Here is a 110,892-nt window from a genome sequence, read left to right on the forward strand (position 1 = left end):
GTATATTTAATGATGCTGCACATTCCCGGGATCGCCCGCAGTCAAATGTTTTTTAAGAGTTTAGAAGATTCTATTTCTGAAGATAATCCTGTTCGCTTTATTGATGCTTTCGTGAAAAAGGAGCACAAGTGTTTTTGGGCAAAACGGTCGAATAAACTACAAAAGATAAGGGATGCTACCAAACGCCACAAAAAAAGCAGTCCTTCTAAAAAACTGCTATTCTATCCTAAATTCTAAAAACGACAACTCCATAAGGTTACCAAGTGGGGAGGAAAAGCCACCGAAGGTTCCGTTCAACGGGCTTTCATTGTTGGCTTTTCAAGCCCAACGAAAGCTTAGTTATTGTACGCAGTCTCTATTTAATTATTTTATGTGATTTCATTATATCTTTTGTAGGAAAATAATAAATAATTTCATTGCTAGTATTTACATAAAAATTTATGGTGTCTATATTTATTGCTACTTTGGCAATGTATATTTTCGGTACGACTTCTTGTTTTTTTTCTGTCGACAAATATTTACCTCTGTAAAAATCGCTGGTTTTCAGATAAATTTCAGAAGAATCAGAATCATTTGTTATTATGGCTTTAGTTAAATATTCTCCTGAAGCTATACTATCTTCATCTCTGTTTGTAAAAGCTCTAATTTCAATAATTTTTAAATTTTCTCCATTCTTGGTGTAATTTTTTTTCAAGTAATTTAGTAAAGCTTCATCTTTTGATTCTTGACAATTACACAGAAATATTAAAAAACAAATTGTAACTACTATTTTTAAATTCATTTTTAAGTTTATGGTGATTTTTGAGATTGCGGACAACGTCAGTCTGTGAAAAAACCTCCGTTTATTGTAATCAAAAATAGGTAAATAATTTCAATAATTTAGGAAGAAATTTGTATATTTAATGATGGAACACATCACTGGGATTGCCCGCAATCAAATGGTTTTTACGAGTTTAGAAGATTCTATTTCTGGAGAAAATCCAGTTTGCTTTATTGATGCTTTTGTTGAAAAGTAGCACAAGTGTTTTTGGGCAAAACGGTCGAATAAACTACAAAAGATAAGGGATGCTACCAAACGCCACAAAAAAAGCAGTCCTTCTAAAAACTGCTTTGTATATCAAAATTCTAAAAACGACAACTCCATAAGATTACCAAGTGGGGAGTAAAAGCCACCGAAGGTTTCGTTCAACGGGCTTTCATTGTTGGCTTTTCAAGCCCAACGAAAGCTTAGTTATTATGAGAAGTATTATTTTGTTTCATCATCTTTTGCGTCATTGTCTTTTAGTAGATCTGCAATTATTATCGCTGGAGCTTCTTGCTCAATGACAAGTCTTTGAAATGCGGAGTAAATATCTTTTGAAGTATTATAGTGTCGGTTCAATTGACCGTGTATTTCACTATTATATAAAAGCGGTATTAACAAAACTCTCTTTTGATGATACTCTACATAATGACTATTTACATTCACTATAACAACTCCATTATTCAACAAATTATTGAAATGTGCTGCAAGAATGAATAAATCAGTTGTTAACTCTATAGGGTAATCCTCTAATATTTTCACTCTACAATGGAAGCTGCCATCATAAATCATATAATAGAAAGCACCTCCTTGTTCTTTGCCGATTTCAAATATTGTCTCAATATATTTCTCCTTCTCATAGACTCCGTGTTTCCAATCAGCATCGCTATGAAGTTTTTTTAACTCTTTCCACACCCGTTCTTCTTGTTTTTTGAAGCTAAGTGTTAAACGATATATTCTTTGTAGATAAAATTTAATCTTGTTCATATTTTTGTCTTTGCATTATTTCTCATAACGTCAGTCTGTGAAAAAATCTTCGTTTATTTTAATCAAAAATAGGTAAATAATTTCAATAATTTGGGAAGGAATTTGTATATTTAATGATGCAACACATCACTGGGATTGCCCGCAATCAAATGGTTTTTACGAGTTTAGAAGATTCGATTTCTGGAGAAAATCCGGTTCGCTTTATTGATGTTTTTTGTGGAAGATGATCATTGAAACTACAAAATGCAAGAGTTGCTACCAAACGCCACAAAAAAAAGCAGTTCTTTTAAAAAACTGCTTTGTAAATCTCTATTCTACAAACGATAACTCCATAAAATTACCCAATGGGGAGGAAAAGCCACCGGAGGTTCCGTTCAACGGGCTTTACCTCAAAGTTTTTATTTTTTTTTGGTTTTTTGTAAATTCATTTCTTGTCTTTCAGACAAAACGAAAGCTTAGTTATTAGCAGATGTGCTTATTCGTCATTTAGGTTCACTTCGTTTTCGTTAATTCCGTTTAAGTCCATAATTGTAAAAATTATTTCTTCCGTTTTTCTACAAAGTTTCACAATTTTTTGAACATTTACATCTTCCATTTCTTCAAAATGTTTTAAGGAAAATGAATAAATATCGCCTTGGTCAAATGCGTCTTTTAAATGACTGAACTCATTTGACATTGCAAGATTCACAATTTGTTCAAAGATTATTTCTCTTGCTTCAATTAAATTATTTATTGTCTGAATGATTTGTTCACGATAAGTTAATTCCATAATTATTCACCTTTAAAAAATGCAAGTTCTAAAGCTCTATATTCTGTAATTTCATAACCAACTTTTTGTTTCATCAGTTTATAGAATACTTCAAAAGTTGTTTCATTTTTTAAGTTTTCGATAAACTTAATGTATTCAATGTAAGTTTTAGGTTTTTCAAGTTTGTATTTATGAGGTTCTTCATTGTTTAAAAAACGAAAAACTCGGCTGTCCCAAATTGCATATTGTTTTGGGTTGATGAAATGTAATAATTTTGAAGTTCCAACAAGCGAATTGTTAAAGGCTCTTTTCAAAGTTGCTAGTTGTTCTTCATTTATTTTCTGTCCGTTTTTTACTGCGTTTAAAATTGAAAGAATTTCATCAGTTTTTTCGAGTTGTATTGACTTCAAAATTGTTGGCATCCAAGAATAAGTGAAACTTATCCCAATGATTATATTCTCCAGATTTATAGTTTGAAGATTTTTAAAATAATTCAAAAAATGTGGATAAGACAAGAGATAATTTTCTTTAGAAGAGTCGAAATTATTTGCGATTTTGGTCAGTTGTTCAATAATTTCTTTGTTAGATTTTTCGGATATTTTCATTGTGTCAGTTTTGTTCTGAAAGCATATCAGCTCACGTTTCGCGGCTTTGCGTAGTGGCGGATTTCGAAGACGAAACTTTCAATTTTGAACGAATGTTCAATTGAAAAACTGAACTTGAATTTAGCACTAAACCCGCCATTACGCAAAACCGTTGTTAGGCGATTGCCCTTTTTATTTCGTTCATTTTTTTAAATATATTTCGTCTTTCACATAGCTGTTATTTAGCCAAAAACAATGTTTTGTATATTCCATTTCCTTTGTCAATTTGTCTTTGTTCGGTAAAGGATAAGCGTCAGAAGCATCTTTTGCGTGAGGTCGAACGTGAGAAATGGAACTGAATTTTTTGCTAGGAAAGTTCGTGAAACGAACTTCCTTGCCATTTTTGTTAGTTTTTATTTCTTTTACGATTTCGCCTTTTGCAACAATTTCTTGAGTTTTATTCCAAACTTTTTCAACTTCAAGCAAGTCCAAATATGGCATATTCCAAAACTTTACTTTTCGTAAAACCAGTTTTTCGTTTTCAAATTGGAAGAATACAAACAGAAATTTATGTTCCAAAATATCTTTGAAATCAGAGTTTTCCCAATCTTCATTTACAAGTTCTTCGTATTTAAATGTTGGAAATGAAATATCTTCTTTAGGCAAATTGTTTTCTTTTAAGCGAACCGTTTTTACAATAATTTCGGCTTTTTCAAATTCTTCAATTTCTTTATCAAGTGAAATTCCAAGAATAGCCTTTGTCAAGTTTGCATAAAAACTTTTTGCTTTTGTGTTAATTTCAATTTTTAAACTTTTTACAATTTCTTCTTCTGTTTTTCCATAATATGGTTTGAATTTTGAAATTACAATTTCTTCAATTGTTTGTTTTTTAGCAACAGAAACTGATGGAATAATTTTTCCATAAATCTCTTTGGTTTCGCCAGCAATTGAAGCAATTATGTGATTTACATAACCTTGCTTAAAAGAATATGCTCTTTGTTTTGCAGGGATTTCTGAAAATGGTTGTTTTCTAACCGACAATGCATTTGCTCCTTTTGTACAAGCTCCAAGATAAAAAGTGTCGCCCTCCGAAAGTTCGTGAGCTTTTCCGTCAGCGATTTTCTTTGTAATAGTTTCCCAATCTTTTTTGATTATTTCTAAATCTGTTGACGGAAAACTCCATTCATCAACCAGTTTTATAATCAAATCTAAAATGTCGTAACCAGCTTGATGCAAATAGAAAATCAAAAGAATGCTTGCATTCTTTTTGATGAAATCACTATTTTCAAAATTTTGGTTTACAACATTCAAATAATTTATGATGTTCAAAACCAATCGCTCTTTTGAGCGATATTCATTGTTTTTAAGTTGTTTTAGTGGCGAAGATTTTAACTCCATTCCAATTTGAGCAAAATCTGCTTCTGCTGTCGAATTGGGTTCGTAACCAAAATAAAACTTCTCTAAAACTTGTCCAAAGTTTCCTTTTCCCGAATAAGAATGTTCCAAAATATTTGGATTACAAATTTGACGTAAAGATTTACCTTTTAGTTTTTTCGCATACTCAATAACAGAGTTTTTATCGCTTGGATTATACGGTAATTTCATTCTTTATTTTTTCTGTTAGAGCAATACCAATTTTTTCAATAACACCAACAACCAAAGCATTTCCCATAAAAAAAGCTCTTTTTGTATCTGTAATTCCGTCAATTTTTGTGTGGTCGTCAGGAAACATATTTAAACGTTCCAATTCAATTGGCGACAATCTTCTGTAACCTTTTGGCGTTTGAATAACGTGTTTAAATCGTGATGCCGATTTTCCACCTTCGCCTGTTATAATTGTTCTTGATGCTTTGTCTAATGGATCTGGAAAAATCATTCCGCCTTCACTATAATTGTACTCAAAACCGTCTGCATTTTTCCGCATTTCTTTTTTCGGACCTTTCAAATATTTCCATTTGTCCAAATCCTGGTCGTTGATGTAAAACTCTTCTGTTACTTCTCCGTTTTGAATTAAATCTTTTAGAATAGTAAATTTTCCCTCGTAATTCGGTTGCGTTTTAATGGTTGTAACGTTTCCGTCAATCATTAATCCCGAGTTTTCAAATAGTCCTGTTTTTCCTCCTTTGTTGAAGTTTTCAGAAATTGAAACGATGTCGCCTTTTAGTTTAAATTCTTTTGGAAACAAAGAATTTTCTGTTGAAACAGGAAACGAATTTGCTAAAGTTCCATCTTCCAAAATCCATTCAATCGGTTTGATGTTTTTTATATTTTCGTAAATTTCTGTATTGTTTAAATACGCCAAAATGAAAATTCTTCTTCGTCTTTGTGGCATTCCAAATTCGGCAGCATTCACAACTCGCCATTCAACTGCGTAACCTAAATCGTTTAAACTTTTTAGAATAATTGCAAAATCTCGTCCACGTTGTCCAGATGGCGAAATCAATAATCTGTCAACATTTTCAAGAAAAATATATTTTGGTTTATTCTCTTTTTCTGAAAGAATTTTGTGAATTGACCACCACAAAACACCTTTTTTTCCAATCAAACCTTTCGAGTTTTTTAGTGTTGTTGCAACCGAATAATCTTGACAAGGGAAACCGCCAACCAACAAATCGTGGTCGGGAATATCAGAAACTTCAACGCTTGCAATATCTTGATTTGAATGATTATCCATTCCAAAACGTCTTTCATAAACCGCAGAAGCGTGTTGTACTTTCGTTGATGGTTCCCATTGATTACTCCAAACTACTTCGTAGTTTGTTTCAAAAGATTTTTTATAGTTTGATGATGCAGATTTTCCGTTCCAGCCTTCAAGTCCAAGTCTGAAACCTCCAACACCTGCAAACAATTCAACAACTTTTATTTTATTTTCCATTGTTCACAGTTTTTAGATATTTTACTTTTTCTTCGGCAACTTTTAGGATTTCGATGTCAGCTTCTTCGTCCATAATTTTATAAGCAATTTGGTCGCTCAAAAATTCAGATTGTAATTCTTTTTTGTCAACGTGAAAATATTCAGAAACTTGGCTAATAATTAGTTTTGTCGGTTGTCTTTCGTTCCGTTCGATTTTCGCAAGTAGGGAAGTGTCCATTTGCAAATTTTCTGCAACGGTTTTTAATGTCTGTCCTGTTTCTTCTCGTAAACTTCTCAAAAGTTCTCCAAAAGATGTATGTTTTTTTAAAATAGTCATTTGGTCATATTTTGTCCAAATATACAACTAATTTAGAAATGGACAAATAAAGTCCAAAGTTTTTTAGAAAGTTCAGTTTTGGCGGTCTGTTTGGTTGGGTGTCGCCTAACTCTCAAATATACGCAATAATCTAATTAAACTAGAAAATAATTTTTATTTTAATTAGTTGATTATTAGATACAAATCCATTTTCAAACGACTACAAACGAATTTAAATATTTTTTTACCGAATAAATTTTAAAGTCTGATGAATCTTTGCAACAGAGATTTGAGACCAACAGTGAAGCTCTCTTATCTGAATATTTAAATTTAAAAAAAATACAAAATTATGTCACTAAGAAATCGAGTAACATTAATCGGTTACACAGGTAAAGAAGTTGAAATCGTAAACTTCGAAAATGGTAAAATTGCAAAAGTATCGCTGGCAACCAATGATTATTATACCAATGCAAAAGGCGAAAAAGTAGAAGAAACGCAATGGCACAATCTTGTAGCCAACGGCAAAATTGCTGATATTATGGAGAAATATGTACAAAAAGGAAAAGAAATTTGTGTAGAAGGAAAGATCATCTACAGATCGTACGACGATAAAGACGGAAATAAGAGATTCATTACAGAAATAAGAGTAGATGAAGTGGTTCTTTTGGGAACAAGACAAGGGTAATTTTCAAAAAACACGGTAATGCATATTAAAGTATTTAAAGTGAGAATTGCTGAAGAATTTCTAATGGACGATCAGCATAAAGTTGACCATTTTCTTGTAGAAAATGAAGTTGTGAAATTTGATACTGCGTTTGTGACAGAAGATCAATCGTGGTCTGTAATCCTTTATTACAGAAGGTTTCCCGATACGCCGAATTTTGTGAAAGAAACAAAATCTCAGAAGTATTCTGCTGAAGATGACGTGTTAACAGAAAGTGAAATCAGAATTCTGGAAGCTCTGAAACTTTGGCGATCAGAAAAAGCACGAGAGCAAAGCTTGCCAACTTACTTTATTGCGACAAATAAAGAGCTTACTTCCGTCGCCAAATATAAACCTTCGAAAAAGCAAGAACTTCTAGATATCAAAGGTTTCGGAAAGCATAAAATAGAAAATTATGGCGAAGAGATTCTGGAAATCTTAGAAAGTGTCTGAAATAAAAACACAAATGATTAAATGAGAGGCCGGAGGAAAATTTTCTCCGGTTTTTTTTATTGATTTAAAAGTCCTTTCAATTCCTTATTTTTGCAAGAATATCATTTATCAACCATCAATTATCATTTATAATAATGAAGCCAAGCTTAGCAAAAGGAACTAGAGATTTTATGTCACTGGAAGTTTCAAGAAGAAAATACATTATCAATATATTACAGAAGAATTTTGAGCTTTTTGGTTTCCAGGCTTTGGAAACCCCAAGTTTTGAAAATCTTTCCACTCTTACAGGGAAGTATGGAGAAGAAGGAGATCGTTTGATTTTTAAGATTTTGAATTCAAGCATCAACGAAGCGAAAGACGAGAAGAAAACTCAGATGATGAATGATTTTCAGAAAGCTTTAGATAAGCCTTTCAGTGCTGAAACCCTTACAGATAAAGCACTTCGCTATGACCTTACAGTTCCCTTCGCAAGATTTGTAGCCATGAATCACGGGAAATTGACTTTCCCTTACAAACGTTTCCAAATACAGCCGGTTTGGAGAGCAGATCGCCCACAAAAAGGAAGATTCCGAGAATTTTATCAGTGTGATGCCGATGTTGTAGGTAGCGAAAGTCTTTGGCAGGAAGTTGAATTGGTGCAATTGTATTTAAAATCTTTTAAAGAGTTAAAAGTCTCAGTTACCATTCATATCAACAATAGAAAAATTCTTTCAGGTTTGGCAGAATATGCTGGAATTACAGATAAACTGATTGATTTCACTGTCGCTTTAGACAAATTAGACAAAATTGGGAAGGATGGAATAGTAAAGGAACTTTTAGAAAGAAATATTTCTCAGGAATCTATTGATAAATTAGATTTCCTATTCACCCAGTCGAATGATGCCTTGGAAAATCTTCTTCAGTTAAAAGAAAAATTTGTAGGAAACGAAATCGGACTGAAAGGAGTTGAAGAATTGGAATTTGTCATCACTCAGTCTTTAAATTTAGGGGTTGATATCCAGAATTTAGTTTTTGATATCACTTTAGCTCGTGGACTAGATTATTATACAGGAGCAATTTTTGAAGTGAAAGCAGACGAAGCACAAATGGGTTCCATCGGCGGCGGCGGAAGATATGATAATCTTACAGAAGTTTTTGGTGTGAAAAATGTTCCGGGAATAGGGATTTCTTTCGGTCTTGATAGAATTTATCTTGTGGTGGAAGAGTTGAATCTTTTCCCTGAAGAAGCTGCTTCTAATGTAGAATATTTGTTTGCGAATTTTGGTGGTGAAGAAACTTTGGAGGCTTTAAAATTGATTATCCAATTAAGAGAAAAAGGGATTTCGGCAGAACTTTATCCTGAAAGTGCAAAAATAAATAAGCAATTCACTTACGCCGAAAAGAAAGGGATTAAAAATCTTGTTTTCTTAGGAGAGGAAGAGATTAAAAACCGAACAGTAACTTTTAAAAATCTGGAAGCTGGGGAGCAAAAGACTATTTCTTTGGAGGAGTTTTTAGGATAGATTTTAATCTTCCCAACCACAAAGTGTTTTTCCCAAGGTCTGCGCTTTTTTGAGACTGACCTTAATAATCTCATGTTTGCAACTAGATAACCCCCGGCAGTCTTTGGAATAATGATATTTTTTTCCGCCAGTGCTATCACAAAGATAAACATCAGATTTTTTGAGAGATGTTCCATTAAAGTATAAAATAAATATAAAGAAAATTAAAACGCTATTTTTCATAGTATAAAAGATGAAAATTCCGGCTCATAGAGTCGGAATTTTTTCATCATTTGTGTTTTTACACCTAAAAAATATATGTACTATTGTGTTTTCAGATTCTTTAGTAATCTTCGTTGCAAAGGTAAAAAGTGTTTTTGGAAGTTCCTTACGGGATACCTTATTTTGACGTTTTTTAAAAAAATTATAAGGCTTCGTCTAAGTTGCTTGGTTGCGTGCTGAAGTTGCCGTTATGCTGTAAGATCAGTTCATATTCCAGAATATTATTAAATAGCGCTTTTGGATCATCTTTACCGACTTCCTCATCGTGTAAAAATCCACCTTTAATTTCTCCACCCTTCATTATTTTTTCAGGATTCCAGCCTTTTCCGTAGTAGAAAAATATCTGATATGTTCCGTTCGGAAAAGAAAAAGAATACTGCTCACCAGCCCGAATGTAGGCGTGGCGAACAACATTATCGTTTTTTTTGAGAGTCACAAGAACATCAGAATTACTTGTTGTCACGTTGATTTGAGAACATCCATATTCATCACATGCAGAATTTTCACCGTAATATTTTGAGTATGGAGTGGATCCTGTTTCTAAAGAATTTGAACCGTATAATTCTTCGGTTTCTTTTTCTTTTTGAAGTTTCATCTCCTCTTCTTCACGGATTTTCTTTTCTTCATCCGATTCTTCATCCACTCCATTATTATAATCTACACTTGCGGTAATGCTGTCTGAGGTTGAATTTAAGCTATTGAAACTGTTTTCCTCTTTTTTCGTACAAGAAAGCAGAAAAAGACTTAGTATTAGAGCTAGATTACTTTTTTTCATGGTTGTTTATATTTTTTATAACTGAAATAATTAGAAACCCCGCAACTACAACATCAACAACATTCCAGATGAATCTTCCGAGAGCAATTTTTAAAAATGGCTGAAATAAAATGGCCAATGCAATAAAGATAAACATCATTTTTCCATCATTTTTTTTGTTTGCGTCAATTGCCAAATATCCAAATCCTGCGAATGCCAAGAATCTTACGAGTTGGTAGTAGCCGTAAGGCATTTTTAAAAGGCAGAGGAGAAGGAGTGTGGCGAGGAGGATTTTCGTGATTTTCTCCAATCCCAGGGCGCTATCGGGCTTTTGTCTTTCCATAGACCAAGTTTAAGTTTTCTTGCTTGTTTTTCTAAAGTATCATAGCTATTGTCTTTAGAATATTTTTTAAAATGCCACGCTAGTCCGTTCTTAACGAGTTCTTTGTTAATGTTTTTACCATTTTTTAAAATAATTTCGGCAATTAATCTTTTGTTTCTATCTTTTTTTCCGTCTGTTGACATTCTCACCATTTTTCCAAAACATAAATCTGAAACAAACTGTTTTGCATTATTACCAAAAGGCTGTTTTTTCTCTGGACAATCAATATTTGATAATCTCACGACCTGTGGTTTTCCGTTCATTAAGAGTTCTACCGTGTCACCGTCTTTTACACCGATGACTTTGTAGGTTTGGGAAAAGAGTAGGAACGGAAGGAAGATGAAAAGGAGGGTTTTATAAATCATTTGAAAATAATTACGTTATTATAGTTATCAATTTCAATAGTACCAAAATTTTCTAAGACAGATTGACCGAGAAGCAAAGGTGCATCTGCATTATCTATAACAGTTGCTTTTACATTATTTAAAATAATATCTCCAACTTTTACAGTTCTCAAATTGATTTTAGTTCCCTCGGAAATCGTTCCTGTTGCATCCTGAAAATATTCCGTTTCCAATATATCTTCTTTTTTAAGTGTTCCCTGTCGGTAAAGTACACTTGCTTCTGAAGATGAAATACAAATGCTACTTGCACCTGTATCAAAAATAAATTTCAATTTTAAACCATTGATTTCAATCCAGACATATTTTACGCCGTTCTCATTTTCCATAGGAAGAACATTTTGTGGATGCGATGCTTCTTCGATGATTTCATCAGCTACTTCGATACTATCAATAGGTATATATACATTTTCTTTAGAATAGTCCTCAATTTCAGCTGGCTTATGAGCTGCATTATCTCTATCAAAAATCTTACTCTCAGGATGTTTGCAACCTGAGAGTAAAATGATTATTGGGATTGAAAATTTTAGTTTCATTTCGTTGAAGTAGTATTATTTACCGATTTAGTTTTCAGATTTTCATCTTTATAAAACGGTATCTTTTTTAATGAATCCTTATTTATCAAAATTTTATTTGAATTGAATGCTGAAGGATTTTCTTTAATAAGATACTCTTCATAATCACCCTTTTGATATTTATACGCATCTCCAATGGGTTTATTTATTTCAAAAACAATTTTCACAACTTCGTCTATTTTTGTTGAATTGTCTATCAGTTTATTTTGTATTTCTTCAATTTTGTTCTTTGCAACATCGTTTGGAATAGGGTTGAGCTTGCTTTCAACCAAAACAGGATCACTTTCATTAGATTCAATAACTTCTTTTGAAGTTGCAATGTTTTCGGCATTTTCTAACTTCTTTTTATTGTCGCTATTTATAAAATAAAGATAAATTATGCCTCCAATTAGAAGAACATTCAGAACTAAGGAGATAATTGTTAAAATTTTTGAAAAATTATTTTTTCCATCATCATCATCATCATTTCCATAATTAGGTTTTTCATAAGGATTTGAAAAGGGAGAAACTTGAGAGGTACTTCGAGGATTAGATACTGAGGAAACGTGATTTGTAGAGCTTAATTTTCTTTTTTCATCGTTAAATTCTTTTTCAAACTGTTTGTAAGAATTATTTACTTCATCAAGAGTTTTTCCAGAATGCAAATTGGACATCAAAATAGAAATATGACCAGCAAACGTTTTATATAGATTTTCTAATTTTGATAAATCACTTTTTGATTCTTCAATTTTTTTCTGATTTTCTGACTGTTTCTGTTGGTTTTGCTCAATTTGCTTTTTTCTATTTTCTATTTCTCTATTTTTTTCCTCTTCAAGTTGTAGTTTGTTTTTTTCGAATTTTGCAATCGCATCTGTTATTTTTTGCTTTCTTTCAATTTCTAACTTATCGATTTCTTGGTCAAATTCTTTTTTATCGCCGACTTGTTGAATAAATTTGAAAATACCTTTTTGTGCTACAAATGTTGCAACTTCTTCACTTCGAGTAAAATAAATTGTATCATATACGTTCAATAAATCAATTGATTTTTTAAAGAAAATTTGTAATTTTTCAGGGGAAGTTTCACAGAAAACGAAAAGGTTTTTATTTGTGTGAAACGAATTTAGATTGCTAATTACATCTTTTAAGTTAATACTTATTTTATCAAAATCTTTAGGCTTGCTAACAGAAAATTTATCTGAATGATTAACTGTTATCGTATCATTTTCAACAAATTTTGCTAATAAATTTGTATGAAACTCATTTAGATTACTAATGATGATGCCTTCATCTAATATTTTATCTTTTAATAATATTGCAGAACCTATAAAAGATCCTTCTCGTGCAGAAGTAGGTTCTTTTGCATAAGTATAAACCGCATATGAAATTATATTGTATCCATTATTTGATTCTTTTCCAATAGAATATAAAGAACTATTAGAAAACAAACGGATGGAACCTCGTATATCAAATGCTTTAACGGTATTACTTGGGTCGCCTGAAAAATAAGTTTGGGTAAATCCGTTAGGATCTCCGAATGTCCCAAATGCTATTAAATTGATGTTTCTCATTAATTTGTAAAACTAAATTTTATACGTTCCCAGAAGGTCCCCTCATAATCTAAAGAATAGCCAGTAATACTTTCATAGAGCCATTCGGATAATTTCTGAGCTCTTTCTAAGTTTAATAATGTAACTCTATTTGATTCTTCATTCAATTCTCCTATGGTGTAAAATGTTTTTGCTAAACCATATGTGTCCATGGCTGTTGAAGTCATGGGAAGTCTTTCGCTAATAAAATTTTCAAGTTCCGCAGTTGCCTCTACATTTGTACTACCTGATTTATCCCATTTTGAAATAATAAGAATGATATTTACAGATTTTAATTTTTTCTCATACTTTTCCAATTTATTCAGAAAAGTATTTATTAAAATATCATCTGTATGTGCTTTCTCATAACTTGTCACAATTATAAATGTTAGTGGTAAGTTTGCTGATAGATAAGTTTCTATACTGCTATGATAATTTCCACCACGTTTTATTTCATTATGATTTTCTCCCGAAGTTTCTAAAAAAGTAAGATTGATTGGATTAACTTTTTTGGATTTATTATTTGGTTCGAAAACTAAATCCAACCTCGTAACTTTATCTTTAGTTGTTCCTTCTGGTAAAATACCTTTGCTAATATTGTCAAAATAATCGTATAGTAAACTCTCTGCCTCAGCAGTATTTGGCGTCCCAATTTTAGGTCTAATTACTCCTGCTTGTGAACGTAAGTAATAAAGCATTGTAGCTAAAATAACTGATTTCCCAGAAGATGCGGGTCCAAAAAAGAAAACAAAGTTGCTATCGCTATTTTTAATCTCATTATTATTTTTTTTAGCAATTGGAACAAAAGTTTCATTTACTAATTCTCTTTTTGTGTCAATGGAGAGAGGTTTTAATTCTTCATTATCATCAATTGCTAAAGGTCTCAGTTCTTCATTTTGGTTATCTAAAAGTAAAGGTTTTAAAGGTTCATTTTCCAATTCCATAATTTTATGATTTTTAGATTATTGTTTTTCCGCTGCGTTTGTTATTAAATACACTTCCATTCTTATTACTATTATTATCCGGACTCGTGACCAACAAAATAATAATCACAATCACAAAATCCAACAAAATACATCCTGCTAAAACCATAAATTGTGAGAAACCAAAATTGCTGATAGCGTGTCTAAATGCATAACCCAATTTTCCAATTTCTTGCGTGTCTGTTGTAGCTGGCTCGAATTTTAATTTTTCGTTTCCTAAAATTGAGCTCGCTTTCCCACCTAATTTATTGTATTCGTTCAAAGATTGGTCTATTTTACCTTGTGCTATATCATTAATTTGGTTATTTGGTAATGCAAGTATGGCAGGTATTTCTTTATCCCATTTCAAAACAGCATTATTAATATCAGTCATCAGATTTTTTTCTTCTGGTGAAAGGTTGTAAACCATTTCTACAACTTGCTCTTCCATTCTGCCTGCCAAGTCAGAATAGCCAGATGCATTATTACTTACTTGTGTAAGAGGTGTAAGTTTTCGGCCCAAAAGTTTTTCAATTCTACTAATTATTTGTTTTGCCTCTGTTCCAATACCTGGATTACTCGGGCTTGTAATTTGAGTTTTTAATAAATTTAACTCACTTCTAATTTCTTGTCTGGTCTTTGAGTTAGCTACAGTATAATTTAATTTAGATTCTACATCAGTTTCTAAATCATTTAGCTTTTTATCTATAAGACGTAGCTCCTCTGTATAAATATCCGTACGCATAAACCTCGTATACAAAGCATTAAAGTTGGCGATAAAACAAAATGAAGCGATAAAAATGTAAATCCCAACTAAACTTCCGGTTGGTTTGCCTTCTAGTTTTGCAGCGCGTAACATCCAGCATAGAAAAAGTAAAAGTAAGGAAAGAACCAATGCGATAACAAATGAGGCATTTCCGAAAATTTGCTCAAGACCAAGCCAAGTTTGATAAAAACTTACGCTGATTAATAAAATGGCGAGCACTCCCAGAAAAAGGTCAGTTGCTCCTAAAGAAGAATTTTTACTCATGTTTTATATTTTTTTAATTATTTCCTGCAACTCTTACCAATATATTGAGAACCAAACCGATTCCGAATCCCCACAAAGCAGCATGGCATGCTGACTGAGCTTTATTGGGATTTGTTCCCTTATTAGAAAAATAAACAATAATCCCAACAATTGGGAAGCAGAAAGATGCAATTGCAAGTCCTGTACTTAGTTTGTCATCATCATTATGTGACTCTGAAAATTTTTTTTCGCTCATAGTTTTTATTTTTATAAATAGTTTAAAATTAAATCTCCAATAGCTTTACCGAGAATTGAGATAAGAGACATGGATCCAACACCTGCCATTATTCCTGTAATTAATCTTCTGTAATTGTTGCTTTCCTTATTGTATTTCAATTGTATAATTCCATCTAAATAGGTTGGTATTATTAATAGTAAAGTCCACCAAATGTTGAGCGAAAAAATACTAAATAGAAAAAAAGGGAAAGTGAGATATCCTAAATGAATACCTGTACACCTAGCGCAAACAGGAAATTGTTTATTCTTCCAAAAGAAAGAACGATTGGGTTTGCGATGACAAAAAGGTAATTCTATAATAAGATTTTTCATATTATAATCTTGATAATATCTCTGCCTTTTTTTTGTCAAATTCTTCCTGAAGAATGAGATTGTTGTCTAATAAAGTTTTTAGTTTTTGTAAAGTTTCAATTGGGTCTTCTTTTTTTTCTTCAGAAGTTGAATCTTTTTGAGTTGATGGAATATTGGTAGTTACTGTAATACCTCCACCAGCAATTGCTCTTTTATCTTCTAAATCTCTTTGTCTTCTATAATCAAGCATGTCCTCTTCTTTTTGTTGAGCAAATTGATAAAGTTTTCTAGCTTGACTTTTAGGTAAATAATCTAAAGTGTTTGTGTAATTTCTTACTGTACGAAGCATAAACGTAGCACCCAAAATATTTTCTTTGATATGACAATCAGCAACATCTTTCCATGCATAATCTTGAAAATCCATTGAAAGACCGAAAGATTTTGGTCTACAAAATATTATTCTCTTGTTTGTTAAAGCAATGCAATCTGGTGATAGGTTAATTGCTGGTTTTTTTTGTACTGCAACATATTCTACTTTTTCGTCGGCAGTTAGTAATCCCGAAATTTTTTCCAAAACTTTTTCTACAGCTTTCGAATCTTGTTCCTCGTTCAAAAATTTTTTTAGTTCTTGTATCATAATATTACTTTATTTTTTTCTACTTAATTCCTCACAAAGCAAAACCCCGCATCCTCTGTATAGCAATAGCTTTGTTTTTTAAAATTATACACTATTGGCGCATTCATTTCAAGCTTCATGTAGTTAAGATAGTGGTACACCATTCTTTCAGACAGTTTGAGGTTTTCAGCCAGACTTTTCGGGCTTCCCGTTTGCTGGATGTGTACCAAATTGTGTATCCTGATGATAATTCTAATGTCCATAGTGATGTGAAGCCAGTGCAAGTCGCAATTTTAACACTTTGTACTGCAATAATATTTCAGTGTTTTGTTATTTCTTTGCAAACGTACATCAGCTTTTTGGAATTTTTTTACGGGATACCGCATTTTGCTGAAATTTTAACAAAAAAAATTATATTTACAGAAAATATACACTATGGAAAATTATTTAGACATCAACAAAAACTCGTGGAATGCTAGGGTAGAACCTCATTTAGAATCAGATTTTTATTTCGTGGATGAGTTTTTAAAAGGAAGAAACTCTCTTAATTCTATTGAACTGGATTTGTTGGGAGACATAAAAGGAAAAAGTGTTCTCCATCTGCAATGTCATTTTGGGCAAGACTCTATTTCACTTTCAAGAATGGGTGCAAAAGTTACAGGAATTGATTTATCAGATAAAGCTGTTGATACAGCGAGAGATTTAGCAAAAAAATGCGGAACTGATACAGAATTTATCTGCACAGATGTATACAATCTTCCTAATGTTTTAAATGAAAAATTCGACATCGTTTTTACGAGTTATGGAACAATTGGCTGGTTGCCAGATTTGAAACAATGGGCAAATGTAGTCAGTCATTTTTTGAAAAAAGAAGGAGAATTTGTAATGGCAGAATTTCATCCTTTGGTTTGGATGTATGATGATGATTTTGAAGGTGTAACCTATAATTATTTTAACGAAAAACCTATTGTAGAAACCTCAGAAGGCACGTATGCAGACACTTCGGCAGACATTGTTCAAGATTACGTTTCTTGGAACCATCCTTTGTCTGATGTTTTGCAAAGTCTGATAGATGAAAAGCTGACTTTAGAAAATTTTAGCGAGTTTGATTGGTCACCTTATGCATGTTTTAAGCATTTGGAAGAGTTTGAGAAAGGGAAATGGCGAATCACTAAGTTTGGAAATAAAATACCAATGGTATACGCAATAAAAGGGAAAAAAAGGTAAGCTATTGCAGCTTACCTTTCTCCGTATATATGAATTTAAACTTCTTAATTCTGATTCACTTTCTGCTCAACAGTTGACTTAGCTTCGTCGAATTTATTTTGAGCTTGTGAAGCAACATCATTTGCTTTAGATTTCAAATCACTGCCCCATTTGTTTAAGTTATCTTTTGCGTTATTGATTTTGTCTTTTACTGCTTGTTGCTCTTCAGGAGTAGATTTTTTGTACTTCCAAAATGCCAAAGCTCCTAAACCGATCAATGCTAATAAACCTTTTGTCTTGTTTCCCATGATTTCTATTTTTTTTAATTTTAATTAATTGATACAAAACTATATGTAAATTCTATGCCAAGGAATTTAGTCTGACCATTAAAGTTTTGTTAAATTTTTTACGCCGAAGAAATTTTATACTTTTAAAAACTTTAATTTACAATTTATTTGCATCAAAGTATTAAAAAAAATAAAATAGCCGAAATTATTTTTGGAAATAAATTTCTACAAAAAAACATCAAAAATAGATCCGTCATAGCTTGCAAAAACCATCTTAGGATAAGAGTCCTGATGAAAAACATTTCCGTCTTTATCAATTGCAATGGCTCCTGCAAAGCCATCTATTGCTTTTAGTTCGGCAAAAGTTTTCGTGAAAGCTTGTTGCAAACTCATTCCATCAGTCACTCGTGTTACTATCTTTGTGGCGGTTGCGTTGCTTACAATGTCTTCACCTACTCCTGTACAACTTACAGCACAAAATTCGTTAGCATAATTTCCGGCAACTGTGGCAGAATCAGAAATTCTTCCCGGAATTTCAAAACCTTTCCCACCGGTAGATGTTGCAGCAGCCAATTTTCCAGATTTATCTATGGCAACACAGCCTACAGTTCCTTTTCCGCCATTTTTAATTTTGGCTTCATATTCAGCTCTTCTTTGAGGAATTTCTGTTGAAAAATTTTCAAAACTATGTTCAGTGGCATAGTTTTTTGCACCATTTCCGCCTAAAACCCTGTCGTCTTCCTTCATTAATTCTTTTGCAACCAAAATCGGGTTTTTTACATCCTGAATGTTAATGACCCCACTCATTTTCTGAGTTTCACCATCCATTAAAGCAGCACTCATTCTTATAATACCATCACTTTGAATTTGTGAACCAATACCAGCATTATACAAATTATCATCTTCCAAAAGCGAAACAGTGAATGCAACAGTTTCTACCGCAGAATGGGTTTCTAAATATTGATAAGCCTTTTCAGCAATGCTTTTTAAAGAATTCTGCTTGGCAAATTTCATTTCTTTGCTTTGGTCACTTTCAGAAAAAAAGCCACCGTGGATGATGATTTTCATAAAATATAATTGATGGTTGATAAAATATCATTTATTTTAAATAATTATAATAAATGATCAATGCCTGTTTTTACGTGAGTGGAATAGGATTAAATTGAGAATTTTCTATCGTCATTTCTTTTGTTGTAAGATTGTAATGATCATTCATAGACATTACATGAACAGTAAGATTTTCTATAGAAATTGGCTCGCCGAGATTGATGTTCGTTAGATTGGTATCTTTTATAAATCTTCCATCAACCAAGATTACAAGTCCGGATCCAACGGCTGTCATCACGTCATTGTGAATAAAAAGACCAGTATCTTCACCTAAACCAATTCCCAAAGTTCTCGGATTGTTCACAACAGCCTGAAAAAGCCTCCCGATTCTTCCTCTCTGCACAAAGTGTGTGTCAACAATTACATTATCAATCAAACCTAAACCTTGAGTTGTTTTTATTTCACCTTTCAGCAAAGCTTCAGAACTGCTTCCCTGATAAATCATGTTTTCAGATGCAGCAGCAGCTCCGGCGGAAGTTCCGGAATATATAAAGTCTTGTTCCTGATATTTTAGTAAAATAGTATCATGAAATCTTGTTCCACCAAGAATTGATGTAAGTCTCAGTTGATCACCACCAGTAAACATCACTACATCAGCAGCGTTTGCTCTTGCCACGAGTGCATCAGAATTAGCTTCTTCACGGTTATAAATGTCTAAAATGTTTACATTTTTTGCACCCAGATATTCGAAGGCTTTTTTGTATTCTGCCCCTACAATCTTCGGAATTTGTGAAGCCGTTGTTATGACTTCAATCACAGAATCTTCCTTGTGTTTAGATTCTGTAATGATCTTTCTTAAAATTCCTCTTTCAAAAAAATTTAAATTTTTCTCTACATTCTGGTCGTAGTCGGTTTCAGTAAAGCTGCCTTTGTTTACAGCTCCTCCGATAATAATTAATTTTCCCACAGGTTTCATAGTCAGCAAAATTAAAAAATTTCGGCGGGGTAATAAAATGTTAATTGTATTTTAACGAAAGGATTTTTCATTGGAGATTATTTATTGATTTATTGTAGATTTTAAGAAATATTTAATTGGCTATTGCATTCTTTTAATGTTTTGCATTATCTTTGAGTGTACAACGAAAATTGATAATTAATTCTAGACTGTTATATGAACATTGAAAAAATACAAGCGCTAAGAGGTCCAAACATCTGGAGCATAAGAAGAAAGAAGCTCATTCAGATGAGATTGGATCTCCAAGAAATGGAAAATTATCCTACCAATAAGATTGATGGGTTTAGAGAACGTATCGAGAAGTTGCTTCCGTCACTCTTTTCTCATCGATGTTCAGAAGGTGTAGAAGGCGGTTTTTTTCACAGAGTTGAAGAGGGAACTTGGCTGGGGCATGTTATAGAACATATTGCGCTGGAGATTCAAACTCTTGCAGGGATGGAAGTGGGATTTGGTAGAACGCGCGAAACGCGAACACCTGGAGTTTATAATGTAGTCTTTAATTATATAGAAGAAAATGCAGGGATTTTTGCAGCAGAAGAATCTGTAAAAATAGTAGAAGCTCTCGTTGAAGGAAGTGAATATGATATTGCTGCATGTATCCAAAAGCTAAAAGAAATAAGAGAAAGAGTACGTTTAGGTCCTTCTACAGGGAGTATTGTTGAAGAAGCAGTTTCTAGAAAAATACCTTGGATTAGATTGGGAACTAATTCTTTGGTTCAGTTGGGATATGGGGTTAATCAACAGAGATTTCAGGCCACAATTACAGGAAATACCAGTTGTATAGGTGTTGACATTGCCTGCAATAAAGATCTCACTAAAAGAATGCTTCACGATGCCGCAATTCCGGTGCCTATTGGTGAATTGATCGTAGATGAAGAAGGATTGGATGAGGTAGTAAGAAAAATAGGCTATCCTATAGTAATAAAACCACTAGATGGAAATCATGGTAAAGGCTCTTCTATTAATGTAAATGATTGGGAGTCGGCTAAAATTGGTTTAGAACACGCCCAAACCTATTCAAAAAAAGTAATTGTTGAAAAATACATTACTGGATATGATTTCAGAGTTTTAGTTATTAATAATAAAATGATTGCTGCAGCAAGAAGAGTTCCCGCTCACGTTATTGGAGATGGAGAATTAAACCTTCAGCAACTTATTGATAAAGAAAATCAAGATCCGAGAAGGGGTTACGGTCATGAAAATGTACTTACTGAAATCAGTATAGACAAAGATACAACGGAACTTTTAGAAAAACTTCACTATACATTAGATACAGTTCCTCAAAAAGGAGAAGTAGTTTATCTAAAATCCACTGCTAATCTTTCAACTGGTGGCACATCTATCGACGTTACCGATATGGTGCATCCCGAAAATATCACAATGGCAGAAAGGATTTCTAAAATCATCGGTCTTGATGTTTGTGGAATCGATATTATGGCTGAAAACCTTACGCAGCCTTTGAAAGAAAGTGGCGCTGCCATCATTGAAGTAAATGCTGCTCCTGGATTCAGAATGCACCTGGCACCAAGTGAGGGATTGCCAAGAAATGTTGCCGCTCCGGTGGTTGATATGCTTTATCCACCAGGAAAACCTTTTACCATTCCTATTATTGCGGTAACTGGAACTAACGGAAAAACCACGACAACGAGATTAATTTCTCATATCGTAAAAAATAATGGCTATAGAGTAGGATTTACCACTTCAGATGGAATTTATATTCAAAATACGATGTTGACGAAAGGGGATACTACAGGGCCAATTTCTGCAGAATTTATTTTGAAAGATCCAACCGTAGAATTTGCCGTTCTGGAAACTGCAAGAGGTGGAATTTTGAGATCAGGATTAGGTTTTTCTAATTGTGATATCGGCGTTTTAACCAACATAAAAGAAGATCATTTAGGCATCAATGATATTCACAATCTGAAAGATCTTACAAAAGTAAAACGTGTGATTCTTGATAGCGTGAAAAAGAACGGATGGAGCGTAATGAATGCTGACGATGAGTATTCAATGAGAATTATAAACGATTTAGATAGTAATGTGGCCATCTTCAGCATGGATGAAAACAATCCTTTCATAAAAAAATATGCGAAGGAAGGTAAAACCACTTGCGTCTATGAAGAAGGCTTTGTAACCATTAAAAAAGGCGACTGGAAAATCAGAATTGGTAAAGCCAAGGATTTCCCGATTACAATGGAAGGCAAAGCTAAATTTATGATCGAAAACGTACTTGCTGCAAGTTTAGCTTGTTATCTTTACGGATTTGCGATTGAGGATATTTCAAATTCACTTAGAACATTTATTCCAAGTGCACAGCTTACTCCAGGAAGACTGAATGTTTTTAATTTTAAAAACTTTAAAGTATTAATTGATTTTGCTCACAACCCATCCGGATATGAGGCAATTGAAGATTATCTTAAAAATGTAGAATCTACCAAGAAAATAGGTATAATTTCTGGTGTTGGCGATCGCCGTGATGAAGATATTAGACTTTGCGGGAAAATTGCAGGAAGAATGTTTGATCATATTATCATACGCAATGAAAAACACCTTCGTGGAAGAACTGAGGAAGAGATTAACGGTTTAATTATCGAAGGAATGCAAGATTCTGGTAGAGATGTAAGCTATGAAACGATTCCGAAAGAAATTGAGGCACTGAAACATGCCATGGGAATGGCCGAAGACGGTACTTTTATTACCGCACTTAGCGATGCAATCTCTAATGCAATAGATTTGGTACAAGAATATCAGGCAAAAGAGTTTCTTGAAGAAAATAAAGGAGTTTAAAGTAAAATTTAAGTTAAAAAAGACGGGCGATCCAAGTGGTTCGCCCGTTTTTTATTATTCTTGATCAAAAAAAGCGTGAGAACTGCCAATCCAAATCGCATCTTTTTTATTAAAATCTACGTTGACCATTTCTGCCTTTGTCATTCGCACAAGGTATTGAACCAAAACAGGTCTTTCTTCTTTTTCCTGCCAAATATATAAAAGCCTAATTTCTGCACGAGAAAATTCACCATTAATATCCTCAAAAACGGGAGCGTATTCTACTTTTCTCTGTAAAATATAATTCTCTTTATCTTCAATTTTATTTGTAATCTCAGCTGTAGGATAAAGGTTTACGCCACTTCCTGCGAAAGAAAAAAGTGGTTTCAGAACAAAATTACTTAGATTTTCTTCTTTAGGGAATTCATTTAAAAAGTAACTTTTCGGAACAAATTCATGTTTTAGTAAAGGCAAAAGATATTTGGAAATTTTAAAAAACCAATTAGGATGCGTTACCCAAGTCACATCAACCTCCTCTCTGAAGTCAAATTCAGTTTTCAGATCCGGTATTTTGTCTAGCTCATCAAAAATTACTCGGTTGTAAATTCTTTTAATTTCTGTGTATTGACCATCGTTGTCATAAAAAAGTTTTTTGCCTTCTTTCTTAATTTTAGTAAGACAAACGGTTTTAATTCCTAAAAACTTTTCTGTAAGTTTAAAGTCAACTTCCGTTTTTTGTCTTTCAGGATAGATTTCAAGCAAAATCACATTCTCTGGATTTTCATCTCCTAGAATTAAATTTTTCATCTGTAATAAAAATTCTTCATCACTCATTTTGCTTTTTAAATCGCTTAAAAAAGGATAAACTTCACAAAAAGCATCTTCATAAACCTTCTGAAAAGCGTATAAAGAAGGAAACGCCTGAAGTTCGATTAGCTGAGGTTCTATTTCGTCTTGAGAAGTTCTACAAATTCCAAAATCGATGGTAAAAAAATGAGGTTTTAAAGTATCATTCGGAACTTTACAATTATCTGGAATCGCTTTTTGTAAGGCTTCCGGAGACATGGCGATGATTTGGTCTAAAATACTTTCGCTGGCGTCAGTAAGTTTAGTTTTAAAATCTTTAGTTAAGAAAATGGGGCTTTCTGAAAGCTTGAATCCTGTTTTTATTCCGCTTTTTTCTGTAAGAATAGAATTTATTTTTAAATATTTCTCATTAGAGAATTCTGAATTAAATTTTTGTCTGTATTTTGAAATCATCCTTGATGTTTTTTTTAATTAAAAAATCGGGCGCTTTGCCCGATTTGTGCTGTATTTCTAAACAGTTTCCGGCTGTAGAATTTTTTGTTTAGCATCTTCCAGAAATCGTGGTAGAATTTGTGCCTGAGTCAATTTTATTTTATCGTCATCATCCATCCTATCCAGCGTTTCCAGATATTTTTCTTTGCCATAATTCTCAATCATTGCCAATTTGTTCGCTTCATCTTTTAGGTTCTCAAGCATTCCTTCAGGGTTGGCTTCCGGATGAAACTGAGTGCCAAAAATTTCTTCTGAAAAACGAATCGCCATTACTGCTCTTTCGAGGTTGATGTGAGGACGAAACTTTTCAAGCGCCATTATTTTCATTCCTAAATCATCAAATTTCTGCTGATTCGGCTCTATGAATTGATACGCTCGCGAGTCTACGGCATAGAAAGGGTTGGGTAAATTTTTAAGTAAAAAATCATTCTCTCCATCTACGGATTTATGAATTGGCATTACACCAAATGAGTAAGATTTTCTTTCACATATATTCCCAAGTTTCCAATGTATACTTGCAATCTGAAACGAATGACAGATTAAAAACATATATTTTTTGTCTCCGGAAGTTTTATTATGATTAAAAACTTCGTCTAGAAGGTCGGCAAATTTTCCTTCCCACTCATGTCCTTCTCTATGAGGATTTCCTGGTCCTCCAGATGAAATAAAAATATCAAAATCCTGCAATTTTGGCATCTCATTCAGGTGTCTTATGTCAAAAGTGGTAATGCTTATTTGTTCTTCAGAATTTGCTTTAAAACTTTCAGAAATTTCACGGATGTTTTTAAAACCCTGATTTTTCTTATTGTTATTCATATCCAGTAGCGCAATTCTAATCTCTCTCATAACTTCATAATTTGAACAAAGTTATCAATTTTTTATAAAGTAGCCTCGCTGTGTGTGATGCCAAATTCTGTCTCAGAAATCATGTAATCAACTACTTTCTTTAGATCGCCCGTCTCTTGAAGTACTTTAAGTTGTCGGTCTGCACCTGTTCCGTTTTCAATAATAGTCCATGCATATTCTACCTCTTTTCGACAGCCTAAATCATCAACAACATCGTCAATAAATTCCAAAAGTTCTTTCAAAAGATCACGGTAAGGTACAGATTCCTCCTTTCCAAAATCAATTAAATGAGCATCTATTCCGTCTTTGGAAGCACGCCATTTATTTTCATTTAACAATAATCTTCTGTAGCTTCTGAAACTTAAATTTTGCTGATGTAGTTTATAGATTTTTGCTACCAAGCACTGCATGATTGCAGCAAGGCAAACGGTTTCATCTATTCTCATCGGCATATCGCAGATTCTGAACTCAATAGTCGGGTAAAAAGGGTGCACACGTAGATCCCACCATATTTTTTTGGCGTTGTCAATCGTTCCGGTTTTCACTAGAAGATCTACATAGCTGTCAAACTCAGAAAGAGAATTGAAATAACTCGGAATACCAGTTCTTGGAAATTTCACAAAAATCTCCTGTCTGTAAGATTTAAATCCTGTATTTCTACCAATCCAAAACGGGGAATTGGTTGATAAAGCATAGACGTGAGGTAGAAAATAGCGCATTACGTTCTGAATTCTCACCCCTTCCTCACGATTGGGAATCCCGATGTGAACGTGCAGTCCGAAGATGAGGTTTCCCCTAGCCACGTCGCCCATATCGTCTACGATTTTATTGTAACGTTCGCCGTTGGTAATGGTGTTGTGTTCCCAGTTGGAAAAAGGATGTGTTCCTCCTCCCGATACGCGAAGTCCTTGCTCATGTGCTGTAGCAATAAGATGTTTACGCAAACTTGTAAGTTCTTCTCTTGCTTGCTGTATATTTTGGCAGATTCCTGTTTCCATCTCAATCATAGATTCGTGCATTTCGTGTTTTAAATTTTCGCTTAAAACTGCTTTACCTCCTTCAATGATTTTTGAAACGTGAGAAATAAGATCTCTGCTCTCTACGTCTATGATTTGGTATTCCTCTTCAATTCCTATAGTGAATGTGTGCATGCTTTGTGTTTTCGGGGATTAATTAATTATTTCGCAGAGTCCTTTACAAAAGTTCCCCAAGATATATTTGCTTTTCCGGGTACATATTCTTTGGCTTTTTCAATCGCAAATTTTGCAGCATTTTCTACAATCCACTTAAAGTTTTCTTCTCCAACAGAGTTTTTGTCTGCGTCTGGTGCCGGATTACAGAAGTCAATAGCGTAAGGTATTCCGTCTCTTACTGCAAATTCTACCGTATTGAAATCGTATCCCAAGGCTTCATTCATTTTGATGGTGTAGTCGTGAATGGTTTTTAGAAGCTTTTTCAGCTTAGCACCAGATGTTTGATGTGTAGTTGCATATCTTAAATGATGTTCATTTCTTGGCTCGTAAGGCATGATGTGAACGTACTTTTTACCAAGACAGTAAACTCTGTAGTAATCATCGAAAACAATTTCTTCTTGTACCATCATTACCAATTGCTCAGTTTCTGATAATTTTTCCCAAAGATCTTCTGGGCTTTCTACGCGGTAAACACTTTTCCAACCGCCGCCATCATGAGGTTTCATATACGCAGGAAATCCTACATAATTAAAAATATAATCCCAATCATGTGGAAATTTAAGATTTCTAAATGAAGTTTCTGAAGTATTGCTTGGTCTTTCGTGTGAAGGTAGTAAAACGGTCTTAGGAAGTGGAATGCCCAATTTTGACATGAGTGCATTATTGAAAAATTTTTCATCTGCACTCCACCAGAAAGGGTTGTTCATGACATACGTTCCGTTCAAGGCTGCGTTTTTAAGATACGCTCTGTAAAAAGGAACATCCTGTGAAATTCTGTCGATTATGACAGCATATCCGTAATCAACGCCTTGTTCAAGTTTATCGATCATTACGGGTTCTGCAACGATTTCTCCTTTGCCTAATTCGTTTACCTTATCAATGAATGCCCAAGGAAATGTATCTTCCATACCAAAAAGAATTCCTATTTTTTTTGCCATAATAAAAGTTTTTTTATGTGTTTAATATTGTTTTAGATAAATTGTTTTTAAGGAAAAAACCGTCCTATAAATGTTGGGAAAACCAATCGCCAAAGTGGCCAGTCATGGTTAATCCATTTTTGTTCGTCGTACCAAAAATTAATACCTTTTGAACTTAATATTTCGGCCATTTCAATATTTTTGTCTTTACAAATATCTTCGTCTGACGTGCTAAGGACGATGTGCATGTGTTTGTATTTCCATGCTTCATCAGAGCGTACAAACTCTCTAGGACAGTTGAAAAAAACAAGATCGCCATCATATCCATCCATAAAATTCCGGATACTAAAAGCTCCAGAAAGACAGAAAAGATGCGAAACTAAATCTGGAAATCTGAAAGCGAAATTGGCTGCATGATAACCACCGAAACTTGCTCCGGCAACTGCAACACGATGTGTCTGATGAATTTTTTGAATATAAGGCACAAATTCTTGCAAAAGAAACTGCACATACAATTCGTAATTTTTGATTCTTTGGTGTGGTGGTATATTTTTATCGTAAAAACTCCACCCGTCAATGGTTTGGATGTTATAAAGTTTTACTTTGCCTTGTTCTATAAACCAATTGATGCTTTCATTAAGATGAAAGTCGTGATTCTGAGTGTATTGCCCCTGCGAAGTAGGAAACATGATGATTGGGTGGCCGAAATGACCTGTAATTTCTACCTTAAGACTTGTTCCTAGGATATGTGAATAGTAATCTGTATGCGTAATTTGCGGCATAAGTTATAGTGTTTGAAATTTAAATAAAATCTATGAAGTAGGTTTGTCTTTTGGAGGTATAATGTTCAACATTTCCTCGTGAATCTTTTCTGCCGTTTCATCTAATCTGGTTTGTACTATATCTGACTTTGCAGACTTGTAAACAATGCCAATATGATAATCGATTGGTAAAAATTTAACCGTTTCTTCCGACTCAAAATATTTGTAATCTGGATGTTTCTCTTTAATCAAAGCGATGATGAGTCCTGCAAAATATCCGGTTGGTTTTGAAATTGAGTAATCTAAACCTTTTAATAGTGCATCTTCAATTTTTGCCCATTCATGCCAGATATTAATTCCGCTTGAAGCTTCTACTAAATCTGGAATATGTGCTCCTCCTACACGTGACGAGGTTTCAAGAAAATACAATTTTCCGTCTTCTTTTCCACGGATAAATTCAGTATGAGTTGCTCCGTTTTGAAGTCCGAAATTAGATAAAACTTTCACATTAGCTTTTTCCAATGCCTTAAATTCTGCCGTAGATCTGCCTAAAGTACGGGTTCTGAAAACTCCGCCTTCATGCGAAACTTGCATAGGTGGTGCTAAGTATTTTGATGAGGAAGTAAAAATTGTTTTTTTATTAAAGGTAAGGCTGTCAACATGATATACGTCTCCTGGCTTGAAGCTTTCTAATAAAAAAAGATGTCTTTCATCGCCCAGTATTTCTAGAGCTTTCCAAAGTTCATCTTCAGATTTTATTTTTTTTATTCCACTTGCTGATGCTTCAGATCTTGGTTTTAAAACCCACGGAGCAGGAACTTTTTTGGTGAAATTTGCTACTTCGCTGTCATTAAAAATTGCAGTAAACTCGGGAACGTCTATTCCTGAATCTTTTGCCTTTTGTCTCATTGCCAATTTGTCTCGAAAGTAGCGATGCGTAGTTTGTCCCATCCCCGGAATTCTGAATGTTTCGCGTACCAAAGCTGCTTTTTCTACATCATAATCATCCAATGCAATTACGGCATCTACTTTTCGGGTTTTCATAAGATGAGAAAATCCCTGTATTAAATGATCAAGATTCCAAACAGAAGGTTTTACTTCTTCCATGTAGAAAACTTCGTCTATCGCATGCCAAGGCCATTTTTTTTCCTTAAGATTTTCTGCAGTTATTAGGATGACTTTATTGCCCAGCTTGTGCATTTCATCCATGAAATCCGCCCCCTTATAATAGCAGGAAATACAGACAATAGTTTTCTTCTCCATATAATGTTTTTTTAATTTTGATGAATTATGGAAAATAAAGCAATCCAATTACTGAAAATATGATATGAAAATGCAGTAATTGGTTTATTTTTATAAATTTCTAATCAAGTTTAGGGATAAATTTTCAAAAAAACTAATTTTTAGTGATAATTTTCAATTAAATCAGCTAATAGTTGAACGCCATAGCCTGTTGCGGCCTTTTCTTTTGAATATCCTGTATTTCCAAATGCAACTCCAGCAATATCGAGATGTGCCCAATTTTGGTGTCCTTCTATGAATTCTTCTAAAAATTTTGCAGCAACAATACAGTCTCCGATGGGCTTCATTGAAATATTTTTTACGTCTGCAACATCAGATTTAAAATCATCTTTCCAAACATCCCAAAGGGGTAAATTCCAAAGTCGCTGGTTCGTTTCATCTCCGGTTTTTATTAGTAAATCTTTTAATCTGCTATTATTAGAAAATAGTGCACCACAAGTATCGCCAAACATCCTTACACTGCTTCCTGTAAGAGTTGCAAGATCAATCATGACGTCTGTTTTGTAGTTTTTAGATAAATAAGAAAGCGCGTCTGCTAAAATCATTCTGCCTTCTGCATCTGTATTGAGAACTTCAATTGTTTTTCCGTTGTATGCTTTAATAACATCACTCGGTAAATAGGCGTTTTCTGAAACGGCATTGTCAGTAATCGGTAATATTGCAATAATGTTAACGGGAACTTGTTTTTCTGCAGAATAGATTAGCGCTCCAATCACTGCTGTGGCGCCTCCCATGTCAGATTTCATATAATGCATATTGTCTGATGCTTTTATAGAAATTCCGCCTGTATCGAAGGTTACACATTTTCCGACTAGACCAATTGTTTTAGCGTTTTTCACCTTGGTTTTGTATTCTAAAATAGTAAAAGCTGCATCTTGCTCACTTCCTTGGTTTACGGCTAAATAAGCACCCAATCCAAGCTCTTCACATTTTTTTCTGTTGAAAGACGTGTACTTAATATCATATTTTTTTGAAATATCTTTTAGAAACAAACTTAAAGTATTTGTTTTCTTATGATTTGCAGGTTTGTTTAGCCATTCCATGCAGGTGAATTGACCTTCACAAATGGCGTTTGTATTATCTTTTATTTGATTTAATTTTTTTTGGCTAAAATTTTCAAAATGAATCTCTGTTTGCTCATTCCAGAGAATATGAGATTTTTCTGAAGCATAAGCATAGGTTCCAAGGTAAAGTCCTTTGAAAAATTCTTCAAACTGCTTCTCATTCAAGTCTTCTGCAATTATTTGAGTAGGTACAGATTGTATTTTTTCTTTTTGAGTTTGAGAAAATTTTACCCCAATTTGCTGAAATTCAAAATTGGCTGCATTTGCCTTTCCTAAGCCAATAAAAAAGCTAATATTGTCTTCGTTTGTTTGAATGTGTACTTCGTTTTTCTTTCCAGAAAACACGGATGCAATATTTCTGTTGAAATTTTTATTGCTTTCTTTCCACTTTTCTTCAGTGAACAATTGAAAAATTTGTACGTATTTTTTATTTTTTTTGTTGATTAATTTCATTCTTTTTTTTATTTTTTAGTCTTGATGGGGCATTACTTCCACCGGATTTTCTGTGTTGTTGTAGAATAGCCATTCTATAGCTCTCGGGAATTCCTGAGACCAATAAAATTCTTTATGTTCACCATCAGGATTGATGTTTGTTTTAAATTCAAAATCAAAAAGGTTTTTCTTTTCCCATCGTTTTAGATATTGCTCAAAAACATTGATCCTGTTAACCATCTTAGAACCTTCTTTTTCTCCACCGTACAGATAAATTTTAGTTTTAAAAGGAACCCTGAAATTCATCATGGGGAAATTGTTATTGGGCTCAATCCAGAGGCTAGGAGAAAATATCAATAATTTAGAATAAACCTCTGGATACAAAAATCCGCTGTAAATGCTAATTAATGCACCCAAAGAACTTCCACCAATGCCTGTGTTATCACGATTTTTTTTTGTTCTATAATTGGCGTCAATATATGGTTTTAAAGTATCTGTTATGAATCTGATGTATTTTTTGCCTTCCGAGCCATTGGCAACACTGTCATTATCAAATATATATTCTTTGATGCGGTCTGCACTGCCATGTTCTATTGCTATTACAATAACATCGCCTCTTCCGTATTCTGAGAGTACAGAAAGTTTTTTGTCAATTTCCCAATTTCCGTAAGCGCTTCCCTCATTGAAAAGATTTTGAGCGTCTTGTAGATAAAGAACAGGGTATTTTTTATCAGTAGAATAATAGTCGTGTGGTAATAAAGCCCAAACTTTCCTATGCCTGTCTAACTGAGGTATGTAAAATTCTTCTGATATAATCTCAGCTATTGGAAATAATTCTTTCTTGAAGGGTCCCCAGTTATAACGCCATTTGGCTACAATGTCTGCAGAATTTTGTTTGCTTTTTTCTATTCTGCGATTGGGCGTAATATTGGCATACTCATCTAATTCTACATTTTCCCATCCACCTTTAGTAAATTTGTATTCTATAATGTCTGGTAGAAGATTGTCATGAATTTCTATGAGTGAGAGTTGTGGCTCTTTTTTCCAAAGCCTGAATTTTGGATCTTTAGGATTCCAGTTGTTGAAATTACCTGTAATGTAAATCGGTCTGTCATCATTTTCCTGTGTCTTTAAATTAAATATCATGTAGGTTCTGAAATATTTTTGTTTGTTTAAATTTATAAAAACTTTTTTTAAACTAAATAATGTTCTGCGTTATTTCAATATTAAAAATTTAAATTTTTACTTTTAAAGTTCAAACAAAATTGAATTCTGTTTAAATTAAAAATAAAATGAAATCAATATTAAATTTTGCCACAACTGTCTTTTGCATAGTAAAATTTTATATATTTACCTACAACCTCGCAAATTGCTGGTAAACGGAACTCTTTACCAAGAGATTTTTTTTGAAACTCTTACAAAAGAGATAAAACATAAACGATGAATTCTGTACAAAACTATTCACTATTCTCAGAGCATGATATTTACCTATTTAAAGAAGGTAAACACTACCGCCTGTATGATAAATTTGGTGCTCACTCTTTAGAAAAAGACGGAGTAAAAGGTGTGTATTTTTCTGTTTGGGCTCCTTTCGCAAAAAAAGTTTCAGTAATTGGTAATTTTAATAAGTGGAAACCCAATGTTTTGCCATTGTCACCAAGATGGGATAAATCAGGTATTTGGGAAGGCTTTATTCCCGGTCTGTCATGGGGAACTTTGTATAAATATGCCATAGAAACTAAAGCAGGTGAGATTTTGGAGAAAAGTGATCCTTATGCTCTAAGCTGGGAGCAGAATCTACAGGCAGCTTCGTTGATATCTACTACATTTTATGAGTGGGATGATGAAGAGTGGATGCAAAAGCGCAGCAAAAACAACAGCCTAAATGCACCAATCTCTGTCTATGAAATGCACCTAGGATCTTGGCTTCGTTATGGAGAAAATCCTAAACAGTTTTTAAATTATCGGGATGTTGCCAAGAAGCTCGTGCCATATATTTTAGAAATGGGTTTTACTCACGTAGAATTTATGCCCGTAATGGAATACCCTTACGATCCAAGCTGGGGTTATCAGATTACTGGTTTTTTTGCGGCTACCTCACGTTTTGGTTCGCCACAGGATCTTATGTTTTTGATTAATGAGCTTCACAGAAATGATATAGGTGTAATTCTAGATTGGGTTCCGTCTCATTTTCCAGGAGATGCCAATGGTTTGCATAAATTTGACGGGTCTTATTTGTATGAACATGAAGATCCTAGGAAAGGATTTCACCCAGATTGGAAATCTTATATTTTCAACTATGGCAGAAATGAAGTGAAATCTTTTTTGATTTCTAATGCTATGTTTTGGCTGGATCGCTACCATGTAGATGGATTGCGTGTAGATGCTGTAACTTCAATGCTGCATCTTGATTACTCTAGAAATGAGGGCGAATGGGAACCTAATATTTTAGGTGGAAATGTTAATCTAGAGGCTAAAATTTTTCTTCAGGAATTTAATACCGCTGTTTATAAAGAATTCGGAGAATCTATCATGACTATTGCCGAAGAGAGCTCAGATTTCCCAATGCTCACAAAACCTGTACATGATGGTGGAGTAGGTTTTGGAATGAAGTGGATGATGGGCTGGATGCACGATACACTGAAATACTTTAAAGAAGATCCTATCAACAGGAAACATTTCCATCACAAACTTACTTTTGCATCGATGTATATGTTTAATGAAAATTACATGATGCCTTTGTCCCATGATGAAGTCGTTCACGGAAAATCTAGTTTGATCTATAAAATGGTAGGGGATGAATGGCAAAAATTTGCAAATCTCAGAGCTTTGTATGTTTATATGTTTACACACCCCGGAGCTAAACTTCTCTTTATGGGCGATGAATTTGGGCAGACAAGTGAGTGGAATTTTAAGCAAAGTTTAGATTGGCATCTTCTAGAATATCCTATTCATAAAGGTTTGCAGACTTTGGTGAAAGACTTAAACCACTTATACAAAAATGAAACTGGTTTTTACGAAAATCAATTTAATCCCAACGGTTTTGAATGGGTTGAAGCAGATGATAAAGATAATTCAGTCTTTATTTATTCTAGAAAAGGAAAAAAGCAAGATGATGTTTTAATGGTTATTCTCAATCTTACTCCCAGAGTAATAGATTATAAAGTGGGTGTTGATAAAAGTACAAAATGGGAAGTGATTTTTAATTCTGATGATGAAAAATATGGCGGAAGCAATGTACAAGCCAATATCTTCAATGAAGTTGATGAGGTTTGGAAAGATAAAAACAAAACAATAAGTATCAATCTTCCTGCTTTATCTGGTGTGGTTTTAAGACAATCCAAAGTAATTTCTACAAAAAAATTAAAACTAAAGATTAAAAAATAATAAATGAAAATATTTCACCTTAGTACAGAATGCTATCCTGTCGCAAAAGTGGGCGGACTTGCCGATGTTGTTGGTGCATTGCCAAAGTATCAAAATAAAATTAAAGGTATTGAAGCCAAAGTCGTTATGCCATTTTACAACAAACCATTTGTGAAAGATCATGATTTTGAAACTGTATTTGATGGATGGATTCATCAGGGCGGAAACTTACTTCAAGTACAGGTTTTAAAAGAACGAACAAATGTGTTGGAGTTTGAGCTATATATGGTAAGAATTCCAGGTCTTCTGGATCGAGACAATCCTTATGGTTATCAAGATGAGAGTTTTCAGTTTTTAGCGTTTCAACATGGTTTATTGCATTGGTTAACGGCGATGCAAATTCGTCCAGATGTTCTTCACTGTCACGACTATCATACTGGTTTGGTTCCTTTCATGATCGCGCATTGTCCGGAATTTAGTTTTTTAAAAGGTGTAAAAACGGTAGGAACTATTCACAACGGTGAGTATCAGGGATTGATGAGCTGGGGAATGGCAAATTATTTTCCGGCATTCGACCAGTACAAATGGGGGCTTCTTGATTGGGATGGTGTAATTAATCCTTTGGCATGTATGATAAAATGTGTCGATGCTTTTACAACAGTTTCCGAAGGTTATCTTCAAGAATTATTTGAAAGTTTTAAAGGTCTTGAAATTTTGGTAAGAGATGAGCATTATAAAGCTCACGGAATTATCAACGGAATAGATACAGAAGTTTGGAATCCTGAAACAGATCCTATGCTTGATTTTAATTTTACAAAAAAAGATGTTGTCATAAAGAAAAAGCAAAATAAAGCCAAGCTGTGTAAAGAATATGGTTTAAATCCCGATTTACCATTATTCGGATTCATTGGAAGATTTGCAACTGAAAAAGGGGTAGATCTTTTACCAGATACCGTTTGGAAAAGCATTCAGCAGAATTATGGAGGTTTAAATATTATGATTCTCGGTTCTGGAAATACAACGATAGAGAATAGGCTCGCAGAATTAAGCTATTCATTTAGCAATTTTGCATTAGATTTAGGTTATAAAGAATATCTTTCCCATAAAATCTATGCTTCGGCAGATTTTTTGTTGATGCCATCAAGAGTAGAACCTTGTGGGCTTAATCAAATGTATGCAATGCGCTACGGAACGGTTCCTGTAGTGAGTTATACAGGAGGTTTGAGAGATACTGTAAAAGATATTTCAACAGGTGGAGCAGGAATAAATTTTGCTCATGCCGGAGTTGATGATATTCTTCATGCCATTCATAGATGTTTGAGTATATATTACAAAAAAGATAGCATGAAAAGTCTCATTCAAGCCAATATGAATTTTGATTTTGCTTGGGAAAAATCTGCAGAAAAATACATCAATTTATACAAAAATTAGTATTTTAGATAAAACTTAAACGTTGTGTTATTAAGCTGGATTTTATCTAGATTAAAAAGCAAAAACGCACTCAAAAGAAAAATATTTATAAACATAACAAAAGGTGAAAAACCACATTAATCTATGAATTCAAACGTCATATCGATTGTTTTAGGAGGTGGCAGAGGAACAAGATTGTTTCCGCTTACATATACAAGATCAAAACCCGCAGTTCCCATAGCAGGAAAATATAGATTGGTAGATATACCTATCTCAAACTGTCTCAATTCTGGGATGAACAAAATCCTTGTTCTTACTCAGTATAATTCTGCATCTTTAAATTCTCATATCAAAAATTCTTTTCATTTTGATATATTCAGCAAAGGTTTTGTAGATATTCTGGCAGCCGAGCAGAATGTAGAAAACGAAAACTGGTACCAAGGAACTGCCGATGCGGTAAGACAATCTATGAAACATCTTGAAAAGTATGATTATGAATATATCTTGATTCTTTCAGGAGATCAATTGTACCAAATGGATTTTCAGGAAATGCTAGATTTTCATATTGAAAAAGGTGGCGATGTAACTATTGCCACAATCCCAGTAAATGCTAAAGATGCAACAGGTTTTGGTATTTTGAGCTCAGATGAAGAAGGAAATATTACTTCATTTGTAGAAAAGCCAGGCTACGAAATGCTAAAAGGTCTGGAATCTGAAGTTTCTGAAGAAAACAAAGTGAAAGGAAAAGAATATCTCGCATCGATGGGTATCTATATCTTTACCAAATCTATGTTGAAAAAAATGTTTGATGATGGCGCAGGTGATGACTTCGGAAAAGATATTATTCCTAATGCCATTGGTAAATATACTACTTTAAGCTATCAGTATGAAGGATATTGGACTGATATTGGGACCATAGAGTCTTTCTACGAAGCCAATTTAGATTTGTGCCAAGATTTCCCTCAATTTAATCTATTTTCAACTTCACCAATTTTTACGAGAGCCAGAATGCTGCCTCCATCAAAAATCAACGGTTCTTATGTAAGTAAAGCTGTGTTTGGAGACGGCTGCATCATTATGGCAGATAAAATAGAAAATTCTTTAATTGGAAACCGTACCAGAATTGATAAAGGAAGCACAATTGTGAATTCTTATGTGATGGGATCAGATTTTTATCAGAATACAGCGGAAATTGTTGAAAATGACAAAAATGGTTACCCGAATATGGGAATAGGAAAATATTGCTACATAGAAAAAACAATTATTGATAAAAATTGCTATATAGGCGATAATGTAAGAATAATTGGAGGCAAACATATTCCTGATGGCGACTACGGCACCCACTCTGTACAAGACGGAATTGTAGTTGTGAAAAAAGGAGCAGTTTTAATGCCAGGAACCCATATAGGATAAACTAAACTTATCTTAAACATGAAAGCATCTCAGAAATTGAGATGCTTTTCGCTTTATTCTGAAAGTTTTTTTTAAGATATTTTTTTTAAAATATTTCCCTCTGTTTTACGTTTCCAGTATCTAATCTGATATTTTAGATCCTGATTTCTTTCCTAAAGATTTTATATTGCTCAAACCATTTTTTTCTTTCTTCAAAATAAGTTAAAACAGGAGTCGTGAGAATATTGGTCACTTTTTTTAATTGTATTACTTTTGCCCCATGCGCTTACTAAAATTTTCAGCACTTCTTATTCTTCTTTTAATGGGAGCTTATACGGCTTCGATGTATTTTTTTGTGGACGAAAATAAAGACTTTACCATAGAAAGAGATGTTAATTATCCTCTAGAAAAAATATATTCTCAGTTTGATAATCTACAAAATTTCACGAGGTGGAATAATTTTTACTCTAACTCAAAAACAATTAAAATAGATTACTATTCTCCTTATGAAGGTGAGGGTAGTGCCATCAGTTACAAAGATCCGTTACAAGATTCAGAAGGAGAAATGTTTATTAGATTTGCCAGTAAAAATAAAGGCTTACGCTATCAATTATTTGAAAATAATAACGAAAATCCTACTGTAATTGATGTGAAATTTAAAAAAGTTTCAGAAACTCAAACGCACATAAAATGGGTAGTTCACACGCCTAAACTTCCCGTTTGGACTCGGGTGAAAAATTTTTGGAGCGAAGATAAATTCACCGAAAATATCAACAAAAGTATGGTTAATCTCAAGAATGTTTTGGGAAATAAAGTAGAAAAAGACAACCAGCTTGCTGCCATAAAGTACGACAGTATTATGATAGAAAAAGATGAGAGCCAAATGCTTTTGGGAATCAACGTAAGTGCTTCCAACAAAAAAGATGCGCTCTATCGAAATCTTGTAATGAATTATAACAAAGTCTACAATTTTGTAACCATCGATTTAGGTAAAAAAGAAGATGAATTCGGATTTCCAATAATGATTTCTGATCCGGATAATTTTAAAGATAAAGAACTTTCGTACTTTGTGGGAATTCCACTCAGCAAAAAAGAAGGAGTTACAGATAATAATTTCAGTTTCCGTACTGTAAACGCAGCAGAAAAATATATTATCTATTACAGAGGCAATTTTGATGGCGTTACAAGAGCTGTAAAGCAACTTATGGAAAAAGCAAAAAAAGACGAAATGCGCTATGGGGATGTTTTGCACACTTTTATTGAGCCTCCCGTTGAGAATCAAGAAGTCAATATCAAGATTTCTTTATCAGTTTTTAAGTAAAATGCCAAAAATCATATTTTTCCTTTGCTTTTTTAATGTTTTTCTAACATTTTACCTCGCATTTTTTTATTAAATTTGAAGATTAATTCGAAAAATAAATTTTAATAACAGATATACTGTAATAATGGACAGATTTTCATTCCTAAACGCAGCTCATTCTCAGTTAATTGAGGATCTATACCAGCAATATTTAAAATACCCCGATTCTTTGGAACCATCATGGAAAGCCTTTTTTCAAGGCTTTGATTTTGCTTTGGAGAATTATGGAGATGAAGAATTTGTGCAATATACCGCAAACCAAACGGCACCTGTACAACAGGTTACTCAGGCTTTAGCAGGCGGGGAAGTTCCAGAGCATATCAAAAAAGAATTTAAAGTGGTAAACCTCATTGAGGCTTACAGAACGAGAGGTCATCTTTTTACGAAAACCAACCCGGTAAGAGAAAGAAGACACCACTCTCCAACTTTAGATCTAGAAAACTTCGGTTTGAGTACTGCTGACCTCAATACACAATTCAATTGTGCTGCAGAAACAGGCATGAAAGGTGCTGCAAGTCTTAAAGATTTAATTGTACATCTTGAAAACATATATTGTGACTCTATTGGAGTGGAATATATGCACATTACCAACGTTGCAGAAAAAGATTTCATCAAACAGTGGATTCAGGTGAACGAAAATCACCCAAGCCTGAATGCCAAAGAGAAAACTGAGATTTTATTAAAATTGAATCAGGCAGTAGCATTTGAAAATTATCTTCACACAAAATTTGTAGGCCAAAAAAGATTCTCACTTGAAGGAGGAGAAACTTTAATTCCGGCATTAGACCAATTGATTTCAAAATCTTCAATGCTTGGCGTTGATGAGGTTGTTTTAGGGATGGCTCACAGAGGAAGATTAAATGTTTTGACCAATATTTTCGGTAAATCTTACAAACAAATTTTTTCAGAATTTGAAGGTAAAGAATTTGAAGAAGATGTGTTTTCAGGCGATGTGAAGTACCACTTAGGTTCGTCTAAAAAAATAAAAACAGCTTCCGGAGAAGAGGTTGCAATTAATTTAACCCCTAATCCATCTCACTTAGAGACTGTTGCAGCTTTGGTTGAAGGTATTTGCCGTGCAAAAGTAGACGATAAATACAAAGGAGATTATTCTAAAATTTTACCAATTATTATTCATGGTGACGGTGCTTTAGCAGGGCAGGGTATTGCTTATGAAGTTGCTCAGATGATGACTTTGGAGGGTTATAAAACAGGAGGTACTGTTCATATCGTTGTGAATAATCAGGTTTCATTTACTACCAATTATTTAGATGCAAGATCGTCTACTTACTGTACAGATATTGCAAAAGTTACAGAATCTCCAGTAATGCATGTGAATGCCGATGATGCAGAAGCTGTAGTTCATGCCATTCATTTTGCAGCAGATTTCAGAGCTAAATTTGGTAAAGATGTTTACATCGACCTATTAGGATATAGAAAATATGGTCACAATGAAGGTGATGAACCAAGGTTTACGCAGCCTAATTTGTATAAATCTATTTCTAAACATCCTAATCCAAGAGAAATTTACAAAGATCAGCTAATCCAAGACAGTGTAATCTCTAATGATGTTCTTAAAAAAATGGAAGTAGATTTCAAGGAGCTTTTAGATAAAGACTTTGATGCTTCAAAAGAAATCGAGAAAAACGTAATGGATATCTTTATGGGTGAAGATTGGACAAATTTGCCACTTGCCAAAAAAGGAGCTGTACAAATTCCGGTTGATACAAAATACGATTTAGAAAAACTGAAAGAGTTGGCAATAAAAATGACAACTCTTCCGGCAGATAAAAAATTCTTGAATAAAATTACAAGACTTTTCGATAACAGATTAAAGGCAATCGACGGAAACTCTTTAGATTGGGCTTTAGGAGAGTGGTTGGCTTATGCTACACTCTTAGTTGAAGGTTATAATGTAAGGATTTCAGGAGAAGATGTAGAAAGGGGAACTTTCTCTCACAGACATGCCGTTGTGAAAACTGAAGACACAGAAGAGGAATATGTACCTTTAAAACATGTTTCAGAAAGCAGATTTGATGTGTTTAATTCTCATCTTTCAGAATATGGAGTTTTAGGATTTGATTACGGCTATGCAATGGCCTCTCCTAATACTTTAACGATTTGGGAAGCTCAGTTCGGAGATTTTGTAAATGGTGCTCAAATTATTGTTGACCAATACTTGGCTGCAGCAGAAGAAAAATGGAAAATCCAAGACGGATTAATTATGCTTTTACCTCACGGCTCTGAAGGGCAAGGTGCAGAGCATTCTTCAGCAAGACTAGAAAGATTTTTAACGCTTTGCGCGAATGAAAATATGGTTGTGGCGAATATTACTTCTCCTGCCAACTACTTCCACTTGTTGAGAAGACAGTTAAAATGGCCATTCAGAAAGCCATTAATTGTAATGAGTCCCAAATCTTTGTTGAGGCATCCAAAGGTAGTTTCGCCTTTTGAAGATTTTGCAAATGGAACTTTCCAGCCAATTATTGATGATGCTTCTGCAGACGCTTCAAAAATCGAAAAATTAGTTTTTTGTTCTGGTAAATTATACTTCGAGCTCTTAGCTAAAAAAGAAGAATTAAACTGTGAAAATATTGCTTTAGTAAGATTTGAACAACTTTATCCGCTTCAAAATGATGCTATCGAAGCTATTTTCAGCAAATATAGCACTGCAAAACAAATTATCTGGGCTCAGGAAGAACCAGAAAACATGGGGGCTTGGTCTTACATCTTGAGAAATTTCAGAGATACTGGTATTCAAGTTGTTTCTCCGGTACCAAGCGGAGCACCGGCTCCAGGAAGTCATAAAATGTTTGAAAAAAATCAAAACGCAGTGATTAACAGAGTTTTCGATAGAGAAGATGCTCCTGTACAAAGACCGGTAACGGCTTAATATTACAATAATTAATTATTAAAAAATAAAAAATACGATATGTCAGTTTTAGAAATGAAAGTTCCTTCTCCGGGAGAATCAATCACAGAAGTTGAAATTGCAACTTGGCTTGTAAAAGATGGTGATTACGTAGAAAAAGATCAACCTATCGCTGAAGTAGATTCAGATAAAGCTACTCTTGAATTGCCTGCAGAAGAAAGCGGAATTATTACTTTAAAAGCAGAAGAAGGTGATGTGGTACAAGTAGGACAAGTTGTTTGTTTAATAGATAGAGATGCTGCAAAACCGGAGAGTGCTGCTGCTGCTGAAGCTCCAAAATCAGAAGAAGCTCCTAAAGCTGCGGAACCTGCGAAAACAGAAGCTCCAAAACCAGTTGCTGCCCCTCAATCTTATGCTACAGGAACTCCTTCACCAGCGGCAAAGAAAATTCTTGACGAAAAAGGAGTGGATGCTTCTTTGGTTTCAGGCTCTGGAAGAGATGGAAGAATTTCTAAATCTGATGCTGAATTGGCTGCTGTTCCATCTATGGGAGGAAGCTCTTCTACAGCTTCAGGTACGAGATCTACTACGACTACAAAACTTTCTGTTCTTAGAAGAAAAATCGCTCAAAGACTAGTTTCTGTAAAGAACGAAACAGCAATGTTGACTACTTTCAATGAGGTTGATATGTCTGAGATTTTCAGATTAAGAAAACAATATAAAGAAGAATTTGCTCAGAAACACGGTGTTGGGCTTGGTTTTATGTCTTTTTTCACAAAAGCAGTTACAAGAGCTCTGAAATTATATCCGGATGTGAATGCATCAATCGACGGAGATTTTAAAATAAATTATGATTTCTGCGATATTTCTATAGCAGTGTCTGGTCCTAAAGGATTGATGGTTCCGGTATTGAGAAATGCTGAAAATATGTCTTTCAAAGGTGTTGAAGCAAATATAAAAGACCTTGCAGTAAAAGTAAGAGACGGTAAAATTACGGTTGACGAAATGACTGGCGGTACATTTACTATTACCAATGGTGGTACTTTCGGATCGATGTTGTCTACGCCAATTATTAATCCTCCACAATCTGCAATCTTGGGAATGCACAACATTATCCAAAGACCGGTTGCAGTAGACGGACAGGTAGTTATTAGACCAATGATGTATGTTGCCATGTCTTACGACCATAGAATTATCGACGGTAAAGAGTCTGTAGGATTCCTTGTTGCGGTAAAAGAAGGTATTGATAATCCTGTTGAAATCTTGATGGGTGGAGATGAAAGAAGAGGTCTTGAACTTTAGTTAAATTTTTATCAAATATCATATACTAAAAAATCTCGTCAACAAAAAGGCGAGATTTTTGTATTTTATTAAAACAACCTAATTATTACTGCGATGTTTTCCAAAATTACTTCCAATATAAAAGTTTCAGTAGTTCCTGAATACGATAGTAAAAATTCTTATCCATCAGAAAATCGTCATGTTTTTAAATACAACATCGTAATTGAAAACAAAAGCGATTTCCCAGTGAAGATCATGAAAAGAAAATGGTTGATTTTTGATGTAGGTTTTGGCTTTACTGAAGTAGTTGGTGACGGTGTTATAGGACTTACTCCAGAGTTACAATCGGGCGAAACATTCACTTATTTTTCAAATGTTATGTTGAGATCTGGTGTTGGGAATATGAGTGGAAAATACCTGTTGAGAAATTTGGAAACTAATGAGGATTTTGAAATTGACATTCCAAAATTCAATCTTTTATCTGAGGTTTTAAGTAATTAAATAAACTACAATTTCTTAATTTTTTTTTGCATTACCTGCATCACTTCTTCATTGGTGGTAATAAACAATCTCTCAAAAGCAAGAAGTGAGATCTTGGCACAAATTTCAGCATCATCTCCCGCCCTGTGATGATTGAAACTTAAATTATGGTGTTCTGCCAGTGGTTTTAAGCCATATTTTGGCAGATAATTCCAAGATTTTTTAGCAATCTGAATGCTGCATAAGTAATTTAGATTTGGGGAGAAAATTCCGTAATGATTAAGGCATCCCCGAAGAACTCCCGCGTCAAAAGAAGCGTTGTGAGCAATCATTAACGTGCCGTATAGAAGTTCGTTTATTTCATGCCAAATTTCATCAAATGTAGGTGCGTCTTTTACATCTTCAGGATAAATCCCATGTACTTCAATATTTCTAGGGCTAAAATAGGGAAAACTTGGAGGCTTTATCAGCCAAGTTTTTGTATCTACAATTTCAGAATTTTGTACTACACAAATACCGACCTCGCAGGCGGAATTTCTATCAAAGGTAGCAGTTTCGAAGTCTATTGCGCAGAAATCCATAATGTTAAAATTGTCTCGTTAATGTATCTTTTTTTATTAATTTGGGATTCTATAGTTTCCGTTTATAGTTTTTATTAATTCTGAAGCGTTACAAAAGCCAATGCTTACATTAGAAATGTATAAAGTAATTTTGCTTTTTACAGCTATACAATTCTATTTTTAGTTTTTTCTTTATTAGCAAGATTATTTTAGCCACATCCAGGATTGACTGTGTTGTTATTGAAATAAAATGCGTCAAAAAATGAGAGTTATTACTTTAAAAAATGTTTAAATATTAACCATTTTGATTGAAAATATTTTTGTTTCTGAGAATTTTGTCTTCGCTTCAGTGTACCAGGAAGTTGAATATAAAACCCATAGTGCCCTTTCCCAACTGCCCAAAAATGGGAAAATCCATTTTTGTATCCAAAATAAACTGAAGCAATTCCATCTAGAATTAATCTTAAAAATATAATCCAAATCAATTTTGGAAAAGGCATATTTTTAAGCATCATTGAAAGATTATTTCTGATGTTGAGATATGTTTTTTGTGCACTTTGTTTATTTAAAGTTCCTCCGCCTACGTGATAGATTTCAGATTTTCCGGTGTAGAATATTTTTTTTCCTGCATTAATTAATCTCCAGCAAAGATCTATTTCCTCCTGATGTGCAAAAAATCTTTCATCAAAACCTTTCTGCTGCCAAAAGTCTTCAGAACGAATGAAAAAACAACAGCCAGATGCCCAAAAAATTTCGGTTTCGTCATTGTACTGTCCCAAATCTTTTTCAACATCATCAAAAACTCTTCCTCTGCAGTACGGATAGCCCAAATTGTCTATTAAACCTCCCGCAGCACCAGCAAATTCGAAATTTTCTTTGTTGTTGTAAGATAATATTTTAGGTTGAATTGCAGCTATTGAAGAATTACTATCAAATAAATTTAAAACCGGATTAATCCAATTTTCAGTCACTTCCACATCAGAGTTTAAAAGACAGTATATGTCTGCCTCAACAGACTTTAAGCCTTCATTGTAACCTCCTGCAAAACCATAATTTTTGTCGTTCAAAATGATTTTCACCTTCGGAAACTGCAGATTTACATAAGGAATAGAATCATCATTTGAATGATTATCAATGATGTAAATATCAGTATTTTCAGAAAATTTAACGACTGAAGGCAAAAATTTTTCAAGCCAACTTTTACCGTTCCAGTTGAGAATGACTATCGCAAGTTTCGACTTCATAGATGGGTTTTTACAGAATCAAAATTTTTAATTGCAGATTGGTATTTCCACTTTCTGTGAGACCATAGATAGTTGTCAGGGTACTTATTAATGGTGTTTTCTAGGTGTTTATGAAACTTTCTTACTACTTCATTTTCTGCAAATTTTTCTCCTTCAGGATATATTCTGTAGTAATTTACTTGATAATATCCGCGTTTTACCTTTTTCATTTCACAATATATAACAGCCATATCCAATTTGGTTGCAAGTTTATCATATCCAATGAATGCAGGAGTTCGCTGATTCAGAAATTCTAATCCGTAGTTAACATGGGCAACGTGTGGCGTTTGATCTGCCACAAAAAGAAATATAGAATCACCATCATTAGGAGTTCTGAAAATCTTCATAATTACTTCTTTTGCCTCTATAGCTTCATTCCCGAAATTATTTCTGATTTTTTTCATCTCATTTTCCCAAAAATTACTGTTTACTTTTCGGTAAACCGGATGGCTGTTATTTTGAGGTACTACTTTCGCCAAAGCATTCATCCACTCCCAGTTGAAGATATGGCCTGCCATGAGAATTATATTTTTACCCTCATTTTTAGCATCATGAAAATGATACTGATTAACATGCTGCATTCTCACTCTACCTTCTGTCTCAGTCATGGTAAAAGATTTTACAGTCTCGGTAAGGTAATCAAAAAAATTACGATAAAATTTCTTCCTTATTTGGGCAATTTCTGCCATACTTTTTTCTGGGAAAGAATTTACGAGATTCTCTGTAATCACTTTTTTTCTGTAACCTATAAAATAGTGATTTATATAAAATAACAAATCCGAAAATACATAAAGTACTTTCAGAGGAAGTTTAGAAACAAGATAAATTATTTTGATGAGTACATTCATAGAGTACACAAAGATAATGATATAAAAATAACGGCGTTATATTTGATACTGGTAAAATTGAAAAAATCTAGATATTTTAGATTCGGCAGAAGTAATTTTTAAAGTTTATCTTGTAGTATTAAGAATAAATTTTTCTTTTTTTTGTAAATACTGTTTCGTTCTTGTCGGATTTTTTAGATTATCTTATTTCAATAGATAAAATGTTACCATAAATATTTAACTTAGCTCATGTTTTTAAATTTAATGTAAATGAAAAGAAGTATAAAAATAGTAGGAACTTTAGGCTTATTGTTAGCAGGAAATGTTGTTTTTGCTCAAAAAGAAAAAACAGTAGTAGCCGACGATAATAAATCTCAAGAAAAATCTCTTTTGGTGCAAACAAAGGAGCAAGATTTAGAAGCAAAAAAGAAAGCTGCAGCTGAAGAAAAAGCAAGCCTTCCTAAACCCTATAATGCCAAAGCAAATGCTGAAAAAGACATTCAAGCGTTAATTGTGAAAGCTAAAAAAGAAAAGAAAAACATCATGATACAAGCTGGAGGAAACTGGTGTATTTGGTGTTTAAGATTCAATCAATATGTGCAAACTACACCGGAACTGAAGCAATTGGTAGACGAAAATTATGTTTATTATCACTTAAATTGGTCTCCGGATAATAAGAACGAAAAAGTTTTTGCCCAGTATGGCAATCCATGAGATACTTTCGGCTATCCTGTTTTCATTGTTTTAGATCACAACGGCAAACAAATTCATATTCAAGATAGTGCTGTTTTGGAAGAAAATAAGGGCTACAGTTTAGAGAAAGTAAAAACATTTTTCAATACTTGGAAACCAACATCTTAAACAAAAAAACCGAGAAAGTTTCTCGGTTTTTTTTATAATAATTTTTTCATCCATTTGATTTTATTTTGAGAATAGGGAGGGTATTTTAAATCGGGTTCTCCCCAAGTTTTTTTGTCGAGAATTGCTTTTTGGTGCGAGAAAGTCTCAAAACCATATTTCCCATGATAGCTTCCTATTCCCGAGTTGCCTACGCCGCCGAAAGGTAATTTTTCGTTTCCTAAATGCATCACCACATCATTGATGCAACCGCCGCCAAAAGAAAGTGTGTTTGTGAAATTTTCCTTTTCTTTAGAATTATTTGAAAAGAGATAAGCTGCCAGTGGTTTTTCGTGTTGTAGAATTTCATTTAAAATATAATCAAAATCATTGAATGTGATAACGGGCAAAATTGGCCCAAAGATTTCTTCTTTCATTACTTCGTCATTCCAATCTATATTTTGCAGAATAGTGGGTTCTATGTATAAATTATTTTCTTCAAAATTACCTCCGATATAGATTTTATCATGATTTATTAGTTTAACTAAGCGGTTAAAGTTTTTCTGATTAATAATTTTTGTGTATTGCTCAGAATTGGCTTCATAATTAAATTTGTTGATATAAAATTTGAGTTTTTCCAACAATTCATTCTGAATATTTTCGTGTGCTAAAATATAATCTGGGGCTACACAGGTCTGTCCCGCATTCAAAAATTTTCCCCAAACAATTCTTTTAGCGGTTATGTCTAGATCTGCGTTTTTAGTTACTATTGCAGGGGATTTTCCGCCTAATTCAAGTGTAACGGGTGTGAGGTTTTCTGCGGCAGCTTTATAAACTATTTTACCCACCTTTGTACTTCCGGTAAAGAATATTTTGTCAAATTTTAATTTTAAAATCTCTGTAGTTTCATCAATACCACCCTCGAAAACAGTAAGATAATCTGAATCGAAATTTTCATTAATGAGTTTTGCCATTGCCTTCATTGTATTTTCTGCTACTTCACTAGGTTTTAGAATGCAGCAGTTTCCCGCAGCTAAAGCGGCAATGAGAGGGGAGAGTGAGAGTTGATAAGGATAATTCCAAGCTCCAATTACCAAAATACAGCCCAGAGGTTCAGAATAGATTTTGCTTGTCCCAAATTGGTTTGCAAGATTAGTTTTTACTTTCTTTGGTTTAGACAAAGAATTTAGATTTTTTAAATAATAATCAATATCTTTTAAAATAAATGAAATTTCTGTGATGTAAGTTTCAAATTTAGATTTACCGAAATCTTTCTCAATTGCTTCATATAAAATCTCTTCGTTTTCTGTAATTAGTTTTTTGAGTTTTTCAAGGTTTAATTTTCTGAATTTCAGATTTTTTGTTTTCTGAGTTCTAAAAAAAGCTTTCTGCGATGTCAATATATTTTGATAATTCATTTTTTTTAATTTTAATACTCATGAATTGAGGTAAAAATTATGCCAATATACCATAAAAAAACCACCTCTTTCGAAGTGGTTTATATTTTGAGAAAATCTCAGTAAGTTTTATGCTTCTTCAGAAGTAGTTTCTTCCTCAACTTTTGCTTTTGGAGCAGGCTTAGGAGCTGCTACTACAGGAGGAGCGTCAGATACGATGTCGAATTCGAAATTGTATTCTACATTTCTGTGTAATCTGATGTTTGCAGTTACTTTACCAGTTCTCTTGATAGTATTACCAGGAATTTTGATGTATTTCTTGTCTACTTGTACACCTGCTTTAGCAAGAGCGGCAGCAAGATCTGCATTGTTGATAGACCCGAATAATTTATCACCAGAACCTACTTTTGCAGGGATTGTAACAGAAGTTTTCTTCAATTGATCTACAACACCGTTTGCAGTAGCGATCAATTTAGCTTCTTCTTCTTTTCTAGCCTCTAATGTTGCTTCTAAAGCAGCTTTGTTTTTAGGTGTAGCTAAAAGCGCAATACCTTGAGGTAATAAGAAGTTTCTTGCGTAACCAGGTTTTACATTTACTGTATCGAATTCAAGACCTAAATTTTCTACGTCTTTTTTAAGGATAATTTCCATTGTTGTTGTCCGTTTTTAGTTTTAGAGAAAAGAATAAAGAGTAAAGAAGCAAGACGTTAAAATCTTTTATTTTTCATCTTTTATCTCTTATCTAAAAATCGTTAGAATTAAAATTATTTATTCAGCAACAAAAGAAGAAAGCAAGCTCTCTTCTTTTATCTGTTTTTTGTTGGCTTATTTCAACAAGTCAGCTACGTAAGGTAGTAAAGATAAGTGTCTTGCTCTTTTGATAGCAGAAGAAACTTTTCTTTGGTATTTCAAAGAAGTACCTGTGTATCTTCTAGGTAAGATTTTACCTTGTTCGTTTACAAACTGTAATAAGAAATCAGCATCTTTGTAATCAACGTGCTTAATTCCGAATTTTTTGAATCTACAGTACTTTTTATCAGTTTTAGTGTTGATATCAAGTGGTGTAAGGAATTTTACTTCAGATTCTCCACCAGCTGAGGCTTGTTTAGCCATATCGTCTATTGCCATGTCTTTGTCTTTTTTAAATTTGGAATTAATGATTAAGCTCTAGCCGCTTTTACTTTTGCTCTTCTTGTTACAGCATATTCTACAGCATGCTTGTCTAGTTTTGTTGTAAGGTAACGAATTACTCTTTCGTCACGTTTGAATGCCAATTCTAAGTCAGCAACAACAGTACCTTCACCTTTGAATTCGATCAAAGTGTAGAATCCGTTCTTTTTCAATTGAATCGGATAAGCTAGTTTTTTTAATCCCCAATTTTCTCTAGTGACAATTTCACAGTTCTTTTCTTTTAAAAGATCTACATACTTGTTCACTGCTTCCTCCACCTGAGATTCAGATAGAACGGGAGTTAAAATGAAAACAGTTTCGTAATTGTTCATAATGTTAAATGAATTTGTTATTTATTTCGAGGTGCAAAAATAGTGAATGTATTTATAATATGCAATATGTAATTGATATTTGTCTGAAAGTGAATGATGAATGAGCCAATTTTGATTTTTTCAGGCTTAATTTTAAATTTTAGAGTCATTTTCTGCCTTCTCGCTTCTTATCTCTGCAAGAAAATTCATTTTCAAAACATCATATAAAGAATGTCTGCTTACTAAAATGGAAAATAGAGAAGAAACCATTCCTGCTAGCATTAGATGAAAAATTAAAGAATGTCTATCTGTCATTTCTAGAACGATAATAGCCGATGTAAACGGAGCTCTCGTGATTCCTGTGAGAAATGCCACCATTCCTGCAAGAATTACAACATTGGTTTCATTTGGAGTTAAATGAATAATTCCTGAAATGACAGATCCAATACTAGCACCCGCTGTTAATGCCGGAGCAAAAATTCCGCCTGCACCACCCGAAGTGAAAGATAGGGCAGGACCCAACATTCTTAAAATCGGAACGTACCAACTTTCATGCTTATCTTGAGTGAAAAGTACACGCTCCATGATTTCTTTTCCGGAGCCTAAAATCTCACGGCTTACAAAAAATGAGATGCAGGCAATTAATAAAGCACAGCCCACAAGAAATAAAACGTTGGCTTTATCAGTTTTCAGTTTTCTTTTTTTCCAATCATTCATTTTCAGCATCGTTACAGAAAGCTGACTTGCCAGAATACCTGCAACCCCACCTACTAAAATTATTGGGAACATAACCATCAATGAAACATCATTGGTTTTTGGGTATCCTAAGTATAAATAGGAGCCGGCTAAAGTCTGCGCAGTTAAACCCGCAATAATCACCGCGGTAAAAAGTGCAGTTTTGAAATAATTGATATGTGTTTTTGATAGTTCTTCAACGGCAAATACAATTCCACCAAGTGGCGTGTTAAAGGCGGCTGCCAATCCTGCGGCAGCACCTGTCATAATCATATTTTTCTTTGATATTTTTGGCCACCATTCCGGTAGATATTCATTTACCTTTCTAAAAATAGAACCCGCAATCTGGATAGTAGGTCCTTCACGACCCACTGCACCACCTCCAATTACTAAAACAACAGAAGAGATTATTTTAAAAACAATTATTTTTAGGCTTAGAAGACTCCGTATTTTCTTATGTTCTTTTGGGTTTGCCAATTCTACCGCTGCCATTACCTGTGGTATTCCGCTGCCTTTTGCGTAAGGTGCGAATTCTTTTACAAGCCACCAAGAAAGTACAAAACCTACAGGAGCGATGAGGAAAATCATCCAATCGTGCCAGTTGAGAATGAAATGCAGTAAGTTTTCTCCCCAAGCAAATATTTTTGCGTACATCACTGCAAAAAATCCTGTAATTACAGAACCTATCCAAAAGGGGATTGCCTGAAGAAGATTGTTTTTCAGTTGTTCGTTTCGAATGTTGTCGAAAGATTTTTTTAAACCTTGTTTGATGTAGATAAATATTCTACGCATAGCTCAAATTTAAACTAATTTTTACGGATATGAAAATTTTAAATTTGATTAGGGTGGTTTAATTTTAGAATTCGTAAAAATTGCGATTTGGAAAAGTTGAAATAATATACCAAATCTTAAGAGCCTATTGAAATTTTAGCAAAATTATTTTCTTCAATTGTAATGTGCTAAATTGAGATGAGATTTTCAAGGTATTTTACCACTGTTCAGGGAGAAAGTAAAGAAAAAATGACTAAAAAATTAAATATAGAATCATTTTTCAACATACTCTAAACTGATTTCAAAGTTTAGGGTGTGCGTAGATCTAGTATATTTATTTTTTTATAGAATTTCTGATTTTTAGCTTGAAAAATATATTAAGGGGATAGCTAAATGTAAATAAAGTAACTCAATACAAAAAAGCCAAAAAAAGCCCTAAAACAGAGGGGTTTTGAGGGTTTAGGCTTCTTTGAATGGATTGGTCGAAATGTAAAGATTGTTCCATTAACTACAGTTATACTACCATTATAAACCGGATTTCAAAGCCTTGTAAACCGATTTTAAACTATAGTACGGTAGAAAAGCTAAATAATACTACTGAAGGCCTTAGAACGATGTTTTAAGGCTTTACTCATGTCTGAAATTTAGTAAAGATCTAAAACTTTTCTGCTGAAAATATTCTACTGAAAATACCTCTTTTTTTGAATGGATTATCAATTGGATTATCAATTGGATTATCAAAAGACAGTTTTTTTAGGTGTTGAGAAAGCATAAGATTTACAAAAAACGCAACGAAACAACATAAAAACACGCTCAAACGGTTGTTAATTTAAATTACCAAACAAATTGAAACGCTTATAAAACACTGATTTATAGTCATTTGTATTGGTGTTGTTGTTTAACGAAATAAAAAAGATATGTGTAATGCTGTATTTACGCTTACATTTCGTGTTTTTGGTGGTAAACGAAGACAGCCGTTAGTAAATTAATACTTAACGGCTGGTAGTGCTCTGCACGTATGTAGAACAAATAATTTTTTGATAACTAAAAATAAAATGGTTCCTTTAAATTCAGAATATCGGAAGTTTTAAGTATCATATTATTTATAAATCCAAATAGTTCGCTCCTAATAATAAATTGAACCTTATCAAAATCCTCCGGATTTAAAACATCAACTCCCAGTCTTATATTCTCATAATCTTTCTCCAAATCCCTGTAATAGTTTATTGTGTCGGTTTCCTTCTTGTCAAAATGATAATCGTTTTCATGCAATACACTTACGATAAAACTTAAAAATTTCATGTTATCAGTTAAAAGCAATCCCAAATCAGTAAGTTTTAGAAAGTAAGGATCTGCAAATCTATTATTTTTTTGAATTATTGTTTCAGTATTTTCTTTTATCATATTTCCTTCACCAGATATTAACCAATTTATATTAATATCCGGGTAAGCTTTGAGTATATAGTCTAATTTTGAAACGCCAATATCCTTCACTTTATCTAAAAAACCATTGGAAAGACCTGTTTCCTTATAAAATTTACTTTTTGTAATTCCTTTATAATCAATTATTTGAAGAATTCTATCTATCATAAATATGTTAAAATTAGATTATTTACTATTTTCTATGTAATTTATTAGATTATTTACTATAAATTTGTTGCATAGTTAAAACATAAGCTAATGCAAAATAACAAAATTATTGAGATTAAAAATAATCTTCCATTAGGCGGAATCAATGAATTGATTAAACGTACAAAATTATCCGGAATAACTATAAACAATATTCTTAAAGGTAAGCCTTGCAGGATGAAGAACATGGAAAAAGTAATTACCGAAGGCGATAAGATTATTTTAGAATACAAACAACTTACTAAAAGTGAATAAAAATAAACAATATATCACATGAAAACATTCTACACAACGATTACAGGAACGTATTTCAGATTGTATACTGATCTGATTGAAGAAAAAACAAAACACCTTTTGTTTTGGGGTTTGTTGTCTTTTACAACAAAAAGAATATACAGAAACGAAACTGCATAACGATGCCGAAATTTTGGAACAATACAAATAACATTGCTGTGACGGTTGAGGAACTGGTTCCGGAATTTTGGAGTAGTCAGAATGTTCTTTCGATGGAAATTAGTAGAAATAGAAATTCGCAATATGGTGTTAAAGCTTTACAGCGTGGTTGCAGAAATCGAAAATTAATGATTGATTTTGATTCTTTACCTATACATGTTCAAGATGCTTTAGGAGATCTACGTAAGATTGAGCATAATTTGCAGAACTGGTACAGAACAGATTCTGTAGCTGTAGATTTTTATACTATGTTTCGCCGTCCGGATGGTAATTCTTTGTTACCATCAGAACAGCAACGATACATTACAAACGCCAGTGTTCTTATATCAGTATTGCAATTTCGTGAAAAAGCCATTACGGAAAGAATTAAGATGGGAATGTCTCTAAAAGGTATTACAACATTCCTTTGCAATGAAAGCAACAGTTTTAACGAATACCTGGAAAGAAGAAAAATGCCTACACACAACCTGCCAACCCATCCGACCAGATTTAAAGAAGTTTTAAACAGCTTTGAAACGGATTTTAATTATAACGGAAAATTATTCCCTTACAATTATCTCACAATTGTAAAAGATGTGGACGGCAAAAGAAAAATAAATTCTTTAAAAGTTGACGACAGTGTTTTGAGCATCTTAAACGGTCTTTTTGCTACTCAATCACATAAACCGACAGCAACAGAAATACATGGTTCTTATGAAGCTTTTTTAAGTGGATATGCAGAGGTTTATAATGAAGTTACAGGCGAAATCTATAACCCAAAAGAGTTTCCTAAAATATCTGAATCTACAGTTAAGGCGTATTTGTCTAAATGGGAAAATAAAACAGCTACTTACAAAAAAAGATCGGGAGACCGTCAGCATTATATGTCACAATTTAAACCACATCATCAACTGGAAAGACCAACGTTTGCAGGATCAATATTTTCAATTGATGACAGACAGCCACCGTTCAAAGATCTTACAGGTAAAAGAGTTTGGTTCTACAATGGTTTAGATGTCGCATCCGGCTGTATCACAGTTTTTGTGTATGGAAAAACTAAAGAAGAAATCATCTTAAAGTTTTATCGTCAGATGATCCGAAACTACACTGAATGGGGCTTTAATCTGCCTTACGAACTCGAAGCGGAAAGCTCATTAAATATGCCATTTACGAAAACATTTTTACAGGAAGGATATTTATTTCCGGAAGTAAGGATAGAAGCAAATAACGCACGTGGTAAGCGGATTGAAAGGGATAACGGAATATTGAGGTACGGTATTGAAAAAAAACGTGTTGGATGGATTGCCCGACCTACTGCAAAATCAGAGAGTAATCAGAAGGGATCTGAAGAAGTTCCGGCAATACCTTATGATCAGATTATTGATAATGCCATTGAAGATATTTTCGAGCTTAACAATTCTGCTCATATGGATAATGCAGATGTAACCCGATGGGAATATTTTACACAAAACCAAAACCCAGAATTGCAACCGACCAACTGGCAGAAAATACTTCCTTTTTTAGGTTACAAAGTTGAAACATCGTGTAATGTAGGTTACATTAACCTACAAGGCAAAAAAAGAGCAATAGCAATGAACGGTGAAATTTCTTTAGGTGAAGATCTGATAAACATAATGAAAGCGATTGAAGGGAAAAATATCACTGTTTACTGGTTAGATGATAATCAGGGAAATGTTTTGAAAGCTTTAGCATTTTATAAAGAACGTTTTATCTGTGAAGTGCAGGAAATGCCAAAATACAACAGGGCTACCATTGAACAAACTGAAAATTGCAAAAAAGCGAGAATCATTCAAAGTTCATACGTTGCAAGTGTTGAAGGATTTATCAGACAGCAGGAAAAATCACTGCAAAAAATCAATATTGTTCACAAACCAAAACCCCAACCTCAAAACGGCTTTTTTATTCCAGGGATGAATCGCAAAACTTTTGTTCCGTCTGATCCGGCAACGGTGGAAACCGTGGATATTCCGGACGGTGATTCTTTTCCGGTTCTGCCATCGACTTCACCAAGTTGGAAAAATTCATTTTTAAAATAATTAGCCTTCAAAATTAACCAACCAATTAAAACCGCAATTATGATCACATCAGAATATAGAGATACCGTAAGAACCGCACTTTTAAGCCGTCGCACAAACTTTGGCGGAACAAACGCACAATTTGCAAAGATTTACGGTTTGTCCGGTGCAATTTACAGCAGACTTTCAAACGGTGAAACGGAAAGAATTATTTCTGACAGTCTCTGGATCCAAATCGGGCGTGAATTACAGATCAGTTCTAAAACTTCTAATTGGAAAGCTGTAAGAACAAAGGTTTACACAGAAATAGAAGACAGTATAAAGTTCTGCCAAGGATACGGTTCGTCTATGGTGTTGGTTGATGATTGCGGAATAGGGAAAACTTTCAGTGCAAAGAATGTTGTAAAAACGCTTAAAAATGCTTTTTACGTGGATTGTTCGCAGGCAAAAAGTAAGCAGTTATTTATTAAGCTTTTGGCAAAAACAATCGGTCTTGACAATAAAGGGAAATACGCTGATGTAAAGGCAAATTTAAAATACTATCTGAACGAACTGGATAATCCTGTAATTGTTCTGGATGAAGCCGGAGATCTTGAATACACAGCATTTTTGGAGTTAAAAGAACTTTGGAACGCTACGGACGGTTTTTGCGGTTGGTTTATGATGGGTGCAGATGGCTTGCAGTCTAAAATCGAAAAGGGAATCAATTCTAAAAAAGTAGGTTTTGCAGAAATATTCAGCCGTTTTTCTGATGAATTTATAAGACTAACACCTGTAGGAACTTCCGACAAAAAAGCATTCAGATATGAATTGTTAAGCCAGGTTGCAAAGGCTAATCATTCGGGATCTGTTCCGGTGGAAAATCTTGTAAAGCAGTGTTTAGATAAAAATACTACGCTAAGACATTTAGATACTTTGATAAAAATTAGTGCTTAGAAATATGATTATAAAAAAACTAATCAGAACAGGGATCTGTTTCAGCGTGATGAAAAGTTACAGCTATCTGACAAAAGCGAAATATTATCAAAATACAGAATACGAAATATTAGTACTTTCAGAAGATTTGAGAACCTTACAGGATGATGATTTCAGATTAAACAATGATGAAGCCGAAACGCCGAAACTTTGGAGTAATCCGAACGGTATCATATCCCGGACAATGACCACAAAGGAAATATCAGAGTTCAGAATGATGAAGGATGATTATTTCACAGAAGTTTTTAATACAGTCGATGGGATTGTATTTGAGTTAAAAACCCGCTCACTCAAGACTCTATTCAAAAAATCAAACAGAAAAAAGCCTACAGGATGAAAAAAAAAATAACGCAGGTTCAAAAGCAGGAAAATTATCTGAAAGATGTAAAAGAAAGATTCTGTAAACATTTTGATTGTACAGATCTGCAATATTGTGAAAATGAGTTTAAGCAGGGCTTGTTATGGATTGAAAACAATGGATATCCGGAAAGTTTTTCCTACTCAAAAACATTTTGGAACTGGTTTAAAATCGAAATGGCAGAACTATGTGAATCCTGTATGAATCAAGATAAAATTATAGAAAAATCTTTCAAGGATTTTCGTCCTTTTTCTACAACCTTAAAGCAAATTGAAAATGAAGCATTCAGCACAATTACACAAAAAACTGTATAGCCTTTACAAGGAAAAAGGTTTAACAGAAGATCGTCGGGAACTGGTTTTAAATTTTACTGACGGGCGAACCAACAACAGCTCCGAATTATCGACAAATGAAATCATTTCGTTTATAAGTTTTTTGGCAGGTGAAAAGCCTAAAAAGAAAAGTCCGGAACTGAACGTAAACAAACTTTTCCACTTATGCCATTTGTATGGATGGAAAAGGTTTGATGAAGAAAAGAACAAAAATGTAGTTGATACCGACCATTTAAATGAATGGCTTATCAAATACGGTAAATATCACAAGAAACTGAACGAACATACACAGCAGGAAATCAATAAAGTTACCATACAGTTTGAAATGGTAGTTAACAAACTTTTAAAAGCAATTTAAATAACTAATTAACTTTTTAATACTTCCCAAATATGCAAGGCGTTAACATCGAAAATATAAAGGATCTTAAATTCAGTTCTGAAAACATTGATAGATTAAAGGAAATTTACAAATTTCCGGATAGTGGGTTTAACACAATCATAGACTCAATAGACAAGCTTTTTTGCTGTTACATTGAAGTTTGTATAAACAGTGGTGAAAATATTACAATCGACGGTATTGATGTACAATATTTTAGAGATATAAAAATTGTCTTAGAGGTTTTACAGCAAACTTTTGAAAGTTCAACACTAAAAAATTAAACATGGAATCTACTACACAAAGTCAGCAATTATTCAATTTCAGTCCTGAGATTTTAGAAGAAATAAAGAGTATGCAGGATTATGATTATGATGGTTTTCTAGCATATTCACGAGCTATAGACAATCTTTTTTTTGAGTATATGATACGAACTGTAGATGATCCAGCAAACAATATAGGTATCACAAATTCAGATGTTTTTTGTATTAAACAAGTCAAAAGGCTACTGGAACTTTTACAGATCACAATTTCAGAAAAATAAAACAATATAATTTTTCATTAACAATAATTAAAATCATTACAAAATGAGCGATGCACAGCAAAAATTAGAAACGGCAAGGAATATTTATCAGTCTTTGCCATTAGAAAAACAATTGGAAATTAAAAAACAGCAACCGGATCTGTATCATGCAATTTACGGTGATGATGTAATTCCAAACACTTATTATTTAGAACCATTTATTGAAAACAATAAGACAGGTTTAGAGGGTGAAATTCCTAAAGAAAGCCAAAATGCTAATTTATCTGCGGAAATAGTGAAGGGTTTTAAAAATGCAAAATTTAGCAAAGTTCCCGCAAGCATTGTTGAAGCAAATGATCTGTTCCAGAAATTATCTATTGATACTCAAATGAGGATCAAAAAAGATAAGCCGGAAATTTACAATATGCTTTTCAAAGAAAATGTTTTTGTAGATACGTCTGCATTATCTGCATTTCTGAAGGATTATGATCCAAAGTATTTAGAAATAAAATCTATCAGAGATCTTGAAACGCTTTCATTAAGTGCTCAATTAGAATTCAAAAATAATTTCCCTGGAGAGTACGCAAGCTTTATGAAAATCAATTAAATGTTTTACAAAATTAATTCTTACTTACAACAATATAAAAATAATTTTAGAAAAAATATGGAAAACAATTTAGACAATTACAATCAAACTGTACAGAAAAACCAACAGGAAGAAGAAGAGCGTGTGAAAGCACAGCAGGAACTTGAAAAAGACATAGCAGAATATGAAAATTGTAGAGGTATTTTCAAGATGCTTTCTGCTGAAACCAGAATGATGATGGTAAAGACAAATAAGGCCATGTACGAAATCATGTTGCATAATAATTATCCGTATCCGAATACAAACGGTATAAGTTTAAGAACGATTAATAACCCAAGTTATCAATTCTACTTAAACTTTAAAGATATCTATCAACAGCGATTTTTGGAAATCAAAAATATCGAAGATTTTAATATTTTAAATCAAAAAGATAAAAATCATTTTAGAGAAAATTTTCCTGGTGAATATGATCTTTTACAAAGAAATGGTAAATAATTTTTACAAGACGAATTAGCAATTTTAAAACAACTAACAATTACAACCATAATGGATAGAATTTTAGCATATAAAAACACAGAATCAATTAACAACTGGGTTCATAGAATCAAAGAAACAGCAAACTTTGCACAGCCGTTCATAGATAAATACAAAACTGTTCCAACATTGCCGGAACTGGAAACTGAAGATCTTAACAATTTATTTATGAATCCTCGACAATTTTTTGTCTTAAAATTAACTGAGGGTGAAGTTTTGCAGATAGGTAAATTAAAAATGAGTTCTGAAAAAGTATTCGATTTCTTAGAAAGACCTTCCGGACTTGATGAATTGGTATCGTCATTAGAAGCTTTAAAAAATGACAGAAATTTTATCGGAGTCTATGCTGCAAATCTTGAATATGTAGATTTAGAAAACGGCGTTTTAATTCCAAGACAGACTTTTTTGAATGAAATTGATGAGTTGTACTCATACTATATTGATACTGAAAATCAACATTCCGCACTCGAATTGATTAATCAGATTAAACCCAATTTGCAAGCCTTAGTTTCGCTTTTGAAAGCCGAAAAAATGGATTCGTTAGATACAATATTTACCGGAACTGGATCCGGAAAAAACAGGATATACGGCACAAATCTGAGAGCTGTCTTAAACTCTTTCTGATTTATTTTTTTTCATGGATTATTGTAAGTAGCTCCGCTTTTGCGGAGTTGCTTTTTTTAAACATTTTAAATATTTATTAGTTAAAATAATGGATAAACATACACAATTAAAATTGCAATTAAAAAAGCTGATTGGTGCAGATCCTAACTATCCGGTAAGTGGTGTGATTAAATCTGTAGAAGAAGATACTTGTACGGTAGAACTCGAAGAAGGTTTTGAGGTTCCCGATGTAAAATTGAAAAGTACAGCAAACGGTAATGATAATTTACTGATCATTCCAAAGGTAGGAAGCATAGTAACATTATTGAGTGGCGACGGAACTGTAGACAATCTGACTGTGATAAAAGTTGACCAGGCTTCTAAAATTATTTTTAATGAAAATGGTTTGCAGATAGAGATTGACAGCACAGACAAAAAGGTGAGTATAAAAAACAGTGATGCAAGTTTGTTTGATCTATTCACAGATTTGGTAAACATTTTAAAACAATTTAAAGTTTACACCAATATGGGTCCTTCCGGAACTGCTTTACCGGATTCCGTTATCAGTATTACAAAACTTGAAACGGATTTTAAACAGCTTTTAAAATAGTTTTAAAACGCCTTTAAATTTTAACAATGGAAAATAAAAAAGGTAGAAAGATGTACACCCAGGCAGACAGAGAAAAAGCACTGAAATATTATTTGTTAGGCTTAAATCTGTTTGAAGTCTCAAAACTTACTGAAGTTCCGGAAAGAACACTGCAAAAATGGCAATATAAAGAAAGCTGGGTAAAACTAAAAGATTCAGAGAAATTAAGAAAAAAGGCTGTAGATCTAAAAAATTTCGGACTGTCAAATAAAAAAATTTCTGAAATACTTCTAATCAGCTCCACAACCGTTTGGAGATATTGTAAACAAAATAAATAAACATTTCTAGCATGCTATACCAAATGAGCCATTTTGTAGAAATTACAGATTCTAAAGGCTACTACATACCTAATCCGCCAATAACGGAAATAAATATAGAAAGAAATATTAAAAACCTCGCAGATTTTGCAACCGTAACCTGTGTTATTTTTGATCATAACCAACACATAAAGTTTAAAGAAAATGAAAGTTTTGATGATGATGGCAGTTCTGAACGTAAAATTTATAAACTGTACAAAAGAGGTCAGAAAATAAAAATACATTTGGGGTACGATAACAATTTAAAACTTGAGTTTGTTGGGTACATCAAAGACGTAAAAACAGATGAAGGCAAAATGGTTTTAGATTGTGAAGATGAATTGTTCATGTTCAGAAAAAAAGTAAAAAATAAAGTTTTCGGTACTTCAAATGTAAAAAGTATTTTACAGCATATTGTAAAAGAAATTAATCCAAAAATTAAGATTGTTTGTGATTATGATATGAGTTATGAAAAGTTTACGATTTACAAAGCTGATGCAATAGATGTTTTAAAACAATTACAGCAGGACACTGGAGCTGACGTTTATTTCAGATCTTCCGAGTCCGAAAAGATCGGGCAAAATTCTAATATTGCAGATATGTACGGTGGTAATTTAATTGACACAATAAATACAGCAATCGGACTACCTGCAATGTTTACGGAATTGTATAAAAAAAATAATGCAGAAACAACTGAGCTTCATTTTCGTATGCCATACATGAAAAAAAATACTGATCCTGTTTCTGTGTGCGATTATTCAATGCAACACAATGTAGAAGATTCACAACTAAATTACCGGAATACAACGGATTTAAAAGTAAAAATAAGGATCGTTACACACTCAAAAAGTGGTGAACGTCTGGAAGTGGAATTCGGACAGCCAGGCGGTGAAGAATTTGAATATAAAGTGAATCGTATAAGTAACGCCGAAATGAAGAAACGTGCAGAAATGGAATGGGATCGAAAAATGGCACCTGGTTACGATGGTTCTTTTACAACGTGGTTGATTCCGTACGTTGAGCCAAATTACAGCGTAGGTATTTATGATGAAGATTTTCCGGAAAAAGACGGTATCTATAATGTTGAAAGTGTAGTAACAAGATATAGTGAAGAAGGAGGTCAAAGAACTGTTACACCAGGAATAAAATTAAGTGCAAATAATAAATAATGTATTGTAAAACATCTCTGAAAGACATTGCTGTAAGCAATACAGGATCGGTCAAAAACCTAAAGACTAACCAGATTTTAAAAATTTCAAAGCGTGGATATTTTACTTATAATTCAAAGCCGATAAGCATCGTAAAATTGATGCTTGAAACTTTTAAGGATATCAAAATAAGAACAGGGCAAATTAAATTTATTGATGGTAATGATCAGAATTTCTTTGTAGAAAATATTGAATATAAAACTAAGTTGCAAAAAATCAGCAGACCTTCAGAAACTGCAATTTTAGAGATTATTAAATATTATTTTGGGAGTAATGCAAAAATTAATATTAAGGACGTTTTTAATTACCGTATGCAGTTGAAAACTGTTTTAGATTTGAGAGATTTTTTCAAAACACACAAAAGCAGTTTATTTATAGAGATTTTTGAAGATTATTTTTCATTTCATCTACCGAGCTTTTCAAACCTTGCGAAAAGAAATAATGTTACTGTAAATGATGCAAGAAGAACAGTTTATTTTTTTTTAAACAAACTTATTGAAGACTGTTATTCTGATAAAATTATAAAGCTGTGATCTGATCAGATCACAGCTTTTTTTTTAGAATAAATGTGGATGCGATTTTTCGTAGACTTCCTTCAGTTTATCAGCAAGATCAGAAATCTGATAATTTTCAGCAAACGATAGTAAATCTAAAATCCGAAAATCGTTTTCTGTATAATTTTCTGTTATGGAATTATAGGAGATCATCAGTGGTAAAAAATCCGGATATAATTCTTTGAATAAATCATATTGGGTAATCTTTGAAAGATCTAATCCTTTAAAATTATCGGCTTTTTTCATGTTAATAAATATACTAAATTTATTGATATAAAGCTGATTCAAACCATGGCAGGTACATTTCAAAAAAACACACTTATTAGATACAGAAATATCAGGGATCTTTATTTGCAACATAAAACAGAAGATATACCTGATACAGTGGTTTTGCGTAAATACATCTATCCTATACATGCAATCAGTCGCACAACATTAAATACAATTTTAAACACGCAGATTGACAAAGAACTGCTCAAATTTTCAACAAATGGAAGGTGAAAGAATCTATAAAAAATTAAGTAAAAGAGATCACACTGGATCTAATTCTGATAAGTATGCACAATTGCTACAAACAATATTTTTTCATTTATCGGGTAATAATGAAATAAAAATGTTTTACGAACTTCTTGATACAGCCCAAAAACAAAATAAATTCATATCAATTGATGATCCCAAAAATATAAAAGATGAATATTGTTTCTCTGATCTGATTATAACTGATAATTTTAATTAAAGCTTTATTTATGGAATTTAATAATAATAGTGTTTTTTCGAGTTTATTAAATAGTAAGTTAATAAGACTTGTTGAAAATGAATTTTCTGAACGTGTGACACCAATTTTAGATAAACAACCGTTACAGAACATTCCGGATGAAATTTATCAAGGTAGAGACTATGAAGCGGTTGAATTATGGATGAATGATAAAAGTAAATCTGAAAATGCTCAATTTTTTCCCTTATCACTAAAATGCTCAATAGATAAAGGTGAATGGTTTTTATTACCATGGGAACCGCTGATCAGTATTCAGGGAAATATTAGACAAAATCAAGCCCCACCAGCACAACATATTGGAACTATAAAAGATCGAAGATTAGTCGACGATTACGAAATTACAATTAGTGGTGCCTTTTACGGAAAAAAAATCAAAGGAGCCTATTCTGAAACGTATCCTCGTAGAGATATGGAGAAATTAAGAAATTATTTGATGTCTCCGGAAGCAATAGAGGTGAAATGTGAGTTATTGCAGCTTCTTAATATTAATAAAATTGCTATCACTGGAATGAGTTTTCCGTTTACAAAAGGTGAAAGTGTACAGGCTTATGAAATTCGGGCAAAATCGGATTTTCCGTGGGATTTAAATTATAAAAGAAAATCTAAACCAACGTTAGAAGTTGGAATGCCTACTGGTGAATTCATAAAACCTTCAGAGTAGGTTTTTTAATTAAAAAACTAATAACCATTTTATAAATGAAAAGGCAGGAATCTTAATAGATACCTGCCTTTTCTATTTTATTTAAGTGTATCGGCATCTTTTGAGCCTTCATCATCTAAGATAGTGATGTAACTGTTTTTTAAAAAACCTATTGTGAGATAGTGAGAATTTCCGGTAGCATCTTTTATGTTTGCATAAGTGTAACTACCATTTAAGCACAGTTGTATTTCCCTTTCTACACTCTCAAAATTCTTTTTTTCCACATCAATATTAATTTCTTTGTTTTCGTTGAAAATTTTTATAGTCATAATTAAATTTTTAGTGAACACCAATATAGTTATTTAGATATAATTATTAGAATAAATATTTTGAGTTTATTATTTTGTAATTTCGTATTTATGAAAGAAGAATTAACAACTAAAATGCATTCTGAGTTTTCAGTTTCAGTAAATACCGACATTAAACATAAGTGTTTTTGTGCTTTAAAAGATATGCAGATGTTTTCCTATTCTCTGGAATATGTTTGCAATATTTATAAAATCTCTAAATATGATATTGAAAAATATTCTTCGGAGTTTAATAAAACAGTTTAAAAGCATTCTTTAATATTTTTTATAAAGATTACTGCTAAAACATATTCACCAAACCTTATTAATCGAATTTACATCTAAAATCAGAACCTTCTTAATATTTTGTGATGAACTTAAATGAATACTTTTCAGAACGAACAACCGTAGATATAGCTGTTGTAAAATTAAATAATCAAAAAATCACTAAATCAATTTTAAAACAAATAAATATTTCTAATTACATTGATCACGAATTGGATCTTGATGGAAAAAAAATTTTAGGTTTGATAAAAGATAATAATACAGAATGGATTATTTACACATTCAAAAATAAATTATTTAAGCAAACGACTGATTTTATAATTGAAGTTGATAATATCTTATTAAGCCAAAATACAATTGCTGATATTGCTAATTTTATTTATGGATTAGATAATTATAATCCTAAACAAAAAATCAATACGATTTCTCAAGAAAAATTAGACGAATTTAAGCTCTTTAGGGTTAAAATTAAAGATTTTTATAATCTTCTACAGGACAGACAGATTTTCATCTAATGAAGGTTTTTAGCCAATTTAATGACCTTTTAAATTAGCTTTAAAAGGTTATTAAATTTAAATGCGTGTGTTTTTTTTCTTTACATTCCGTTCTGCCTAATTTTGCGTTTTGATTTGTCGATTATAAATATCCTCAAAAAAAAAACCTTCGAAAAAAAAAATCGAAGGTTTTTTAAAGAAGGTATCGAGTAAATATCTCATTACCGATTATATTATATCTCTGTGTTCAAATCCCAGTTTTGCAAATAATCATGAACATGTTTCAGCATCATTCCCCCTAGAGAGCCATCTACCACTCTATGATCGTAAGAGTGAGACATGAACATCAGCTGGCGGATTGCGATTACGTCGCCATCTTTAGTTTCAAGAACTGCAGGTTTTTTTACGATAGCTCCAATAGCCATAATTGCCACCTGTGGTTGCGGAATGATAGGCGTTCCCATTAAATTTCCGAAGCTTCCTACGTTAGAAATAGTGTAAGTTGCACCTTGAGTATCTTCTGGTCTTAATTTTTTGTTTCTTGCTCTGTAAGCTAAATCGTTGATTGCTTTTGCTAAGCCTGATAATGATAACTGATCAGCATTTTTGATTACCGGAACAATAAGATTACCGTCTGGTAACGCAGTTGCCATACCTATGTTGATGTTTTTCTTTTTGATAATGTTGTCACCGTTAATAGAAACATTAATCATTGGGAAATCCTGTATTGCTTTTACAATCGCTTTCACGAAAATTGGCATGAAAGTTAATTTTTCGCCTTCACGCTTTTCGAATATATCTTTATTCTTAGCTCTCCATTTTACAACATTAGTAACGTCTGTTTCAATGAAAGAAGTTACATGTGGAGCGATATGTTTTGCTTTTACCATGTTCTCAGCGATGATTTTTCTCATTCTGTCCATAGGAATGATTTCGTCACCTGCAGCTACAGAAATTGTAGCAGCTGGAGCTGAAGTTACAGCTGGTGGAATAGATATAGCTTGAACGGGAGCTGATTGTTGCTGAACTGGCTTTTGAGTCTGGTTTCCTCTATTGGCAACGTGCGATAAAATATCTTCTTTGGTAATTCTTCCTTCTAAACCGCTTCCTTTGATAGTTTGCAATTCAGTTTCAGAAATTTTTTCTTGTTGAGCGATTGATTTTACAAGAGGAGATAAATAAAGATCTCCCGAAAATTCTACATGAGAAGTAGCTGTAGGATTTAAAGGCTCTTCAATTGCTTTAATTGTGTCTGCATCTGGAGCCGAAGTTTCGGTTTTTACTTCTTCAGAAGTTGCAGTATCGCCTTCTCCTTCAATTTCTAAAATAGCAATAACTTCGCCTACTTTTGCAACTTCGTCTTTTTGTTTAAAGATTTTTACAATTTTCCCCGAAACTGGTGTCGGAACGTCTGAATCTACCTTGTCTGTTGCAATTTCTACTACCGAATCATCTTCTTTTACAACATCTCCTTCATTGAATAACCAAGTGATCACTGTAGCTTCCATCACGCCTTCACCCATCGAAGGAAGCAATAATTTATATTCTGCCATTTTTAAATTTTAGATTTTGACAAATATATAAAAAAAATCGGTTTTTTTATGAAATGTATAATTTTAAGAAAATTGTATGAATATTTTTTCGCCAACATTAAGGCCGAAAAGACTTTTGGCTCCGTTTTTTTTACTGCCTTTGTAGATCGTAAGTTCAAGTAAATCACTGTCATTAAAAATTGCAGCAGACTGCCCATGAAATTCGGTTTCGCGTTCCCAATCGGATACTACTTCTGTATGGGTAGAGTAGATTTTAGAAAGACTTAGATTTCTGAATTTTATGGTGAAGTTTTCTTGTCCGCGCACAATATTTTCAAAGTATTCTCTATTAATATTTGAGATTATATTTCCGAAATTATCAATGTACGTTACTTCGCCTACCATTATTTTTTCAGATTCATTATAAACAGGTTTCGGAAACGAAAGTTGTTTTGCAGACTCAATCTTTCTGCCTATTACCTCGGGAAGTCCACCATTGGCCAGATGTACTGCAACAGGTACAAAAACGTCGGTGGAGGTAAAGCTTACCACATCATCAAATCTATTGTTAAGTGTGATTTCGTAGATAGATTCTGGTTTAATATCGAAGAAAATAAGACTTAGTAAACCATTGTCGGCTGCCAAAAAGTAAGAGCCGTCTGCTTTGTACAGAATATTTTTTCTTGATTTATGATAAAAACTGTCTACCGAAAGAATGTGAATGGTTCCTTTTGGAAAGTACTTGTAAGCATTTCTTACGATATAAGAAGTTTGAATAAGGTTATATGCTTGTATATCATGGGTGATGTCTATACTATTTACTTCCGGATTCAACGTAAGAATCTTTCCTTTCATCGCTGAAACCCTGTAATCTAATCGCCCGAAATCTGAGGTAAGTGTAATAATTGACATGAATGAATCTGATAGAATTGCAAATTTATCTAAAATAAAAAGAAAGAAACCGCAATTGTTGATAACAATTTAATTTAAAATTGGAAAAAAACTTTTAAATTTAAATTCTAATATAAAAATATTTGCATGTTTGAATTAACGTATGATCTGGAAGGTATTGATGCAAAAAACTTTTACGGAGTTAATAACCAATATTTCAATTTGATAAAATCAAGCTTCCCAACACTTAAAATTACTGGGCGTGATCACTTTATCTTCGCGATGGGAAATCAGGAAGCCTTAGATATATTTAAACAAAAGCTAGATAATATAGTTTCGTTTATCTCTAAAAACAATTTTATAAGCCTGAAAGACGTAGAGAATTTTCTTAATTTGAAAGATGAAAATGAAAAGCACTTGGTGTTTGATCAAGATATTATCGTTAAAGGCGTCAACGGAAAAGTTATAAAAGCAAAAACCACGAATCTTAAAAGACTGGTAAAAGAGACCGAGAAAAAAGATATGGTTTTTGCCATAGGACCTGCGGGAACTGGGAAGACCTACACTAGTGTTGCTTTGGCTGCAAGAGCTTTGAGAGATAAAGAAGTGAAGAGAATTGTTTTAACAAGACCAGCTGTGGAAGCAGGAGAAAGTTTAGGTTTTTTACCCGGAGATCTTAAAGAAAAACTCGATCCTTATCTGCAGCCTTTGTATGATGCACTTCGAGATATGATTCCTCACGAGAAACTGGAGGGTTTTATGGAAAAAAAAGTAATTGAGGTTGCTCCACTGGCTTTTATGAGAGGTAGAACCCTAGATGATGCATTTGTAATTTTGGATGAGGCTCAGAATACAACGCACGCCCAAATGAAAATGTTTTTAACGAGAATGGGAATGAACGCTAAATTTATCATTACAGGAGATCCTACACAGATTGATCTTCCGCCAAGACAGCAATCTGGTTTAAAAGAAGCTATGAGAATATTAAAAGATGTAAAAGAAATTGGCTTTGTTTATCTTACAGAAGAAGATGTTGTAAGACACCCAGTAGTGAAAAAAATTATTTTGGCTTATAACGAAGAAGATAAACGAAGTAGAGATTAATACAGATGAAAAAAATATTTTAAAATTCAATGAATTGAGATATATCCAGAATCTTACTTTTTTTTCTGATTTTTTTAATTTCTAATTTACAGATGAAATTGTATTGGTTTCAGTAAAAGTTGAGTAAGCAATTTAATTCTACCTATTTTATATTAAAGTTTTTTATACAATACAGCAGGGCATTTTTGCTCTGCTTTTTTTGTGCGGCACCGCTTTTGTAGTGTGGTAGGCATTATAAAATAATTATTAAACTAAAAAGAAATGAAAAAGGTAGTATTGCTGGGATTTTTTGCATTGTTGGGGAATTTTGCTCAGGCGCAAGAAGGTTTTAAGTTGGGAGGTCATATTGGTGCTCCTGTGGGAGATGCTTCAGAAATTGCAGCTTTTACATTGGGATTTGATGCAGCATATATGTGGAATATAACAAAAGGTCTTGATGTGGGGCTTACTTCTGGGTATTCTCATTTTTTTGGAAAAGACAGATGGGAGGATTTTGGATTTATCCCTTTGGCGGCATCCGGAAAGTACAGATTCAATGGTCTTCCACTCTTTGTAGGTCTTGATTTGGGAGGTGCTATTTCTACTAAAGATGGTATTAATAGTGGTATTTATGTTTATCCCAAAGTAGGCTTTCAGTTGCCAAAAGCAGAATTGTATTTGGGGTACCAAAATGTAGGAAGCGAAAGAGGTGACTGGGAAAGAAGAGACAGAAGAATAGATTCAAATTTTGGAGCCATTAATCTTGGAGTCAATTTTTTTATTAAGTAAAATTGATAATAAATCAAAGATAGTTTTTTTCCGGTTGCAAAATCGGAATTTTTTTTTGAAATACTTGCTGATAATTAGTTTAAGTCATCTCAGTGCGATTTTTTGTTGTAAAAACTCAATATTCATGCGTGACATCAATCATGTTAACAAATTTTAATATTGGAAAATGTCATTATAAATTTGCCCTCAAGAAAGTATAAAATTATTCAAAATGAAAAAATTATTAATGGCTAGTGCTATCGCACTTTTCGGATTAGGAAATGCTCAAACTACTCCAGCTCCTATCGCTAAAGGAACTGTTTATTTGTCTGGATCTGTTGGGTATTCTCAAGTAGAAAGCAACAACGGAAACGACAAATTAGAGTCTTTCAATATTCTTCCAACAGCAGGATTCTTTGTTGCTGATAACTTCGCAATCGGTTTAGGTGCAGGTTTTGCAACAACTAAAGAAACTCAAATCACTACATCATTAACTACTGTTAAAACGGATGAATTTAAAACTCCAGCTTTGGTAATCGAGCCTTTCGCAAGAAAATACTGGACTTTATCTGACAAATTATATTTCTTCGGTCAATTAGCTGTACCAATGCAGTTTGGCAAAATCGAAAATGAGTCTACTTCTGTTACTACAATTGGAAGCACTACTTCTACAACTTCTACTTCTTCTGAGGCTAAATATACTTCAGTAGGTGTAACTGTAAAACCAGGTTTAGATTATTTCTTAAACAAAAACTGGACTATTGAAGCTACAATCGGAGAATTTGGTTACAACAACTTCAAACCAAAAGGTGGTGTTGCTACAAACAACTATAACTTCGGTCTTGATTTAACTGCTGTAACAATCGGTGTTAAATATGTATTCGGTCAGGCTAAATAATTAGCAAACCATTTATAAATTATAAATCCTGAGATTTTTCTCAGGATTTTTTTTGACTAAAAAATGCAAAACTGAAATCGAATTTTTAAGAGTTAAATTTGAATATCCCAACTATTTCAAAATCTGAAAAATGTCTCTAGTCTTGGTTAATTAATAGAATCGGTGATTATGGAACACTCAATTTTCTATAATAACCCATGTTTGTTAGTAAAAGAAAAACAAATTAAAGGTTTTTGAACAGCTGTAGCTTGCCGAACTGAGAAAGTAATCAATACCTTTGTGATGGTCATGTGCGCGCCAATTATTGGTATGTGCTGTTATCGGATTCGGGCTTTTTTCCAATCATCATAAGTCATTTCGAATTTAATTTCTTTTATTCCGTGCTTGCCAACTTCTGTCCAGCCGGCTTTTTTATAAAATTGTTCAGCTCTGGTATTAAAAGCTGTCCCCAACCAAACCTTATCTTTGGTCTTCGTAAAATACCAGTCCAACATGGTCTTGTGTAATGCTTGTCCAATTCCCTTTCTTTCAAATTTAGGGTCTAAAAACAAAGCCCAAATGTTATTTTCTTTTAGGTCAACAATTGCAAAGCCTACAATTTGTTTGTCAATTTCACAGACCCAGCCCTTTCCTCTTATTGTAATAAATTCCTCACAATCTTCGTCTGTCACCAAGTTTGGATTAGACAAAGTGTTTTCCGTAACCGCATTTCGTACAATTTGAATTTGTTTTATGTCTTCAATTTTTGCTTCTCTAATCATCATCTATTTCAATATTTGTTTTCTGTAATTGTTTTCTATAAATTGTTAACAGCTTGTTGTAGTTGTGTCTTTGCTCTTTAAATGATCAACAAACTCGATGTGTTTATTGTTTATAGCGTTTTCCCTCGTTTAAAAAAACAAAAAATCGGCTGTCCCATATTGGATATATTGATTTTAAAATTGTTGACATCCAAGAATATATAAAGTTTATTAAGATAAATAAGTTCTCTAAATTTTTTAGTTTGCAAATTTTTGAAATAGTTCAAAAAGTGAGGGTAGGAGAGGAGATGATTTTCTCTATTTGTGTCGAAATCATTTGCAGTTTTAGTGAAAATTTCAATAATTTATTTGTTTTTTTTTTCGGTTATTTTCATTGAATGAGTTTTGTTTGGAAAGCACATCGGATATGAAAAAACTTCTGTTTATTATAATCAAAAATAAGTAAATTAATTTGAAAATACGGGAAGAAATCAATCTTTGTAATAAAGTTGTATATCATTTTTATCGTGCGCAATCATTTGTTTTTCAATAATTTAAAGATGCTCTTTCTGAAACTAATTCAGTTCGTTTTAAAAATATTTTTTAAGAAAAACAACTGGCGTTAACTGAAAAATGAGCAACAACAGACTTTACTAATTCCTTTTTGTTTTTTAATAAAGTCCGTGATTATTATTTCATCTGACTTTGGAACACACAAGTTTTCTTGTCTTTCAGACAAAACGAAAGCTTGGTTTTTAGCGACTTGTTGTGGAGTTCAGTTCTACATTGTTTTGCAGGCTGTACAAAAAAAGTTTGAATGTTTTATTCAAATGACTATTCTACTTTTATTTGAAATAAACTTACGGTCGCCTTGTCGTAATGGGCAGGAAGTCCTTCGGTATTTTTAAGTTTCAATAAACCCAAAAAGTCAAAACCACATCTAGTGTAATAATTAATTAGACCTAAATTATAACCTACTGTGTCCATTCTAATGTATTGTTTTTGTTTTTCAATGGCATAAATTTTTGCCCATTCTACAATTTTGCCCACTAAATTTTGTCCGCGAAAATCAGGATTGGTTGCAATGCGGTGAATATAAACTGATGGGTCTTCATTTTTCTCTTCCCAAATTTGGGGATCATCAAAAGTTATCGCCCACACACAAGCAATTTTACCGTCTGCAATTATTTTCCATTGTCTGTTTTCTGAAATTTCAGTTTCTATAAGTTTTCTATCAAATTCTGGCCAATGGTTGGTAAATCTTGTCTTCTGAAAATCGGTAGCGATTTTGTATAAACGGAAAATTTCGTCGGTATCGTTACTGTTGCTATTTTGTATTTGAAAGTTCATTTTTGATTTCTATGTTTATTTTTATTTAGTGCTTCAAATAGATTTTAGCTTCTTTAATACACTCTAATCTCTCCATCATTTGGAATAAAAATCTTGTCAGAAAGTCCAATTTTTGAAACTTCTTCTTCTAATTGCTTTCTCGTTGTTGGACAATGATTTACAGCTTCTAAGTGATTTGCGATAACTTTGTTTGGTGCGTTTTTTACGAATTTTAATATGTCATCCATTCGCATTAATAAAGGTTGAAAAATATCTAATTGCGCAGTTCCACAAGCGACTACTGAAATTTCAGGTTTCAATTGTGTCAAAACTTTGTGAACATCATCTGTATAAATGGTATCCGCGCTTAAATAGATTGATTTTTCATTCGGTAATTCTACGTAAAAACCCATCACATTTCCCATTGGTTTGGCTACAAATCCGTATCCGTGAACTGCTGGAATTCCTTGAATTTTCCCACCTAAAAAAGGGCTTTCTTTCCAATATTCAACAGTTTGCGAAACGTTTAACCCTCTTTTTCTTAAGGTGGCTTCGTCTTTTATGCTACAAATCACTGGAATTTGTTTAGAGCGAAGAAAATTTTCGGCTTCTTTGTCCAAATGGTCTGGATGTAAATGCGTTATTAAACAATGCGTCGTTTTTTCAACGATTTTCATTCCGTTCTTTGGTAAATCTACGATAGGATTTCGTTGTGGTTTGAAACGGAAAAGCGTAAAAGTGGGTCCAGCTGTTCCTTTTTTTCCGAGCATCGGATCTACTAAAATGACTTTATCTTCGGTTTCTATGACCAAAGTGGCGTTTCTCAAATGATGTATTTTCATTGTTCCTAATTTTTTAATGATGAGTGCAAAGTTGCCCAATGTAAAAATATTTTCCATTGATTGAAATCAAGAAATTAAAATATTGAAGGGTACGAAATTGATTTCAATCAATGCAAACACCTTTGTTCAATACTACTTTTGCAACACTAAAAATCAGAAAAAATGAATTATAAAGTTGAAGTACTATCGAATACTATTTTTGCAACAAATTCTTACATAATAATTGATAATCATAACAATGCATTAATTGTTGACCCCAGTTTTGATCCTCAAGCAATCGAACAAAAAATTGATTTTTTAGGTTTGAAAATCGTCGGTATATTGATCACCCATTCGCATCAGGATCATATTTTTAGTGTACAATATTTTATGGATTTATACAGAGTCGATGTTTGGGCTTCTGAAAAATCAAAAGAATTGTTGAGTGATCGAATCCGAAATCTTAGTTTTATAGGTTCCGAACATTTTGGACTCGAGGAAACGATATTGGATATTCCTGTAAAAATTTTAGAAGATGAAACCACCTATCAAATAGAAAACTTTATTTTCAAAGCAGGTATTTATCCGGGACACAGCATTGGTTGCACCATTTTTGATTTTGGAGAATTGATGTTGACAGGTGATTTTATTTTCAGAGGAACGATCGGAAGAATAGATTGGCCTGGTTCTAATCCTGAAGACATGAAGAACAGTTTATTGTTATTTAAAGAGCGCTACAAAGAAATCGATATGCCCATTTTTGCCGGTCATAATGACGCTACAACCATTCAAAAAGAACTGAAGACGAACATTTTTTTATTGGATCCAAAAAATGTAAAATTATTGTAGGCTATATTCTTTTTCTAATTCTGCTCAATGTTTCGGGCGTAATTCCCAAATAAGATGCAATATGATATTGCGGAATTTGCAATAACCAATCAGGTTTATTTTTCATAATATCGAGATACAATTCTTCTGCAGTATTTACAAAATGGTTGAATTCTTCGGTTTCTTTATTGACCACAATTCGTTGGAAAATGGTTTCAATAAACAATTTGCCACAATTGTATTGGTTGGTAAAAGTCACGAATTTTTCTTTGGATAAAACCCTCAAATGCACATCAGTCAAACATTCTTGATGTTTTTTTGAAGGTGTAGCATGAGTAAACGACGAAAAATCGGTGATAAAACTTGCATTGGTGTAAAAATTAATATTTTTTTCTCTGCCGTTGGTTGCATAAAATTCCCGAATAATCCCGTGATCTAAAAATCGAAGTTCGTTTTCTGTGTTACCATTTTCTAAAATGATTTCTCCTTTTTTGTAGGATTTGATGACAAATGTATGGACAAATTCTTCTAAACCCTCTTTATTAAAAGGAAATTCATTGCTAAAAAACAGAGATAATCTGTCTGTTTCTGTCATATTTACTATTTCTTTTAGGGTTCGTTTTAAAAAGTTGCAGTTAGCGCATGTCTGTGAAAAAACCTCCGTTTATTATAATCAAAAATAGGTAAAAAATTTCAATAATTTGGGAAGGAATTCGTGTGTTTAATGATGTTACATATCACTGGAATTGCCCGCAATCAAATGGTTTTTAGGAGTTTGGAAGATTCGTTTTTTGAAGATAATCCGGTTCGCTTTCTTGATGCTTTTGTGGAAAATGATCATTGAAACTACAAAAATGCAAGAGATGCTACCAACCGCCACCAAAAAAAGCAGTCCTTCTAAAAAACTACTTTTATAAATCTGAATTCTAAAAACGACAACTCCATAAGATTACCCAATGGGGAGAAAAAGCCACCGAAGGTTCCGTGCAACGGACTTTCATTATTGGCTTTGCAAGCCCAACGAAAGCTTAGTTATTAGCTACGGTACTAATTGCATTTGAATGCAGCTATTATAGGATAATTATTTTCATTATAATTATAAGTAAATGATTTTGTTTCTTGTGATTGAAGTATATCATTTACATAATATTTTTTACTATACTTCGTATAATTATTTTTAGAAAATCTTATGAATATATAATCTTCAAATGGAACTTGAATATCTTTAAAAGGATTTTTAAATGTATCATAATTTGAATATTCTAAAATTGTTTTGGTTGTATAATTATTACCATTTATTGTGGATTTTGTAACAGATGAAAGATTACCATTTAAATCATAAATTATAATTTGATTTTCAGTCAAATCTAAGGTATCAAAAGCATCGTAATGTTTTCCAGTCACAGAAGTTATTTTATTATTAGAATCATAACTGTAGTCATATTTCATTTTAGAGCTAAGATTATAATTTAGATTTGTTGTAATAATTTCTTTTGAATTCAATCTTCCATTAATGTATGACAAGTTTTCAGTTATTTGCTCATTGTATAAATCAGGTTCCTGAATAATTTGAAAGGGCAAATTATTAGAATTAAAAATTATGGTAGTTGTAGTTTTTAGTTCTGTTGTGTATATGGGAATAGGCAATGGATTTCCTGGGCTAGACCCAGATTCAACAATTGAAAAATCTAGTTTTTTTATGATATTATTATTTGAATCATAAATATATTCAGAAGTAAACAATTCTTGACCAGTTACTTTAATGATAACGGGATTGAATTTTGTTATATAACATTTTTTTTCATTTTGAAGTATTTCGTCAGTTGAAGTATTACACGAAAAAAGGAAAAAAAGTAATAATAAATAGGTTGTTATTTTCATTTTTTATAAATATTGTAGCTAACGTCAGTCTGTAAAAAAACCTCCGTTTAATTAAATCAAAAATAGGTAAAAAATTTCAATAGTACATTGAGTGAATTTGTGTATTTATTGATGCAACACCTCACTTGGATTACCTGCAATGAAATGATTTTCAAAGTTTTGAAAGAGTCGATTTCTGAAGATCATCTACTTCGATTTATCGATACTTTCGTGGAAAATAGTAAGGTGTTTTCGGGGAAATGTGCAATGAAACGAAAAAATGCGACCAAACTCCACAAAAAAGCAGTTCTTCTAAAACTGCTTTGTATATCTACATTCTAAAAACGATTACCGTCATTGGGAGCAACGGAGCTATTTCTTTCATAAAAGCTACCAAAACTAATCTTATGAATAGCAAATTAGAAAGGTTTAATAAATTTTTATTTCTTGTTTTTCAGCGAAAAAGAAAGTTTTAGTTATTAGTGGCAGTTTTATTTTTCAAATATAGTTTTTCCGTCTTTTTTCAACACTACGTTTTCGCCTTTTCCTGTTAATTCATAATGGTCATTTTTGTACCAAATTCCTGAAGCAGGTTTTTGTCCTACTAATTCCATTGTTTCTCCATTAAAATTTATAATTACAAGGTCTTTAGTGTTGTTAAAAGTCATTTCTAATTTTTTCCCATCTTTGTCAGTCGACGAACTTTTTACAATTTCATCAACAGTTTTTTCAACTGTTTCAGTTTTTGAAGTTTCTTTATTTTCTTTTTTTGGTGATTCTTTACAAGAATTTAAAAATAATGCTGTTAGCATTGCGAATGTTAAAATTTTTTTTGTCATTTTTTCTTTGTTTTTTTGTTTATTTTTTTCAGTTTTACTTTTTAGCTCGAAAATATTGCCTCCACAGTCACTGAAAAATTTCCATTTAGGATAATCAAATATAAATAAAGAATTTTAATAATACGAAAAAAAATCTTGTTTTTAATAATGCAACACATCACTGGAATTGCCCGGAATCAAATGGTTTTTAAGAGTTTAGAAGATTCTATTTCTGGAGATAATCCAGGTTGGCTTTATTAGTGCTTTTGTGGAAAATGATCATTGAAACTACAGAATGCAAGTATTGCTACCAAACGCCACAAAAAAAGCAGTCCTTCTAAAAAGCTGCTTTGTAAATCTACATTTTGAAAACGACAACTCCATAAGATTACCAAGTGCGGAGGAAAAGCCACCGAAGGTGAGCCTGTTCAGAGTGAAGTGAAAGGATTCAATAGGCTTTACCTCAAAGTTTTTGTTTTTTTTGGTTTCGGTGATTGTTAACTCATTTCTTGTCTTTCAGACAAAACGAAAGCTTGGATATTAGCAGACATTCTATTTTTCAATTATTATTTTTATTCCAGGAATATATTTAGAGCAATCGTATTTTTTAGGAACATAAATTAATAAATCATTTTTAACTAAAAATTTTTCGTCAGTAAATTTAGAATAATAAACTTTTCTGCTTTTCGGCAAACAATTTTTAATAGTTGTTGGCTCTACAAAGTGCTGTTTTACGACAATTCCATTTTCAGTTTTTGAATTATCAAAATTCTCGCACTGCGTAGAAATTCCATTCCACAAATAGTAACATTTGTTAATATTTTCAGTTTTAAGATATAATGTATCTGAAACAATTTTCCATTTTCCCAGCGAAAATAAAGAAATTTTTGATTGATACTTTCCAGAATATTTAAAGGTGTTATTTTCAAGTAAATTTAGTTTTGCGGTTATAAAACTTAAAGAATCATTTTTCAAATCAAGTTTCCAAATTCCAACAACTTTATTAGAATTTACTTCTATTATTTTACTTTGTTTATTACAACTCGAAAGTATTAAAAATGTTAAAATTGATATTGTTATACGCATTTTTTGAAGTGTGTCTGTGAAAAAACCTCCGTTTATTTTAATCAAAAATAGGTAAAAGATTTCAATACTAAGGGAAGGAATTCTTATTTTTGATGATATAATACCACATTGGGATTGACTGCAATAAAATATTTTTTTATAATTTACCCCACTTTTTTTTCATTGTCTAAGTATATTTAAGTAATAAAAGAGCTGAGTTTACTCTTTAAAATTCTAAATAGGATAAACCAAAATTCTTATTACAATTTTCTTGCAGTTTTTGTTTTCTTGAAATAGGTCAATGGTATGTTGTTTTATAAAGTAGTTATTGATAATTGTATCAAAACTTTATACTTTGCATTAATTGAAAACTATTTTTTTTATTTGTCAATACATTTTCAATTATAAAGCGATTTATTTTTAAATTTATTCATTTTGTTGTATAGCAAGCTTAAGCTGAGTTTTTGCTTTTGTTTCATTATTAAGAGTTAATGAGGAAGATAGCTGCATAATTTTTATAAAAAGCCCCGAAAATCTGTTCCTATTGGGGGAATTGTATATATCTGTTAATATGTGCTAAAAGTTGATATATAATTTTTATTTTAAGACAGCGCATCCGTCAATTTAATTAGGTAAATATTCAATGGGAAAAATATAAAATCGGAGAAAATTATCAACTTAATAAATATGGAGATATTTTCATAAAAAAACTCTCAGACAATGCTGAGAGTTTGTATTTATACTATTGATGTCTTTTATTTTCCAAACATTCCGCCCATTCCAGGCATATTTGGCATTTTGCTCATCATTTGCATCATTTGTTTTCCTTGTGGTCCTTGCATCATTTTCATCATTTTTCCCATTTGGTCAAACTGTTTCATCAAAGCATTGACGTCTTCAATTTTTCTTCCGGCACCTTTAGCAATTCTGTTTTTTCTCTGTGTGTTGATAATAGAAGGCCTTCTTCTTTCGTCAGGAGTCATAGAGTAGATGATAGCTTCAATATGTTTAAATGCATCATCACTTATTTCAACGTCTTTAATGGCTTTTCCAACTCCAGGGATCATTCCCATCAAGTCTTTCATGTTACCCATTTTTTTGATTTGATTGATTTGCTTTAAGAAATCATCAAAACCAAATTCGTTTTTAGCAATTTTCTTGTGAAGTTTTTTTGCTTCTTCTTCGTCAAATTGCTCCTGAGCTCTTTCTACCAAAGAAACAACATCTCCCATTCCTAAGATTCTGTCTGCCATTCTTTCTGGGTAGAAAAGATCTAAAGCTTCCATTTTTTCTCCAGTTGAGATAAATTTGATTGGTTTTTCAACAACAGAACGAATCGTTAATGCAGCTCCACCACGAGTATCACCATCTAATTTTGTTAAAACAACACCGTCAAAATTTAAAGCATCATTAAACGCTTTTGCTGTATTCACAGCATCTTGACCCGTCATTGAATCAACTACGAATAGAGTTTCATTGGGTTTAATAGTAGCATGAACCGTTTTAATTTCGTTCATCATCTGCTCATCAACCGCTAGACGGCCTGCTGTATCTACAATGACTACATCGTGACCGTTTGATTTTGCAAAACTGATTGCTTTTTCGGCAATTGAAGCAGGATCAACGGAACCATCCTCTGTAAAAACAGGAACACCTATTTGCCCACCCAAAACTTTTAGCTGATCAATTGCAGCGGGACGATAAACGTCACAAGCTACCAATAATGGTTTTTTGTTTCTTTTGGTTTTTAAGTAACTGGCAAGTTTACCTGAAAAAGTGGTCTTACCCGAACCTTGAAGACCTGCAATTAATATTACAGAAGGTTTTCCTGAAAGATTGATGCCTTCCTGAGAACCTCCCATTAAAACAACCAACTCATCATGAACGATTTTTGTCATCAGCTGTCCCGGAGTAAGCGATGTTAAAACATTTTCGCCCAAAGCTCTGTCCTGAACTCTTTTCGTAAGATCTTTGGCAACTTTATAGTTAACATCGGCATCCACCAACGCTCTTCTGATTTCTTTTACGGTTTCTGCAACATTTATTTCAGTGATTTTTCCTCTTCCGGAAATGTTGTGCAGTGCCTTGTCTAATTTATCCTGTAAACTATTAAACATAAAAATAATATATAAGGTTTGCAAAAATAAGCTTTTTTTTAAGAATTTAAAACATCGTTATGTCGCTGTTTTTCAATTATAATTTTATTTTTGCAAAATGTATTTTTTTGATTGTTTTATTGTTGTTCTTTTAATGCTGATTTTTAATTCTGCTACTTATATTATATTTAAAAAATATTTGTACAGAAAAGACGATGCAGCAATGAAATTCTTGACACTTAATATCACCAAAGATTTAGTATGGCTTGTGATTTCTTTGTTGATAATCTCAAAAACAAAAGAAAATTTCTTATTACTTGTGGTATGTTTTATCATTTCATCTTTTATTATATATTTGAGTGTGATAAAACTCATTAACAAATTGTGATTTTTTTGATGATAAAAATCAATTTTTAATATTTGCAGACTCTAATAAATTCGATATATTTGCACACGATTAAAAAAGAGATATGAACAGAAAGATTTCTTCATTATTTTTCGCATTTTTATTTGTACTGATCGGTAGTTTTGCTTCTGCTCAGCACGAGAATGAAGGTGGAAAATCAGCTGAAAAAGTAGAGCACAAAGAGGGCGAAAAAGGCTTCAATGCTACAGAAATGATCATGGAGCACATCGGTGACTCAAACGAATGGCATTTATGGACTACTAAAGATGATAACGGTGAAGAGCACCACGTATCTGTTCCTCTTCCTATTATTATTAAAGATAACGAAGGTTGGCATACGTTTCTTTCTAAAGATATAGCCCACGGTCAAGAGAAAGATGGTTATACAATGCACCACGGGAAGGTGACTTCTACAAAAGGGATTAAAGAAGCAAGACTTTTCGCTTTAATTTCCGGAAAGCAGTCTGCATCTGATTCTTATTTTGACCTATCAATTACAAAGAATACTGCTTCAATGCTTATCTCTGTGATTTTTATGGCGGTTATTTTCATCGGAATGGCTAGAAACTATAAAAAATCTCAATTACCAAAAGGAGCAGGGAGGTTATTAGAACCTGTTATCGTTTTTATTAGAGACGAAGTGGCTATTCCAAACATCGGATCTGTAAAGTATAAAAGATATATGCCTTATTTATTGACTGCATTTTTCTTTATCTGGTTTAATAACCTTTTCGGATTGATTCCTTTCTTTCCATTCGGCGCAAACTTGACAGGAAATATTGCAATTACATCAGTGTTGGCTGTTATTACTTTGTTAATTACATTATTCAGTGCTAATAAAGATTACTGGAAACACATCTTTATGCCACCAGTACCTTTATTATTATACCCGATTATGGTTCCTATTGAAATCATCGGGATTTTCACAAAGCCTTTTGCATTGATGATGCGACTTTTTGCCAACGTAACGGCAGGTCACATTATGATTTTGGCGATTATCTCTTTGATTTTCATCTTCAAATCTCCTTTATTAGGATTTGCATCTGTACCATTGGCTTTGTTTGTATCGGTACTTGAATTATTGGTAGCCGCTTTACAGGCGTATATCTTTACAGTATTATCCGCATTATTTATCGGTATTGCAGTGCAAGATCACCACCACGAAGAGCACGCACACTAATTTTTTTTTAAAAACAGAATTTAAAATATTTTTTAACTAATATAATTTATTTATTATGGACATGTCAACTGGAGCAGGTTTAGTTTACGTAGGAATTGGTTTAGCAGTATTAGGCGTAGGTCTTGGTATTGGTAAAATCGGAGGTCACGCAATGGATGCTATCGCTAGACAGCCAGAGCAAGCTGGTAAGATTCAAGGAGCAATGCTTATTGCTGCTGGTCTTATCGAAGGTGCTGGTCTTATTGCGATTATCTTTGGTGCTTTCATCAAGTAATCTATCCTCAAAAAAAAATATTCTTAGCAGTAATGCGGTTGGCAGCTGCTAAGGATTTTTTTAAAAAATGATCCATTAAAATTACATTTAAAAAGAACTTACAGATATGGGAATTATAGAACCTGGAATTGGCCTTTTGTTTTGGATGACGCTTACTTTTGTAATCCTGTTATTTCTCTTAGGGAAATTTGCATGGAAACCAATTGTAAATGCAGTAAACGAAAGAGAAACATCTATTGTTGATGCATTGAATCAAGCTAAATTGGCTAAAAAAGAAATGGAAGACTTGAAGTCTGACAACGAGAGAATTCTTCGTGAGGCTAAAATCGAAAGAGACGGTATCTTAAAAGAAGCAAGAGAGATCAAAGAAAGAATCGTTGCTGAAGCTAAAGATATTGCTAAATCTGAAGGAGAAAAAATGATTGAAGCAGCTAAACAAACTATTACTTCTGAGAAAAATGCTGCTATGGCAGATATCAAATCTCAAATCGGTACATTGTCTGTTAACATTGCAGAATCTATTTTGAAGCAAAAGCTTGATAATAGCGAAGCACAAAACGAGCTTGTTCAAAATTATTTAAACAAATCTAATCTTAACTAAGAATGCTTACATCTAAAGTAGCTAAAAGATACGCACAGGGATTGCTCGAGTTCACCAATGAATGCGGGCAGACGGCTACTGTATTTTCTGAAATGAAAGATGTGAAGAAACTGATGTCTGAATCTGAGGATTTAAACAAATTTTTCAAAACACCTTACATTGATGCAAAAAAGAAAGTAGAGGTAGCAAAAGAGATTTTTAAAGGATTATCGCCGGTTTCGCAGAATTTGATCACTTTGGTCATCAAACACGGACGTGAAAATCATTTGAAAAATATAGCTCAAGAGTTTATTAATAAAGTTGAAGACATCAATGGAGTGCAGAGAGTAACTCTTACCACTGCTACTGAGCTTTCTAAAGATAATCTCGATGAGATTTTAAAATCATCCAATTTGGTTAAACCAAATTCAAACTTTGATATTAATGTAATTGTAAAACCTGAAATTTTAGGAGGTTACATTTTAAGAGTAGGAGACCAGCAGGTAGATGCCTCTGTGAAATCTAAGCTTAACAACATCAAAAAAGATTTTCATTTAAATTAAAAAAAACAACCATACAATGGCAGAAATAAATCCAGCAGAAGTATCTGCGATCTTAAAACAGCAATTGGCCAACTTCGATACTCAATCAAACGTTGAGGAAGTAGGTACAGTTCTTACCATCGGTGATGGTATCGCTCGTGTTTACGGGTTAGAAAATGTACAATACGGAGAGTTGGTAAAATTTGCTAGCGATGTAGAGGGTATTGTACTAAACTTAGAGGAAGACAACGTAGGTGTGGCTCTTCTAGGTGAAAGTAAATTGGTGAAAGAAGGAGACACCGTAAGAAGAACAAACAGAATCTCTTCTATTAAAGTAGGAGAAGGTATGTTGGGTAGAGTAGTTGATACTCTTGGTAACCCTATCGACGGTAAAGGTCCTATCACAGGTGAATTGTACGAAATGCCATTGGAAAGAAAAGCTCCTGGTGTTATCTACAGACAACCAGTAACTGAGCCTCTACAGACAGGTATCGTTGCAATTGATTCTATGATCCCTGTAGGAAGAGGTCAGAGAGAGCTTATCATTGGTGACAGACAAACAGGTAAAACTACTGTTGCTATTGATACAATCATCAATCAAAGAGAATTTTTTGATGCAGGAAATCCTGTATATTGTATATATGTTGCCATCGGGCAAAAAGCTTCTACAGTAGCACAGATTGTGAAAACTTTATCTGATAAAGGTGCTTTAGCTTATACAGTAATTGTTGCTGCTAACGCTTCAGATCCAGTTCCGATGCAGGTTTATTCTGCAATGGCTGGTGCATCTATCGGAGAATTCTTCAGAGATACTGGTAGACCTGCATTAATCATTTATGATGATTTATCTAAACAAGCAGTTGCTTACCGTGAGCTTTCTCTACTATTGAGAAGACCACCGGGCCGTGAAGCTTATCCTGGAGACGTTTTCTATCTTCACTCAAGATTATTGGAAAGAGCTGCAAAAGTAATCGCTGATGATAAAATTGCAAGCCAAATGAATGATTTACCTGAGTCTTTAAAACCAATCGTGAAAGGTGGTGGGTCATTAACTGCACTTCCAATTATCGAAACTCAAGCTGGTGACGTTTCTGCATATATCCCGACAAACGTAATCTCTATTACAGACGGACAGATTTTCTTGGAAACAGACTTGTTCAACTCAGGGGTTCGTCCGGCAATCAACGTAGGTATTTCTGTATCTAGAGTTGGAGGTAATGCTCAAATCAAATCAATGAAAAAAGTTTCTGGTACTCTTAAATTAGACCAGGCACAGTATAAAGAATTGGAAGCTTTCGCTAAATTCGGTTCAGACCTTGATGCTTCTACTTTAGCAGTTATCTCTAAAGGTGAAAGAAACGTAGAGTTGTTGAAGCAACCAGTAAATTCTCCGCTTCCTGTAGATACTCAGGTGGCAATGATTTACGCTGGTACAGAGAACTTAATGAGAAACGTTCCTGTAAAAAAAGTAAAAGAATTCCAGATAGAATATATCTCTTTCCTAAGATCTAAGCACCCTGAAACTATGGCTGCTTTGAAAGCTGGAAAAATAGATAATGATATTACAGCAGTTCTTAAGCAGGCTGCTAATGATTTAGCTTCAAAATATAATTAATATTTGGTTTTTAGTGTTAAGTGTTTAGTTTTAAAATTTTCTAAAGCTAAACACTAAACGCTAAACACTAAAAACTGTTACAAAATGGCAAACTTAAAAGAAATACGAGGAAGAATCAGTTCAATTTCATCTACGATGCAAATCACTCGTGCTATGAAAATGGTTTCGGCAGCGAAATTAAAGAAAGCACAAGACGCAATTGTAATGCTGAGACCGTATTCTGAAAAACTTCAGGAGATTATTCAGAATGTGAATGCAAGCTCTGATGCTGATCAGGTTTCTGTTTACGCTCAAAAAAGAGAAGTGAAAAAAGTACTTTACATTGCTGTTACTTCAAACAGAGGTTTGGCAGGTGCTTTCAACTCATCCATTGTAAAAGAATTGAATATTCAGTTTCAAAATAATTCTCAACACGATATCGAAGTGCTTACCATTGGTAAAAAAGCTTATGATGCAGTGAGAAGAAGCCGTAAAGTATATTCTAATGATAGTGCGATTTTTGAAAATTTGAACTTTGATTCTGTAGCAAATGTTACGGAGGGCGTAATGAAAAGCTTTAGAGAAGGTGCTTTTGATGAAGTGTATGTAATCTACAATAAATTTGTAAATGCAGCTACTCAAGAAGTAACTACAGAGCAACTTTTGCCAATCTCAATGCCCGACAACCAAGAAGCACCCGTAGAAACAGATTATATCTTTGAACCCAACAGAGCAGAGATTTTGGATAATTTAATTCCTAAATCTATCAAAACTCAATTATTCAAAGCTGTTTTAGATTCTGTAGCTTCTGAGCATGGAGCCAGAATGACAGCAATGCATAAAGCAACAGATAATGCACAAGAGTTGAAAAACGACTTGGTTATTTTCTACAACAAAGCAAGACAAGCTGCCATTACAAACGAAATCTTAGAAATCGTTTCAGGAGCAGAAGCTTTAAAAAACTCTTAATATTTTATTTTGAAATATATAAAAAGCACCGGTATTATCGGTGCTTTTATTGTTATGATTGATGTTGGTAGTTTTGATTTAGAATTTGAATATAAAACAATAAGTTTTCTGTAATCCTTGAGTTTTGTGTATTATCCTAAAACTTGAATTTTAAATCTTAAACTCTTTGTAAATATATTTTAACTATCTTTGTAAGATAAATTTATAATTTCTAAATGGACTCTGACATAGTCAGGCTTTTATTAGCCTTATTTCTTGTTTTACTAAATGGCTTTTTCGTAGCCGCAGAATTTTCAATTGTTAAAGTTCGTTATTCGCAAATTCAGATCAAAGCTGCCGAAGGAGATTCTATGGCAAAACAGGCTGAACATATCATTAAACATTTAGACGAATATCTATCTGCAACACAACTTGGGATTACTCTAGCTTCACTTGCTTTGGGGTGGGTAGGCGAAAGTGCAATGCACCACGTAATAGACAATCTATTTCATTCTTTGAACATTAATTTCAGTGAATCTACAGTTACTACTATTTCTGTTGTAATAAGTTTCATAATTATCACTGTAATGCACATTGTCTTTGGTGAATTAATTCCTAAATCTATAGCAATTCGAAAAGCAGAAGCAACCACCATGGCAACGGCTGTTCCATTGAGAGTTTTTTATACTGTTTTCAAACCATTTATTTGGTTGATGAATTTAATGTCTAACGGAGTTTTAAGATTAATGAAAATTCATCCCGCTTCTGAACAAGAAATTCACTCTACAGAAGAACTCCAGCTCTTGGTAAAACAATCTGCCGATAGTGGAGAAATTGAAGAAGAAAACTACGAAATCATAAAAAACGCTTTTGATTTTACAGACCATTCTGCAAAGCAAATAATGGTTCCACGACAAAATATCACATCTATTAATTTTGATGAAGATGTTAACAGCATCATCAATGAAATTATGGATAGTGGATATTCTCGTATTCCTGTTTACGAAAATTCTATTGATAATATCGTAGGAATTCTTTATACAAAAGAAATTATAAGAGAATTTGTTAAACGAAAAGGAGAATTGACGCACGCTGATCTTACTGAGCTGATGCGCGATGCGTTTTTTGTAGTGGGAAGCAAGAAGATTTCAGATTTATTGAAAATTTTTCAACAAAAAAAGCAACATTTAGCTATTGTAATTGATGAGTTTGGCGGTACGGAAGGAATTATTACTCTAGAAGATATTCTTGAAGAATTGGTTGGTGAAATTCAAGATGAAGATGACGATGAAGATAAAGTAGTTGATAAAATTGATGACAGTACTTATTGGATTCAGGCAACACAGCCTTTAGATGAAATTAACGAGTTTTTACCTAGAAAACTTCCATTAGCCGAAGAAAGCGAGTTCAATACTTTAGCTGGGCTTATTCTGCATGCTTTAGCAGATATTCCTGAAGAAAATCAAGAATTTGAATTAGAATATTACCATGGTAAAATTCTAAAAATGAATAATAAAAGCGTTGAGTTAGTTGAATTGGTTTTTAAAGATTCTGATGATGTCAGTGATCTTGCAGAAAAAATTGGAGAAGTTTAAAATCTTAAAAAATGCCTTTTAATCATAATATAAAAAACTATGAAAATCCAAAACGTCAGTATGAAGAAGATGTTTTGGTGCTTGAAAATATAGATGAAGTTTATAAATTAGTCCTTCATGATGATGATATACATACTTTTGATTATGTAATTGATGCATTAATCATCGCATGCAAGCATAGTCCGGAGCAGGCTGAGCAATGCACAATGCTGGTGCATTTCAAAGGAAAATGTACGGTAAAAACTGGGTCAATGGATGTTTTGAAACCTATGCACGAAAAATTAATTTCAAAACAACTAACTAGCGAAATTGTTTAAAATATAAACTCCGACATTTGTTGGAGTTTTTTTATTTTAATAATTGTATATCGTCCTTTCAGAACTTCGCTCATTAATGTTTTTATACCATAATGCTTTACCGGATGCTGTTGATTTTATCTTGTAAAGACTTCTGTATAGGCTGCAAGTACTTCAAAATTCCAATTTACTGCTTCCTACTTATAAATAAAATATTATATTTGTACAAACTATATTAGAATGCTTGTAATAGGAATTGCCGGTGGTACAGGATCTGGCAAAACTACAGTTGTTGATAAGATTATTCAGCAGCTTGATATTGATGGGATGAATATGCTTTCTCAGGATAATTATTATAATGATAATCACAATCTTACACTTACAGAAAGAGAAGCATTAAACTATGATCATCCGAAATCGATAGACTTTGATTTGTTATTAAAGCATGTAAAAGCCTTGAAAAATAATGAATCTATTGAACAACCCATTTACAGCTTTGTAACACACGGTAGAACCGGAGATCATATCACCGTAGAACCGAAAAATGTTTTGGTAGTTGAGGGTATTTTGGTTTTAACGAATAAAGAATTGCTGAAAGAATTTGACCTTAAAGTATTTGTTCATGCAGATTCAGACGAAAGACTTATAAGAAGAATTCGAAGGGATACACAAGAGCGAGGAAGAGATTTAAATGAAGTTCTGCACCGTTATCAAACTACTTTGAAGCCAATGCATCAAGAATTTATTGAACCTTCAAAAAACGAAGCCGATTTAATTATTCCCAATATGAAACAAAATTCTGTAGCTATTGATTTTCTCACAACTGTCATTAAAAATTCGCTTAAAAAACACTAAAATGAAAGAAAGTAATCTGATCAAGGAAATACAACCGCAGTCTGATACTATAAAATTTGTCAGAAAATATGTGTTAAATAAATACACAATTACAATTTGTCTTTTCTTGGTTTGGATGGTATTCTTTGATAAAACTTCTTTTCTCGTAATCCACGAAATAAACGGGGAAATTAATAAATATGAAGAGCAGCTTACGTTTTATAAAAGCGAATACGAAAAGAATGATAAATTTTATAAAAAGCTGATGAATAACAAAGACGAGAAAGAAAAATACGCCCGAGAAAATTATTTTATGAAAAAACCAAACGAAGAAATCTTTATTCTCGTTGCAGACAGTACAAACATTGCGAAAAAATAAATTGCGAATCAAATAGGTTCCAATTTTAGAATCAATCTTATACGCAAAATTACTCATTACCATTACTCATCACTTATGTCACATACTGAAACCTTTACCAATTGGGAAAATTTAGTCAAAAAACAACTTAAAACTGAAGATATCGAATTTGTTTTAAGAAAAGAAAATTTGGAAGGAATTGAAGTAAAGCCTTTCTATAATTCGGTACAAAAGCCATTAGTCAGCTTACCTAAAATTGAAGAAAGTACGCATCTAGTGGCAAATTATCATGAAAGTTTGGAAGAAGATGTTTTTGCTTTTTTACTCAAAGAAAATGTTGAAAATTTAGTTGAAAAAACCATTTTTATCAACAATAAAGATTTAGCAGAACACATAAGCCCGGCAGATGAAGATCAATATTTTTCACTCATAGATGTATTTGATGAAAAAATAGCTGAAATAAATGACCAGCTAGTGAAAGAATTGTTTGCAAAACAGTTTAAAAGAAATATTTGTGTAGATATTTCTCTTCATCAAAACGCAGGAGCTTCCATTTATCAACAACTGGGTATCGCTCTCGCAAAGACAAAAGAACTCAGTGAAATCTACGGTACAGATGTCTTAAATAAACTGATATTTAAAATTGCCATAGGAGGAAACTATTTCTTTGAAATGGCAAAGATTCGAGCTTTTAAATTGGTTTTTAATCAGTTTTCAAAAGAAGTTGATTTAAATTTAATTCCATATATCTTCGCAGAAACATCGCTTAGAAACAAATCGGTTTCAGACAGTGAAAATAATCTAATACGATCCACTTTAGAATTGGCTTCGGCTATGATTGGCGGTGCTGATGCAGTTTATAGCAACAATTATCAAATAGATAATACTACCGAGAATTCAGAAGAAATTTCATTTAAACAACAGATTGTTTTAGCCTATGAAAGTATCATCAATGTATTTGAAGATGCATCAAACGGAAGTTATTATATAGAAGACATCACACAACAAATTGCAGACAAATCTTGGCAGTTCTTCCTCGAAATTGAAAATAATGGAGGGTATTTAGCGTCTTTAAAAAAGGGGATTCTTCAGGAAAAAATCTACAACCAAGCTGTTGAAGAGCAAAAATGGGTAGAACAAGGAAAAATAAAACTAATTGGAGTGAATTTATATCCAAAATTGGAGGTTAAAAAGTCTGTTGAAGAGCTTTATAATACAAAAGAAATTAAACCAGTGCGTTGGGCTGAAATGTTTGAATAATGTCTTAAAAAGATTTTCTAAATTAGTGTTGAATAATAAGACTACTATTTTTTAATAAGCAAGAGCAATATCTAATTTTCGGAACTTGCACGGAATTCATAATTTTTTCTGATATCGAATTTTTGAAATTGTTTATCAAAATGCTTTAAAAATTGGATTTAGAAAAGTAGTTAATTTTCAATAAAAAATAAAAAGTAAGACCCAGTTTATTAAGGGACTGTTCTTCTCCAAAGATTTTATGAAAAATTGCTTAAACAATCAATTATTTAAACGTTTTGAGCAATAAATTAAATTGCAAATCCCTGTTTTACAATACTAACTATTAAAAAAAGATTCGTGTACTCGTGGCATTCAAACGAAGAAATTCAAAAGTATATTGCTGAAAATCTAAATACAGATCTGCATTTGTTATTATTGAAAAAATCGAAGTTTCCTGATGTTTCAATGCAGGAAATAGTTCAACAAATAAAAGGGAAACAAGTGGCACAAAAAAAGTTTCCATTCCTTTTAAAAGACGGTATTATTTTCCCACCCCAGCTTAGCTTAGAGCAATCTTCCTCAGATAAAACGGCTGTTTATAAATCTCAACTTCTAAAAGGGGAAAAATTTTTAGATTTAACGAGCGGTTTTGGTATTGATGCTTACTATCTTTCAGAAAATTTTAATGACATCACTTTGGTCGAACAAAATCCTGAACTTTTAAAAATTGTAGAACATAATTGGGCTGTTTTAGGGAAAAAAGCCAAGTTTATCAATCAAAAATTAGAAGATTTTCTTACTCAAAATACAGAAAGTTTTGATGTCATTTATCTCGATCCCGCAAGAAGAGATCATCAAAAGAATAAAGTTTTTCTTTTAGAAGATCTTTCTCCAAATATTCTGGAAATTCAGGATAACCTGCTGTCAATTTCTATGCAAGTCGTTATTAAGCTTTCGCCTTTGATTGATTTAAAATACCTCGTTTCTGTTTTAAAAAATATTTCGAGAATCGATATCATAGCGGTGAAAAATGATGTGAAAGAAATTGTAGTTTTTCTCTCAAAAAATCATTTAGGAGAAATCATTTGCAACTGCGTTAATCTAGAAAGCGAAGAAAATGCGTATAGTTTTGAAATTAATGCAGAAAAAAATGCCAGTGCAGAATATTCTGAACCACAAAGATTTATCTATATTCCGAATAATACGATATTAAAAGCAGGGGTTTTTAATTTAATTTCTGAAAAATTTCAAATAAAAAAACTTCATTCGAATACGCATTTGTACACATCAGAATATGAAATAAATAATTTCCCAGGACGAGTTTTTGAGATGGAAGTTATTGAGGCAAAGGAGATTAAAAAGAAAGAGCAATTTAATATTATTTCAAAAAATCATCCATTAAAGCCAGAAGATATTAAAAAAAAATATCAACTAAAAGATGGTGGAAATAGGTATCTAATTTTTACACAGTCCAAAAAAGGAAAAATAATATTAAAATCACTATAAAAATGTTGCCGAAAAATGCAATATTTCTTACTTTTGAACTGTAAAAAAAATATTGAACTGGCTTTATCGTTTTTCTGAATGACGAAGCAATTTCAAAATACATTTTAAAATATAAATCTGTATATGAAAAAATTAATGATAGGTTTGGCACTTGCAACAGTAGTAGTAAGCTGCAAAAAAATTCAAGCTGGTGGAAACAAAAATACTCTGAAATTGGAAGAAGGTGTTGAAAGATATTCTGATGATCACCAAGGTGGTGGCGATGCTCACGGGCACGCAGCTGCACCAGCTCATCATGAAGCTGATTCTGCAAAGCATCAAACCGAAGAAGCTCATAAAAAAGACAGCGCAACGGTTGCAAAACCAGCTGAAGCACACGCACCCGCTGCTTCACACTAATTTAAAAGAAAGAGAAATCTATACTATCCTGCATTTTTGCAGGATATTTTCGTATAAATAAATTGAAAAATGTAGAATTTTCTTTGTTCCTCAATTCAATTTTTTTACTTTTAGCAAAATAAAAATTTACAATGCAAGAGACTTTAAAATACATCAGCGAAAACAAATTGCGTTTCGTAGATGAATTATTTGAATTACTTAGAATTCCCTCAATATCAGCTGATCCGGCTTATAAAAATGATGTCTTGAAATGTGCAGAAGTTGTTGCTTCCTATCTAAAAACTGCCGGAGCAGATAAAGTAGAAATTTGTAAAACCGAAGGTTACCCTATTGTATTTGGTGAAAAAATAATCAACCCAGAACTTCCTACTGTGCTGGTATACGGCCATTATGATGTACAGCCTGCTGATCCTTTGGAGTTATGGACAAAACCGCCTTTTGAGCCTTATATCGAGAAAACAGATCTGCATCCTGATGGGGCTATTTTTGCAAGGGGATCTGCTGATGATAAAGGGCAGTTTTTCATGCACTTGAAAGCTTTTGAAGCAATGATGCAAACCAATACAGTTCCTTGTAATGTGAAATTTATTATTGAAGGGGAAGAAGAAATAGGCTCTGTAAGTTTAGGCAATTGGGTGAATGAAAATAAAGAAAAACTTTCTTGTGACTGTATTTTGATCTCAGATACACATATATACAGCAATGAGCAACCCACTGTTACTACAGGTTTAAGAGGTTTGAGCTACGTGGAAGTAGAAGTGGAAGGGCCAAACAGAGATCTGCATTCTGGGCTTTATGGTGGTGCGGTTCCCAACCCGATTCATATTTTGTCAAGAATGATTGCTAAATTGATTGATGATGATGGTAAAATCACCATAGATGGTTTTTACGACAACGTAGATGTTGTTTCTGATGAAGAAAGAGCAGATATGAATAAACTTAAAGATAATCCCGAAGAATTTAAAAAATCAATCGGACTAAGTGGTGTGGAGGGTGAAAAAGGCTATACTACTTTAGAAAGAACCTCAATTCGACCTACTTTAGACTGCAACGGAATCTGGGGAGGTTATACCGGGGAGGGTGCAAAAACTGTTATTCCTTCTAAAGCTTCTGCTAAAATATCAATGCGTTTAGTGCCTTACCAAACGCCTGAAGAGATTACAGAAAAGTTCACAAAATATTTCCATAAAATTGCTCCAGATAATGTGAAAGTTAAAGTAACACCACACCACGGAGGAATGCCTTACGTTTTACCAACTGATACCAAAGAATTTTTAGCAGCAAAAACAGCGATGGAAACAGCTTTTGGCAAAGAAGTTTTGCCGTACAGAGGAGGTGGAAGTATTCCTATCACTGCTATGTTTGAGAAGGTATTGGATGCAAAATCAGTTTTGATGGGCTTTGGATTAGATTCTGATGCCATTCATTCTCCAAATGAACATTATGGCTTATTCAACTTTTATAAAGGCATTGAAAGCATTCCACTATTCTTCGAAAATTACGTTAAATAAAGTGTAATCTATTTTATTATATTTAAATCCTTAAGAATTTTTTCTTGAGGATTTTTTTATTTTTTAACATTTATTTTGTGGTTATTTCATTGATAATTACTACATTTACTTAATTAATGCAAAATTTTAATTATGAAAAAAATTCTATTAATTTGTTCTTTAATGTCATTGGGATTTACAAATGCCCAGTTCACCAATGTTTATAATTATGGTTTTAATGCTGCTTTTGGTTCAGATTGGACGGTTACTAACCAAAGTTCACCTGCAGGAGCTAGTACTTGGACCAATTCAACCTATGCTGTACCACTTACTGCTGCCATTTTTGGAAGTGGAAACACAACTACCGTTCCCGTAGGTCAATCTGGAGGAAATAATTCATTTGCACTTGTTAATTTTAATAGCACTACTGGTGCAGGTATTATAAGTAATTGGCTTATCACTCCAGTTGTGAATGTAAAAGACGGAGATGTTGTAAGTTTCTTTACCAGAAAAGGAACAGATGGAACTCAAGATTATCCGGATCGTCTTGAATTGAGATACAGTGTTGTAGCAAGTACCGTAAACCCAACAGGCGGCTCGGCAGGATTGGGTAGTTTTACTAATGTAGGAGTTACCGTAAATCCGGCATTAGCCACGGGGTTTGTATATCCTAAGGTTTGGACGAAATATCAGTTTGCTATTACTGGTATCGGTACAACAGAAATTCCTGTAAAATTTGCATTCAGATATTTTGTTACAGACGGAGGGCCATCGGGTAATAATTCAGATTTGATAGGGATAGATACCTTTTCTGTTGACAGACCTATTCTAAGTGTTTCAGATGCAAAAACCAAAAATAAAGCGGTTTCAATTTATCCAAATCCAACCTCAGATTTCATCAACTTTAAAACAGACGATAAAATTATTAAAACTGAAGTTTTTGATGCGGCTGGTAAAAATATAAATGTTTCTTTAGAAGACAATCAACTCGATGTAAGAAAACTCCCGGCTGGACAATACGTAATAAGTATTGAAACTTCTAATGGGAAATTTACTGAAAAATTTATCAAAAAATAAATTACTGATAAATATTAGTATCAATAAAACGCTCCAATTGGAGCGTTTTTGTTATTTTAGAGAAATCAAAAATTTTAAATAATGATTCAAAATAAAGTAGCTTACATCACAGGCGGAACCAAAGGAATCGGCTTTGGGGTCGCTGAAAAATTATTGAAAAACGGAGTTTCTGTAGCATTTTCGGGAAGAAAAAAAGAAGATGTAGAAAATGCAGTTGAAGCTTTAAAGAAAATCTCAGAAAATGTTTTGGGAATTGTGTCAGACGTCAGAAATTTGAATAATGAAAAAGAAGCCGTCAATTTAACTGTAGAAAAATTCGGGCAATTAGATTTCGTGATTGCTAATGCTGGTTTAGGGATTTTTAAACCTATCGATGAATTAAGTTCCGAAGAGTGGAATTCTATGATTGAGACCAACTTGACAGGTGTTTTTCATACTTTAAAAGCTTCAGTTGAAGAATTGAAGAAATCTGAAGGATATTACATTACCATCTCTAGTTTAGCAGGCGCAAATTTTTTTGAAAACGGAACAGGTTACAATGCTTCAAAATTTGGGGTGGTAGGCTTTACACAAGCTGCAATGATAGATTTAAGAAAATACAATATTAAATCTACTGTGATTATGCCTGGTTCTGTTGCTACTAATTTCAATGGAAATGTTCCCTCAGAAAAAGATGGATGGAAAATTCAACCGGAAGATATGGGTGATTTGGTGGTGGATATTTTAAAAATGAATCCAAGAGTTTTACCGAGCAAGATAGAGTTTAGGGCGTCAAAACCAAAGAGTTGAATAGTTATAATGCGCTGAATAATAATTAAATAAGTATTATGCATGCATAATATATTTTTTATTTATATTTACAAAACTTAACAAACAAGAATTACTACTTCAATTTAATCATCTGTTGTAGTAAAAAGCAAAATATATAATTTATGAAACCCTACGGTTGCATAGGATAAATAAAAATAATTAAAACAACATATGAAAATATTAGTTTGTATTAGTAGTGTTCCTGATACTACTTCTAAAATTAACTTTACAGCAGACAAATCTGCATTCGACAAAAACGGAATTCAGTGGGTAATCAATCCACTAGACGAATTTGCTTTAACAAAAGCCATCAAATTACAAGAGTCTCAAGGCGCTACAGTAACGGTGGTGAATGTAGGTGATGCTACTACAGAACCAGTAATAAGAAAAGCTTTAGCAATAGGTGCAAATGATGGTGTAAGAGTAAATCTAGACCCAAAAGACAGCTATTCTACAGCAAAAGAAATTGCATCTGTAGCTCAAAATGGAGGTTATGATTTAATACTTTGCGGAAAAGAATCTATCGATTATAATGGTGGTTCTGTACCGGGAATGGTTGCTCAATTATTGAATCAGCCTTTCGTAAATGCATCAGTTGGTTTAGATGTAAACGGTAGCGAAGCTACTGCGGTAAGAGAAATTGAAGGAGGAAAAGAAACAATTTCTGTGAAATTACCTGCTGTAATTGCTGGACAAAAAGGATTGGTTGATGAGAAAGATTTAATTATTCCAAACATGAGAGGAATTATGTCTGCAAGAACTAAACCTTTACAAGTAGTTGAGCCAACTTCTTCTGAAGTGAAAGTTCAGGGAGTTACTTATGATTCAGTTCCTCCAAGAGCAGCCGTGAAAATTGTTTCTCCTGATAATTTAGATGAATTGGTAAGATTGCTTCACGAAGAAGCTAAAGTTATCTAATCTTTTAATTATTATTTTTTTTTTTAATCTTAAATTCAAGAAAAATGGCAGTATTCGTATACGCAGAAAATATAAACGGAGTTTACAAAAAAGCAGCTTTTGAAGCGGTTTCTTATGCTAAAGCAGTGGCAGATCAGGCGGGTGATACCGTGACGGCAATTTCTGTAAACCCAACAGATTCTTCAGATTTATTATATAAGTATGGAGCAACAAACGTAATCAGCATTAAAGACGAAGGTCTTAAAAATTTCTCAGCAAAAGCTTATGCTCAAGCAGTAAGTGAAGTGGCAGACGGCAATATTCTTGTTTTTCCTCACACTACAGATGCTTCTTCAGTAGCTCCAATGTTGGCTGTAATGAAGAATTTTTCTTTAATCACCAATGTTCTGGAAGCTCCAGAAAGCCAGTCTCCCTTTCAAGTAAAAAGAAAAGCTTTCTCTGGGAAAGGTTTTATGCATGCAAAAGCTGAAGGAACAGGTGTAATTCTTACTGTTTCTCAAAATGCTTTCGGTGTGAAAGAAAATGCAGTTTCTGGTTCAGAAGAGGTGAAAAATCTTTCTGTTGCTAATGAAGACACAAAAGTAATTTCTCACGAACAGAGTTCAGGAAAATTAGACTTAAAAGAAGCTGAAATAGTAGTTTCCGCAGGAAGAGGATTGAAAGGTCCTGAAAACTGGGGAATGGTAGAAGATTTGGCTAATGTTTTAGGTGCTGCAACAGCTTGCTCAAAACCGGTTTCAGATATCGGATGGAGAGGGCACAACGAGCACGTAGGGCAAACGGGTAAAGCAATTTCTCCAAATTTATATATTGCCATAGGTATTTCTGGGGCTATTCAGCATTTGGCTGGTGTAAATTCTTCTAAAACTATCGTGGTAATCAACAGTGATGCTGAAGCTCCTTTCTTCAAATCTGCTGATTATGGTGTAGTGGGAGATGCTTTCCAGATTATCCCTGCATTAACTGAAAAAATTAAAGCAATCAGAGGTTAAAAACTGAATAGTGAAAGATTATTTGCTTCTATTGTCAATTTTTAATCATTCATTTGCTCAGCAAAATTGATATAGAAAATAAAAATTACTATTAATTTATCTCAATAAATATAATAAAAGCTCGGCTTCCGGGCTTTTATTTTTGTCTAAAAAGTAAAACCTACAATAAAAAATTAATTTATATTTGTAGCCATGGATTATAAACAGCTAATCATTCGCGGAATATCATACAGCCAGACGCAATCTGGAGCATACGCTTTGTTATTGGAACATGAAGAAACAAACGTTAAATTACCCGTTGTTATCGGGAACTTCGAAGCACAATCCATTTCTTTAGGCTTAGAAAAAGATATACATCCGCCGCGCCCACTTACTCACGATTTATTTACAAAATTTATTGTTTCTACGAATTATAAATTGATTTCTGTAATCATTTATCAAATTGTAGATGGTGTATTTTTTTCAAATATTAATTTTAAAAATTCGGAAACCGAACAAGAATTGATTTTGGATGCCAGAACTTCAGATGCTGTTGCAATGGCGGTAAGATTTGATGCACCTATTTTTACTACTCAGCAAGTCCTTAATGAAGCAGGGATTTTATTGGAATTGGAAGAAGTTGCCAAAGAAGATGACGTTTTTTCTGAAACCTTATCTTCTGAAGACAGCCTTACATCAATTTCCATGGAAGAGTTACAGAAATTGCTGGAAGATGCCGTGAAAGAAGAAGACTTTGATACTGCTCTTGAAATTCAAGACGAAATCAAAAGAAGAAAAAAGAAAATTGATTAAGAAATATTATAGAGACACAATGAATTTAAAATTAAGATTGACCGTCCTTAGCTTTCTGCAGTTCTTTGTTTGGGGAGCATGGCTTATAACGATGGCGAATTTCTGGTTCGGTACAAAACAATGGGACGGAACTCAGTTCGGAGCTGTTTTTGGAACCATGGGTATCGCTTCGATATTTATGCCTACAATTACCGGAATTATTGCTGACAGATGGGTAAATGCAGAGAAAATATTCTCTATTCTTCAAATTCTTTACGGGATTACACTTTTCGTTTTACCGCACAGTGATAATCCGAACTCATTTTTTACGGTTATGCTGGTCGCAATGTGCTTTTATATGCCTACGATTGCCTTGGCAAATTCTATTTCATATACGGTCTTAAAAAACAGTAATCTGGATGTTGTAAAAGATTTTCCGCCCATTAGAGTTTGGGGAACGGTAGGGTTTATCGTTGCAATGTGGATTACCAATCTTACAGGAAACAAAGCCACCGAAGGACAGTTCTACATCGCTGGAGTAGCAGCCATCATTCTTGGAATTTATGCCTTGACGTTACCAAAATGTCCGCCACAAAAATTAATTGATGAAGATGCACCACTATCTGAGCAACTTGGTTTAAATGCTTTTAAGCTTTTTAAAAATTATAAAACAGCACTTTTCTTTTTATTTTCAATGCTTTTGGGAGCTGCTTTGCAATTGACTAATGCTTATGGAGATGTATTTTTAAGTGAATTTTCTCATTTCCCAAAATATGCAGATTCTTTTGTTGTGCAGAGATCAACGATAATCATGTCTATTTCGCAGGTTTCGGAGACTTTGTTTATTTTGGCAATTCCGTTTTTCCTGAAGAGATTTGGTATTAAAAGAGTCATGCTTTTTTCTATGTTTGCATGGGTTTTAAGATTTGGATTTTTTGCATACGGAATCCCTGAAGGATATGGTTTGGGACTTATTATTATGTCGTGTATCGTGTACGGAATGGCTTTCGATTTCTTTAATATTTCAGGTTCTCTTTTCGTTGAAACAACCACAGATAAAAAAATCCGTTCTTCCGCTCAAGGTCTGTTTATGATGATGACCAATGGTTTCGGAGCGGTATTCGGAAGTTATATTGCGGGTTGGGCAATTGATAAATTTTTTACCCATAGATTTACTAACGTTACAGAATTATCATCTTACTTGGAGACAACACCTGATAATCAATCGTTTGTAAAAATCCTTAAAGAGAGTTTTCATTCAGCAGTTAATCCAGACGGAACCTTATCAAGCGTTGTGATGATGAAAGATTGGCATAATATATGGCTTTCTTTTGCAGCCTATGCCTTAGTTTTAGCAATTCTGTTTTGGGTGCTCTTTAAACACGAACATAATCCTGCCGAACTCAAGGAAATTAATCATTAATAAAAGTGACTTATCATAGAAAACGCATCTCTTCAAAGATGCGTTTTTTTATTGTGACAGAATTTTTTAGTGTGATTTTCAGAATCTTATGTTGGTGTAGTGTAAATTTCTGTAGAAAAAAAAATTCAGATTAGTAAATTTATTATATTTGTTTAATATTTAGATATTCTTTAAGGATATGTAAGTTAACCCTAATAATTAATATGAATTTGATATGAAAAAAACCATTCTAATGCTAGGCCTTGTTGGTCTATTCGCTGTAAGCTGTGAGTCTGATGAAAAAATGGATCAGCAATTGGGAGACAGCCAAATTGAAAGTTCATCTTTCAAAAGAAACTGTGCTTCAGACGACGTTTTGAAACAACAGTTAGCCGATGATCCTCAGCTTAGTAAAAAAATGCAGCAAATAGAATCATTTACTGCTGCGAAAATGCAGGAAAATTTCAATTCCAGATTAGTAAATGGAGTTATTGAAATACCTGTTGTGGTAAATGTATTATATAAAACTGCAGCAGAAAATATTACAGCGGCGCAGATTCAGTCTCAGATTGATGTATTAAATAAAGATTTTAACGCAACCAACAGCGACTATAATAATGTTCCGACTCTTTTTGCTAATGTAAAAGCTAATGTTGGAATCAGATTCGTATTGGATCAGGTAGTAAGAAAATCAACCAACAAAACATCTTGGGGAACAAAGGATGCTATGAAGAAATCTAACCAAGGAGGTTTGAACCCACTTTCTCCAACCACTAAACTGAACCTCTGGGTGTGTACAATTGGTGGCGGAATTTTAGGTTATGCACAGTTTCCTGGTGGGTCTTCGGCTACGGACGGCGTAGTAATAGATTCAAAATATCTTGGAACTACTGGTACGGCAACATATCCGTATAATTTAGGAAGAACAGCCACACACGAGGTAGGACATTGGATGAATCTGCGTCATATCTGGGGCGATGCAACTTGTGGAAATGATCTCGTTGCAGATACGCCATCTCACAATACTGCCAATTACGGGGCTCCAGCTTACCCACATTACAGCACTTGTACAGGATCTCCTGTAGAAATGACCATGAATTACATGGATTATGTAGACGACAGAGCAATGTATATGTTTTCTACAGACCAAAAAAGCAGAATGCTTGCTATTTTCCAGTCCGGCGGACCGAGATATTCTTTTGCTCAATAAAATTCTTACAGCAGATAAATGGAATGCACTTTTGAAAAAAAAGTGCATTTTTTTGTTTTTAAAGCAACCATTTTCAGAATTTGCAGTCTTATAGATAGAAACTCATCAAAGAAGCATTTAGAAGAGAATTTTAAACTTGCAAAAAACAGGATTGAAGAGCTCAGAAAGCGCTTTATGACTTTTTTTCAGCTAAAATGTTTTCAGTAGCAAATTCTTAAACCAATAATATTCATGATGTGGAAGATGTTTTACTTAATGCTTTTCTAAAATGTTTTAATAAAATCAATGCTTGCAACGATTGTAAAAGCTTTCCGTTTTGGCTGAGGAAAAATGTCGTTAACGATTCGATAACTTTTGTCAGGAAAAGTAAGAATATTTTGTATGCCGACAAATATTCCGATGAAGAATTGAATGGAAATCTGATTGAAATTAATCTCGAAGAAATATTTTCACAAATGCCGACGAATTACTTTTGGGTAGAGAGCTAGGCAAAACCAGAAGTGAATCTAGCGAGCAAAAACAATTTGGTGTTTTGGATGCTTCACTTATGAAAACCAATTAGGTGGTTTTACAAGTCCTTTTTTCTATAAACTTCGAGTTGCTTATCGGTACGGAAGATTTGTACCAAGAGATGAAAAGTTTTTTTTCAGAATGAAAACCAGTTTTATTTACAAGACTTTACATAAGGTGTTCTTAAGAAAACAGGCTTAAATAATTATTGTATTACTATCTCTCTTGAAATAAAATGGGTTCTCAATCCTAAATATGTGGAGAATGAAAACGTAAAAAATATTGACAGCAGGAAAACTCAGCTCTACATTGTTGCAGGTTTGTATGGTAGAGGAAGAGTGAATAGCTTTATTTATAACAGATTTTCTATTGATTATTCTGAAAGAATTGTAGAGAGAGAAACGGTAAATAATGACGTCAATAATTTTCTTTTTGGAGGTAAATTAGCAATCGGATAAAGAGACGTAGGTTTATATATTCAGAAAGATTTTAACCCGATATTCAACAATCAAGCATTGCTTACAAACAAATATGGTTTTCAAGTAGGAGTAGAATTGATGAGTATTAATTTTTAAATTCACATTTTAATTAACTTAATATTAAATTATTAGTAATTTTAAATACCTAATTATATTTAAAATATATCATGATTTTGAATTATTTGATTTTAAAACATACTTACAAAAACTATCTTTTTTTTTGTACTTTGGCATTCTGAGATTCAGTAAAAATTGTAGAATAAAGTAATGAAAAATTTACAGCTTTTAGGATTGGTTTTGGTCGTGGTGGGTAGCTTTCTTCCTCTTGTTCATGTTCCTATCATAGGAAACTGGAATTATTGGCAGCTGGATCATTATCTGGCAATTTTTTGCTGGATATTCTGTGCATGCGCAGTTTTTGGAATTGCAAATAACCGCTCGGTTTTAGTTAACACTTTTGCCGTATTTTTGTTGATACTTTTTGTATTTACTTTATTTGCAGTAAAATATCAAGCGTCAAGCTACTTCAGTTTTTTACCTTTAAAATCTTGGACGAATGCTTTAGCCGGAACCGTAAAGTTACAATGGGGATGGTTAATAGAGTTTTTTGGGGCTCTCATTATGCTTTTTGCTAAAAATAAACAGAAATCGAAATGATTTTTTGTCATTCAATTCAATTAAATATTAATAAATAAAATTAAAAAAAATATGAAAGAAGTATTCATTGTTTCCGCAGTAAGAACTCCAATAGGAAGTTTCATGGGAAGTTTATCAACAGTTCCAGCTACAAAACTGGGCGCTGCAGCGGTAAAAGGAGCTTTAGATAAAATTAATTTAGATCCGAAAAACGTTCAGGAAATCTATATGGGGAATGTTCTCCAAGCAGGTGAAGGTCAGGCACCGGCTCGTCAGGTTGCTTTAGGTGCAGGACTTTCAAACGAAACTCCGTCTACTACAATCAATAAAGTATGCGCTTCAGGAATGAAGGCTGTTACAATGGCAGCACAAGCGATAAAAGCGGGTGACGCAGATGTGATCGTTGCAGGAGGTATGGAGAATATGTCAATGGTTCCACATTATTACAATGCAAGAAACGCAACCAAATTGGGTGATGTAAAAATGCAGGACGGAATGGTTTTAGACGGTCTTACAGACGTTTACAACAAAGTACACATGGGAGTTTGCGCAGAAAAATGTGCTACCGATTATAGTTTTTCAAGAGAAGATCAAGACAATTTTGCCATCGAGTCTTATAAAAGATCTGCAAAAGCTTGGAGCGAAGGAAAATTTGCTGAAGAAGTTGTTCCTGTATCAATTCCACAAAGAAAAGGAGATCCTGTAATTTTTGCTGAAGATGAAGAGTATAAAGCGGTAAATTTCGACAGAATGCCAACGCTTCCAACAGTATTCAAAAAAGAAGAAGGAACAGTAACAGCAGCTAATGCATCTACTTTAAATGATGGTGCTTCTGCCTTAATCCTTGTTTCTAAAGAGAAAATGGAAGAATTAGGATTAAAACCTTTAGCAAAAATTGTTTCTTATGCTGATGCAGCTCACGAGCCTGAAAACTTTACAACAGCGCCTTCAAAAGCTTTACCGATTGCTCTTAAAAAAGCTGGTTTAGAAATTTCAGACATCAATTTTTTTGAATTTAATGAAGCATTTTCTGTAGTTGCTTTGGCAAATAATAAAATCTTAGGATTGGATGCTGCAAAAGTAAACGTAAACGGTGGAGCAGTAGCTTTAGGACATCCGCTGGGTAGTTCAGGTTCAAGAATTATTGTTACCTTGATCAATGTTTTGAAGCAAAACAACGGTAAATATGGTGCTGCAGCTATCTGTAACGGTGGCGGAGGAGCATCTGCAATCGTTATTGAAAATATGTAAGTTTTATGAAAACTAAATTTGCCATTATTGTTTTTTTAGTCGGCGCTCTAATTAATATTTTGGGTGCATGGCTTAAAATTACTCACATTTCGCTGGGCCCATTTAATGGAAATATATGTTTAACGATAGGTTCTATAGTACAAGGTTTAGGCATTTTGCTTCTAATTTATAAACTTTTGACGACTCAAAAATTGAAAGATTTGCTGAATAAGTAAAGGCATTACCATAAATTAATATTCAAAACCATTAAGAATTATTCTTTTTTTAAGTATAATCTTAATGGTTTTTCTATTTTTGTGCAAATAATTAGTTTGAAAATGTCTGAAACTGAAATTCAACCAACTCAAAATATAAAAAATAACCCTAAAATCATGAAAGCCTGGGCAGTATATGACTGGGCAAACTCTGTTTATTCGCTGGTTATTACCTCTGCTATTTTCCCGATTTATTATTCGAGTCTTACTACATCGTACAACAAGAAAGTTTGGGTAGCCGAGGCAAAAGAATTTCAGGAAATTCCGGTTCGAAATATGATTACAATTTTCGGAGATTCTTATGAGCCGGATGCTGTTCTTAGTTTTTCTTATGCCTTGTCTTTTCTGTTGGTGGTACTTTTATCTCCCGTTTTATCTTCTTTAGCAGATACTATTGGTAATAAAAAATCTTTTTTACAATTTTTCTGCTATCTGGGAGCAACTTCGTGTATGGGATTGGCCATGTTTACAGGTATGAATACCGTTTTTCTAGGTTTATTATTCAGTATTACTGCAAGCGTTGGCTTTTGGGGAAGTTTGGTTTTTTACAACTCTTTTTTACCAGATATTGCAACACCAGATCAACAAGATGCATTGTCTGCAAAAGGGTTTATCTATGGCTATATAGGCTCTGTAGTGCTGCTAATTATCTGTCTTTTTTTAATACAAGGAATTACAAAAGATCCACACATCAAAAATATACTCACACGATCTAGTTTTTTACTTACTGGAGCTTGGTGGTTTGGTTTCTCACAATATACCTTCAAACACATTCCTCAATTTGGAAATGTAAAAGAAAAACTTCCGAAAGATTTGGTACTTTTAAACTACAAAAATATCTTCAAAAGACACAAAGAGCAAGGAGGTTTTTTTGAGGTTTTAAAAGACAATATCAGTTTCTACAAAGATATTGCTAAAGAGAGTTTCAGAGAATTATTCAGAGTGGGAAACAAGCTTTTTAAAGACAAAGCATTGAAGTTTTTCCTTTCTAGTTTTTTCTTTTACAGTGTGGGCATGCAAACTATTTTCTTAATGGCAGTTCCGTTCGGAAGTACAGTGATTTTCCCTAAAGATGCTGATAAATATAAGTTAATCATCACTATTTTAGTAATTCAGATTATTGCAATTTTTGGAGCGTTCTTATTTTCAAAATTGTCTAAGAAAATCGGGAACAAAAACGTGATTACAATTGCTGTAATTATTTGGATTATCTGCTGTCTTTCTGCTTATTCTTTAAACAAAGAAAACCCTAATCTACAACTTCAGTTTTACGGTTTGGCTGGTCTAATAGGTTTGGTAATGGGAGGTCTTCAGGCCATGTCTAGATCTACCTACTCCAAACTTTTACCAGAAAATTCAATGGAAAATACAACATATTTTAGTTTCTATGATGTTTTAGAAAAGATAGCAATCATCTGCGGAATGCTTATTTTCAGTATATTTATTCAGAAGTTTCACAATATGCAATATGCGTTTATCACAATGTCAGCATTTTTTGCGGTGGGAGCCATTTTAATTAGATTTTTAAAATCAAAAATTTAAAGTATGAATGGCTTAAAATTTGTTAATATTCAGCACAATAGCTTAACTTTGTATAAATATTTAAACACAAAATGACGAACCCTTTATTTTACGCAAAAATTATCCTTTTCGGAGAGTATGGAATGATAGAAGATTCGCAAGGTCTTGTAGTTCCTTACAGTTTTTATAAAGGCACACTAAAATTTTCAGATTCAGATTCAGAATTTGAAAAAAAATCTAATGATCACTTAAAGAAATACGCAGAATATCTTCAGAATCTAGCTCTTCCGGAGCAATTCAAATTAGATATCAATCGTTTTAAAGAAGATATTTTAAAAGGACTTTTTTTTGATTCTAATATTCCCCAAGGCTATGGTGTAGGAAGTTCGGGAGCATTGGTAGCAGCTATTTTTGAAAAATATTGTTTCACAAAACACAATCCGGATAGCATTTCCAAAGACGACCTTAAAAATATAAAAGCTGTTTTTGGGGAAATGGAGAGTTATTTTCACGGAAAAAGTTCAGGTATGGATCCTTTGATTTGTTACATGAACCTACCCATTCTTATCGAAAGCAAAGAAAATTTAGGTAAAGTAGCAATCCCGAAAGGAGAAGAAGGAAAAGGAGCAATTTTTCTTATAGACTCAGGAATCACAGGGGAAACCGGACCAATGATTCAAATTTTCTTTGAAAAAATGAAAACTGAAGGTTTCCGTAAAACTTTGAAAGAAGAATTTATTCGATACAACAATGCGTGTATTGATTCTTTCCTGAAAAAAGATATGAATCCTTTCTTCAGAAACCTAAAAAAGCTTTCTCACTGGGCATACGAAAATTTTCGTCCCATGATTCCCGAAAGTATTTTCAATATCTGGAAAAAAGGGTTAGATTCAAATGCTTATTACCTTAAGCTTTGTGGAAGTGGCGGTGGTGGCTACATTTTAGGTTTTACAAAAGATTACGAAAAGGCAGAAAAAATGCTTGAGGGCTTCGATAAAGAAGTGATTTATAGATTCTAAAAAATTTTCAGGAATGGGTTCTGAAAAAAATTCTTTACCAATACATCCGCCATCAAAATCACTATTCTACAGATTTTCTCAGTTTGTGGGATTTCTGTTGGGAGCAAGATTTTTTGTTGCAATACTTCTTACTTTCGCACTCTATGTTTCAACATTTTTTCTCTTTAACCAGGATGAAAATTTCAGGAATTTTGTCTTTGATTTTAAAGTTCACGGCATTATTTTTTGTACAGTTCTCACGATTTTAGCTGGTGGAATTATCAATCAATTTTACGATGTAGAAAAAGATCATATTGTAAAACCTTTCAGAAGTAGGATTCAGAGCTTTATTAAACAAAAATATTTTCTATATATTTATCTCTTCCTCTCAATTATTTCACTAGGAATAGCCACTTTTATATCTCATCGAGTTTTACTTTTTTTCTTATTTTACCAGTTTGTTATGTGGTATTATAGCCACAAACTAAGTAGAATATTAGTTGTAAATAACCTCACTTTTGTAGCATTAACGCTTTATCCTTTTTTCGGAATGATGGTTTATTACCAAACATTTTCTAAAAAAGTTTTATTGATGGCAATTTTTTTGTTTTTGGTTTTATTAATCATTGATATTGTAAAAGATACATTGACAAAAAAGGTAGATAATGTTTTTGGATATACTACAATTCCAAACTTTTTTTCAAGAAAAGTAGCAAACACCAGCATTATCTCACTCCTCATTACCGCAATGTTCGTTTCTGCGAAAATTATTGATAAAAGCGGGCTTATAGGCTTCATGGCATATTATTTTGCCTCAAGTTTATATGTTTTTACTATTTGTGTTTTTTTAATTATCAATTCCAACAGACGAAACAAATTTATTACGCTTAATATTTTAAGGTTTTGGCTATTCATTGGTATTGTTTCAATGCTGCTTAATGGTATTTACGAGAAAATCTGAAATAATTTTTAGTAGCATTAATGATTTGTTTACATTTGCAAAAATCTAATCTAACTTAAATAATGTCTATTTTTAACGACACTAAAGTTGCATTTGCTGACAAAAGCGATGCGCAGTTGAGAAAAGCGTACTGGATGTTCAAAATGATTGAGCAACCTACACTTACCAGTCTTGGTACTTCGATTCTTAATTTTACCGTTCACAACAATTTTCCTTTCGTGAAAAGTGTTGTGAAAACTACACTCTTCGAGCAGTTTTGCGGTGGCGAAACGCGTGAAGAAAGTATGAAAGCAGTAAAGCAACTCTTCAAAAGAGGTGTTGGAAGTATTTTCGATTATTCTATTGAGGGTAAAGAAGATGAAGAAACTTTTGACTCTGTTTGTCAGGAAATTAAGGATATTATTAAATTTTCTGTAGGAAATCCTGCCATTCCTTTTATAGTGTTCAAACCTACTGCATTTGGTAGAATTGATTTGTACGAGGCTGTTGGTAAGGGTTCTGAGCTTACTTCAAGTCAGAAAGAGGAATGGATGAGAGTGGTAAAAAGATTTGATGAAGTTTGTAAACTTTGCCATGAACACAGCAAAAAAGTAATGGTAGATGCTGAAGAAACCTGGATGCAAGATGCAGCCGACCGTCTTTGCGAAGAGATGATGGAGAAATATAATCGTGAAAAACCCATTGTTTGGAACACCATTCAAATGTACAGAACCGGCCGTCTGGAGTATATGGAGCAGAATCTTCAGAGAGCAAAAGAACGTAATTATTTCATCGGTTATAAGATTGTGCGCGGTGCTTATATGGAGAAAGAAAGAGCTAGAGCTTTGGAAAAAGGATATGATGACCCTATTCAACCAACAAAGGAAGCTTCGGATAAAAATTATAACGCAGGAATTGATTTTGTAATGCAAAATTTACAGAAAGTTTCCGCATTTTTTGGTACTCACAATGAGGTTTCTTCTGAGTTGGTCATGGATAAAATGAAAAATAAAGGAATAGAAAATAATCATTCAAACATCTATTTTGGGCAGCTTTATGGGATGAGTGATAACATTAGTTTCTACCTTTCTGATAAAGGCTATAATGTTGCTAAATATTTACCTTATGGGCCTGTAAAAGATGTTGTTCCTTATCTTACAAGAAGAGCCAGAGAAAATACTTCTGTTGCCGGACAAACTGGTAGAGAATTGGGCTTAATTAAAAAGGAATTGGATAGAAGGAATAAATAATCATACTTTTAAATAGATAAAGCTTCGCAATACTGCGAAGCTTTTTTTTAGTGTAAAATTTTGAGCTAAAATTATTGTAAAATTGAGTTTAAGGCTCAAAACTTTCAAATTTTCCGTTTTCATAGAATAAAACAATACGTTTTATTTTACTACATTGATTTTCAATGACTTGACTAAGTATTTTATCGTTGGAATTTTCTAATCGCTGAGAATCGAATATTTTTTCTGAAGGTTTACGCTCGTACGCTGTATTAGATTCTAAAGCTCTTTCTGTGATTATCGTTTTTTCCTGCTTTGGTTGATCGTAAATTTTTTCCTCTTCCTCATCAATAATTAAAGTGAAAAGATCGGGAAGAGAGGTGGGCTTAGATTTTTCATCTGTAATTTCTTCTTCATCTGGAAGTTCAGATTTCAACATTTCGCCATCACCATTCACTAGCCAATCCCATAAAATCTCAGGAAAGCGAGATTTTATTTTAATAATAAATTCTAATGATGGCTTATTTCTTCCCGATGTCACATGAGAAATTGATGAACGTTGTACATCAACTTCATCCGCAAATTCTGAAGGAGTAAAACCAGAATATTCTATAACTTTTGAAATTCTCTCATTTAAACTCATAAAATAAACGTTAAATAATATATTACAAATGTAAATATTAAATTTACAACTAACAAATACAAATGTAAATAAAATTACACTTTATTGTATACAAAAGTAAAACAGTTAAATGTCTGTAAAATAACATGTTATATATATCAAAATTTTTTAGGACTATAAATTCCAATTTTATTCCACATAAAGTCAAAAGGATTTTTGTCTTAAAGTATCAGATGAAGTAAATTATTTAAATAAAATTTTTGTGAATACTAAATATTGTAGTCTTTCATTAATTTTCTGTAAACGACTTCTATCAGACATTTTTTGATGTCTAAACAGAGCATAGAGTAGGAGACAGGCTGCAAATGTTTTTAAAGCAATTTTAAAGCGAATTGTAAGGTTCATAAACGAATAAATAATGTTTTATCTATATGCAAACAGCCTTTTAAAAGGAGTTTTAAAGGATATTAAGAGACGCTTCATTCAAATTAAACACGATTTCATTATACTATCTTACAGATTCTATTTAAATCTTATTTCTACAGCAATTTTTAAAGTTATAAACAAAAAATAAAACTGTTTACATTTGTAACTCGCTAAAATATTACGAATTAATCCACATTTTAAATGTTTAGCGTTTTTACACGCAAAAGACAGTTTTTAAGCGCTTTTACACTTAAAGTAAATATATAATTAGACTTTAGTTGAAGTTTATATTTGTTTGATTATCTGTTATTTATGTTTATGTAATTAAATTATTATCAATTAACATTTTTATCAACAGACATTATGTCAATTTACATCGTTTGAATCATTTACAAATGTTAATTTTTTAATTTTCTAAAATTGTAGTATTTTTGAACGATGTAAATTACCATGCAATGAAATTTGAAGATTTTTACAAACCTAATCTGGGGTTTCCAAATCGCTATATCTCGCCAGAAAAATTATTTTCTTATCTGCACACCCACTACAGCGATTCTATTACTGAGATTGGTAGATCATTTCTTAATCAACCGATTTATAATTTATCTCTCGGAACGGGTTCTTTGAAAGTTATCGCTTGGTCGCAAATGCACGGAAACGAATCCAACGCAACCCATGCGATGCTAGATTTACTTAGTATTTTTGAAAATGAAAAAGGTTTTAGCGATAACCTTCTAAAACAAATACAACTTGATTTTATTTTTATGTTAAATCCTGACGGATCGCAACGATGGACGCGTCTAAATGCACAAGAGATTGATCTCAATAGAGATTTTCACCTCAATCAGAGTGCCGAATTGAAAATACTTAAAACAATAATTGAAAAAGGAAATTATCATTATGCACTTAATCTTCATGAGCAACGCACCATCTTTACTACCGACGGAATACATCCGGCAACGCTTTCATTTTTGTCTCCATCAGAGAATGTAGATAGAAAAATAACTGAAAATAGAAAAAAATGTATGGCGGTAATTTCGGCGGTAAATACTGAATTACAGAAATTAATTCCGAATCATATTGGGCGATACTCTGATGCATTTTACCCTACTTCCACAGGAGATAATTTTATAAAATCTGGCTTGCCAACAATACTTTTTGAAGGTGGTCATTACCAAAATGATTATTTGAGAAAAGAAACCAGAAAATACTATACAATCGCTTTGTATCACGCACTAGAATCTATGGCAAAGCTAAAAGGAGAGTCATCAGGCTGGGAAAAGTATTTTGATATTCCCGAAAATAAAGAGTCGCATTACGATATTATTTATCGAAATGTAAAGCTAAATACCGATTACGATTGTATCTTGGATATTGCCGTTCAGTTCAGAGAAATTTATGAAATGGGAAATGAAGAAATTACATTTGCTCATTATGTAATTGCTGTTGGGGATGTGAAGGAGAAAAAAGGTTGGAAAGAGATCGATTGCTCTGGAAAGAAATTTATTTCGGAAACAAAATATCCAAAATTAGATGAAATTGTAAGTTTCACGTTTGAATAAAAAAATACGGCAGAACTAAATAGCTCTGCCGTAATGTTATTATGTACTTATTTCAAATTAGTTTACTACCTTAATTCCTGTAGCTACAAATCTAATTTCTTCTTTTGGAGAAGTGATGGCATCAATTTCTGTTTGAGATTTTTTAGCATCAGTTGCGTAGTGTTTTTGCTCGTCAACTGAGATTGTTTTTACCTCTGCAGTTCCGTCCATCACAACGTTTTTACCTTTCAATGCGGTAGGAACAAAAAAGCCATAATCCTGCATCTTTACAAAAAATTCAGAATTGTTGTCGGTTTTAATTTTTAGCCAGCAACCTTTTTTCTCACAAACCTCAGTCACAGTACCTTTGATGGCAACGTTTTCAACTTTTTTGGCTTTTTTTAGCTTCTTGCTTAATTTATTTACTGTAATTGCGTTTGATTCAGATTTTACACCAACTACAGAGCCGTATGTGTCGCCTACGATTGCATTTCCGCTAGGTGGGCCTACTTTCGGAGATTCCTGTGCAAAAGCAACGCTGGATAAACTTACAGCAAAAACTGCTATCAATGATTTTAGTTTCATAAAAATAATTTTTACAAAAATACTAATTATAATGATTGTGCGGAAAAAAAATAATCTGATGATTTCAAAATGAAATTTTAAGAAATGATTTTATTTCGGAATGTTTCAACGCATATTATTATTCATATTTTAATAAATTCGTCAAAAAAAATAAAAGATGGATGCCAACGAAATTTTAGATTACTGTTTAGCAAAAAATGGGGTGAGTGAAAGTTTTCCTTTTGATAATGAAACATTGGTTTTGAAAGCAGCAACAAAAATGTTTTTATTGATCTCTCTGGATAAGCAACCGCTGGCAATTGCCGTAAAGACCAATCCCGAGTGGAGCGAAGAGCTTCGCGAGCAGCATCCGCAAATAACGGGAGCTTATCACATGAACAAAACGCATTGGAATTCTGTTACTTTAGATGGTTTGAAAAAAGATTTAATTCTAAAACTGATTGATCATTCTTATGATTTGGTATTTCAGTCGCTGACGAAGAAAATGAAGGAAGAAATTGAGAATTTGGGAAAATAAATTTGTGATGCAAATCACCAGTTATTTTTATTAAATAGTGATTAATAATTAATTATAAATATCATATTATAAGATAGTTAACATAATATATTTGTCAAAAAAAAGTGATAAACCCTATTGTGAGTTATTTGTTTTTTTTTTTTACTTTGAAGAGTTGAAACCAATGCGCAAAAAGATTAAACACAAATTAATTTTAACATTAAAAAATTTATTAAAATGAAAAAATTTATTTTAGGACTGTTCTTAACAGTAGGAGTTGGATATGCAAATAAAAATTCCAGTATAAGTTAAGCTACATTTTGATAAATTTTGTTTTGATTATTAAACTCTTCAATAGTTTTGTATTTCAGTG

The 110,892-nt window shown here is 32.9% G+C and carries 120 protein-coding genes and 1 pseudogene; 69 read left to right on the top strand and 52 right to left on the bottom strand.

The genetic code is table 11. The features are described 5' to 3' along the window. On the top strand, nucleotides 1-237 hold a 237-nt coding region (locus BW939_RS15885; protein ID WP_159439278.1), incomplete at its 5' end, for a hypothetical protein. 118 nt (nucleotides 238-355) lie between these two features. Here the strand turns inward: BW939_RS15885 and BW939_RS13480 are convergent. From BW939_RS13480 to BW939_RS13515, 7 genes are all read right to left on the bottom strand, one after another. Further along, entirely contained in the window at nucleotides 356-781 is a 426-nt protein-coding gene (locus tag BW939_RS13480) for a hypothetical protein (RefSeq protein WP_123891598.1), read from the bottom strand. Between the two features lie 465 nt (nucleotides 782-1,246). Further along, nucleotides 1,247-1,789, bottom strand: coding sequence for a hypothetical protein (locus tag BW939_RS13485; protein ID WP_076452546.1), 543 nt, complete (start codon nucleotides 1,787-1,789; stop codon nucleotides 1,247-1,249). 475 nt (nucleotides 1,790-2,264) lie between these two features. Continuing rightward, on the bottom strand, nucleotides 2,265-2,558 hold the full coding sequence (locus BW939_RS13495) for a hypothetical protein (RefSeq protein WP_034981965.1): 294 nt from the start codon (nucleotides 2,556-2,558) through the stop codon (nucleotides 2,265-2,267). 2 nt (nucleotides 2,559-2,560) lie between these two features. Then, nucleotides 2,561-3,142 (bottom strand): hypothetical protein, encoded by a 582-nt coding sequence (locus BW939_RS13500; RefSeq protein ID WP_076452548.1) that lies wholly within the window; start codon nucleotides 3,140-3,142, stop codon nucleotides 2,561-2,563. A 180-nt stretch (nucleotides 3,143-3,322) separates the two neighbouring features. Beyond that, the gene (locus BW939_RS13505) at nucleotides 3,323-4,726 is read right to left on the bottom strand and encodes a Sau3AI family type II restriction endonuclease (protein ID WP_076452549.1); all 1,404 of its coding nucleotides are present in this window, start codon (nucleotides 4,724-4,726) and stop codon (nucleotides 3,323-3,325) included. Then, nucleotides 4,710-5,996: a DNA (cytosine-5-)-methyltransferase gene (gene dcm / locus BW939_RS13510; RefSeq protein ID WP_076452550.1), complete on the bottom strand. Its 1,287-nt coding sequence runs from the start codon at nucleotides 5,994-5,996 to the stop codon at nucleotides 4,710-4,712. Before dcm ends, BW939_RS13505 begins: the two co-directional genes overlap by 17 nt. Then, the gene (locus BW939_RS13515) at nucleotides 5,986-6,312 is read right to left on the bottom strand and encodes a helix-turn-helix domain-containing protein (protein ID WP_076452551.1); all 327 of its coding nucleotides are present in this window, start codon (nucleotides 6,310-6,312) and stop codon (nucleotides 5,986-5,988) included. The genes dcm and BW939_RS13515 overlap by 11 nt, the downstream gene beginning before the upstream one ends. A 328-nt stretch (nucleotides 6,313-6,640) precedes the next feature. Here BW939_RS13515 and BW939_RS13520 point away from each other — a divergent pair, with 328 nt between their 5' ends. The 3 genes from BW939_RS13520 to hisS all read left to right on the top strand — a co-directional run bounded on the left by BW939_RS13520 (nucleotide 6,641) and on the right by hisS (nucleotide 8,949). Next, a complete protein-coding gene (locus BW939_RS13520) occupies nucleotides 6,641-6,976 on the top strand; it encodes a single-stranded DNA-binding protein (RefSeq protein ID WP_076452552.1) in 336 nt (111 codons plus the stop codon). Nucleotides 6,977-6,994: 18 nt separating this feature from the next. Next, nucleotides 6,995-7,447, top strand: coding sequence for an HRDC domain-containing protein (locus tag BW939_RS13525; RefSeq protein WP_076452553.1), 453 nt, complete (start codon nucleotides 6,995-6,997; stop codon nucleotides 7,445-7,447). A 134-nt stretch (nucleotides 7,448-7,581) separates the two neighbouring features. Further along, complete coding sequence (hisS, locus tag BW939_RS13530) at nucleotides 7,582-8,949, top strand: histidine--tRNA ligase (RefSeq protein WP_076452554.1); 1,368 nt, start codon at nucleotides 7,582-7,584, stop codon at nucleotides 8,947-8,949. A 403-nt stretch (nucleotides 8,950-9,352) separates the two neighbouring features. On the opposite strand, the gene BW939_RS13540 is transcribed toward hisS, so the two are convergent. The 11 genes from BW939_RS13540 to BW939_RS13590 are packed head-to-tail and all read right to left on the bottom strand — an operon-like array spanning nucleotide 9,353 to nucleotide 16,325. After that, complete coding sequence (locus BW939_RS13540) at nucleotides 9,353-9,985, bottom strand: hypothetical protein (RefSeq protein WP_076452556.1); 633 nt, start codon at nucleotides 9,983-9,985, stop codon at nucleotides 9,353-9,355. Continuing rightward, nucleotides 9,972-10,217 carry a DUF6804 family protein gene (locus BW939_RS13545; protein ID WP_228417246.1) on the bottom strand — a complete coding sequence of 82 codons (246 nt, stop codon included), beginning with the start codon at nucleotides 10,215-10,217 and terminating at the stop codon, nucleotides 9,972-9,974. Before BW939_RS13545 ends, BW939_RS13540 begins: the two co-directional genes overlap by 14 nt. 2 nt (nucleotides 10,218-10,219) lie before the next feature. Then, on the bottom strand, nucleotides 10,220-10,711 hold the full coding sequence (locus BW939_RS13550) for a thermonuclease family protein (protein WP_076452558.1): 492 nt from the start codon (nucleotides 10,709-10,711) through the stop codon (nucleotides 10,220-10,222). Beyond that, complete coding sequence (locus tag BW939_RS13555) at nucleotides 10,708-11,283, bottom strand: retropepsin-like aspartic protease family protein (protein WP_076452559.1); 576 nt, start codon at nucleotides 11,281-11,283, stop codon at nucleotides 10,708-10,710. The genes BW939_RS13550 and BW939_RS13555 overlap by 4 nt, the downstream gene beginning before the upstream one ends. Next, on the bottom strand, nucleotides 11,280-12,869 hold the full coding sequence (locus BW939_RS13560) for a hypothetical protein (protein ID WP_076452560.1): 1,590 nt from the start codon (nucleotides 12,867-12,869) through the stop codon (nucleotides 11,280-11,282). Before BW939_RS13560 ends, BW939_RS13555 begins: the two co-directional genes overlap by 4 nt. Further along, nucleotides 12,869-13,831, bottom strand: coding sequence for a hypothetical protein (locus BW939_RS13565; protein ID WP_076452561.1), 963 nt, complete (start codon nucleotides 13,829-13,831; stop codon nucleotides 12,869-12,871). The genes BW939_RS13560 and BW939_RS13565 overlap by 1 nt, the downstream gene beginning before the upstream one ends. A gap of 13 nt (nucleotides 13,832-13,844) precedes the next feature. Continuing rightward, complete coding sequence (locus BW939_RS13570; RefSeq protein WP_076452562.1) at nucleotides 13,845-14,879, bottom strand: hypothetical protein; 1,035 nt, start codon at nucleotides 14,877-14,879, stop codon at nucleotides 13,845-13,847. 13 nt (nucleotides 14,880-14,892) lie between these two features. Continuing rightward, nucleotides 14,893-15,114, bottom strand: coding sequence for a hypothetical protein (locus tag BW939_RS13575; RefSeq protein WP_076452563.1), 222 nt, complete (start codon nucleotides 15,112-15,114; stop codon nucleotides 14,893-14,895). Between the two features lie 11 nt (nucleotides 15,115-15,125). Next, nucleotides 15,126-15,467 (bottom strand): DUF2085 domain-containing protein, encoded by a 342-nt coding sequence (locus BW939_RS13580; protein ID WP_076452564.1) that lies wholly within the window; start codon nucleotides 15,465-15,467, stop codon nucleotides 15,126-15,128. Between the two features lies 1 nt (nucleotide 15,468). Further along, nucleotides 15,469-16,083, bottom strand: a complete 615-nt coding sequence (locus BW939_RS13585) for a PH domain-containing protein (RefSeq protein WP_076452565.1) — start codon at nucleotides 16,081-16,083, stop codon at nucleotides 15,469-15,471. Between the two features lie 23 nt (nucleotides 16,084-16,106). Continuing rightward, nucleotides 16,107-16,325: a hypothetical protein gene (locus tag BW939_RS13590; RefSeq protein WP_076452566.1), complete on the bottom strand. Its 219-nt coding sequence runs from the start codon at nucleotides 16,323-16,325 to the stop codon at nucleotides 16,107-16,109. A gap of 172 nt (nucleotides 16,326-16,497) precedes the next feature. Between BW939_RS13590 and BW939_RS13595 the strand changes: the two genes are divergently transcribed. After that, nucleotides 16,498-17,289: a class I SAM-dependent methyltransferase gene (locus BW939_RS13595; RefSeq protein WP_076452567.1), complete on the top strand. Its 792-nt coding sequence runs from the start codon at nucleotides 16,498-16,500 to the stop codon at nucleotides 17,287-17,289. A 44-nt stretch (nucleotides 17,290-17,333) separates the two neighbouring features. Here the strand turns inward: BW939_RS13595 and BW939_RS13600 are convergent, their stop codons facing one another. The 3 genes from BW939_RS13600 to BW939_RS13610 form a co-directional block, all read right to left on the bottom strand. Next, nucleotides 17,334-17,576 carry a YtxH domain-containing protein gene (locus tag BW939_RS13600; protein ID WP_076452568.1) on the bottom strand — a complete coding sequence of 81 codons (243 nt, stop codon included), beginning with the start codon at nucleotides 17,574-17,576 and terminating at the stop codon, nucleotides 17,334-17,336. A gap of 204 nt (nucleotides 17,577-17,780) precedes the next feature. Continuing rightward, nucleotides 17,781-18,623, bottom strand: a complete 843-nt coding sequence (locus tag BW939_RS13605) for an isoaspartyl peptidase/L-asparaginase (RefSeq protein ID WP_076452569.1) — start codon at nucleotides 18,621-18,623, stop codon at nucleotides 17,781-17,783. Nucleotides 18,624-18,693: 70 nt separating this feature from the next. Beyond that, nucleotides 18,694-19,578 carry a cyanophycinase gene (locus BW939_RS13610; RefSeq protein ID WP_076452570.1) on the bottom strand — a complete coding sequence of 295 codons (885 nt, stop codon included), beginning with the start codon at nucleotides 19,576-19,578 and terminating at the stop codon, nucleotides 18,694-18,696. A 195-nt stretch (nucleotides 19,579-19,773) separates the two neighbouring features. On the opposite strand from BW939_RS13610, the gene cphA reads away from it, so the two are divergent. Then, nucleotides 19,774-22,404: a cyanophycin synthetase gene (cphA, locus tag BW939_RS13615; protein WP_076452571.1), complete on the top strand. Its 2,631-nt coding sequence runs from the start codon at nucleotides 19,774-19,776 to the stop codon at nucleotides 22,402-22,404. A 54-nt stretch (nucleotides 22,405-22,458) separates the two neighbouring features. On the opposite strand, the gene BW939_RS13620 is transcribed toward cphA, so the two are convergent. The 8 genes from BW939_RS13620 to BW939_RS13655 all read right to left on the bottom strand — a co-directional run bounded on the left by BW939_RS13620 (nucleotide 22,459) and on the right by BW939_RS13655 (nucleotide 31,343). After that, complete coding sequence (locus BW939_RS13620; protein WP_076452572.1) at nucleotides 22,459-23,643, bottom strand: hypothetical protein; 1,185 nt, start codon at nucleotides 23,641-23,643, stop codon at nucleotides 22,459-22,461. Nucleotides 23,644-23,700: 57 nt separating this feature from the next. Next, nucleotides 23,701-24,528: a type 1 glutamine amidotransferase gene (locus BW939_RS13625; protein WP_076452573.1), complete on the bottom strand. Its 828-nt coding sequence runs from the start codon at nucleotides 24,526-24,528 to the stop codon at nucleotides 23,701-23,703. Between the two features lie 32 nt (nucleotides 24,529-24,560). Beyond that, nucleotides 24,561-25,679: a carboxylate-amine ligase gene (locus tag BW939_RS13630; RefSeq protein WP_076452574.1), complete on the bottom strand. Its 1,119-nt coding sequence runs from the start codon at nucleotides 25,677-25,679 to the stop codon at nucleotides 24,561-24,563. Between the two features lie 26 nt (nucleotides 25,680-25,705). Next, complete coding sequence (locus BW939_RS13635; RefSeq protein WP_076452575.1) at nucleotides 25,706-26,659, bottom strand: ATP-grasp domain-containing protein; 954 nt, start codon at nucleotides 26,657-26,659, stop codon at nucleotides 25,706-25,708. Nucleotides 26,660-26,706: 47 nt separating this feature from the next. Next, nucleotides 26,707-27,420 carry an alpha/beta hydrolase gene (locus tag BW939_RS13640; RefSeq protein WP_076452576.1) on the bottom strand — a complete coding sequence of 238 codons (714 nt, stop codon included), beginning with the start codon at nucleotides 27,418-27,420 and terminating at the stop codon, nucleotides 26,707-26,709. Between the two features lie 30 nt (nucleotides 27,421-27,450). Beyond that, nucleotides 27,451-28,662, bottom strand: a complete 1,212-nt coding sequence (locus tag BW939_RS13645; RefSeq protein WP_076452577.1) for an ATP-grasp domain-containing protein — start codon at nucleotides 28,660-28,662, stop codon at nucleotides 27,451-27,453. A 140-nt stretch (nucleotides 28,663-28,802) separates the two neighbouring features. Beyond that, nucleotides 28,803-30,218, bottom strand: a complete 1,416-nt coding sequence (locus BW939_RS13650) for a leucyl aminopeptidase family protein (RefSeq protein WP_076452578.1) — start codon at nucleotides 30,216-30,218, stop codon at nucleotides 28,803-28,805. 15 nt (nucleotides 30,219-30,233) lie between these two features. Continuing rightward, nucleotides 30,234-31,343, bottom strand: a complete 1,110-nt coding sequence (locus BW939_RS13655; protein WP_076452579.1) for an alpha/beta hydrolase — start codon at nucleotides 31,341-31,343, stop codon at nucleotides 30,234-30,236. A 294-nt stretch (nucleotides 31,344-31,637) separates the two neighbouring features. Between BW939_RS13655 and glgB the strand changes: the two genes are divergently transcribed. From glgB to apaG, 7 genes are all read left to right on the top strand, one after another. Next, a complete protein-coding gene (gene glgB / locus BW939_RS13660; protein ID WP_076452580.1) occupies nucleotides 31,638-33,584 on the top strand; it encodes a 1,4-alpha-glucan branching protein GlgB in 1,947 nt (648 codons plus the stop codon). 3 nt (nucleotides 33,585-33,587) lie between these two features. Continuing rightward, the gene (locus BW939_RS13665; RefSeq protein WP_076452581.1) at nucleotides 33,588-34,994 is read left to right on the top strand and encodes a glycogen synthase; all 1,407 of its coding nucleotides are present in this window, start codon (nucleotides 33,588-33,590) and stop codon (nucleotides 34,992-34,994) included. Between the two features lie 123 nt (nucleotides 34,995-35,117). Beyond that, the gene (locus tag BW939_RS13670; RefSeq protein WP_076452582.1) at nucleotides 35,118-36,386 is read left to right on the top strand and encodes a glucose-1-phosphate adenylyltransferase; all 1,269 of its coding nucleotides are present in this window, start codon (nucleotides 35,118-35,120) and stop codon (nucleotides 36,384-36,386) included. Nucleotides 36,387-36,645: 259 nt separating this feature from the next. Then, complete coding sequence (locus BW939_RS13675) at nucleotides 36,646-37,686, top strand: SRPBCC family protein (protein ID WP_076452583.1); 1,041 nt, start codon at nucleotides 36,646-36,648, stop codon at nucleotides 37,684-37,686. Between the two features lie 124 nt (nucleotides 37,687-37,810). Next, nucleotides 37,811-40,618 carry a 2-oxoglutarate dehydrogenase E1 component gene (locus BW939_RS13680; RefSeq protein ID WP_076452584.1) on the top strand — a complete coding sequence of 936 codons (2,808 nt, stop codon included), beginning with the start codon at nucleotides 37,811-37,813 and terminating at the stop codon, nucleotides 40,616-40,618. 39 nt (nucleotides 40,619-40,657) lie between these two features. Next, nucleotides 40,658-41,899 carry a 2-oxoglutarate dehydrogenase complex dihydrolipoyllysine-residue succinyltransferase gene (odhB, locus tag BW939_RS13685; RefSeq protein ID WP_076452585.1) on the top strand — a complete coding sequence of 414 codons (1,242 nt, stop codon included), beginning with the start codon at nucleotides 40,658-40,660 and terminating at the stop codon, nucleotides 41,897-41,899. 93 nt (nucleotides 41,900-41,992) lie between these two features. Beyond that, the gene (apaG, locus tag BW939_RS13690; RefSeq protein ID WP_076452586.1) at nucleotides 41,993-42,379 is read left to right on the top strand and encodes a Co2+/Mg2+ efflux protein ApaG; all 387 of its coding nucleotides are present in this window, start codon (nucleotides 41,993-41,995) and stop codon (nucleotides 42,377-42,379) included. Nucleotides 42,380-42,384: 5 nt separating this feature from the next. Here the strand turns inward: apaG and BW939_RS13695 are convergent, their stop codons facing one another. The 3 genes from BW939_RS13695 to BW939_RS13705 all read right to left on the bottom strand — a co-directional run bounded on the left by BW939_RS13695 (nucleotide 42,385) and on the right by BW939_RS13705 (nucleotide 45,049). Next, nucleotides 42,385-42,939, bottom strand: a complete 555-nt coding sequence (locus tag BW939_RS13695) for a 3'-5' exonuclease (RefSeq protein WP_076452587.1) — start codon at nucleotides 42,937-42,939, stop codon at nucleotides 42,385-42,387. Between the two features lie 251 nt (nucleotides 42,940-43,190). Beyond that, complete coding sequence (locus BW939_RS13700; protein WP_076452588.1) at nucleotides 43,191-44,162, bottom strand: glycosyltransferase family 2 protein; 972 nt, start codon at nucleotides 44,160-44,162, stop codon at nucleotides 43,191-43,193. Further along, entirely contained in the window at nucleotides 44,159-45,049 is an 891-nt protein-coding gene (locus BW939_RS13705; protein WP_076452589.1) for a lysophospholipid acyltransferase family protein, read from the bottom strand. The genes BW939_RS13700 and BW939_RS13705 overlap by 4 nt, the downstream gene beginning before the upstream one ends. A 249-nt stretch (nucleotides 45,050-45,298) precedes the next feature. On the opposite strand from BW939_RS13705, the pseudogene BW939_RS13710 reads away from it, so the two are divergent. Next, nucleotides 45,299-45,889: pseudogene (locus BW939_RS13710) on the top strand (thioredoxin family protein). A gap of 32 nt (nucleotides 45,890-45,921) precedes the next feature. Here BW939_RS13710 and BW939_RS13715 read toward each other — a convergent pair. From BW939_RS13715 to BW939_RS13740, 6 genes are all read right to left on the bottom strand, one after another. Beyond that, on the bottom strand, nucleotides 45,922-47,283 hold the full coding sequence (locus BW939_RS13715) for an aldehyde dehydrogenase (RefSeq protein ID WP_076452590.1): 1,362 nt from the start codon (nucleotides 47,281-47,283) through the stop codon (nucleotides 45,922-45,924). 108 nt (nucleotides 47,284-47,391) lie between these two features. Further along, complete coding sequence (rplI, locus tag BW939_RS13720; protein ID WP_076452591.1) at nucleotides 47,392-47,913, bottom strand: 50S ribosomal protein L9; 522 nt, start codon at nucleotides 47,911-47,913, stop codon at nucleotides 47,392-47,394. Between the two features lie 174 nt (nucleotides 47,914-48,087). Further along, on the bottom strand, nucleotides 48,088-48,390 hold the full coding sequence (gene rpsR / locus BW939_RS13725; RefSeq protein ID WP_056031600.1) for a 30S ribosomal protein S18: 303 nt from the start codon (nucleotides 48,388-48,390) through the stop codon (nucleotides 48,088-48,090). A gap of 32 nt (nucleotides 48,391-48,422) precedes the next feature. Beyond that, the gene (rpsF, locus tag BW939_RS13730; RefSeq protein WP_076452592.1) at nucleotides 48,423-48,764 is read right to left on the bottom strand and encodes a 30S ribosomal protein S6; all 342 of its coding nucleotides are present in this window, start codon (nucleotides 48,762-48,764) and stop codon (nucleotides 48,423-48,425) included. 132 nt (nucleotides 48,765-48,896) lie between these two features. Next, nucleotides 48,897-50,270, bottom strand: coding sequence for a chloride channel protein (locus tag BW939_RS13735; protein WP_076452593.1), 1,374 nt, complete (start codon nucleotides 50,268-50,270; stop codon nucleotides 48,897-48,899). Between the two features lie 1,023 nt (nucleotides 50,271-51,293). Then, nucleotides 51,294-51,839, bottom strand: a complete 546-nt coding sequence (locus tag BW939_RS13740) for a hypothetical protein (protein ID WP_076452594.1) — start codon at nucleotides 51,837-51,839, stop codon at nucleotides 51,294-51,296. A 90-nt stretch (nucleotides 51,840-51,929) separates the two neighbouring features. Here BW939_RS13740 and BW939_RS13745 point away from each other — a divergent pair, with 90 nt between their 5' ends. From BW939_RS13745 to BW939_RS13815, 16 genes are all read left to right on the top strand, one after another. After that, complete coding sequence (locus tag BW939_RS13745) at nucleotides 51,930-52,133, top strand: hypothetical protein (RefSeq protein WP_076452595.1); 204 nt, start codon at nucleotides 51,930-51,932, stop codon at nucleotides 52,131-52,133. Between the two features lie 18 nt (nucleotides 52,134-52,151). Then, entirely contained in the window at nucleotides 52,152-52,292 is a 141-nt protein-coding gene (locus tag BW939_RS15890) for a hypothetical protein (RefSeq protein ID WP_159439279.1), read from the top strand. A 2-nt stretch (nucleotides 52,293-52,294) separates the two neighbouring features. Next, nucleotides 52,295-54,367, top strand: coding sequence for a hypothetical protein (locus tag BW939_RS13750; protein WP_076452596.1), 2,073 nt, complete (start codon nucleotides 52,295-52,297; stop codon nucleotides 54,365-54,367). A 39-nt stretch (nucleotides 54,368-54,406) separates the two neighbouring features. Next, nucleotides 54,407-55,282, top strand: a complete 876-nt coding sequence (locus BW939_RS13755) for an AAA family ATPase (RefSeq protein WP_076452597.1) — start codon at nucleotides 54,407-54,409, stop codon at nucleotides 55,280-55,282. Between the two features lie 4 nt (nucleotides 55,283-55,286). Beyond that, a complete protein-coding gene (locus BW939_RS13760; protein WP_076452598.1) occupies nucleotides 55,287-55,658 on the top strand; it encodes a hypothetical protein in 372 nt (123 codons plus the stop codon). After that, nucleotides 55,655-55,993: a hypothetical protein gene (locus BW939_RS13765; protein WP_076452599.1), complete on the top strand. Its 339-nt coding sequence runs from the start codon at nucleotides 55,655-55,657 to the stop codon at nucleotides 55,991-55,993. The genes BW939_RS13760 and BW939_RS13765 overlap by 4 nt, the downstream gene beginning before the upstream one ends. Continuing rightward, entirely contained in the window at nucleotides 55,956-56,369 is a 414-nt protein-coding gene (locus tag BW939_RS13770) for a hypothetical protein (protein ID WP_076452600.1), read from the top strand. The genes BW939_RS13765 and BW939_RS13770 overlap by 38 nt, the downstream gene beginning before the upstream one ends. 32 nt (nucleotides 56,370-56,401) lie before the next feature. After that, nucleotides 56,402-56,671 (top strand): hypothetical protein, encoded by a 270-nt coding sequence (locus BW939_RS13775; protein ID WP_076452601.1) that lies wholly within the window; start codon nucleotides 56,402-56,404, stop codon nucleotides 56,669-56,671. A 2-nt stretch (nucleotides 56,672-56,673) separates the two neighbouring features. Beyond that, on the top strand, nucleotides 56,674-56,931 hold the full coding sequence (locus BW939_RS13780; protein WP_076452602.1) for a hypothetical protein: 258 nt from the start codon (nucleotides 56,674-56,676) through the stop codon (nucleotides 56,929-56,931). 43 nt (nucleotides 56,932-56,974) lie between these two features. Further along, nucleotides 56,975-57,517 carry a hypothetical protein gene (locus BW939_RS13785; protein ID WP_076452603.1) on the top strand — a complete coding sequence of 181 codons (543 nt, stop codon included), beginning with the start codon at nucleotides 56,975-56,977 and terminating at the stop codon, nucleotides 57,515-57,517. Between the two features lie 57 nt (nucleotides 57,518-57,574). Then, nucleotides 57,575-57,991, top strand: a complete 417-nt coding sequence (locus BW939_RS13790) for a hypothetical protein (RefSeq protein ID WP_123891569.1) — start codon at nucleotides 57,575-57,577, stop codon at nucleotides 57,989-57,991. A gap of 51 nt (nucleotides 57,992-58,042) precedes the next feature. Next, nucleotides 58,043-58,654, top strand: a complete 612-nt coding sequence (locus tag BW939_RS13795) for a hypothetical protein (protein ID WP_076452605.1) — start codon at nucleotides 58,043-58,045, stop codon at nucleotides 58,652-58,654. A gap of 88 nt (nucleotides 58,655-58,742) precedes the next feature. Beyond that, nucleotides 58,743-59,243, top strand: a complete 501-nt coding sequence (locus tag BW939_RS13800; protein WP_076452606.1) for a hypothetical protein — start codon at nucleotides 58,743-58,745, stop codon at nucleotides 59,241-59,243. Between the two features lie 26 nt (nucleotides 59,244-59,269). Further along, nucleotides 59,270-59,560 (top strand): hypothetical protein, encoded by a 291-nt coding sequence (locus tag BW939_RS13805; protein ID WP_076452607.1) that lies wholly within the window; start codon nucleotides 59,270-59,272, stop codon nucleotides 59,558-59,560. A gap of 23 nt (nucleotides 59,561-59,583) precedes the next feature. After that, nucleotides 59,584-60,747, top strand: coding sequence for a hypothetical protein (locus BW939_RS13810; RefSeq protein WP_123891568.1), 1,164 nt, complete (start codon nucleotides 59,584-59,586; stop codon nucleotides 60,745-60,747). Beyond that, complete coding sequence (locus BW939_RS13815; protein ID WP_076452609.1) at nucleotides 60,747-61,319, top strand: hypothetical protein; 573 nt, start codon at nucleotides 60,747-60,749, stop codon at nucleotides 61,317-61,319. Before BW939_RS13810 ends, BW939_RS13815 begins: the two co-directional genes overlap by 1 nt. 24 nt (nucleotides 61,320-61,343) lie before the next feature. On the opposite strand, the gene BW939_RS13820 is transcribed toward BW939_RS13815, so the two are convergent. After that, nucleotides 61,344-61,586 carry a hypothetical protein gene (locus tag BW939_RS13820; protein WP_076452610.1) on the bottom strand — a complete coding sequence of 81 codons (243 nt, stop codon included), beginning with the start codon at nucleotides 61,584-61,586 and terminating at the stop codon, nucleotides 61,344-61,346. A 244-nt stretch (nucleotides 61,587-61,830) separates the two neighbouring features. Here BW939_RS13820 and BW939_RS13830 point away from each other — a divergent pair, with 244 nt between their 5' ends. Beyond that, on the top strand, nucleotides 61,831-62,076 hold the full coding sequence (locus tag BW939_RS13830; RefSeq protein ID WP_076452612.1) for a hypothetical protein: 246 nt from the start codon (nucleotides 61,831-61,833) through the stop codon (nucleotides 62,074-62,076). A gap of 10 nt (nucleotides 62,077-62,086) precedes the next feature. Further along, nucleotides 62,087-62,776, top strand: a complete 690-nt coding sequence (locus BW939_RS13835) for a DUF6046 domain-containing protein (RefSeq protein ID WP_076452613.1) — start codon at nucleotides 62,087-62,089, stop codon at nucleotides 62,774-62,776. A 77-nt stretch (nucleotides 62,777-62,853) separates the two neighbouring features. Here the strand turns inward: BW939_RS13835 and BW939_RS13840 are convergent, their stop codons facing one another. After that, the gene (locus tag BW939_RS13840; protein WP_076452614.1) at nucleotides 62,854-63,084 is read right to left on the bottom strand and encodes a hypothetical protein; all 231 of its coding nucleotides are present in this window, start codon (nucleotides 63,082-63,084) and stop codon (nucleotides 62,854-62,856) included. A 90-nt stretch (nucleotides 63,085-63,174) separates the two neighbouring features. On the opposite strand from BW939_RS13840, the gene BW939_RS13845 reads away from it, so the two are divergent. After that, on the top strand, nucleotides 63,175-63,369 hold the full coding sequence (locus tag BW939_RS13845) for a hypothetical protein (protein ID WP_076452615.1): 195 nt from the start codon (nucleotides 63,175-63,177) through the stop codon (nucleotides 63,367-63,369). 104 nt (nucleotides 63,370-63,473) lie between these two features. Continuing rightward, nucleotides 63,474-63,902: a hypothetical protein gene (locus BW939_RS13850; RefSeq protein WP_076452616.1), complete on the top strand. Its 429-nt coding sequence runs from the start codon at nucleotides 63,474-63,476 to the stop codon at nucleotides 63,900-63,902. A 212-nt stretch (nucleotides 63,903-64,114) separates the two neighbouring features. Here BW939_RS13850 and BW939_RS13855 read toward each other — a convergent pair whose 3' ends face one another. Both BW939_RS13855 and BW939_RS13860 read right to left on the bottom strand, forming a co-directional pair. Then, the gene (locus tag BW939_RS13855) at nucleotides 64,115-65,434 is read right to left on the bottom strand and encodes a dihydrolipoamide acetyltransferase family protein (RefSeq protein WP_076452617.1); all 1,320 of its coding nucleotides are present in this window, start codon (nucleotides 65,432-65,434) and stop codon (nucleotides 64,115-64,117) included. 63 nt (nucleotides 65,435-65,497) lie between these two features. Then, nucleotides 65,498-66,325 (bottom strand): SAM hydrolase/SAM-dependent halogenase family protein, encoded by an 828-nt coding sequence (locus tag BW939_RS13860; RefSeq protein WP_076452618.1) that lies wholly within the window; start codon nucleotides 66,323-66,325, stop codon nucleotides 65,498-65,500. A gap of 126 nt (nucleotides 66,326-66,451) precedes the next feature. Between BW939_RS13860 and BW939_RS13865 the strand changes: the two genes are divergently transcribed. The 3 genes from BW939_RS13865 to BW939_RS13875 all read left to right on the top strand — a co-directional run bounded on the left by BW939_RS13865 (nucleotide 66,452) and on the right by BW939_RS13875 (nucleotide 69,053). Then, the gene (locus BW939_RS13865) at nucleotides 66,452-67,408 is read left to right on the top strand and encodes a PhoH family protein (RefSeq protein WP_076452619.1); all 957 of its coding nucleotides are present in this window, start codon (nucleotides 66,452-66,454) and stop codon (nucleotides 67,406-67,408) included. A 261-nt stretch (nucleotides 67,409-67,669) separates the two neighbouring features. Then, nucleotides 67,670-68,176, top strand: coding sequence for a hypothetical protein (locus tag BW939_RS13870; protein ID WP_076452620.1), 507 nt, complete (start codon nucleotides 67,670-67,672; stop codon nucleotides 68,174-68,176). 211 nt (nucleotides 68,177-68,387) lie between these two features. After that, entirely contained in the window at nucleotides 68,388-69,053 is a 666-nt protein-coding gene (locus BW939_RS13875) for an outer membrane beta-barrel protein (RefSeq protein WP_076452621.1), read from the top strand. 317 nt (nucleotides 69,054-69,370) lie between these two features. Here the strand turns inward: BW939_RS13875 and BW939_RS13880 are convergent, their stop codons facing one another. From BW939_RS13880 to BW939_RS13890, 3 genes are all read right to left on the bottom strand, one after another. Next, complete coding sequence (locus BW939_RS13880; protein ID WP_076452622.1) at nucleotides 69,371-69,817, bottom strand: GNAT family N-acetyltransferase; 447 nt, start codon at nucleotides 69,815-69,817, stop codon at nucleotides 69,371-69,373. Between the two features lie 810 nt (nucleotides 69,818-70,627). Further along, nucleotides 70,628-71,143: a GNAT family N-acetyltransferase gene (locus tag BW939_RS13885; protein WP_076452623.1), complete on the bottom strand. Its 516-nt coding sequence runs from the start codon at nucleotides 71,141-71,143 to the stop codon at nucleotides 70,628-70,630. A gap of 53 nt (nucleotides 71,144-71,196) precedes the next feature. Then, nucleotides 71,197-71,964, bottom strand: a complete 768-nt coding sequence (locus BW939_RS13890) for an MBL fold metallo-hydrolase (protein ID WP_076452665.1) — start codon at nucleotides 71,962-71,964, stop codon at nucleotides 71,197-71,199. 162 nt (nucleotides 71,965-72,126) lie between these two features. Here BW939_RS13890 and BW939_RS13895 point away from each other — a divergent pair, with 162 nt between their 5' ends. Further along, nucleotides 72,127-72,792 (top strand): MBL fold metallo-hydrolase, encoded by a 666-nt coding sequence (locus tag BW939_RS13895; RefSeq protein WP_076452624.1) that lies wholly within the window; start codon nucleotides 72,127-72,129, stop codon nucleotides 72,790-72,792. A gap of 1 nt (nucleotide 72,793) precedes the next feature. Here BW939_RS13895 and BW939_RS13900 read toward each other — a convergent pair whose 3' ends face one another. The 5 genes from BW939_RS13900 to ffh all read right to left on the bottom strand — a co-directional run bounded on the left by BW939_RS13900 (nucleotide 72,794) and on the right by ffh (nucleotide 78,631). Beyond that, entirely contained in the window at nucleotides 72,794-73,366 is a 573-nt protein-coding gene (locus tag BW939_RS13900) for a Crp/Fnr family transcriptional regulator (protein WP_076452625.1), read from the bottom strand. A 452-nt stretch (nucleotides 73,367-73,818) separates the two neighbouring features. Then, nucleotides 73,819-74,652, bottom strand: a complete 834-nt coding sequence (locus BW939_RS13905) for a hypothetical protein (protein WP_076452626.1) — start codon at nucleotides 74,650-74,652, stop codon at nucleotides 73,819-73,821. A gap of 470 nt (nucleotides 74,653-75,122) precedes the next feature. Next, nucleotides 75,123-75,470 carry an MliC family protein gene (locus tag BW939_RS13915; protein ID WP_076452628.1) on the bottom strand — a complete coding sequence of 116 codons (348 nt, stop codon included), beginning with the start codon at nucleotides 75,468-75,470 and terminating at the stop codon, nucleotides 75,123-75,125. 531 nt (nucleotides 75,471-76,001) lie between these two features. Further along, nucleotides 76,002-76,580 carry a hypothetical protein gene (locus tag BW939_RS13920; RefSeq protein ID WP_076452629.1) on the bottom strand — a complete coding sequence of 193 codons (579 nt, stop codon included), beginning with the start codon at nucleotides 76,578-76,580 and terminating at the stop codon, nucleotides 76,002-76,004. A 689-nt stretch (nucleotides 76,581-77,269) separates the two neighbouring features. Next, nucleotides 77,270-78,631, bottom strand: a complete 1,362-nt coding sequence (gene ffh / locus BW939_RS13925) for a signal recognition particle protein (RefSeq protein WP_076452630.1) — start codon at nucleotides 78,629-78,631, stop codon at nucleotides 77,270-77,272. Between the two features lie 449 nt (nucleotides 78,632-79,080). Here ffh and atpB point away from each other — a divergent pair, with 449 nt between their 5' ends. The 29 genes from atpB to BW939_RS14085 all read left to right on the top strand — a co-directional run bounded on the left by atpB (nucleotide 79,081) and on the right by BW939_RS14085 (nucleotide 106,870). Then, complete coding sequence (atpB, locus tag BW939_RS13935) at nucleotides 79,081-80,196, top strand: F0F1 ATP synthase subunit A (protein ID WP_076452632.1); 1,116 nt, start codon at nucleotides 79,081-79,083, stop codon at nucleotides 80,194-80,196. A 55-nt stretch (nucleotides 80,197-80,251) separates the two neighbouring features. Continuing rightward, nucleotides 80,252-80,470, top strand: coding sequence for an ATP synthase F0 subunit C (locus BW939_RS13940; protein WP_056031560.1), 219 nt, complete (start codon nucleotides 80,252-80,254; stop codon nucleotides 80,468-80,470). Nucleotides 80,471-80,576: 106 nt separating this feature from the next. Then, nucleotides 80,577-81,071 (top strand): F0F1 ATP synthase subunit B, encoded by a 495-nt coding sequence (locus tag BW939_RS13945; RefSeq protein ID WP_076452633.1) that lies wholly within the window; start codon nucleotides 80,577-80,579, stop codon nucleotides 81,069-81,071. A gap of 2 nt (nucleotides 81,072-81,073) precedes the next feature. After that, the gene (atpH, locus tag BW939_RS13950; RefSeq protein WP_076452634.1) at nucleotides 81,074-81,613 is read left to right on the top strand and encodes an ATP synthase F1 subunit delta; all 540 of its coding nucleotides are present in this window, start codon (nucleotides 81,074-81,076) and stop codon (nucleotides 81,611-81,613) included. Nucleotides 81,614-81,629: 16 nt separating this feature from the next. Continuing rightward, complete coding sequence (gene atpA, locus BW939_RS13955; protein WP_076452635.1) at nucleotides 81,630-83,207, top strand: F0F1 ATP synthase subunit alpha; 1,578 nt, start codon at nucleotides 81,630-81,632, stop codon at nucleotides 83,205-83,207. Nucleotides 83,208-83,291: 84 nt separating this feature from the next. Then, nucleotides 83,292-84,155: an ATP synthase F1 subunit gamma gene (gene atpG / locus BW939_RS13960; RefSeq protein WP_076452636.1), complete on the top strand. Its 864-nt coding sequence runs from the start codon at nucleotides 83,292-83,294 to the stop codon at nucleotides 84,153-84,155. A gap of 215 nt (nucleotides 84,156-84,370) precedes the next feature. Further along, nucleotides 84,371-85,729: a hemolysin family protein gene (locus BW939_RS13965; protein WP_076452637.1), complete on the top strand. Its 1,359-nt coding sequence runs from the start codon at nucleotides 84,371-84,373 to the stop codon at nucleotides 85,727-85,729. Nucleotides 85,730-85,740: 11 nt separating this feature from the next. After that, complete coding sequence (locus BW939_RS13970; protein ID WP_076452638.1) at nucleotides 85,741-86,046, top strand: ATP-dependent Clp protease adaptor ClpS; 306 nt, start codon at nucleotides 85,741-85,743, stop codon at nucleotides 86,044-86,046. Between the two features lie 219 nt (nucleotides 86,047-86,265). Next, nucleotides 86,266-86,880, top strand: coding sequence for a uridine kinase (udk, locus tag BW939_RS13975; RefSeq protein WP_076452639.1), 615 nt, complete (start codon nucleotides 86,266-86,268; stop codon nucleotides 86,878-86,880). A gap of 1 nt (nucleotide 86,881) precedes the next feature. Then, on the top strand, nucleotides 86,882-87,238 hold the full coding sequence (locus BW939_RS13980; protein WP_076452640.1) for an FtsB family cell division protein: 357 nt from the start codon (nucleotides 86,882-86,884) through the stop codon (nucleotides 87,236-87,238). Between the two features lie 75 nt (nucleotides 87,239-87,313). Then, nucleotides 87,314-88,477 carry a methylmalonyl-CoA mutase family protein gene (locus BW939_RS13985; RefSeq protein ID WP_076452641.1) on the top strand — a complete coding sequence of 388 codons (1,164 nt, stop codon included), beginning with the start codon at nucleotides 87,314-87,316 and terminating at the stop codon, nucleotides 88,475-88,477. A gap of 336 nt (nucleotides 88,478-88,813) precedes the next feature. Further along, nucleotides 88,814-89,962, top strand: coding sequence for a THUMP-like domain-containing protein (locus BW939_RS13990; protein WP_076452642.1), 1,149 nt, complete (start codon nucleotides 88,814-88,816; stop codon nucleotides 89,960-89,962). Nucleotides 89,963-90,085: 123 nt separating this feature from the next. Beyond that, the gene (locus tag BW939_RS13995) at nucleotides 90,086-90,361 is read left to right on the top strand and encodes a hypothetical protein (RefSeq protein ID WP_076452643.1); all 276 of its coding nucleotides are present in this window, start codon (nucleotides 90,086-90,088) and stop codon (nucleotides 90,359-90,361) included. 131 nt (nucleotides 90,362-90,492) lie between these two features. Further along, nucleotides 90,493-91,872, top strand: a complete 1,380-nt coding sequence (locus BW939_RS14000) for a dipeptidase (protein ID WP_076452644.1) — start codon at nucleotides 90,493-90,495, stop codon at nucleotides 91,870-91,872. 132 nt (nucleotides 91,873-92,004) lie between these two features. Beyond that, nucleotides 92,005-92,928 carry a T9SS-dependent choice-of-anchor J family protein gene (locus BW939_RS14005; protein WP_084566669.1) on the top strand — a complete coding sequence of 308 codons (924 nt, stop codon included), beginning with the start codon at nucleotides 92,005-92,007 and terminating at the stop codon, nucleotides 92,926-92,928. Nucleotides 92,929-93,009: 81 nt separating this feature from the next. Next, complete coding sequence (locus BW939_RS14010; RefSeq protein WP_076452646.1) at nucleotides 93,010-93,717, top strand: SDR family oxidoreductase; 708 nt, start codon at nucleotides 93,010-93,012, stop codon at nucleotides 93,715-93,717. A 192-nt stretch (nucleotides 93,718-93,909) separates the two neighbouring features. Further along, entirely contained in the window at nucleotides 93,910-94,656 is a 747-nt protein-coding gene (locus BW939_RS14015) for an electron transfer flavoprotein subunit beta/FixA family protein (RefSeq protein WP_076452647.1), read from the top strand. A 44-nt stretch (nucleotides 94,657-94,700) separates the two neighbouring features. Further along, a complete protein-coding gene (locus BW939_RS14020; RefSeq protein WP_076452648.1) occupies nucleotides 94,701-95,648 on the top strand; it encodes an electron transfer flavoprotein subunit alpha/FixB family protein in 948 nt (315 codons plus the stop codon). 192 nt (nucleotides 95,649-95,840) lie between these two features. After that, entirely contained in the window at nucleotides 95,841-96,440 is a 600-nt protein-coding gene (locus BW939_RS14025) for a bifunctional nuclease family protein (RefSeq protein ID WP_076452649.1), read from the top strand. A gap of 19 nt (nucleotides 96,441-96,459) precedes the next feature. After that, complete coding sequence (locus tag BW939_RS14030) at nucleotides 96,460-97,842, top strand: nucleoside permease (RefSeq protein WP_076452666.1); 1,383 nt, start codon at nucleotides 96,460-96,462, stop codon at nucleotides 97,840-97,842. A gap of 214 nt (nucleotides 97,843-98,056) precedes the next feature. Then, entirely contained in the window at nucleotides 98,057-99,031 is a 975-nt protein-coding gene (locus BW939_RS14035; RefSeq protein WP_076452650.1) for a zinc metalloprotease, read from the top strand. Between the two features lie 767 nt (nucleotides 99,032-99,798). Continuing rightward, entirely contained in the window at nucleotides 99,799-99,999 is a 201-nt protein-coding gene (locus BW939_RS14050; RefSeq protein WP_076452653.1) for a hypothetical protein, read from the top strand. A gap of 288 nt (nucleotides 100,000-100,287) precedes the next feature. Next, nucleotides 100,288-100,677: a hypothetical protein gene (locus BW939_RS14055; RefSeq protein ID WP_076452654.1), complete on the top strand. Its 390-nt coding sequence runs from the start codon at nucleotides 100,288-100,290 to the stop codon at nucleotides 100,675-100,677. Nucleotides 100,678-100,728: 51 nt separating this feature from the next. After that, a complete protein-coding gene (locus BW939_RS14060) occupies nucleotides 100,729-101,907 on the top strand; it encodes an acetyl-CoA C-acyltransferase (RefSeq protein ID WP_076452655.1) in 1,179 nt (392 codons plus the stop codon). Nucleotides 101,908-101,912: 5 nt separating this feature from the next. Next, a complete protein-coding gene (locus BW939_RS14065) occupies nucleotides 101,913-102,122 on the top strand; it encodes a hypothetical protein (protein WP_076452656.1) in 210 nt (69 codons plus the stop codon). A gap of 102 nt (nucleotides 102,123-102,224) precedes the next feature. Further along, the gene (locus tag BW939_RS14070; protein WP_076452657.1) at nucleotides 102,225-103,703 is read left to right on the top strand and encodes an MFS transporter; all 1,479 of its coding nucleotides are present in this window, start codon (nucleotides 102,225-102,227) and stop codon (nucleotides 103,701-103,703) included. A 71-nt stretch (nucleotides 103,704-103,774) separates the two neighbouring features. Then, on the top strand, nucleotides 103,775-104,701 hold the full coding sequence (locus tag BW939_RS14075) for a mevalonate kinase family protein (RefSeq protein WP_076452658.1): 927 nt from the start codon (nucleotides 103,775-103,777) through the stop codon (nucleotides 104,699-104,701). A gap of 13 nt (nucleotides 104,702-104,714) precedes the next feature. Further along, nucleotides 104,715-105,641, top strand: coding sequence for a UbiA family prenyltransferase (locus BW939_RS14080; RefSeq protein ID WP_076452659.1), 927 nt, complete (start codon nucleotides 104,715-104,717; stop codon nucleotides 105,639-105,641). Between the two features lie 62 nt (nucleotides 105,642-105,703). Further along, a complete protein-coding gene (locus tag BW939_RS14085) occupies nucleotides 105,704-106,870 on the top strand; it encodes a proline dehydrogenase family protein (protein WP_076452660.1) in 1,167 nt (388 codons plus the stop codon). 88 nt (nucleotides 106,871-106,958) lie between these two features. Here the strand turns inward: BW939_RS14085 and BW939_RS14090 are convergent, their stop codons facing one another. Further along, nucleotides 106,959-107,492 carry a helix-turn-helix domain-containing protein gene (locus BW939_RS14090; protein WP_076452661.1) on the bottom strand — a complete coding sequence of 178 codons (534 nt, stop codon included), beginning with the start codon at nucleotides 107,490-107,492 and terminating at the stop codon, nucleotides 106,959-106,961. Nucleotides 107,493-108,352: 860 nt separating this feature from the next. Here BW939_RS14090 and BW939_RS14095 point away from each other — a divergent pair. After that, nucleotides 108,353-109,459, top strand: a complete 1,107-nt coding sequence (locus tag BW939_RS14095) for a M14 family zinc carboxypeptidase (protein ID WP_076452662.1) — start codon at nucleotides 108,353-108,355, stop codon at nucleotides 109,457-109,459. 57 nt (nucleotides 109,460-109,516) lie between these two features. Here BW939_RS14095 and BW939_RS14100 read toward each other — a convergent pair whose 3' ends face one another. Then, on the bottom strand, nucleotides 109,517-110,023 hold the full coding sequence (locus tag BW939_RS14100) for a DUF4920 domain-containing protein (RefSeq protein WP_076452663.1): 507 nt from the start codon (nucleotides 110,021-110,023) through the stop codon (nucleotides 109,517-109,519). Between the two features lie 157 nt (nucleotides 110,024-110,180). Between BW939_RS14100 and BW939_RS14105 the strand changes: the two genes are divergently transcribed. Then, nucleotides 110,181-110,540 carry an MmcQ/YjbR family DNA-binding protein gene (locus BW939_RS14105; protein WP_076452664.1) on the top strand — a complete coding sequence of 120 codons (360 nt, stop codon included), beginning with the start codon at nucleotides 110,181-110,183 and terminating at the stop codon, nucleotides 110,538-110,540. The last annotated feature ends 352 nt before the right edge of the window (nucleotides 110,541-110,892 follow it).

Source organism: Chryseobacterium piscicola, from assembly GCF_900156685.1.
In the GTDB taxonomy this organism is placed as follows: domain Bacteria; phylum Bacteroidota; class Bacteroidia; order Flavobacteriales; family Weeksellaceae; genus Chryseobacterium; species Chryseobacterium piscicola.

Excerpts from the sequence above, each read along its gene's own strand:
- BW939_RS13900 (WP_076452625.1), bottom strand. The coding sequence starts at position 73,366 with ATGACAGAAACAGACAGATTATCTCTGTTTTTTAGCAATGAATTTCCT.
- BW939_RS13805 (WP_076452607.1), top strand. The coding sequence starts at position 59,270 with ATGGAAAATAAAAAAGGTAGAAAGATGTACACCCAGGCAGACAGAGAA.
- BW939_RS14020 (WP_076452648.1), top strand. The coding sequence starts at position 94,701 with ATGGCAGTATTCGTATACGCAGAAAATATAAACGGAGTTTACAAAAAA.
- BW939_RS14060 (WP_076452655.1), top strand. The coding sequence starts at position 100,729 with ATGAAAGAAGTATTCATTGTTTCCGCAGTAAGAACTCCAATAGGAAGT.
- BW939_RS13590 (WP_076452566.1), bottom strand. The coding sequence starts at position 16,325 with ATGGACATTAGAATTATCATCAGGATACACAATTTGGTACACATCCAG.
- BW939_RS13915 (WP_076452628.1), bottom strand. The coding sequence starts at position 75,470 with ATGACAAAAAAAATTTTAACATTCGCAATGCTAACAGCATTATTTTTA.
- BW939_RS13980 (WP_076452640.1), top strand. The coding sequence starts at position 86,882 with ATGAAAGAAAGTAATCTGATCAAGGAAATACAACCGCAGTCTGATACT.
- BW939_RS13775 (WP_076452601.1), top strand. The coding sequence starts at position 56,402 with ATGCAAGGCGTTAACATCGAAAATATAAAGGATCTTAAATTCAGTTCT.
- BW939_RS13850 (WP_076452616.1), top strand. The coding sequence starts at position 63,474 with ATGAACTTAAATGAATACTTTTCAGAACGAACAACCGTAGATATAGCT.
- BW939_RS14105 (WP_076452664.1), top strand. The coding sequence starts at position 110,181 with ATGGATGCCAACGAAATTTTAGATTACTGTTTAGCAAAAAATGGGGTG.
- BW939_RS13595 (WP_076452567.1), top strand. The coding sequence starts at position 16,498 with ATGGAAAATTATTTAGACATCAACAAAAACTCGTGGAATGCTAGGGTA.
- BW939_RS13815 (WP_076452609.1), top strand. The coding sequence starts at position 60,747 with ATGTATTGTAAAACATCTCTGAAAGACATTGCTGTAAGCAATACAGGA.
- BW939_RS13945 (WP_076452633.1), top strand. The coding sequence starts at position 80,577 with ATGGGAATTATAGAACCTGGAATTGGCCTTTTGTTTTGGATGACGCTT.
- BW939_RS14010 (WP_076452646.1), top strand. The coding sequence starts at position 93,010 with ATGATTCAAAATAAAGTAGCTTACATCACAGGCGGAACCAAAGGAATC.
- BW939_RS13635 (WP_076452575.1), bottom strand. The coding sequence starts at position 26,659 with ATGGCAAAAAAAATAGGAATTCTTTTTGGTATGGAAGATACATTTCCT.
- BW939_RS13620 (WP_076452572.1), bottom strand. The coding sequence starts at position 23,643 with ATGATTTCAAAATACAGACAAAAATTTAATTCAGAATTCTCTAATGAG.
- BW939_RS13810 (WP_123891568.1), top strand. The coding sequence starts at position 59,584 with ATGAGCCATTTTGTAGAAATTACAGATTCTAAAGGCTACTACATACCT.
- BW939_RS13665 (WP_076452581.1), top strand. The coding sequence starts at position 33,588 with ATGAAAATATTTCACCTTAGTACAGAATGCTATCCTGTCGCAAAAGTG.
- BW939_RS13570 (WP_076452562.1), bottom strand. The coding sequence starts at position 14,879 with ATGAGTAAAAATTCTTCTTTAGGAGCAACTGACCTTTTTCTGGGAGTG.
- BW939_RS13495 (WP_034981965.1), bottom strand. The coding sequence starts at position 2,558 with ATGGAATTAACTTATCGTGAACAAATCATTCAGACAATAAATAATTTA.
- dcm (WP_076452550.1), bottom strand. The coding sequence starts at position 5,996 with ATGGAAAATAAAATAAAAGTTGTTGAATTGTTTGCAGGTGTTGGAGGT.
- BW939_RS13700 (WP_076452588.1), bottom strand. The coding sequence starts at position 44,162 with ATGAAGTCGAAACTTGCGATAGTCATTCTCAACTGGAACGGTAAAAGT.
- BW939_RS13500 (WP_076452548.1), bottom strand. The coding sequence starts at position 3,142 with ATGAAAATATCCGAAAAATCTAACAAAGAAATTATTGAACAACTGACC.
- BW939_RS13630 (WP_076452574.1), bottom strand. The coding sequence starts at position 25,679 with ATGCACACATTCACTATAGGAATTGAAGAGGAATACCAAATCATAGAC.
- BW939_RS14030 (WP_076452666.1), top strand. The coding sequence starts at position 96,460 with ATGAATTTAAAATTAAGATTGACCGTCCTTAGCTTTCTGCAGTTCTTT.
- BW939_RS13545 (WP_228417246.1), bottom strand. The coding sequence starts at position 10,217 with ATGCCTTACGGCTACTACCAACTCGTAAGATTCTTGGCATTCGCAGGA.
- BW939_RS14085 (WP_076452660.1), top strand. The coding sequence starts at position 105,704 with ATGTCTATTTTTAACGACACTAAAGTTGCATTTGCTGACAAAAGCGAT.
- BW939_RS14100 (WP_076452663.1), bottom strand. The coding sequence starts at position 110,023 with ATGAAACTAAAATCATTGATAGCAGTTTTTGCTGTAAGTTTATCCAGC.
- udk (WP_076452639.1), top strand. The coding sequence starts at position 86,266 with ATGCTTGTAATAGGAATTGCCGGTGGTACAGGATCTGGCAAAACTACA.
- BW939_RS13560 (WP_076452560.1), bottom strand. The coding sequence starts at position 12,869 with ATGAGAAACATCAATTTAATAGCATTTGGGACATTCGGAGATCCTAAC.
- rpsF (WP_076452592.1), bottom strand. The coding sequence starts at position 48,764 with ATGAACAATTACGAAACTGTTTTCATTTTAACTCCCGTTCTATCTGAA.
- BW939_RS13965 (WP_076452637.1), top strand. The coding sequence starts at position 84,371 with ATGGACTCTGACATAGTCAGGCTTTTATTAGCCTTATTTCTTGTTTTA.
- BW939_RS13515 (WP_076452551.1), bottom strand. The coding sequence starts at position 6,312 with ATGACTATTTTAAAAAAACATACATCTTTTGGAGAACTTTTGAGAAGT.
- BW939_RS14095 (WP_076452662.1), top strand. The coding sequence starts at position 108,353 with ATGAAATTTGAAGATTTTTACAAACCTAATCTGGGGTTTCCAAATCGC.
- BW939_RS13625 (WP_076452573.1), bottom strand. The coding sequence starts at position 24,528 with ATGAGAGAGATTAGAATTGCGCTACTGGATATGAATAACAATAAGAAA.
- BW939_RS14090 (WP_076452661.1), bottom strand. The coding sequence starts at position 107,492 with ATGAGTTTAAATGAGAGAATTTCAAAAGTTATAGAATATTCTGGTTTT.
- BW939_RS13610 (WP_076452570.1), bottom strand. The coding sequence starts at position 19,578 with ATGAAACCTGTGGGAAAATTAATTATTATCGGAGGAGCTGTAAACAAA.
- BW939_RS13575 (WP_076452563.1), bottom strand. The coding sequence starts at position 15,114 with ATGAGCGAAAAAAAATTTTCAGAGTCACATAATGATGATGACAAACTA.
- BW939_RS13840 (WP_076452614.1), bottom strand. The coding sequence starts at position 63,084 with ATGACTATAAAAATTTTCAACGAAAACAAAGAAATTAATATTGATGTG.
- BW939_RS13885 (WP_076452623.1), bottom strand. The coding sequence starts at position 71,143 with ATGAACTTTCAAATACAAAATAGCAACAGTAACGATACCGACGAAATT.
- BW939_RS13735 (WP_076452593.1), bottom strand. The coding sequence starts at position 50,270 with ATGCGTAGAATATTTATCTACATCAAACAAGGTTTAAAAAAATCTTTC.
- BW939_RS13740 (WP_076452594.1), bottom strand. The coding sequence starts at position 51,839 with ATGATAGATAGAATTCTTCAAATAATTGATTATAAAGGAATTACAAAA.
- BW939_RS13680 (WP_076452584.1), top strand. The coding sequence starts at position 37,811 with ATGGACAGATTTTCATTCCTAAACGCAGCTCATTCTCAGTTAATTGAG.
- ffh (WP_076452630.1), bottom strand. The coding sequence starts at position 78,631 with ATGTTTAATAGTTTACAGGATAAATTAGACAAGGCACTGCACAACATT.
- atpB (WP_076452632.1), top strand. The coding sequence starts at position 79,081 with ATGAACAGAAAGATTTCTTCATTATTTTTCGCATTTTTATTTGTACTG.
- BW939_RS14000 (WP_076452644.1), top strand. The coding sequence starts at position 90,493 with ATGCAAGAGACTTTAAAATACATCAGCGAAAACAAATTGCGTTTCGTA.
- atpH (WP_076452634.1), top strand. The coding sequence starts at position 81,074 with ATGCTTACATCTAAAGTAGCTAAAAGATACGCACAGGGATTGCTCGAG.
- BW939_RS13820 (WP_076452610.1), bottom strand. The coding sequence starts at position 61,586 with ATGAAAAAAGCCGATAATTTTAAAGGATTAGATCTTTCAAAGATTACC.
- BW939_RS14005 (WP_084566669.1), top strand. The coding sequence starts at position 92,005 with ATGAAAAAAATTCTATTAATTTGTTCTTTAATGTCATTGGGATTTACA.
- BW939_RS13755 (WP_076452597.1), top strand. The coding sequence starts at position 54,407 with ATGATCACATCAGAATATAGAGATACCGTAAGAACCGCACTTTTAAGC.
- cphA (WP_076452571.1), top strand. The coding sequence starts at position 19,774 with ATGAACATTGAAAAAATACAAGCGCTAAGAGGTCCAAACATCTGGAGC.
- BW939_RS13985 (WP_076452641.1), top strand. The coding sequence starts at position 87,314 with ATGTCACATACTGAAACCTTTACCAATTGGGAAAATTTAGTCAAAAAA.
- BW939_RS13745 (WP_076452595.1), top strand. The coding sequence starts at position 51,930 with ATGCAAAATAACAAAATTATTGAGATTAAAAATAATCTTCCATTAGGC.
- BW939_RS13555 (WP_076452559.1), bottom strand. The coding sequence starts at position 11,283 with ATGAAACTAAAATTTTCAATCCCAATAATCATTTTACTCTCAGGTTGC.
- BW939_RS13540 (WP_076452556.1), bottom strand. The coding sequence starts at position 9,985 with ATGAAAAAAAGTAATCTAGCTCTAATACTAAGTCTTTTTCTGCTTTCT.
- BW939_RS14065 (WP_076452656.1), top strand. The coding sequence starts at position 101,913 with ATGAAAACTAAATTTGCCATTATTGTTTTTTTAGTCGGCGCTCTAATT.
- BW939_RS13645 (WP_076452577.1), bottom strand. The coding sequence starts at position 28,662 with ATGGAGAAGAAAACTATTGTCTGTATTTCCTGCTATTATAAGGGGGCG.
- rplI (WP_076452591.1), bottom strand. The coding sequence starts at position 47,913 with ATGGAAATTATCCTTAAAAAAGACGTAGAAAATTTAGGTCTTGAATTC.
- BW939_RS13845 (WP_076452615.1), top strand. The coding sequence starts at position 63,175 with ATGAAAGAAGAATTAACAACTAAAATGCATTCTGAGTTTTCAGTTTCA.
- BW939_RS13640 (WP_076452576.1), bottom strand. The coding sequence starts at position 27,420 with ATGCCGCAAATTACGCATACAGATTACTATTCACATATCCTAGGAACA.
- BW939_RS13780 (WP_076452602.1), top strand. The coding sequence starts at position 56,674 with ATGGAATCTACTACACAAAGTCAGCAATTATTCAATTTCAGTCCTGAG.
- BW939_RS13505 (WP_076452549.1), bottom strand. The coding sequence starts at position 4,726 with ATGAAATTACCGTATAATCCAAGCGATAAAAACTCTGTTATTGAGTAT.
- BW939_RS13770 (WP_076452600.1), top strand. The coding sequence starts at position 55,956 with ATGAAGCATTCAGCACAATTACACAAAAAACTGTATAGCCTTTACAAG.
- BW939_RS13650 (WP_076452578.1), bottom strand. The coding sequence starts at position 30,218 with ATGAAATTAATCAACAAAAAAAATAAAAAATACGTACAAATTTTTCAA.
- BW939_RS13970 (WP_076452638.1), top strand. The coding sequence starts at position 85,741 with ATGCCTTTTAATCATAATATAAAAAACTATGAAAATCCAAAACGTCAG.
- BW939_RS13860 (WP_076452618.1), bottom strand. The coding sequence starts at position 66,325 with ATGTCAATTATTACACTTACCTCAGATTTCGGGCGATTAGATTACAGG.
- BW939_RS13705 (WP_076452589.1), bottom strand. The coding sequence starts at position 45,049 with ATGAATGTACTCATCAAAATAATTTATCTTGTTTCTAAACTTCCTCTG.
- BW939_RS13695 (WP_076452587.1), bottom strand. The coding sequence starts at position 42,939 with ATGGATTTCTGCGCAATAGACTTCGAAACTGCTACCTTTGATAGAAAT.
- BW939_RS13525 (WP_076452553.1), top strand. The coding sequence starts at position 6,995 with ATGCATATTAAAGTATTTAAAGTGAGAATTGCTGAAGAATTTCTAATG.
- odhB (WP_076452585.1), top strand. The coding sequence starts at position 40,658 with ATGTCAGTTTTAGAAATGAAAGTTCCTTCTCCGGGAGAATCAATCACA.
- BW939_RS13480 (WP_123891598.1), bottom strand. The coding sequence starts at position 781 with ATGAATTTAAAAATAGTAGTTACAATTTGTTTTTTAATATTTCTGTGT.
- BW939_RS13875 (WP_076452621.1), top strand. The coding sequence starts at position 68,388 with ATGAAAAAATTATTAATGGCTAGTGCTATCGCACTTTTCGGATTAGGA.
- BW939_RS13750 (WP_076452596.1), top strand. The coding sequence starts at position 52,295 with ATGCCGAAATTTTGGAACAATACAAATAACATTGCTGTGACGGTTGAG.
- BW939_RS13795 (WP_076452605.1), top strand. The coding sequence starts at position 58,043 with ATGGATAGAATTTTAGCATATAAAAACACAGAATCAATTAACAACTGG.
- atpA (WP_076452635.1), top strand. The coding sequence starts at position 81,630 with ATGGCAGAAATAAATCCAGCAGAAGTATCTGCGATCTTAAAACAGCAA.
- BW939_RS15890 (WP_159439279.1), top strand. The coding sequence starts at position 52,152 with ATGAAAACATTCTACACAACGATTACAGGAACGTATTTCAGATTGTAT.
- BW939_RS14075 (WP_076452658.1), top strand. The coding sequence starts at position 103,775 with ATGACGAACCCTTTATTTTACGCAAAAATTATCCTTTTCGGAGAGTAT.
- BW939_RS13865 (WP_076452619.1), top strand. The coding sequence starts at position 66,452 with ATGTTTGAATTAACGTATGATCTGGAAGGTATTGATGCAAAAAACTTT.
- atpG (WP_076452636.1), top strand. The coding sequence starts at position 83,292 with ATGGCAAACTTAAAAGAAATACGAGGAAGAATCAGTTCAATTTCATCT.
- BW939_RS13675 (WP_076452583.1), top strand. The coding sequence starts at position 36,646 with ATGCGCTTACTAAAATTTTCAGCACTTCTTATTCTTCTTTTAATGGGA.
- BW939_RS13585 (WP_076452565.1), bottom strand. The coding sequence starts at position 16,083 with ATGATACAAGAACTAAAAAAATTTTTGAACGAGGAACAAGATTCGAAA.
- BW939_RS13785 (WP_076452603.1), top strand. The coding sequence starts at position 56,975 with ATGAGCGATGCACAGCAAAAATTAGAAACGGCAAGGAATATTTATCAG.
- BW939_RS13715 (WP_076452590.1), bottom strand. The coding sequence starts at position 47,283 with ATGAATTATCAAAATATATTGACATCGCAGAAAGCTTTTTTTAGAACT.
- BW939_RS13995 (WP_076452643.1), top strand. The coding sequence starts at position 90,086 with ATGAAAAAATTAATGATAGGTTTGGCACTTGCAACAGTAGTAGTAAGC.
- BW939_RS13895 (WP_076452624.1), top strand. The coding sequence starts at position 72,127 with ATGAATTATAAAGTTGAAGTACTATCGAATACTATTTTTGCAACAAAT.
- BW939_RS14080 (WP_076452659.1), top strand. The coding sequence starts at position 104,715 with ATGGGTTCTGAAAAAAATTCTTTACCAATACATCCGCCATCAAAATCA.
- BW939_RS13485 (WP_076452546.1), bottom strand. The coding sequence starts at position 1,789 with ATGAACAAGATTAAATTTTATCTACAAAGAATATATCGTTTAACACTT.
- BW939_RS13790 (WP_123891569.1), top strand. The coding sequence starts at position 57,575 with ATGGAAAACAATTTAGACAATTACAATCAAACTGTACAGAAAAACCAA.
- hisS (WP_076452554.1), top strand. The coding sequence starts at position 7,582 with ATGAAGCCAAGCTTAGCAAAAGGAACTAGAGATTTTATGTCACTGGAA.
- BW939_RS14025 (WP_076452649.1), top strand. The coding sequence starts at position 95,841 with ATGGATTATAAACAGCTAATCATTCGCGGAATATCATACAGCCAGACG.
- BW939_RS13765 (WP_076452599.1), top strand. The coding sequence starts at position 55,655 with ATGAAAAAAAAAATAACGCAGGTTCAAAAGCAGGAAAATTATCTGAAA.
- BW939_RS13855 (WP_076452617.1), bottom strand. The coding sequence starts at position 65,434 with ATGGCAGAATATAAATTATTGCTTCCTTCGATGGGTGAAGGCGTGATG.
- BW939_RS13600 (WP_076452568.1), bottom strand. The coding sequence starts at position 17,576 with ATGGGAAACAAGACAAAAGGTTTATTAGCATTGATCGGTTTAGGAGCT.
- BW939_RS13670 (WP_076452582.1), top strand. The coding sequence starts at position 35,118 with ATGAATTCAAACGTCATATCGATTGTTTTAGGAGGTGGCAGAGGAACA.
- BW939_RS14070 (WP_076452657.1), top strand. The coding sequence starts at position 102,225 with ATGTCTGAAACTGAAATTCAACCAACTCAAAATATAAAAAATAACCCT.
- BW939_RS13940 (WP_056031560.1), top strand. The coding sequence starts at position 80,252 with ATGGACATGTCAACTGGAGCAGGTTTAGTTTACGTAGGAATTGGTTTA.
- BW939_RS14055 (WP_076452654.1), top strand. The coding sequence starts at position 100,288 with ATGAAAAATTTACAGCTTTTAGGATTGGTTTTGGTCGTGGTGGGTAGC.
- BW939_RS13605 (WP_076452569.1), bottom strand. The coding sequence starts at position 18,623 with ATGAAAATCATCATCCACGGTGGCTTTTTTTCTGAAAGTGACCAAAGC.
- BW939_RS14015 (WP_076452647.1), top strand. The coding sequence starts at position 93,910 with ATGAAAATATTAGTTTGTATTAGTAGTGTTCCTGATACTACTTCTAAA.
- BW939_RS13760 (WP_076452598.1), top strand. The coding sequence starts at position 55,287 with ATGATTATAAAAAAACTAATCAGAACAGGGATCTGTTTCAGCGTGATG.
- BW939_RS13655 (WP_076452579.1), bottom strand. The coding sequence starts at position 31,343 with ATGATATTTAATTTAAAGACACAGGAAAATGATGACAGACCGATTTAC.
- apaG (WP_076452586.1), top strand. The coding sequence starts at position 41,993 with ATGTTTTCCAAAATTACTTCCAATATAAAAGTTTCAGTAGTTCCTGAA.
- glgB (WP_076452580.1), top strand. The coding sequence starts at position 31,638 with ATGAATTCTGTACAAAACTATTCACTATTCTCAGAGCATGATATTTAC.
- BW939_RS13830 (WP_076452612.1), top strand. The coding sequence starts at position 61,831 with ATGGAAGGTGAAAGAATCTATAAAAAATTAAGTAAAAGAGATCACACT.
- rpsR (WP_056031600.1), bottom strand. The coding sequence starts at position 48,390 with ATGGCAATAGACGATATGGCTAAACAAGCCTCAGCTGGTGGAGAATCT.
- BW939_RS13890 (WP_076452665.1), bottom strand. The coding sequence starts at position 71,964 with ATGAAAATACATCATTTGAGAAACGCCACTTTGGTCATAGAAACCGAA.
- BW939_RS14035 (WP_076452650.1), top strand. The coding sequence starts at position 98,057 with ATGAAAAAAACCATTCTAATGCTAGGCCTTGTTGGTCTATTCGCTGTA.
- BW939_RS13580 (WP_076452564.1), bottom strand. The coding sequence starts at position 15,467 with ATGAAAAATCTTATTATAGAATTACCTTTTTGTCATCGCAAACCCAAT.
- BW939_RS13565 (WP_076452561.1), bottom strand. The coding sequence starts at position 13,831 with ATGGAATTGGAAAATGAACCTTTAAAACCTTTACTTTTAGATAACCAA.
- BW939_RS13800 (WP_076452606.1), top strand. The coding sequence starts at position 58,743 with ATGGATAAACATACACAATTAAAATTGCAATTAAAAAAGCTGATTGGT.
- BW939_RS13550 (WP_076452558.1), bottom strand. The coding sequence starts at position 10,711 with ATGATTTATAAAACCCTCCTTTTCATCTTCCTTCCGTTCCTACTCTTT.
- BW939_RS13870 (WP_076452620.1), top strand. The coding sequence starts at position 67,670 with ATGAAAAAGGTAGTATTGCTGGGATTTTTTGCATTGTTGGGGAATTTT.
- BW939_RS13905 (WP_076452626.1), bottom strand. The coding sequence starts at position 74,652 with ATGAAAATAACAACCTATTTATTATTACTTTTTTTCCTTTTTTCGTGT.
- BW939_RS13880 (WP_076452622.1), bottom strand. The coding sequence starts at position 69,817 with ATGATGATTAGAGAAGCAAAAATTGAAGACATAAAACAAATTCAAATT.
- BW939_RS13835 (WP_076452613.1), top strand. The coding sequence starts at position 62,087 with ATGGAATTTAATAATAATAGTGTTTTTTCGAGTTTATTAAATAGTAAG.
- BW939_RS13520 (WP_076452552.1), top strand. The coding sequence starts at position 6,641 with ATGTCACTAAGAAATCGAGTAACATTAATCGGTTACACAGGTAAAGAA.